Raw genomic sequence first — 115,343 nt, 5'->3', positions numbered from 1 at the left:
AGATCCATCTGCCGGTTTGACGGCTGCACAAAGTACTGCTTATCTTCCCAGCGCAGGCAGGTTAAATTTCCTCCCCAGCAGCACCCGGTATCCAGCGCATAGATTCCCTCCGGCGTTCCTTTTCCTTCCAGAGACGCCCAGTGACCAAACGCAATGCTGTAGGCTTCGCTGACCGGTCCGGGAATGGCAAACCACGGTTTCAACGGTGCCGGGGCATCCTCCGGGGACTCTTTGCTGTACATATCCAGTTGCCCGTTCGGGAAGCAGTAACGCATCCGGGTAAAGGCGTTGGTGATAAAGCGCAGGCGTGCCAGTCCGGTCAGTTCCGGCGTCCAGTTATTTGGCATGTCGCCATACATGGCGTCGAGGAAGAAGGGGTAAGAGTCACTCGACAGCACCGCTTCAACATCGCGCGCGCAGTCTTTGGCAGTCTGCAAATCCCACTGCGGTGTGATACCCGCATGCGCCATCACCAGTTTTTTCTCTTCATCTATCTGCAACAGCGGTTGGCGACGCAGCCAGTTGAGCAGTTCGTCTGCGTCCGGCGCTTCCAGCAGCGGACTCAGGCGGTCTTTCGGTTTGTTACGACTGATACCGGCGAAGACCGCCAGCAGATGCAGGTCGTGATTACCCAGCACCAGGCGCACGCAGTCACCGAGTGATTTCACATAACGCAGCACGTCCAGTGAACCTGGGCCACGGGCAACCAGATCCCCCGTCAGCCACAGGGTATCGCTTTCAGGGGTAAAATTGACTTGTTGTAGCAATGCGATCAGTTCGTCGTAGCAACCGTGAACGTCGCCAATAAGGTATGTTGCCATAGCTATTGTTTTAGTGAATGAGAGTGGAAACGGCGAGTCGGAAAACCGGAATATCGATGGTAAAGGCGACGCCGTTCTCATCAATCATTTCGTAATGACCCTGCATCGTGCCCAGCGGCGTTTCGATAACAGCGCCGCTGGTGTACTGGTACTCTTCGCCAGGCTCAATGTGCGGCTGAACGCCAACCACACCTTCTCCCTGGACTTCAGTTTCTCGGCCATGACCGTTGGTGATCAACCAATAGCGTCCCAGTAGCTGCACGGGCGCTCGCCCCAGATTGCGGATGGTTACGGTGTAGGCAAAAACGTAACGGTCATCTTCAGGTGAGGATTGCGCCTCGATATAGACGCTTTGGACCTGAATACACACTCGGGGCGAATTGATCATGCTTAACTCTCCTTCGATGGCGCGTGTTCTGACAGATAGTTCGCCATCTGGCAGTACTGCGCGACAGAGATATTTTCCGCTCGCATTGCCGGGTCAATACCCAGTTCCGTCAAGACCTCAACGCTGAACAGATTGCCGAGGCTGTTACGAATCGTTTTACGGCGCTGGTTGAACGCTTCTGTGGTGATGCGGCTCAACAGGCGAATATCGTTGACCGGATAGGGCATCGTAGTGTGCGGCACCAGGCGCACCACGGCGGAATCGACTTTTGGCGGCGGCGTGAAGGCGGACGGCGGCACTTCAAGCACCGGGATCACGTTGCAATAATATTGCGCCATGACGCTTAAGCGACCATACGCCTTACTGTTTGGTCCTGCAACCAGACGATTCACCACCTCTTTTTGCAACATAAAGTGCATATCGGCAATGGCATCAGTATAGCTAAACAGGTGGAACATCAGCGGCGTAGAGATGTTATAAGGCAGGTTACCGAACACGCGTAGCGGTTGACCCATCTTTTCAGACAATTCGCCGAAATTCATGGTCATGGCGTCCTGCTGATAGATAGTCAGCTTGGGGCCCAGGAAGGGATGCGTTTGCAGACGCGCGGCCAGATCGCGGTCCAGTTCAATGACCGTCAGCGCATCCAGACGTTCGCCAACCGGCTCCGTCAACGCAGCCAGACCGGGGCCGATTTCGACCATCGCCTGACCCTTCTGCGGGTTAATGGCGGAGACAATGCTGTCGATCACAAACTGATCGTTGAGGAAGTTTTGCCCGAAGCGTTTACGGGCTAAGTGGCCCTGATGGACTCGATTATTCATTGGGTATTAACAATCATTTTGATGGCGAGATTAAGCGCCGTAATAAAACTGCCGACATCAGCTTCACCCCGACCCGCCAGTTCAAGCGCGGTACCGTGATCCACCGAGGTACGAATAAAGGGCAGGCCCAGCGTAATATTCACGCCGCGACCAAATCCCTGGTATTTTAGCACGGGGAGACCCTGATCGTGGTACATCGCCAGTACCGCATCAGCATGTTGCAGATATTTGGCCTGAAACAACGTGTCGGCGGGTAATGGACCTGTCAATTTCATCCCCTGCGCGCGGAGCGTATCGAGCACCGGAACGATCGTGTCGATCTCCTCGCTGCCCATATGCCCCCCTTCACCGGCATGCGGATTCAGACCACAGACCAGCACGTGCGGATCGTCCACGCCAAATTTGGTGCGCAGATCGTGATGCAGAATGCCAATCACTTCGTGCAGCAGTGCTGGTGTAATGGCATCGGCGACATCACGCAGCGGCAGATGGGTCGTTGCCAGTGCGACGCGTAACTCCTCCGTCGCCAGCATCATCACCACTTTTTTCGCCTGCGAGCGCTCTTCAAAAAACTCGGTGTGACCGGTGAAAGGCACGCCAGCGTCGTTGATAACGCCCTTATGCACAGGGCCCGTAATCAGCGCCGCAAATTCACCCTCTACACAACCGTCACAGGCACAGGCCAGCGTCTGCACCACATACTTACCATTCTCCACGGCCAACTGCCCAGGAACGACGGGCGCACGAAGCGAGACCGGTAACAGCGTCAGCGTGCCGGCAGTCTGCGGTTTAGCAGGCCTTTGCGGGGAGTAAGGGCGTAACGTGAGGGGAAGACCGAGCATTGCCGCCCGGTCAGTCAATACCGTGGCATCGGCACAGACCACCAGTTCAACCGGCCAGTCGCGCTGGGCAAGTTGAACGACGAGATCCGGACCAATCCCGGCGGGTTCGCCGGGAGTGATCACTACGCGTTGAGCAACCGTCATTAATTGCTCAGGATTTTAACGTAAGCGCTGGCGCGTTGTTCCTGCATCCAGGTTGCTGCTTCTTCTGAGAACTTCCGGTTCATCAGCATACGGTAAGCGCGATCTTTCTGCGCGGCGTCGGTTTTATCGACGTTACGCGTATCCAGCAGTTCGATCAGGTGCCAACCGAAAGAGGAGTGCACCGGTGCGCTCATCTGGCCTTTGTTCATGCGGGTTAACGCATCACGGAATGCCGGATCGAAAATGTCCGCAGCCGCCCAGCCCAGATCGCCGCCCTGGTTAGCCGAGCCGGGATCCTGAGAAAACTCTTTCGCTGCGGCAGCAAAGGTGGTTTTACCGCTCTTAATATCAGCGGCGATTTGCTCAAGCTTCAGACGCGCCTGCTGATCGGTCATGATCGGCGACGGCTTCAACAGAATATGGCGGGCATGAACTTCGGTCACGGAGATGCTCTGGCTCTGGCCGCGCATATCATTCACTTTCAGGATATGGAAGCCGACACCTGAACGAATCGGGCCAACGATGTCGCCTTTCTTCGCGGTACTCAGCGCCTGAGCAAAAATGCCTGGCAGTTCCTGAATACGACCCCAACCCATCTGGCCGCCTTTCAGCGCCTGCTGGTCAGCAGAGTAGGTGATCGCCAGTTTGCCGAAGTCGCTGCCGTTACGGGCTTGATCGACAATGGAACGCGCCTGAGATTCTGCTTCGTTCACCTGGTCAGACGTTGGGTTTTCCGGCAGTGGGATCAGGATGTGACTCAGGTTCAGCTCCGTACTGGCATCATTTTGATTGCCAACCTGCTGCGCCAGCGCATCCACTTCCTGCGGCAGGATCGTCACGCGGCGGCGCACTTCGTTGTTACGCACTTCAGAGATGGTCATCTCTTTACGGATCTGATTACGGTAGGTTGAGTAGCTCAGACCATCGTAAGCCAGACGGCTTCGCATCTGGTCCAGCGTCATGTTGTTCTGTTTAGCGATATTGGCAATCGCCTGATCAAGCTGTTCGTCAGAGATTTTTACGCCCATCTTCTGACCCATCTGCAGGACAATCTGATCCATGATCAGACGTTCCAGGATCTGATGACGCAGCGTAGCGTCGTCCGGAAGCTGTTGACCTGCCTGGTTGGCGTTCAATTTGACAGACTGCATCAGGCCATCAACGTCGCTTTCCAGTACCACACCGTTATTTACGACGGCTGCGACTTTATCGACTACCTGCGGGGCAGCGAAACTGGTATTCGCGATCATGGCGATACCGAGAAGCAGCGTTTTCCAGTTCTTCATACTTTTTCCATTTCAATTAACCGCACTGCGGATTACGTGGTAAATCAATCAGATCACAAAGAGTTTTGATACGGCAAAATGTTGGAACGTAACATCTCGCTCGTGCCGAGACCATAGTTGGAACTCAGACCACGAAGTTCAATGTTAAAGCCAATCACGTTGTCATACACCGCGTGTTCTTTATCGCTATCCCAACCGTTCAGCTTACGCTCGTAACCGACGCGGATCGCATAACAGCAGGAGTTGTACTGCACACCTAACATCTGGTCGGCGGGTTTATTCACGTTGGTGTCGAAGTAGTAGGCACCCACAATCGACCAGCGATCGGCAATCGGCCAACTGGCGACGGTACCGATCTGGCTAATCCCGTTTTTGTACTGCTCTGCCGTGGAATATCTTGCTGGCAATGTCGCCTGAATATACTCCGGGCTGGCGTAACGGTAGTTCAACTGAACCAGACGGTCTTCATCACGACGATATTCGATACTGGAACTGCTGGTCGCGACGCTATCCAGACGGGTGTCGTACTGAATACCGCCACGCAGCCCCCAACGATCCGAAATACGCCAGTAAGTGTCACCCGCCCATACTAATGAACCCGTCTGGTCATCATTCTCCCATTGGATGTTGTCATCGCCAGTGCGAGACTCCGTGAAATAGTAGATTTGACCAACAGAAACGTTAAAACGTTCAACTGCTGCCTCATCATATACGCGAGATGTGACGCCCGTCGTGACCTGGTTGGCGGAGGCAATGCGGTCCAGACCGCCATAGCTGCGGTCACGGAACAGGCCGGTATAGTCAGATTGCAGCAGGGAAGAGTCGTAGTTGTAGATGTTGCTCTGGTCGCGATACGGCACGTACAGATACTGCGCGCGCGGCTCCAGCGTCTGGGTATAACCCGGCGCGAGCATGTTCATATCCCGTTCAAACACCATCTTGCCGTCGACTTTGAACTGCGGCATCACACGGTTGGCGGTATCATCCAACTGAGTGGTATTACGGTTGTTATACCAGTCCAGATTGGTTTGCTGATAATGGGTTGCCAGCAGTTTCGCTTCGGTGTTGATGCTGCCCCACTGGTTTGACAACGGCAGGCTGACAGTCGGCTCCAGGTGCAGGCGCGTCGCTTCCGGCATGTTGTCTTTGGTATTCACAAAATGCACGGCCTGGCCATAAATACGGGTATCAAACGGACCCAGGTCGTTCTGATAGAAGTTGACGTCTAACTGTGGTTCAGCGGAATAACTGCTGGTGTTTTGATCGCTGAACACCTGGAACTGTTTGGTTGAGACAGTGGCGTCAAAGTTCTGCACCGCATAGCCGACGCTGAATTTCTGCGTCGCGTAACCGTCGGTACTTGAACCGTACTTGTTATCGAAATCATTAAAGTAGCTGGAGTCGCTCACTTTGGTGTAGTCGACGTTGAAACGCCACACCTGATCCATCACCCCCGCATGTCGCCAGTAAAACAGCCAGCGGCGCGAGTTGTCATCGTTCGGATGCTCATCGTCGTAGACGCGATCGGAGTTCAGATAGTCGAATTCCATAATACCGGCGCCCGCCTGGCTCAGGTAGCGGAATTCGTTCTCCCACATTACGCCGCCGCGACGGTGCATATAGTGCGGCGTCAGGGTCGCATCCATGTTTGGCGCGATGTTCCAGTAATACGGCAGATAGAACTCAAAATAGTTCTTTGTCGTGTACTTGGCGTTGGGGATCAGGAAACCGGAGCGGCGTTTATCCCCGACCGGCAATTGCAAATACGGACTGTAAAAGACAGGAACCGGGCCCAGCTTAAAGCGGGCGTTCCAGATTTCTGCGACCTGTTCTTCACGGTCATGGATCACTTCGCTACCGACGACGCTCCAGGTATCAGAACCCGGCAGACAAGAGGTGAAACTCCCGTTCTCAAGAATGGTATAGCGGTTTTCGCCGCGCTGTTTCATCAGATCCGCTTTACCGCGGCCCTGACGGCCCACCATCTGGTAGTCGCCTTCCCAGACGTTGGTGTCTTTGGTGTTCAGGTTCGCCCAGCCCTTCGGTCCTTTCAGGATAACCTGGTTGTCATCGTAATGGACGTTGCCGAGCGCATCGACGGTACGTACAGGCTCAGGCTGACCCTGAGCCTCTTTCTGATGAAGCTGCACCTCGTCGGCCTGCAGACGGCTGTTGCCCTGCATGATATCCACATTGCCGGTAAACACCGCGTCGTCAGGATAATTTCCTTTCGCATGATCGGCATTAATCGTGACGGGGAGTTCATTTGTCTCGCCCTGCACCAGAGGACGGTCATAGCTTGGCACGCCTAACATACATTGTGAGGCGAGACTGGCTGCCAGACCCTGTTGACTGTAAAGGGCAGTGGCAATCATGGTGGCCAGGAGGGTGGGAATACGTTTTTTCATACGTTGTATTTTATTGTTCCATCATCAGTAGCGTCGCGCGTGACAAACCGCCACAGCCTAACTTACTCATGTTCGTAGCGCTAGTGTTAATCCTGCCGCTATAGCGTCTGTGGTGTTAGTCACGGCTGTGAATGACAGGTATGATAATGCAAATTATAGGCGATGTCCCACAATTGACCGTAGCCGAAAGATCGTAAAAAGCCGCTTATTTTGTGGGACCTGGCCTCACCGAGAGTGAGACAAATTGGGGAGTCTATGCAGTACTGGGGAAAAATAATTGGCGTGGCCGTGGCTCTGCTCATGGGCGGCGGCTTTTGGGGCGTGGTGCTGGGGCTGTTGGTTGGCCACATGTTCGACAAAGCCCGCAGCCGCAAAATGGCGTGGTTTGCCAACCAGCGTGAGCGTCAGGCGCTGTTTTTTGCCACCACCTTTGAGGTGATGGGGCACTTAACCAAATCGAAAGGACGGGTTACCGAAGCCGATATCCATGTCGCCAATGTGCTGATGGACAGGATGAATTTGCACGGTGAATCGCGATCGGCTGCGCAAAATGCGTTTCGTATCGGAAAATCAGATAATTACCCGTTACGTGAAAAAATGCGCCAGTTTCGTAGCGTCTGTTTTGGTCGCTTCGATCTTATTCGTATGTTTCTTGAAATTCAGATTCAGGCGGCGTTTGCCGATGGTTCACTGCATCCCAACGAGCGTGAAGTGCTGTATGTGATTGCCGAAGAGTTGGGCATTTCCCGCACTCAGTTCGATCAGTTCCTGCGCATGATGCAAGGGGGAGCCCAGTTTGGCGGTGGTTATCAGCAGCAGTCCGGCGACGGTGGCTGGCAGCAGGCGCAACGCGGCCCGACGCTGGAGGACGCCTGCAACGTCCTCGGGGTTAAACCTACCGACGATGCGACTACCATTAAACGTGCTTATCGTAAGCAGATGAGCGAGCACCATCCGGATAAGCTGGTGGCGAAAGGTCTGCCGCCGGAAATGATGGAAATGGCGAAGCAAAAAGCGCAGGAAATTCAGAAGGCTTACGAGCTGATCAAAGAGCAGAAAGGCTTTAAATAAATATACACGGCATCCTTCAAGCTGCCTCTTTGTTGGCCGCGCTGTGAAACCCCAGTCACATAGTTATCTATGCTCCTGGGGATTTCTTCGCTTGCCGCCTCGATGCGTCTCGAATGATTTGTGTCTATTCGCGAGCGTAATTCAAAGGGGCTACGTTATAAGATTAAAAATCCGCTGGCGCTTTAAACGTCATGCTATTGCCGTATGCGGGATGGGTGATGGTCAGCATCTCGGCATGCAGTTGCAGTCGGGGGGCCATCGCCAGCGCCTCAGGCGGGGCATAAAAACGGTCGCCGAGAATGGGGTGGCCTAACGCCAGCATATGTACGCGCAGTTGGTGTGAACGTCCGGTGATGGGCTTCAACACTACTCGCGCGGTGTTATCTGCCGCACACTCCACCACTTCATATTCGGTCTGCGCTGCTTTGCCGGTTTCATAACACACTTTCTGTTTCGGACGATTCGGCCAGTCGCAGATGAGCGGTAAATCCACCAGTCCCTCTGCGGGCGCAGGATGTCCCCATACCCGCGCCACATACTGTTTTTTCGGCTCGCGCTCGCGAAACTGACGCTTCAGCTCTCGCTCTGCCGCCTTGGTGAGGGCCACTACAATTACGCCGCTGGTTGCCATATCCAGACGATGCACAGATTCAGCCTGTGGATAGTCGCGTTGGATACGCGTCATCACGCTGTCTTTGTGTTCCTCAAGACGCCCCGGCACGGATAACAGGCCGCTTGGCTTGTTGACCACCATAATGTGCTCATCCTGATACAGGATCACCAGCCAGGGATCCTGCGGCGGATTGTAGTTTTCCATCGCCATATTTGACTCCGTTACTGATGCGTGACGACGATAAGACGAAGCGCATCCAGACGCCATCCTGCCTGATTCAGGCTTTCCAGCACCTGTTGACGGTTGCTTTCAATGGCCGCGAGTTCATCATCACGAATGTTCGGGTTGACGGCGCGCAGCGCTTCCAGGCGCGACAGTTCTGCAGACAGTTTTTCATCCGCTTCATTACGCGCCGCGTCAATCAGGGCGCGGGCGGACTTCTCAACCTGCGCTTCACCCAGTTGCAGAATCGCATGAACATCCTGCTGCACCGCATTAACCAGTTTGCTGCCGGTGTGGCGGTTTACGGCACTCAACTGGCGGTTGAAGGTTTCAAACTCCACCTGCGCCGCGAGGTTGTTGCCGTTTTTATCCAGCAGCATGCGCACCGGCGTCGGCGGCAGGAAGCGGTTAAGCTGCAACTGCTTCGGTGCCTGGGCTTCCACAACGTATACCAGCTCCAGAAGCAGCGTACCGACCGGCAGCGCCTTATTCTTCAACAAGGAAATGGTACTGCTACCGGTATCACCAGAGAGGATCAGATCCAGCCCGTTACGGATCAGCGGATGTTCCCAGGTAATAAACTGCGCGTCTTCACGCGACAGCGCCACGTCACGTTCAAAGGTAATGGTACAACCGTCTTCCGGCAGCCCCGGGAAGTCCGGCACCAGCATGTGATCGGATGGGGTCAGTACAATCAGGTTTTCACCACGATCGTCCTGGTTAATCCCCACGATATCAAACAGGTTCATGGCAAAGGCGATAAGGCTGGTGTCGTCGTCCTGCTCTTCAATACTTTCGGCCAGTTGCTGCGCTTTTTCGCCGCCGTTGGAGTGGATCTCCAGCAGACGGTCGCGGCCCTGTTCCAGCTGCGCTTTCAGCGCTTCGTGTTGTTCGCGACAGCTTTTGATCAGATCCTCAAAGCCATCGGTCTCTTCGGGCGCCGCCAGGTAGTTAATCAGGTTGCTGTAAACCGTGTCATAAATAGCACGACCGGTCGGGCAGGTATGTTCGAACGCATCCAGACCTTCGTGATACCAGCGAACCAGCACCGACTGGGCGGTTTTCTCTAAATACGGGACATGGATTTGGATATCGTGCGCCTGGCCGATGCGGTCGAGACGACCAATACGTTGTTCCAGCAGGTCCGGGTTAAATGGCAGGTCGAACATCACCAGGTTGCTGGCAAACTGGAAGTTACGACCTTCCGAGCCAATTTCTGAACACAGCAGCACCTGTGCACCGCTGTCCTCTTCGCCGAACCAGGCGGCGGCGCGGTCACGTTCGATAATCGACATCCCTTCGTGGAAGACCGCCGCGCGGATACCTTCGCGCTCGCGCAGCACTTGCTCCAGCTGCAGGGCGGTAGCCGCCTTCGCACAGATCACCAGCACTTTCTGTGAGCGATGGCTGGTCAGGTAGCCCATCAGCCACTCAACGCGTGGGTCGAAGTTCCACCAGGTGCCGGTATCCCCTTCAAATTCCTGATAAATCTGTTCCGGATAGAGCATGTCACGCGCTCTGTCTTCGGCGTTTTTGCGGGCACCCATGATGCCGGACACTTTAATGGCAGTCTGATACTGCGTCGGCAGCGGCAGCTTAATGGTGTGCAGTTCGCGTTTCGGGAAGCCTTTTACGCCGTTACGGGTGTTACGGAACAGCACGCGGCTGGTGCCGTGGCGGTCCATCAGCATGGAAACCAGCTCCTGACGTGCGTTCTGCGCACCGTCGCGGTCGCTGTTTGCCGTTTGCAGCAGCGGTTCAATATCCTGCTCGCCAATCAGTTCGCCCAGCATGTTGAGCTCTTCATTGCTGAGCTTGTTACCGGCCAGCAGCATAGCGACGGCGTCGGCAACCGGGCGATAATTTTTCTGCTCTTCAACAAACTGTGCGAAATCGTGGAAACGGTTGGGATCCAGCAGGCGCAGACGCGCAAAGTGGCTTTCCATACCCAGTTGTTCCGGGGTGGCGGTCAGCAACAGTACGCCTGGCACGCGTTCTGCCAGTTGTTCTATCGCCACATATTCACGGCTCGGCGCCTCTTCGCTCCAGACGAGGTGGTGGGCTTCATCGACAACCAGCAGATCCCACTCGGCATCGCACAGGTGTTCCAGACGCTGCTTGTTACGGCGGGCGAAGTCCAGAGAACAGATCACCAGTTGTTCGGTTTCGAACGGGTTAAACGCATCGTGCTGCGCTTCGGCGTAGCGTTCGTCGTCAAACAGGGCGAAACGTAGATTGAAACGGCGCAGCATTTCGACCAGCCACTGATGCTGCAAGGTTTCTGGCACAATAATCAGCACGCGTTCTGCCGCACCAGAAAGCAGTTGTTGATGCAGGATCATCCCGGCTTCAATGGTTTTGCCCAGACCCACTTCATCTGCCAGCAGTACGCGCGGCGCATGACGGCGACCCACATCGTGGGCGATGTTGAGCTGATGAGGGATCAGGCTGGTGCGCTGGCCGCGCAGACCGCTCCATGGCATGCGGTACTGTTCACTTTGAAATTTACGTGCGCGGTAGCGCAGCGCAAACCGATCCATGCGGTCAATCTGACCAGCAAACAGGCGATCCTGCGGTTTGCTGAACGCCAGTTTGCTGTCGAGCAGGACTTCACGCAGCGTGACGCCGGCTTCTTCGGTATCAAGACGGGTACCAATGTAGGCAAGCAAACCATTTTCTTCTTTTACTTCATCGATTTGCAGCTGCCAGCCTTCATGGCTGGTAATGGTATCGCCAGGGTTGAACATCACGCGGGTCACGGGGGAGTCACTGCGCGCATACAGACGGTTTTCACCGGTGGAGGGGAAAAGCAAAGTGACGGTGCGCGCATCCATGGCGACAACGGTTCCAAGTCCCAGTTCGCTTTCTGTATCGCTGATCCAGCGTTGACCAAGTGTAAAAGGCATATTTGTTCGGCTCTATATCTTTAATTGCAGGCAATAATCACCCTCTGCCAGGGAGATGCTATGGCAGAACGGTAAATGGGGTCCAGGAATGGAAAGGGCGCTATGGTAATGGATGGCGATGGATTCGTCACGCGTCAAAATAACCCTAATTGGCCTGTCAGTAGTGTAGCAAAGTTATCATCAATGAAGGGAAGAATTCCTTCCGCGACGGGCTGGAGCTGTCGCGTCAGGTAATGCTCGTAATCCAGCGGCGAGTGTTGATAATCCTTTGGCTCTGGGCCGTTCAGGGTCCAGACATAGTGAATGGTGCCGCGGTTCTGGTACTGCGCCGGGCGTCCCCGCTTCAGGTTTTCTTCATCAGCCAGTCTGGCGGCGCGTACGTGTGGCGGAACGTTGCGCTGGTACTCGCTTAACGGTCGCCGCAGACGCTTGCGATAGACCAGACGCTCGTCCAGTTCGCCCGCCATCAGCCGATCAATGGTTTCACGTACGTAATCCTGATACGGTTCGTGACGAAATATGCGCAGATACAATTCTTGCTGGAACTGCTGCGCCAGCGGTGTCCAGTCGGTACGCACGGTTTCCAACCCTTTAAACACCATCCGCTGGTTTTCTCCTTCCTGAATCAAACCCGCGTAGCGTTTTTTGCTGCCGGTATCCGCGCCACGAATGGTGGGCATCAGAAAGCGGCAGAAATGCGTTTCATACTCCAGTTCCAGCGCGCTGGTAAGGTTCTTCTCCTGAAGCGATTGCGTCCACCAGGCGTTGACGTGTGCCACTAACGCGCGACCAATTTTCGCCGCTTCCTCTTCTGTGTGGGCGCGCTTCAGCCAGACGAAGGTGGAGTCGGTGTCGCCATAAATTACGTCATAGCCCTGGGCTTCAATGAGCGCTTTGGTCTGACGCATGATCGCGTGACCGCGCATGGTGATCGACGACGCCAGGCGCGGATCGAAAAAGCGGCAGGCCGTCGTGCCGAGCACACCGTAAAAGGCATTCATGATGATCTTCAGCGCCTGAGAAAGCGGTTTATTACCGTGCCGTTTGGCGTCGTCACGCCCCTGCCAGATCGACGTCACGATCTCTGGCAGGCAGTGTTTTTCCCGCGAGAACCAGGCGTCGAGAAATCCTTCGGTGCTGTGTTCGGGATCCGGGTGCGCCATCCCTTCCACCAGTCCGACTGGGTCGATCAAAAAGGTGCGAATGATCGAGGGGTACAGGCTTTTGTAATCCAGCACCAGCACCGAATCATACAAGCCGGGACGCGAATCCATCACGTAACCGCCGGGGCTGGCGTGGGGCGGCACTTCACCAAGGTTCGGCGCAACGTAACCGGCGCGATGCATACGTGGAAAATAGAGATGGCCAAACGCGGCGACCGAACCGCCGTGACGATCGACAGGTAATCCGTTAACCGTGGCTCGTTCTAACAGGAACGGCACGATCTCGGTTTTATGAAAGACTCGCGTCACCAGCTCGCAATCTTTCAGATTGTAGGTGGCGAGCGCGGGTTTATCTTCGGCAAAACGTCTGTCGATCTCATCCATGCGATCCCAGGGATTATCGATCGATTTACCTTCCCCCAGCAGTTCCTGCGAAACGGTCTCCAGCGAAAACGACGAGAAATTCCAGAAGGCAGACTTCAGCGCCTCAATACCATCCACGATCAGCCGACCTTTCGCCTGGGCGAAAAAAACGCCATTTTTAAAACCGTGCTCACGCCACTCGAGTTCGCTGTTATCGCGGCCAAAACGCAGCGGGATACGGTAGCGCTCAGCATGTTTTTGCAACACGCGCAGGTCGAACTGCACCACGTTCCAGCCGATGATGAGGTCGGGATCGTGGCGGGCAACCCACTCGTTAAGCTTTTCCAACAGTTGTGGGCGGCTGTTGACGTACTCAAGCTGGAAATCGAGCGCTGATGAATCGCCATTTTCGGGGCCGAGCATATAGACAATGCGCTGCCCGCAGCCTTCAAGCCCAATGCAGTACAACTCGCCGTGGCGGGTGGTTTCAATGTCCAGAGACAACCATTTGAGCGGTGGACGATAGTCGGGATGGGGCTTTAATCGCGCATTGACGATCGCACCGTTGCGCGTCTCACCTTCGACCCACACTGGTGAGGTGATAAAGCGTTCCATCAGATAGCGTTCCGGCGGGCGGACATCGCCTTCATAAACCGTCACGCCATTCTCACGCAACAGCTTTTCCAGTCGCATCAACTGGCGATGCGAACGGCAGTAAAGACCCGAAACCGGCTGACGATGAAAATCTTTGAGGTTGAGCGGCGTCAGACGATAACCATTTTCACTGCTTAATAACGACGTGACGCGGGCGGTTAGCGCGGTAGGGATAAACGCAACGGACTCCTGCGGCGCAAGCGTGACCTGCAAAGGCCCGCTGTCTGTTGCCAGCCAGAAGGAGACTTCAGTTCCCTGCGACGAATCCCGCCAGTGCCGGGTTAAGATAAAACCTGCCTGCGCCACGCTGTTTATCCATCAAAAAAACCAGGCATGATTATAGCCTGGTTCAACGTGTTGTGCTGGGGTTTTATACAGTTATCGGCGCTGCTACTGCCCGTAATAGGCTTTCGCTCCGTGCTTGCGCAGGTAATGCTTATCCAGCAACGTTTGCTGCATCTCGGGTAACTGTGGCGCGAGCTGGCGGCAGAAAATGCCCATGTAGGCAACCTCTTCTAAGACGATGGCGTTATGCACCGCGTCTTCGGCATTTTTCCCCCACGCAAAGGGACCGTGTGAATGCACCAGTACGCCTGGCATTTGCGCGGCGTCTATTCCATGCATCTTAAAGGTTTCGACGATCACCTTGCCGGTTTCCCATTCATACTCGCCGTTGATCTCGTGGCTGGTCATTTTGCGGGTGCAAGGGATGGGGCCGTAGAAATAGTCGGCATGCGTGGTGCCCGTTGCCGGAATGGACTGTCCGGCCTGCGCCCAGATGGTCGCGTGGCGCGAATGGGTATGCACAATACCACCAATGGTGGGAAAAGCCTGGTACAGCAGACGATGCGTCGGCGTATCGGACGAGGGCTTTTTCTGACCTTCAATCACTTCACCCGTCGCGATGCTGACAACCACCATATCGTCAGCGGTCATCACGCTGTAATCCACGCCGGAAGGTTTAATGACAAAGACGCCGTGGTCGCGATCGACGGCACTGACGTTCCCCCAGGTGAGCGTGACCAGGTTGTGCTTTGGCAGCGCCAGATTCGCTGCCAGTACCTGGCGTTTGAGATCTTCTAGCATGTTTTTCTCCCTGCCTGATGACGGTGTAAACGCGTTATCAGGCCTACACAGAGATGTAGGCCTGATTCAGCAAAGCGCCATCAGGCAACCATTTGCTTAACGTTTAAAGCCGTAATACATGTCGTTCCAGCGCAGCGCGTCCTTGAAGGCGGGCAGGCGGGTATCGTTATCAATCACGGTGATTTCGATATCGTGCATTTCGGCGAACTGACGCATGTCGTTGAGATCCAGCGCATGGCTGAAGACGGTATGGTGCGCGCCGCCGGCCAGGATCCACGCTTCAGACGCGGTCGGCAGGTCCGGTTGGGCTTTCCACAGCGCGTTGGCGACCGGCAGTTTCGGCAGCGCATGCGGGGTTTTCACGGTGTCGATGCAGTTGACCAGCAGACGATAGCGATCGCCTAGGTCGATCAGGCTGGCCACGATCGCCGGACCGGTCTGCGTATTGAAGATCAGACGGGCAGGATCGTCTTTACCGCCAATGCCGAGATGCTGAACATCAAGGATCGGTTTTTCGTCCACCGCGATCGACGGACACACTTCCAGCATGTGGGAGCCGAGCACCAGATCGTTGCCTTTCTCGAAGTGATAGGTGTAATCCTCCATAAAGGAGGTGCCGCCCTGCAGACCGGTTGACATCACTTTCATGATGCGAAGCAGAGCGGCAGTTTTCCAGTCGCCTTCGCCAGCAAAGCCATAGCCCTGCTGCATCAGGCGTTGTACGGCCAGACCCGGAAGCTGTTTCAGACCGTGCAAATCTTCAAAGGTAGTCGTGAAGGCGTGGAAGCCGCCCTGCTCCAGGAAGCGCTTCATACCCAGTTCAATACGCGCCGCTTCCAGCACGTTCTGGCGTTTTTCACCGTGAACCTGAGTGGCAGCGGTCAGGGTGTAGCTATTTTCGTATTCGTCAATCAGGGCATTGATGTCGCCGTCGCTGATGGAATTCACCACCTGCACCAGATCGCCCACTGCCCAGGTGTTGACCGAGAAGCCGAACTTGATCTGCGCGGCGACTTTATCGCCATCGGTAACCGCCACTTCACGCATGTTGTCGCCAAAGCGGCACACTTTCAGATGACGGGTATCCTGTTTCGACACCGCATGACGCATCCAGGAACCGATACGGGCATGAGCCTGTTGATCCTGCCAGTGACCGGTGACTACCGCATGTTGCTGGCGCATGCGTGCGCCGATAAAGCCGAACTCACGACCGCCGTGCGCAGTCTGGTTGAGGTTCATAAAGTCCATGTCGATGCTGTCCCACGGAAGGGCTGCATTGAACTGGGTGTGGAATTGCAGCAGCGGTTTATTGAGGATGGTCAGGCCGTTGATCCACATTTTGGCTGGAGAGAAGGTATGCAGCCAGACCACCAGACCCGCACAACGATCGTCATAGTTCGCGTCACGGCAAATGGCGGTGATTTCATCCGGTGTGGTCCCCAGTGGTTTTAACACCAGCTTGCAGGGTAGTTTCGCTTCGGTATTCAGCGCTTTGACGACGTGCTCCGCGTGCTGAGTAACCTGACGCAGCGTCTCAGGGCCGTACAAATGCTGGCTGCCAATTACAAACCACACTTCATAGTTATCAAAAATAGTCATTGTCGTGTCCTTAGTGAGTCAGGGTTGCCTGGTCAGCCGGCGCAGTATTAACCGGGGTGGCAGTCGGAAGATAATGTTGCTCAGCGCTTACCGCCCACTGCTGGTAGCGGCGATAAAGCTGTTCGAAACGTTGTGCCTGGTCGGGGCGAGGTTGCAGCGTGTTTTCCACCGCGCTGGCCATTTTCTGCTGCGCCGCAGGAATATCGGCATGCACCCCGGCAGCCACGGCGGCGAAGATGGCTGCGCCCAGCGCACAGCACTGATCGGAGGCGACGATTTGTAGCGGACGGTTCAGGACATCGCAGCAGGCCTGCATAATGACCTTGTTTTTCCTGGCGATGCCGCCCAGCGCCATGACGTTGTTAACCGCAATACCTTGTTCGGTAAAGCATTCCATAATGGCTCTTGCGCCAAAGGCGGTTGCGGCTATCAGCCCGCCGAACAGCGCCGGGGCATCCGTGGCCAGATTCAGATCGGTCACCACCCCTTTCAGACGCTGGTTTGCGTTCGGCGTGCGGCGGCCGTTAAACCAGTCAAGCACCACCGGCAGGTGATCCAGCGATGGGTTTTTCGCCCAGGCGTCGGTCAGCGCGGGCAGCAGTTGTTTTTGGCTGGCGCTGATCTGCGCTTTCAGTTCCGGATGCTGCGCGGCGAGTTGCTCCAGCGGCCAGCCGAGAATGCGACCAAACCACGCGTAGATATCGCCAAAGGCAGACTGTCCGGCCTCCAGACCGATAAAACCGGGGACCACACTGCCATCGACTTGCCCACAAATGCCTTTCACGGCGCGCTCGCCGACGCTCTGTTTGTCCGCAATCAGGATGTCGCAGGTGGAGGTTCCAATGACTTTCACCAGCGCATTGGGCTGTGCGCCCGCGCCGACGGCACCCATGTGGCAGTCGAACGCGCCGCCAGAGATGACGACGTTCTCCGGCAGACCAAGGCGCTGCGCCCACTCGGCGCACAGCGTACCAACTGGCAGATCGGCAGTGAACGTGTCGGTGAACAGGGGGTATTGCAAATGCTGGTTAATCAGCGGATCGAGCTCGTCGAAGAAACTGGCAGGCGGCAGACCGCCCCAGCTTTCATGCCATAATGATTTGTGCCCGGCGCTGCAACGACCCCGGCGGATATCCTGCGGGCGCGTAGTACCAGAAAGGAGGGCTGGCACCCAGTCGCACAGCTCAACCCACGAGACGGCAGCCTGGGCAACTGCGCGGTCTTCGCGGGTGACATGAAGGATCTTGGCCCAGAACCATTCGCTGGAGTAAATGCCGCCGATGTAACGGGAGTAATCGACGTTGCCCGGCGTATGGCACAGACGGGTAATGGCTTCGGCTTCTTCCACTGACGTGTGGTCTTTCCACAGGACGAACATCGCGTTTGGGTTTTCCGCGAACTCTTCCCGGAGTGCCAGCACGTTGCCATCGGCGTCAATCGGCGCTGGCGTTGAGCCCGTACTGTCGACGCCAATCCCAACGACCTCGGCACGTTGCGCCGCGCTGAGTTCCGCCAATACGCTTTTCAGTGCGGCTTCCATCGACTCCATGTAGTCGTGGGGATGATGGCGGAACCGGTTGTTCGGGGCGTCACAAAAACGTCCTTCCTGCCAGCGCGGGTACCACTCAACGCTGGTGGCGATCTCTTCGCCGGTGGCGCATTCCACAGCCAGCGCGCGCACAGAATCACTGCCAAAATCGAGGCCAATTGCAATTGCCATCCTCTTGCTCCATCCAGAAATACGGGTATGGAGAAACAGTAGTGAGTGGGGATAAAAACCGTCAGGTAGGATCCGCTAATCTTATGGATTAAAATGCTATGGCATCGCAAAGTGTGACGCCGTGCAAATAATCAATGTGGACATTTCTGCTCTGGTTATAGACACTTTTGTTACCCGTTTTTGTGGCAGTCATCGTACTGAGTCGTGACATAATGCTTTTCACAAGCGGGGTTGATGGGTCCGCCCGTGATGGTGCGGCAACAAGGCAGGACGCAAACCATACTGTCCTGCGTAATATGGACAATTTGTTTCCTCACTGAACCTCGGGAGTCGTGAAATTATGGCTGAACCGCAAAATGACCCTCTCCTGCCAGGGTACTCGTTTAACGCGCATCTGGTCGCCGGTTTAACGCCGATAGACGCCAACGGATATCTGGATTTTTTTATCGACAGGCCGTTGGGGATGAAAGGCTATATCCTTAACCTCACGATTCGGGGGGAAGGGGTGATTAAAAATCAGGGACGAGAGTTTGTCTGCCGACCCGGTGACATTTTGTTGTTCCCGCCGGGTGAAATTCATCACTACGGACGCCATCCGGATGCCAGCGAGTGGTATCACCAGTGGGTTTACTTTCGTCCCCGCGCCTACTGGCAGGAGTGGCTCACCTGGCCGTCCATTTTTGCGCAGACCGGTTTTTTCCGTCCGGACGAAGCGCATCAGCCGCACTTTAATGAGCTATTCGGCCAGATTATCCACGCCGGACAGGGGGAAGGGCGCTACTCTGAACTGCTGGCGATCAACCTGCTGGAGCAGTTACTGCTGAGGCGCATGGAGGCGATCAACGCTTCGCTGCATCCGCCGATGGATAACCGCGTGCGCGATGCCTGTCAGTACATCAGCGATCATCTGGCGGACAGCCACTTCGATATTGCCAGCGTTGCTCAGCATGTCTGCCTGTCGCCATCGCGCCTGTCGCACCTGTTCCGTCAACAGTTGGGTATCAGCGTGTTGAGCTGGCGTGAGGATCAGCGGATCAGCCAGGCGAAGCTGCTGCTCAGTACAACACGCATGCCGATTGCTACCGTTGGACGCAATGTCGGGTTCGACGACCAGCTCTATTTCTCCCGCGTCTTTAAAAAATGTACTGGCGCCAGTCCGAGCGAGTTCCGTGCCGGTTGTGAAGAAAAAGTGAATGATGTGCCCGTGAAGATGTCATAACCTGTAACTATTCAGATGATTGGTCGCTTGACGTCGCAGGGATGGGTTTGCAGAATCCCTGTTTCGTAAAACTGACGGACGCATTATGCAAGCATTGCTGGAACACTTTATTCTCCAGTCCGCCATGTACGCTTTGATTGCTGTGGCGCTGGTGGCCTTCCTGGAATCGCTGGCGCTGGTGGGGTTGATTTTACCGGGAACGGTATTGATGGCCGGGCTGGGCGCCCTGATAGGCAGCGGGGAACTCAACTTCTGGCATGCATGGCTGGCGGGAATTATCGGCTGTCTGCTTGGCGACTGGATCTCGTTCTGGCTGGGCTGGCGCTTCAAAAAACCGCTGCACCGCTGGTCGTTCATGAAAAAGAACAAAGCGCTGCTCGATAAAACCGAGCACGCACTGCATCAGCACAGTATGTTCACGATTCTGGTGGGACGTTTTGTTGGTCCAACGCGCCCGCTGGTGCCGATGGTCGCCGGAATGCTCGATCTGCCGGTGGCGAAATTCATCACGCCCAACATTATTGGCTGCCTGCTCTGGCCGCCATTTTATTTTCTGCCGGGGATTCTGGCTGGTGCGGCAATTGATATTCCGGCGGGTATGCAAAGTGGCGAGTTTAAGTGGCTGCTGCTGGCGACAGCCATCCTGCTGTGGTTCGGTGGCTGGCTGTGCTGGCGCCTGTGGCGTAGTGGAAAAGCCGCGACGGACCGCTTAACGCATTACCTGCCAAAAAGACGTCTGCTCTGGCTGGCGCCGATCGTGCTGGGGATGGGGATTGTTGCGCTGGTGACGTTGCTTCGCCACCCGCTGATGCCGATGTATCTCGATATTCTGCAAAAAGTGGTGGGCTACTGATATTCCTGCAGGATAAGCGTAAGCGCCATCCGGCAATCCATTATTTTTTAATCCCCAACAGCGCTGAGGCGCTGGCTTTACCGCTCAGCAACTCATCCGTTTCGCCCTGCCACGCGATGCGACCGTCGGCCACGACCACTGAGCGCGGGGCGATGCGCGCCGCATCTTCGACACTGTGCGACACCATCAGTAGCGTCAGTTGCCGGGCATGGCAGATATCGCTTACCAGGGTCAGCATCTCCTGACGTAGCGCGGGATCGAGGGCTGAAAAGGGCTCGTCAAGCAGCAGGATCGGCTGTTCGCGCACCAGACAGCGCGCCAGTGCCACACGCTGGCGTTGACCGCCGGAAAGCTCTCCGGGCAGGCGGGCCATCAGCGTCTCGATCCCCATTTGTTGCGCGATATGCAGGCGCTTCTCTTTCTGTTCGGCGCTTAATTTCAGTCCTGGATCCAACCCCAGACCGATGTTTTGCTCAACGTTTAGATGGCTGAACAGATTGTTCTCCTGAAACAACATCGAAACCGGGCGACGTGATGGCGGCGTGGTGGTGTGGTCTTCCCCTTCGATCAACAGGGTGCCGCGGGCAGGCGTGAGAAAACCGGCAATCAGACTCAGTAACGTACTTTTCCCTGCGCCGCTTGGCCCCAGAATCGCCACCTGTTCACCGCGCGCCACGGACAGCGTAAAGCGCATGGGCAAATGGTGGTAGAGCCAGGTGATATCAGTCAGTCTTAACATTTCGCCCCGGTAACGTCTCAATAACGGTAAATAAAATAAAGCACAGGATCAGCAATAAGAGCGCAGTGACGGCACCGTCCTGACTGCGGTAAGAGCCAATTTGCTGATACAGATAAAACGGCAGGGTGCGGAAATCATCGTTGCCGAACAGCGCCACCACGCCAAAATCGCCGATAGACAGCACACAGGCAAAGGCCAGCGCCTGCGCCAGCGGACGCATCAATGCCCGCAGTTCTACCACTTTTAGCCGCTGCCAGCCTTCAATCCCCAGCGACTGACACAGCATGGTGTAGCGGGCGGTAATATCGCGCATCGGGTTTTCCAGCACTTTCAGCGCGTAGGGAATGGCCATCAGCGCATTGGTGAAAATCACGATGCCGTCAGCGGACTCCGGCAGGCCGATGCTGTTGTTGAGCAACAGGAAGAAGCCGGTGGCCAGCACGATGCCTGGCATCGCCAGAATAAGCATCCCGCTTAGCTCAAGCGCTTGTCCTGCCAACAACTGCTGACGGGCGCGCAGTTCGCGGCTGCTCCACAGCAGCATCATCGTCAGGATCACGCACAGCAGACCCGCTGCCAGCGCAATACGTAGCGAAGTCCACACCGCCTGCCACAAAATGGGCTGCGCGAGCACGCCCAGCAGATGGCGATTCACCCCGTCGACCATCACCGCCAACAACGGTGGAAGCAACAGCAGCAGCGCGAGGACGATCAGCAGGGCATCGGTTAAACGGCTGTGCAGCCGATCGTCCGGATCGCGCCATCCCTGAACCAGGGTTGTGCCGGGAGCAATAGCTTTACTCAATCGTTGACTGAGGAGCACCAGCGCCAGACAGCACACCATCTGGATCAGCGCCAGCATGGCGGCGCGGGCAGGATCGTAGTCGAAATTCAGCGCCTGATAAATCGCCAGCTCAATGGTGGTCGCCTGCGGCCCGCCGCCCAGCGACAGCACGGTGGCGAAACTGGCAAAACAGAGCATAAAAATCAGCGCAGCGACCGGTGGGATTTGGCGACGCAGCCATGGCCACTCGACAAAGCGGAAGAACTGCCAGCCGCGGATACCTAGTTGGGCGGCAAGCTGACGCTGCTCGCCAGGGATATTCTCCAGTGACTGCAACAACAGACGGCTTGCCATCGGCAGATTAAAAAAGATGTGAGCCAGCAGGATGCCCTGCAACCCGTAAGGCGAGAAGGTCCACTCCAGTCCAAGCACGTGCCAGAGCGAAGCCAGCCACCCCTGGCGTCCATAGACGCTGAGAATACCAAACACCGCAACCAGCACCGGGAGGATCAGCGTCATGGCGCACAGGCGCAGCAGGGCCAGACGCCCCGGAAAACGGCGTCGGTACAGTGCACGGGCAAGGAAGATGGCTGGAACAACAGAAAGCACCGCCGACAGGAAGGCCTGCCAGAAGGAAAAACGCACCACGTGCCACAGGTAGCTGTCCTGCCACAGCGAGGACCACGCCGCCTGCGGCGCGTTGAACCACAATGCCAAAAACGCGGCCAGCGCTACCGTCACCATCAACGTGGCGGCACAAAGGCCAGGGATCAGCCAGCCGGCAATTAACGGCTGACGGCGCGTTGCCATTCGCTAATCCATGCCTGGCGTTGTGCCGCCACTTCCGCTGACGTGAATTCCAGGGTCGTTGTGGGTTTAGTCAGTTGTTCGAACCCGGCAGGCAGGGTGACATTTGCCACCGGATACATCCAGTTGCCGGTCGGGATAGCATTCTGGAACGCGGGTGACACCATGAATTTGAGGAACTTTTCTGCCAGCTCAGGTTGCTTGCTGGCGGCAGTACGCGCGGCGACCTCCACCTGCAGGTAATGGCCTTCGCTAAAGTTGGCCGCCACGTAGTTCTCTTTTTTCTCTTCGATGATGTGATACGCCGGAGAGGTGGTGTAGCTCAGCACCAGATCGCTTTCACCTTTCAGGAACAGGCCATAAGCTTCGCTCCAGCCTTTGGTGACAGTGACGGTTTTGGCCGCCAGCTTCTGCCACGCTTGCGGCGTTTTATCGCCATACACTTTCTGCATCCACAGCATCAGCCCAAGTCCTGGCGTACTGGTGCGCGGATCCTGATAAATCACCCGCCATTTCTGATCGCTCTCGACCAGCTCCTTCAGGCTTTTCGGTGGGTTTTTCAGTTTGTTTTTGTCATATACGAAAGCGAAGTAGCCGTAATCAAACGGGACGAAGGTGTCATTCTTCCAGCCGCCTGGGACATTGACCGCCTCGCTGGCGACACCGCTTTTCGCGAACAATTGGGTTTGCGTCGCCGCTTCCAGCAGGTTGTTATCCAGTCCCAGCACCACGTCGGCCTTGCTGTTTTTCCCTTCCATTCGCAGGCGATTAAGTAACGACACGCCATCTTCCAGCGCCACCAGCTTCAGTTCGCAGTTGCAGTCGGCTTCAAAGGCTTTTTTCACCGCCGGGCCAGGGCCCCAGTCTGCGGCGAACGAGTCGTAGGTGTAGACGGTGAGAACCGGTTTTGCGAAGGCAGGCGCTGCGCACAGGAGTAAAAGGGGAAGACATTTTTTCAACACTTTGCACCTCAAAAGATGGGTGGCAAAGGATTTTGAGCAGTAGCCTCAAATCCCTTCGCCGGCGTTATCCGGATCAGGTTCGACGGGTATTATCTCAGCCCATACGCTTCATCATTCAAGCAGCCTCTGTGTTGGCTGCGTCCGCTCACCCCAGTCACATAGTGTTCTATGCTCCTTGGGATTCACTCGCTTGCCGCCTTGCTGCAGCTTGAATGATTTTGTGTATGTTTATTAGCACCCCGTTGAGAACGGCGTTAGTGTAGTGATTTTGCCGCGTTGCGGCAATCATGGATCCGGCGGCGCAAACCACGCAGACTTAAAGTCGAACCAGCCGAGGGTGTTCATGCGCAGGCCGCGCATACTGCGCTGACCCTGAATAATCAGCCAGTGGTGGATCAGCGGGACAATGGCTTTGCTGGCAAGCAATTGCTGACACCACATGGCCAGATTCATCTCGCCGGTGCGCCAGCGCGCAGCGTCGGCTTCCCAGTCCAGCGGAATGCAGTGCTGTAACAGCGGGACTTCACACAGATGCGCGAACAAAGAGAAGTCGAGCGGCAGGGTGAAGTTGGCGCTGTTAAGCCAGATGTCGCTTTCAATTTCCCCGGCATGCCATTGATCGTAGTCGATCTCCTGAATCTCTAGCTTCACCTGATGTGCAGCCAGAAGCTGACTCATGATCTGTGCAATCACCTGGTGTTCGATGTGTTCGTGATAATAGGTCAGCGTGAGCGTCTCCAGCCCGGCAGGTTTCTCGCCGTGACCCGGTCGCGCGTGATGCCAGCGGGGCAGTAAGCCATAGGCCGGGAACCAGTGACGTTGATACTGTTCATCGGCATAGTAAAGCAGGTTACTTGGTGACAGTACGCGACTGACCCACTCCCGAACCTCCTGATTGGCGCCGCGATGAGTGCGAGCGTCGAACAACAGGTAATAGCACCCCTCTTCCAGGCGGCTTTCGATAGCCTTCTCATCTTCCGTGGGACCTTTCAGCGTCAGGCCGCCGTTTGGCTCGTCGCCGATATCCGGCAGAACCCAGACGTTCACTTCATCAATCAGGGCCCGATAACCGAAGAAATCGTCAAATGCATGAATTTTCAGTTGATTACGTGTATTCCGTATCACCGCGTATGGGCCGGTGCCAATCGGATGGCTGGAAAAATTGCTCAGGGTTTCCCATTCGCGCGGCAGGATCATCGCCGGGACCTGGCCCAGCAGCCACGGCAGCCAGCGATCGGGTTGCGAAAGATGAATGTCCAGCGTCCAGGGCGTGGGTGAAACGATCTCGCTGATGTGCGAATAGAGCGGTAAGACGTTAATGCGTGTCAGTGACGACACCACATCGTCCATTTCCAGTTCACGACCGTGGTGAAAATGGATCCCCGGACGCAGGAAAAAGCGCCAGTGCAGGGGGGAGATTTGCTGCCAGTGGTGGGCTATGTCGGCTTCCAGTTCCCCATTTTCCTCATTTACGCGGGTCAGGGCGCTGAAGATTTGGCGGGCAATGTGGGTTTCTGAGCGACGCAGTGCGCTGCCGGGCAGCAGATTTTGCATTGGACGATAGTAAAGTACACGCAGGATGTGACGGCCCTGACGGAAGCTGCGGCCCAGATGGGAAACCAGCATCTGCCGCACGGCCGTTTTGTCGCCGACCAGTTGCACCAGTTGATCGATGCGATCCTGCTCCAGCAGATCTTCCGCGCGCTGTTGCTGGAGCGCCAGTCCGGTATACAGGAAGGTTAAGCGTGAACGTTTTCCGCGTCCCACTTCCGCCTCCCACGTCAGCCAGCCGCGCTCCTGCATGGTATTGAGCAGCGTGCGCATATGACGGCGCGAGCAGCTCAGCAGATCCGCCAGTTCGTTGAGCGTGGTGTCCTGTGTTTTGCCGTCGCAGCATTGCCACAAGCGGATGAACTGTTGTTGCAGACGGCCAGAAGACATAAAAGGGGAACTCCTGCGGAAAACTCAGCAATTTTATTATCCCTATATTAGGCCAATAATACATTCCGATGAAGCACTATGACGGGGTCATCTATATGCGCCAGTTTTATCAGAAGTACTTTGCCGTGACAGAAGGGTTGTCCTGGTTGGCTTGCCTGAGCGCGCCGCAGCGCTTAAAGATGCTGGAAGAACTGATGCAGTGGGAGGTGACAGCCTGACCCTGGAGTAGCAGACATCATGTGTGACTGAGTATTGGTGTTAATCACCGCGCCAGCAGGTATTATCTGCTGGCTTTTTTCGTTTCGGCTGCGCTGACTAAGGAAAGATATGCTCTGGTTAATGACGATGGGACGACGTCTCAACGGTGTTTACGCGGCGTTTATGCTCGTCGCATTTATGATGGGCGTTGCGGGGGCGCTACAGGCGCCGACGCTGAGCCTGTTTCTCAGTCGCGAGGTCGGGGCGCAGCCGTTCTGGGTGGGGCTGTTTTACACCGTTAACGCCATCGCCGGGATTGGCGTAAGTCTTGCGCTGGCAAAACGCTCGGACAGCCAGGGAGACCGGCGCAAGCTGATTCTGTTTTGTTGCCTGATGGCCATCGGTAATGCGCTGCTGTTTGCCTTTAATCGCCACTACCTGACGCTGATCACCTGCGGCGTACTGCTGGCGTCGCTGGCAAATACCGCGATGCCGCAATTGTTCGCGCTGGCGCGGGAATATGCCGACAGCTCGGCGCGTGAAGTGGTGATGTTCAGCTCTGTGATGCGTGCGCAGCTTTCACTGGCGTGGGTGATTGGCCCGCCGATGGCCTTTATGCTGGCGCTGAATTACGGTTTTACCGTGATGTTTTCGATTGCCGCCGCGATTTTTGCGCTCAGTTTCATCCTGATTGCCTTTATGCTGCCGTCTGTCGCCCGCGTTGAACAACCGGCGGATGCGCCGGTGATCCAGACTGGTGGCTGGCAGGATAAAAACGTACGCATGTTGTTTATCGCTTCCACGCTGATGTGGACCTGCAACACCATGTATATCATCGATATGCCGCTATGGATTAGCGCGGAGCTTGGACTGCCGGATAAGCTTGCCGGGATCCTGATGGGCACCGCCGCAGGACTGGAAATTCCGATCATGATCCTTGCCGGCTTTTACGTAAAACGCTTCGGTAAGCGCCGGATGATGCTTATTGCCGTCACCGCGGGCGTGCTGTTTTATCTCGGGCTGATTTTCTTCCACAGCCATCAGGCGCTGCTGATATTGCAACTGTTTAATGCGGCGTTTATCGGGATCATTGCCGGTATTGGCATGCTCTGGTTTCAGGATCTGATGCCGGGCAGGGCCGGATCGGCGACGACGCTATTTACCAACAGCATTTCGACCGGCGTGATTCTGGCGGGGGTGATCCAGGGCGCGGTTGCCCAAAGCTATGGTCACTTCTCGGTATACTGGGTGATTGCGGCGATTTCGCTGGTTACGCTGGTGATGACCGGGCGGGTGAAAGACGTTTGAATTATGATTGCCGGATGGCGGCTAACGCCTTATCCGACCTACAGAAATCCGTAGGCCGGATAAGCGCAGTGCTTCCGGCATGGCGGGCTTAGCGCATAAACGCCGGTTGTTTCTCTTCGTAGGCGGCGATCGCGTCTTCGTGTTGCAGCGTCAACCCGATGCTGTCCAGACCGTTCAGCATGCAGTGGCGGCGAAAGGCGTCGATGTTAAAGTGATACGTTTTCTCGCCTGCTTTCACGACCTGCGCTTCCAGATCCACTTCGAAGTGAATACCCGGATTCGCCTGTACCAGCGTAAACAACTCGTCGACTTCTTCATCACTTAACTTCACGGGCAGCAGTTGGTTGTTAAAGCTGTTGCCGTAGAAGATGTCCGCGAAGCTCGGCGCAATCACCACTTTGAAGCCGTAGTCCGTCAACGCCCACGGCGCGTGCTCACGAGAAGAGCCGCAGCCGAAGTTTTCACGCGCCAGCAGAATCGAGGCGCCCTGGTATTCAGGGAAGTTCAGGACGAACTCCGGATTCGGCTGCTGACCTTTTTCATCCAGAAAACGCCAGTCATTGAACAGGTGCGCTCCAAAACCGGTGCGGGTAACCTTCTGCAAAAACTGCTTAGGAATGATGGCGTCAGTATCGACGTTGGCGGCATCCAGCGGGACAACCAGGCCGTTATGTTGGGTAAATTTCTCTGCCATGGGAGTCTCCTTATTTGATGCTGCGAATGTCGGCAAAATGACCGGTAACGGCGGCAGCCGCGGCCATCGCCGGGCTGACCAGATGGGTACGCCCACCGCGGCCCTGACGCCCTTCAAAGTTACGGTTGCTGGTTGACGCGCAGCGTTCGCCCGGATTCAGGCGATCGTTATTCATCGCCAGACACATGGAGCACCCCGGCAGACGCCATTCGAATCCGGCTTCGATAAAGATCTTATCTAACCCTTCCGCTTCTGCCTGTGCTTTGACCGGACCGGATCCTGGAACCACCAGCGCCTGGACGCCCGGCGCGACTTTACGACCTTTGGCGACCTCTGCGGCGGCGCGCAAATCTTCAATACGCGAGTTAGTGCACGAGCCGATGAACACTTTATCGATCGCCACTTCCGTTAACGGTACACCCGGTTTCAGGCCCATATAGGCCAGCGCTTTTTCAGCACTGGCGCGCTCAACCGGATCGGTAAACGACGCCGGATCGGGAATGTTGTCCGTCACGGAGATCACCTGGCCCGGATTGGTTCCCCAGGTCACCTGAGGAGCAATCTCTTCAGCTTGTAAGGTGACAACCGTATCAAAGCGTGCGTCGGCGTCGGTTTGCAACGTTTTCCAGTACGCGACTGCGTCATCAAAATCTTTACCTTTCGGCGCGTGCAGACGACCTTTGACGTAGTTAAAGGTGGTTTCATCCGGGGCGACTAATCCGGCTTTGGCACCCATTTCAATCGCCATGTTGCACAGGGTCATGCGGCCTTCCATGCTCAGGGCTCGGATGGCATCGCCACAAAACTCAACGACATGACCGGTACCGCCGGCGCTACCGGTTTTACCGATAATCGCCAGTACGATGTCTTTGGCGGTGATTCCCGGCGCTGCGGTGCCTTTGACTTCAATCTTCATGGTTTTGGCGCGGCCCTGCTTCAGGGTCTGGGTAGCCAGCACGTGCTCGACTTCGGAGGTGCCGATACCGAACGCCAGCGCGCCAAAGGCGCCGTGGGTCGCGGTATGCGAGTCGCCGCAGACGATGGTCATTCCCGGTAGGGTGACGCCTTGTTCGGGCCCCATCACGTGAACGATGCCCTGATACGGGTGGTTCAGATCGTACAGCTCAACGCCAAATTCGTTACAGTTCTTAATCAGTTCCTGCATCTGGATACGCGCCATCTCGCCGGACGCATTGATATCTTTGGTCTGCGTGGAGACGTTGTGATCCATCGTGGCAAAGGTTTTACCCGGCTGGCGAACCGGGCGACCATGCGCACGCAGGCCGTCGAACGCCTGCGGAGAGGTCACTTCATGCACCAGATGTCGGTCGATATACAGCAGCGGGGTTTCGTTTTGCGCTTCATAGACGACGTGCGCATCAAACAATTTTTCGTATAACGTTTTAGCCATGATTACACCCCTTGTGCGACATAACGAGCAATGATGTCGCCCATCTCATCGGTACCGACGGCAGCCGCGCCACGGGCTAAATCACCGGTGCGGATACCTTCTTCTAATGCGCGGTTAACCGCACGTTCAATGGCGGATGCCGCGTCATCGGCATCCAGGCTGTAGCGCAGCAGCAGCGCCAGCGACAAAATTTGCGCAATCGGGTTAGCAATATTCTTGCCGGCAATATCTGGTGCGGAGCCGCCCGCCGGTTCATACAAACCAAAACCCTGCTCGTTCAGACTGGCGGAGGGCAACATCCCCATCGAGCCGGTGATCATCGCGCATTCATCAGACAGAATGTCGCCAAACAGGTTGGAGCACAGCAGCACGTCAAACTGGGACGGGTCTTTAATCAACTGCATAGTGGCGTTGTCGATGTACATGTGCGCCAGCTCAACGTCCGGATATTCTTTGGCAATTTCATTGACGATTTCGCGCCACAAAATAGACGTTTGCAGAACGTTAGCTTTGTCGATGGAGGTCACTTTACGGCGGCGTTTACGCGCAGATTCAAACGCAATGCGCGCGATACGTTCAATTTCAAAGCGGTGATAGACCTCGGTATCGAACGCTTTTTCATGCTGGCCGCTGCCTTCGCGACCTTTTGGCTGACCGAAGTAGATCCCGCCGGTCAGTTCACGGACGCACAAAATGTCGAAGCCATTCGCGGCGATGTCGGCGCGCAGAGGGCAGAAAGCTTCCAGTCCCTGATACAGTTTTGCCGGACGCAGGTTGCTGAACAGTTTGAAGTGCTTGCGCAGCGGCAGCAGCGCGCCGCGTTCCGGCTGGCTGTCCGCCGGCAGATGTTCCCATTTCGGGCCGCCGACGGAGCCAAACAGAACGGCGTCGGCCTGTTCGCAGCCTTCCACCGTCGCCTTCGGCAGCGGTTGACCGTGGTTGTCGATCGCCGCGCCGCCGACATCATAATGGCTGGTGGTAATGCGCATCTCAAAACGATGGCGAATAGCGTCCAGGACTTTCAGGGCTTGCGTCATCACTTCCGGACCAATACCGTCGCCCGGCAAAACAGCAATATGGTAGTTCTTCGACATCACACGGTTTCCTTGTTGTTCTCGTTGTTCTGAGCTTTACGTTGCAACTCTTTTTCGACTTCTGCCGCACGCCAGATGTTGTTCAGCACGTGCACCATCGCTTTCGCGGAAGATTCAACAATGTCTGTCGCCAGACCGACGCCGTGGAAACGACGCCCGTTATAGTTGGCGACGATATCGACCTGACCCAGTGCGTCTTTGCCATGCCCTTTGGCGGACAGGCTATATTTCACCAGTTCAATGTCGTAATCGGTAATGCGGTTGATCGCCTGGTAAATGGCATCGACCGGGCCGTTACCGTTAGCCGCTTCGGCTTTCACGTCACTGCCGCAGGCCAGCTTGACGGAGGCAGTGGCGATATCGTTAGAGCCCGACTGGACGCTGAAATAATCCAGGCGGAAGTGCTCTGGCTCTTCCTGTTGCTTGCCAATAAACGCCAGCGCTTCCAGATCGTAATCAAACACCTGACCTTTCTTGTCGGCCAGCTTCAGGAAGGCGTCGTACAGATTGTCCAGGCTGTATTCACTCTCTTTATAACCCATCTCATCCATACGGTGTTTTACCGCTGCGCGCCCGGAACGGGAGGTCAGATTCAACTGCACCTGATTCAGACCGATGGATTCCGGCGTCATGATTTCGTAGTTTTCACGGTTCTTCAGCACGCCGTCCTGGTGGATCCCTGAGGAGTGGGCAAACGCACCGCTGCCGACAATCGCTTTGTTCGCCGGGATCGGCATGTTGCAGATCTGGCTGACCAACTGACTGGTACGCCAGATCTCCTGATGGTTAATGCGAGTGTTGACGTTCAGGATATCCTGGCGAACTTTAATCGCCATGATCACCTCTTCCAGCGAACAGTTACCGGCACGCTCGCCAATGCCGTTCATCGCGCCTTCTACCTGACGTGCGCCAGCGTGAACCGCAGCCAGCGCGTTGCCGACGCCCAGACCTAAGTCGTCATGGGTGTGGACGGAAATGATCGCTTTATCGATGTTTGGTACGCGCTCATACAGACCGGAGATAATGCCCGCAAACTCGAAGGGCATGGTGTAACCGACGGTGTCCGGAATGTTGATGGTTTTAGCGCCAGCATTAATGGCGGCTTCCACAACGCGGGCCAGATCGGCGATCGGCGTACGGCCAGCATCTTCACAAGAGAATTCAACATCGTCGGTGTAATTACGTGCGCGTTTCACCATATAGACCGCGCGCTCAATCACCTCGTCCAGCGTGCTGCGCAGTTTAGTAGCGATATGCATCGGTGAGGTGGCGATAAAGGTATGAATACGGAAGGCTTCAGCAACCTTCAGCGACTCAGCCGCGACGTCGATATCTTTTTCCACACAGCGGGCTAATGCGCAAACCCGGCTGTTCTTGACCTGACGAGCGATAGTTTGTACGGATTCGAAGTCGCCGGGAGAGGAGACCGGAAAGCCGACTTCCATCACGTCAACACCCATACGCTCAAGGGCCAGCGCAATCTGCAGCTTCTCTTTCACACTCAGGCTTGCCTGTAACGCCTGTTCACCGTCGCGTAAAGTGGTATCGAAAATAATGACTTGCTGGCTCATGTTTTAGGTCCTTAGTCTTTAGGGCGCCTTGCTTCGAGCATAAAAAAACCCGCGCAACGGCGCGGGTTTTTTATCTTACTGGATACGACTTAATGCTGAATGCCGCTCACCAGTCTACCGCGCAACGAAGATGCGTTTAGTAGTAGTAGACCGTTAAAGCGAGCGATACGAATCATTAAATCAACTCCAGGCGAATGCGATATGCTTTTAGTGGTACTGGATACGATGACTGATGTCAACCCCACCGCTGAAAACACCGCACCAGTCAGAAGAAAAGGGAGGGGCGGATTTAGCTAATTGTGCTGAACTTTTTCTGTTATTGCCGATGAAAAAACGGCGGAGGGTTTACACTTTTCATCGTTTGACATATTTAAGCACGCTTTTTTTCAAATGCTGTCACGGCAGTCTGATAAGTCACGAACGCAATAAATTAGTTATCCATATGATTTTGAAGATTTTATGGTAGTTAATAATAAATTAATAATGGGGGTGAATATGGCAATTGATAAGCTAATGTTAAGAATTAACGCGTGAGTAATATAAAAATTTAATTGAATGCCAGCATTTTATTCATAAAGCTCATGATTGTTTATTGGCGTCGCTTATGTTTATATTGCTCCCGTCATTGAAATTTATGATTTATCGTGCGGGGAAGGATTCCACATCGTGCTGATGCGGGGTTTTTACGGCGATCTTCCCGCACCTTTATGTTTTCCGAAATTTTATCTCTGCCCTTTTTCTTATTTTATATGCATGGTAAATCATATTTTCTGAGATTATTTCTCTGCATTCCGGCAAGCAAAAAGGGAGTTAAGCGTGACAGTGGAGTTAAGTATGCCAGAAGTAACCGTTGATAAACCTAATCCCCATCATTTAGAGATGGATAAACCGCAACTTCGTATGGTTGATCTTAATCTATTGACTGTATTTGATGCGGTAATGCAGGAGCAGAATATTACCCGTGCCGCGCATGCTCTCGGCATGTCGCAGCCAGCCGTAAGTAACGCCGTGGCGCGTCTTAAAGTGATGTTTAATGACGAACTTTTTGTGCGCTACGGTCGCGGTATTCAACCCACCGCGCGGGCCTTCCAGCTTTTCGGTTCCGTCCGCCAGGCGCTGCAATTAGTGCAGAATGAATTGCCCGGTTCAGGATTTGAACCTGGCAGCAGTGAGCGCGTGTTTCATCTTTGCGTTTGCAGTCCGCTGGATAATATTCTGACCTCTTTAATTTATAATCGTATTGAAAAGATCGCCCCTAATATTCATGTTGTATTTAAGTCCTCTTTAAATAAGGATACTGAACACCAATTACGTTATCAGGAAACTGAGTTCGTTATTAGTTATGAAGAATTCCGTCGTCCTGAATTTACAAGTATTCCATTGTTTAATGACGAAATGGTGCTGGTCGCCAGTCGTAAGCATCCACGCATTAACGGACCATTGGTGGAAAGCGATGTTTATAATGAACAGCATGCGGTCGTTTCACTTGACCGTTTTGACTCGTTTAGTCGGCCCTGGTATGACTCGGTTGATTCGCAATCGTGTGTAGCCTATCAGGGGATGGCATTAATCAGTGTGCTTAATGTTGTTTCGCAAACGCATCTGGTGGCTATTGCCCCTCGCTGGTTAGCTGAAGAGTTTGCACCCTCTCTGGATCTACAAATATTACCGTTACCTTTAAAATTGAATAGCAGAACTTGTTATCTGTCATGGCATGAAGCTGCGGGTCGGGACAAAGGGCACCAATGGATGGAAGAACTGTTAGCTTCCGTCTGCAAGCGTTAGGCATGAATGAGATAAACCGGGTGCAGACATCCGGTTTATCCTGTCTGTTTTTTATTTATTGGCATTTTATTCTGAATTGAGTCTGGCTATCTTTCTTTCATTCGCGTAAAAATTGATGATTCGCTGTATGCGCGCATTTTCAACCGATTAATTATCATTACCTGAGAAAAATTTAGTTTAATTCACCGTTTCTTCGTCGCTTACCTTTCTTTTATGCTTATTTTCCGGCGTCTTTCCCCCTTTCTCTGAATTGCCTGCGTCCTGGGGAGCGGTTAAGGTGTTTTACACATCATTAATCGTCATTCAGTGAGGCAAGCCATGGAGATGTTGTCTGGAGCCGAAATGGTCGTCCGATCGCTTATCGATCAGGGCGTTAAGCAGGTATTCGGTTATCCCGGGGGCGCCGTCCTCGATATTTATGATGCGTTGCATACGGTCGGTGGGATCGATCATGTGCTCGTCCGCCATGAACAGGCGGCCGTGCATATGGCCGATGGCCTGGCGCGGGCAACGGGGGAAGTGGGCGTGGTGCTGGTAACTTCCGGCCCAGGCGCCACCAATGCGATTACTGGAATCGCAACGGCGTATATGGATTCTATTCCGTTAGTGATTCTTTCCGGTCAGGTCGCGACCTCGTTGATTGGCTACGACGCCTTTCAGGAGTGCGACATGGTGGGGATCTCCCGCCCGGTCGTGAAACACAGTTTTCTGGTGAAGCAGACGGAAGATATTCCACAGGTGCTGAAAAAGGCCTTCTGGCTGGCGGCGAGCGGTCGTCCGGGTCCGGTGGTGGTGGATTTGCCGAAGGATATTCTTAATCCCGGCAAAAAACTGCCTTATTCCTGGCCAGAATCAGTCAGCATGCGGTCGTATAACCCGACCACGGCGGGCCATAAAGGGCAGATTAAGCGCGCTCTGCAAACGCTGGTTGCGGCAAAAAAACCGGTTGTCTATGTCGGCGGCGGGGCGGTGACGGCGGGGTGCCACGAGCAGCTGCGTCAGACCATCGAAACGCTTAACCTGCCGGTGGTCTCTTCGCTGATGGGGCTTGGGGCATTTCCCGCAACGCACCGTCAGTCGCTCGGGATGCTGGGCATGCATGGTACTTATGAAGCCAACATGACGATGCATAACGCCGATGTGATTTTTGCCGTTGGGGTACGTTTTGACGATCGCACAACGAATAATCTGGCCAAGTATTGCCCGAATGCAACGGTGTTGCATATTGATATCGACCCGACATCCATTTCCAAGACGGTGACGGCGGATATCCCGATTGTCGGGGATGCACGTCAGGTGCTGGAGCAGTTACTGGAATTATTGCCGCAGGAATCCGCTCAGCAGCCGCTGGATGATATTCGTGACTGGTGGCAACAGATTGAACGCTGGCGCGCGCGTCAGTGCCTGAAATATGACACGCACAGCGAAAGTATCAAACCGCAGGCGGTCATTGAGGCTATCTGGCGTCTGACCAATGGCGATGCGTATGTGACGTCGGATGTGGGTCAGCATCAGATGTTTGCCGCCCTTTATTACCCCTTCGATAAACCGCGCCGTTGGATCAACTCTGGTGGTCTCGGTACGATGGGTTTCGGCCTGCCTGCGGCACTGGGGGTAAAAATGGCGCTGCCGGAGGAAACGGTGGTCTGTGTGACCGGTGACGGCAGTATTCAGATGAACATTCAGGAGTTGTCGACCGCGCTGCAGTATAAACTGCCGGTTCTGGTGCTAAACCTGAACAACCGTTATCTGGGCATGGTGAAGCAGTGGCAGGACATGATCTACTCGGGTCGTCACTCTCAATCGTATATGCAGTCGCTGCCTGATTTTGTTCGCCTGGCGGAAGCCTACGGACATGTCGGCATTCAGATTTCTCGTCCTGATCAACTGGAAAGTCAATTGAGTGAAGCGCTGGCGCAAGTGAAAAACGGTCGTCTGGTGTTTGTTGATGTTACCGTCGATGGCAGCGAACACGTCTACCCGATGCAGATTCGCGGCGGCGGGATGGATGAAATGTGGTTAAGTAAAACGGAGAGGACCTGATTATGCGCCGGATATTATCAGTACTGCTGGAGAACGAATCCGGTGCGCTGTCGCGCGTGATCGGCCTTTTTGCTCAGCGGGGTTACAACATTGAGAGCCTGACCGTCGCGCCGACGGACGATCCGACGCTCTCTCGTATGACCATCCAGACGGTAGGCGATGAGAAAGTACTGGAGCAAATTGAAAAGCAACTGCACAAGCTGGTGGATGTGTTGCGGGTCAGCGAACTTGGGCACGGCGCGCACGTCGAGCGCGAAATCATGCTCGTGAAGATTCAGGCCAGCGGCTATGGCCGGGAAGAGGTGAAACGCAACACGGAGATTTTTCGTGGGCAGATTATTGATGTCACGCCAAACCTCTATACCGTTCAGTTGGCGGGGACCAGCGATAAGCTGGACGCTTTTCTGGCAACGCTGCGCGAAGTGGCGAAAATCGTTGAGGTTGCGCGTTCCGGTGTGGTGGGACTATCGCGCGGCGACAAAATAATGCGCTAATCATTCTCTTTTCGTTAATTCATATGCCCAACGTCCTCCGTTGGGCATTTTTTTGCGAAATCCGTGGTAACCCGGAATAAAAGCGGTTGCCGCAGTAACTATTCTGCGCTTAGATGTTACCGATTTTAACCCATGCCGTTACAATGGTTATGGTTTGTACATTTTACGCAAGGGGCAATTGTGAAACTGGATGAAATCGCTCGGCTGGCTGGTGTATCGCGAACGACTGCAAGCTACGTAATTAACGGAAAAGCAAAGCAATACCGCGTGAGCGACAAGACTGTCGAAAAAGTCATGGCGGTGGTGCGTGAGCATAATTACCACCCGAATGCTGTGGCTGCCGGGCTACGTGCTGGACGCACACGTTCTATCGGTCTGGTGATCCCGGATCTGGAGAACACGAGCTATACCCGTATTGCGAATTATCTTGAACGCCAGGCGCGCCAGCGTGGTTATCAACTGCTGATTGCCTGTTCGGAAGATCAGCCTGATAACGAAATGCGTTGCATTGAACATCTTTTACAGCGTCAGGTTGATGCGATCATTGTCTCCACATCGTTGCCGCCGGAACACCCGTTCTATCAACGCTGGGCCAATGATACTTTCCCAATTGTGGCGCTGGATCGTGCATTAGATCGTGAACATTTTACCAGTGTCGTGGGGGCCGATCAGGACGATGCCGAAATGCTGGCCGCAGAGTTGCGTAAGTTCCCGGCTGACACCGTGCTCTATCTGGGCGCGCTGCCGGAGTTGTCTGTCAGCTTCCTGCGCGAGCAGGGGTTCCGTGCGGCCTGGAAAGACGATCCGCGTGAAGTGAATTTTCTGTATGCCAACAGCTATGAGCGTGACGCGGCGGCACAGCTATTTGAAAAATGGCTGGAGACGCATCCGATGCCGCAGGCGCTGTTTACCACCTCATTTGCCCTGTTGCAGGGGGTGATGGATGTGACGCTGCGTCGTGATGGTAAGTTGCCTTCCGACCTGGCGATTGCGACCTTTGGCGACAACGAACTGCTGGATTTCTTACAATGCCCGGTTCTGGCCGTGGCGCAGCGCCATCGTGATGTTGCAGAGCGCGTGCTGGAAATTGTCCTGGCGAGTCTGGATGAGCCGCGTAAACCAAAACCTGGTTTAACGCGCATTAAACGTAATCTCTATCGTCGTGGCGTATTAAGCCGCAGCTAGTCAATTTTTGAATTCTGCGCCAGAAGACAATTTTTCTGGCGCAACGTAACGCTCCCCTCTCCACAATACCCTCACCATAATTAAGATTATTCCTTATAATTTTCTCAACTTTACCGAAATAATCCGTATTTAAACGAAACAGAGGCGGTTTCAGGTTATTGAGACGTAACGGCAGGTTAGATATGTATTATTTTGTTACATGCTTGTCGTGAATTGCCGAATTAACAAACACTTTTTGTCGCCGCAGCACGAATGTCTCGGCGGGCTTGTTGGTGCGCGGTGTTTGCAGCCATAAACAGGGACTGTATTCATGATGCAATATGTCCTAAAATGCCGCTCGCGTCGCAAACTGACACTTTATATTCCCACCTGAGAATAATTGTTCGTTTTAAAGCGGTGATGAGTTTTGGGATTTTTTCTTACAAATATTCATGACGTTAATTTGCTTCGTTCGTTGGACAGAATTTAATCAACGCTGATATTAGCCGTAAACATTGGGTTTTTTACTCAGGTAAGCGTTGTGACTCGCTTGACAAGCTTTTCCTCCGCTCCGTAAACTCCTTTGAGTGGGAATTTGTGGGGCAAAGTGGTAATGAGGGGAGAGACTGGCATGTTCCGGGGAGCAACGTTAGTCAATCTCGACAGTAAAGGGCGCTTATCTGTGCCTACCCGTTACCGGGATCAACTGATCGAGAGTGCTACCGGTCAAATGGTTTGTACCATTGACATCCATCACCCGTGCCTGCTGCTTTACCCCCTGCCTGAATGGGAAATTATCGAGCAAAAATTATCGCGTCTGTCGAGCATGAACCCGGTAGAACGCCGTGTGCAGCGTTTACTGTTGGGGCATGCCAGTGAATGTCAGATGGACAGTGCCGGGCGATTGTTGGTGGCGCCTGTCCTGCGGCAACATGCCGGGCTGACAAAAGAAGTGATGCTGGTTGGACAGTTTAATAAGTTTGAACTGTGGGATGAAACGACCTGGTATCAACAGGTCAAGGAAGATATCGACGCTGAGCAGAGTGCGACCGGGACGTTGTCGGAGCGCCTGCAGGACTTGTCTCTATAAGATGATGGAAAATTTTAAACACACCACGGTGCTGCTGGACGAGGCCGTAAACGGTCTCAATATTCGTCCTGATGGCATCTACATTGATGGAACATTTGGTCGCGGTGGTCACTCGCGTCTCATTCTCTCGCAGCTTGGCGAAGAGGGACGTCTGCTGGCAATCGATCGCGATCCGCAGGCGATCGCCGTCGCCCAGACCATCAATGATCCTCGCTTCTCCATCATTCATGGACCTTTCTCCGCGCTGGCTGACTATGTTGGCGAGCGCGAACTGACCGGCAAGATCGACGGGATTCTTCTCGATCTTGGCGTCTCTTCACCGCAGCTTGACGACGCTGAGCGCGGTTTCTCTTTCATGCGTGACGGCCCGCTGGATATGCGCATGGATCCCACTCGCGGCCAGTCGGCTGCTGAATGGCTGCAAACCGCAGAAGAAGCCGATATCGCCTGGGTGCTGAAAACCTTTGGCGAAGAGCGTTTTGCCAAACGTATTGCCCGCGCCATCGTTGAGCGCAACCGCGAACAGCCCATGACCCGCACGAAAGAACTGGCGGAAGTGGTCGCGGCGGCAACGCCGGTGAAAGACAAATTCAAACATCCCGCGACCCGTACCTTCCAGGCGGTGCGCATCTGGGTGAACAGTGAACTGGAGGAGATAGAGCAGGCGCTAAAAAGCTCGCTCAGCGTGCTGGCCCCGGGGGGGCGGCTTTCTGTCATCAGTTTCCACTCGCTGGAAGACCGCATTGTGAAACGCTTTATGCGTGAGCAAAGCCGTGGTCCGCAGGTTCCGGCAGGATTACCGATGACGGAAGAGCAGCTCAAAAAACTGGGCGGTCGTGAGCTAAGAGCATTAGGCAAGTTGATGCCGGGTGAAGAAGAGGTTGCAGAGAATCCTCGTGCCCGTAGTTCAGTTCTGCGTATTGCAGAGAGGACGAACGCATGATCAGCAGAGTGACAGAGGCCCTCAGCAAAGTTAAGGGATCGATTGGAAGCAACGAGCGCCATGCTTTGCCTGGCGTGATCGGTGACGATCTTTTGCGATTTGGGAAGCTGCCACTCTGCCTGTTCATTTGCATCATTGTGACGGCGGTGACGGTGGTAACAACCGCGCACCACACACGATTACTGACTGCGCAACGCGAACAACTGGTTCTGGAGCGCGATGCGCTGGATATCGAGTGGCGCAACCTGATTCTTGAGGAGAATGCCCTCGGCGATCATAGCCGGGTTGAACGGATCGCAACGGAGAAGCTGCAAATGCAGCATGTTGATCCCTCACAAGAAAATATCGTAGTGCAAAAATAAGGAAAAACGCGACGCATGAAAGCAGCGGCAAAAACGCTAAAACCAAAACGTCAGGAAGAACAGGCCAACTTTATCAGTTGGCGTTTTGCGTTGCTGTGCGGCTGCATTTTACTGGCGCTGGGGTTCTTGCTGGGCCGCGTCGCCTGGCTGCAGATTATCGCGCCGGACATGCTGGTCCGTCAGGGCGACATGCGTTCGCTTCGCGTACAGGAAGTGGCAACGTCGCGCGGTATGATCACCGACCGTTCGGGCCGTCCGCTGGCCGTCAGCGTACCGGTGAAAGCTATCTGGGCCGATCCAAAAGAGGTGCATGAAGCCGGGGGCATTACCGTTGGCGACCGCTGGAGAGCGCTCTCCACCGCCCTGAATATTCCCCTCGATCAACTGTCTGCCCGGATCAACGCCAACCCAAAAGGGCGTTTTATCTATCTGGCGCGTCAGTTAAACCCGGATATGGCGGATTACATCAAAAAGCTAAAGCTGCCGGGTATTTATCTGCGCGAAGAGTCCCGTCGTTACTATCCTTCCGGCGAAGTGACCGCTCACCTCATTGGTTTTACCAACGTGGATAGCCAGGGGATTGAAGGCGTTGAGAAGAGTTTTGACAAATGGCTCACCGGTCAACCGGGCGAGCGTATTGTGCGTAAAGACCGCTACGGTCGCGTCATTGAAGATATCTCTTCTACCGACAGCCAGGCGGCGCATAACCTCGCGCTGAGCATTGATGAACGCCTACAGGCGCTGGTGTATCGCGAACTGAACAATGCGGTGGCGTTTAACAAGGCAGAATCCGGGAGCGCGGTGCTGGTTGATGTGAGTACCGGCGAAGTGCTGGCAATGGCGAACAGCCCGTCCTATAACCCGAACAACCTGAGCGGCACGCCAAAAGACGCGATGCGTAACCGTACCATTACCGACGTTTTCGAGCCGGGTTCTACCGTCAAACCGATGGTGGTGATGACCGCGCTCCAGCGCGGCGTGGTGCGGGAAAACAGTGTGCTCAATACCGTTCCCTACCGAATTAACGGCCACGAAATCAAAGACGTGGCGCGCTACAGCGAATTGACCCTGACCGGGGTTTTACAGAAGTCGAGTAACGTCGGTGTTTCTAAGCTGGCGTTAGCGATGCCGTCCTCAGCGTTAGTAGATACTTACTCACGTTTTGGGCTAGGAAAGGCGACCAATTTGGGGTTGGTCGGAGAACGCAGTGGCTTATATCCTCAAAAACAACGGTGGTCTGACATAGAGAGGGCCACCTTCTCTTTCGGCTACGGGCTAATGGTAACCCCGTTACAGTTAGCGCGAGTCTACGCAACGATTGGCAGCTATGGCGTTTATCGTCCGCTGTCGATTACCAAAGTGGATCCCCCGGTTCCCGGCGAGCGCATTTTCCCGGAATCGACCGTACGTACCGTTGTGCACATGATGGAAAGCGTGGCGTTGCCGGGCGGCGGTGGGGTGAAGGCGGCGATTAAAGGTTATCGCATCGCCATTAAAACCGGTACCGCGAAGAAAGTTGGTCCGGATGGCCGCTATATCAACAAATACATTGCTTATACCGCAGGCGTTGCGCCTGCGAGTCAGCCGCGCTTCGCGCTGGTTGTTGTTATCAACGATCCGCAGGCGGGTAAATACTACGGCGGCGCCGTTTCCGCGCCGGTATTCGGTGCCATCATGGGCGGCGTTCTGCGCACCATGAACATCGAACCGGATGCGCTGGCAACGGGCGAAAAAAGTGAATTCGTAATTAATCAAGGCGAGGGAACAGGTGGCAGATCGTAATTTGCGCGACCTTCTTGCTCCGTGGGTATCAGGTTTACCTGCGCGAGAACTGCGAGAGATGACACTCGACAGCCGTGTGGCTGCGGCGGGCGATCTCTTTGTGGCAGTGAAAGGTCATCAGGCGGACGGGCGTCGATATATCCCGCAGGCGATAGCGCAAGGTGTGGCTGCCATTATTGCAGAGGCAAAAGACGAGGCAACCGACGGTGAAGTGCGTGAAATGCACGGCGTACCGGTTATCTATCTCAGCCAGCTTAACGAGCGTTTATCTGCGTTGGCGGGCCGCTTCTATCACGAGCCATCTGAAAACATGCGTCTGGTCGGCGTCACCGGCACGAACGGTAAAACCACCACGACCCAACTGCTGGCGCAGTGGAGCCAACTGCTCGGCGAAACTAGCGCAGTGATGGGCACGGTAGGCAACGGCCTGCTCGGTAAAGTGATCCCAACGGAAAATACCACCGGCTCGGCCGTAGACGTTCAGCAGGTGCTGTCGGGGCTGGTTGATCAGGGTGCGACTCTGTGCGCGATGGAAGTCTCTTCCCACGGTCTGGTGCAGCATCGCGTCGCGGCGCTGAAATTTGCCGCCTCGGTGTTTACCAATTTAAGCCGTGACCATCTGGATTATCATGGCGATATGGAGCATTACGAAGCCGCGAAATGGCTACTTTTCTCCACGCACCGTTGTGGGCAGGCAATTATCAACGCGGATGATGAAGTCGGTCGCCGTTGGCTGGCGAAACTGCCGGATGCCGTGGCCGTCTCAATGGAAGATCATATCAACCCTAACTGTCATGGCCGGTGGCTGAAGGCCGTTGAGGTGAATTATCACGACAGCGGCGCGACCATCCGCTTCGCCTCAAGCTGGGGCGAGGGTGAAATTGAAAGCCGTCTGATGGGCGCGTTTAACGTCAGTAATCTGTTGCTGGCGCTGGCCACGCTGCTGGCGCTGGGCTATCCACTGGCTGACTTGTTGAAAACTGCTGCGCGTCTGCAACCCGTTTGCGGGCGTATGGAAGTCTTTAGCGCGCCGGGTAAAACCACCGTGGTTGTCGATTATGCCCATACCCCTGATGCGCTGGAAAAAGCGCTACAGGCGGCGCGTCTGCACTGCACCGGGCAACTCTGGTGCGTCTTTGGCTGCGGCGGCGATCGTGACAAAGGGAAGCGCCCACTGATGGGGGCGATTGCCGAAGAGTTCGCTGATGTTGTGGTCGTAACGGACGACAACCCGCGTACTGAAGAGCCGCGCGCCATTATCGACGACATTCTGGCAGGTATGCTGGATGCTGGTCGTGCAAAAGTGATGGAAGGCCGTGCCGAAGCGGTGACCAACGCCATTATGCAGGCGAAAGATAACGATGTCGTGCTGGTGGCAGGTAAAGGGCACGAGGATTACCAGATTGTCGGTACGCAGCGTCTCGACTATTCCGACCGCGTAACTGCGGCGCGCCTGCTGGGGGTGATCGCATGATTCGCGTAACGCTCAGCCAACTCGCCGGTATTCTCGGCGGCGAACTGAAAGGGGACGATCTGTCCCTCGATGCCGTCACCACCGATACGCGTAAGCTGACGCCGGGCTGCCTGTTTGTGGCGCTCAAAGGCGAACGTTTTGATGCTCACGATTTTGCCGAACAGGCAAAAGAGGGGGGGGCGGGCGCACTCTTGGTTAGCCGTCCGCTGGCGGTTGATTTGCCACAGGTGATTGTGCAAGACACCCGTCTGGCCTTCGGCGAACTGGCTGCGTGGGTTCGCGCTCAGGTTCCGGCACGCGTGGTGGCGTTAACCGGCTCGTCCGGTAAAACCTCTGTGAAAGAGATGACGGCGGCGATTCTCAGCCAGTGTGGCAATACGCTCTATACCGCAGGCAACCTGAATAACGACATTGGCGTACCGATGACGCTGCTGCGCTTAACCCAGGAATATGACTATGCGGTCATTGAGTTAGGTGCCAACCACCAGGGCGAAATCGCCTGGACCGTCAGCCTGACGCGTCCGGAAGCGGCACTGGTCAACAACCTGGCGGCGGCGCATCTGGAAGGCTTCGGTTCGCTGGCGGGAGTGGCGAAGGCGAAGGGCGAAATTTTTACCGGTCTGCCTGAAAACGGCATTGCCATTATGAATGCCGATAACAATGACTGGTTGAACTGGCAGAACATTATCGGCGATCGAAAAGTCTGGCGTTTTTCACCGAATGCTACCAACAGCGATTTCACTGCCACCAATGTCCATGTGACGTCACATGGCACCGAATTTTTACTGCAAACGCCTGGCGGAAGCATTGATGTACTGCTGCCATTGCCCGGACGTCACAATATCGCCAATGCCCTGGCGGCGGCAGCGTTGTCGATGGCTGTTGGTGCGACGCTGGAGGCGATCAAAACCGGTCTGGCAAATTTAAAAGCGGTACCGGGCCGTCTGTTCCCTGTCCAGTTAGCGGAAAACCAACTGCTGCTTGATGATTCGTATAACGCCAACGTCGGGTCAATGACCGCCGCGGTACAGGTGCTGTCCGAAATGCCGGGTTACCGTGTGCTGATTGTCGGCGATATGGCCGAACTGGGCGCAGAAAGCGAAGCCTGCCACGTGCAGGTCGGTGAGGCGGCGAAAGCGGCAGGCATCGACTGCGTATTGAGTTCAGGGAAACTGAGCAAGGCTATCAGCGATGCGAGTGGCGTCGGCGAACATTTTGCGGATAAAGCCGCGCTGATCGCGCGTCTGCAGACGCTGATTGCAGAGCAACAGATAATTACCATTTTGGTGAAAGGTTCACGTAGTGCCGCCATGGAAGAGGTCGTACGCGCATTACAGGAGAAAGGATCATGCTAGTTTGGCTGGCCGAACATTTGGTCAAATATTATTCCGGCTTTAACGTCTTTTCCTATCTGACGTTTCGCGCCATTGTCAGCCTGCTGACCGCACTGTTCATCTCATTGTGGATGGGCCCGCGCATGATCGCCCGTCTGCAAAAACTCTCCTTCGGTCAGGTTGTACGTAACGATGGTCCGGAGTCCCACTTCAGCAAGCGCGGCACGCCGACGATGGGTGGGATCATGATCCTGACGGCGATCGTTATTTCCGTTCTGCTGTGGGCCTACCCGTCAAACCCGTACGTCTGGTGCGTATTGGTGGTATTGATTGGTTACGGCATTATCGGCTTCGTCGATGACTACCGCAAAGTGGTCCGCAAAGACACCAAAGGCCTGATTGCGCGCTGGAAATATTTCTGGATGTCGGTCATTGCGCTGGGTGTTGCTTTCGCACTGTACCTCGCCGGGAAAGACACGCCAGCGACAGAGCTGGTGGTGCCGTTCTTCAAAGACGTCATGCCGCAGTTGGGGCTGTTCTACGTTCTGCTGGCGTATTTCGTGATTGTCGGCACCGGTAATGCGGTGAACCTGACTGACGGTCTGGATGGTCTGGCGATTATGCCAACCGTCTTCGTCGCGGGGGGATTCGCGCTGGTGGCGTGGGCGACCGGTAACATGAATTTTGCCAACTATCTGCATATTCCGTACTTACGTCATGCCGGCGAACTGGTAATCGTCTGTACGGCGATTGTCGGCGCGGGCTTAGGATTTCTGTGGTTTAACACCTATCCGGCGCAGGTCTTCATGGGCGACGTCGGATCGCTGGCGCTGGGCGGCGCGCTTGGCATTATCGCCGTGCTGCTGCGTCAGGAGTTCCTGCTGGTGATCATGGGTGGGGTATTTGTCGTGGAGACCTTGTCGGTGATATTGCAGGTCGGTTCCTTCAAGTTGCGCGGGCAGCGTATCTTCCGCATGGCGCCGATTCATCACCACTATGAACTGAAAGGCTGGCCGGAACCGCGCGTGATTGTGCGCTTCTGGATTATTTCGCTGATGCTGGTCCTGATTGGCCTGGCAACGCTGAAGGTACGTTAATCATGGCTGATTACCAGGGTAAAAACGTCGTCATTATCGGTCTGGGATTAACCGGACTCTCTTGCGTGGACTTTTTCCTCGCTCGTGGCGTAACCCCTCGCGTGATGGATACCCGTGCGACACCGCCGGGACTGGATAAGTTACCGGAGGCAGTAGAGCGTCATGTCGGCAGTCTGAATGACGACTGGCTGCTGGCGGCGGATCTGATTGTGGCAAGCCCTGGTATCGCCCTCGCGCATCCGTCACTGAGCGCAGCGGCTGATGCGGGCGTTGAGATTGTTGGCGATATCGAGTTGTTTTGCCGTGAAGCGCAGGCACCGATTGTGGCGATCACCGGTTCGAACGGGAAAAGCACCGTCACGACGCTGGTAGGTGAAATGGCGAAAGCGGCAGGTGTGAACGTCGGCGTTGGCGGCAACATTGGCCTGCCCGCCTTGATGCTGCTGGATGCAGAACGCGAACTGTATGTCCTTGAACTCTCCAGCTTCCAGCTGGAAACCACGTTCAGCCTGCAGGCGGCCGCGGCCACTATTCTGAACGTTACTGAAGATCACATGGACCGGTATCCGTTTGGTTTACAACAGTATCGCGCGGCAAAACTGCGCGTTTACGAGAATGCGAAAGTCTGTGTGGTCAATGCCGATGATGCGTTGACGATGCCGATTCGTGGAGCCGATGCGCGTTGTGTGAGCTTTGGCGTCAACATGGGCGATTATCACCTTAACCGTCAGCAGGGCGAGACCTGGCTGCGGGTGAAGGGTGAGAAAGTGCTGAACGTGAAAGAGATGAAGCTTTCCGGCCAGCATAACTACACCAACGCGCTGGCGGCGCTGGCGCTGGCGGATGCGGCAGGTTTACCGCGCGCCAGCAGCCTGAAAGCGCTGACGACGTTCACCGGTCTGGCGCATCGGTTCCAGTTAGCGCTGGATCATAACGGTGTGCGCTGGATTAACGACTCGAAAGCGACCAACGTCGGCAGCACCGAAGCGGCGCTGAACGGCCTGCATGTTGATGGCACGCTGCATCTGTTGCTGGGCGGCGATGGTAAATCGGCGGACTTCTCTTCGCTGAGTCGTTATCTGGAAGGCGATCGCGTGCGGTTGTACTGTTTTGGTCGGGATGGCGCGCAACTGGCGGCGCTGCGCCCGGAAATTGCGGAACAAACCGAGACGATGGAAGAGGCGATGCGCCTGCTGGCGCCGCGCGTGAAGTCAGGCGATATGGTGCTGTTGTCTCCGGCCTGCGCCAGCCTCGATCAGTTTAAGAATTTTGAGCAACGGGGTGATGTCTTTACCCGTCTGGCGAAGGAGCTGGGTTGATGCGTTTATCTCTCCCTCGCCTGAGACTGCCGCGCCTGCCGGGATTTGGCATCCTGGGATGGATCTTTGCGGCGCTTAAAGGCTGGGTGATGGCCTCACGGGACAAAGATTCTGACAGTCTGATCATGTACGATCGCGTGCTGCTATGGCTGACGTTAGGCCTTGCGGCGATCGGTTTCATCATGGTGACGTCGGCATCCATGCCCGTTGGGCAGCGTCTGGCGGGCGATCCGTTTCTGTTTGCCAAGCGTGATGCGCTCTATATTTTTCTGGCATTTTGTCTGGCGATGATCACGCTGCGTCTGCCGATGGAGTTCTGGCAGAAATACAGTACCACGATGCTGATCGCCTCGATCATCATGCTGTTGATCGTGCTGGTAGTAGGGAGTTCGGTGAACGGCGCATCGCGTTGGATTGCATTAGGTCCTCTGCGTATTCAGCCTGCGGAATTTACCAAGCTGTCGCTGTTCTGCTATCTGGCGAACTACCTGGTGCGCAAGGTTGACGAAGTTCGTAATAACCTGCGCGGCTTTTTAAAGCCGATGGGCGTGATTCTGGTACTGGCGATCCTGCTGCTGGCGCAACCTGACCTCGGTACGGTGGTCGTGCTGTTCGTGACCACGCTGGCGATGCTGTTTCTGGCTGGGGCAAAGTTGTGGCAGTTCATTGCCATTATCGGCATGGGGATTTCTGCGGTCGTACTGCTGATTCTCGCCGAACCGTATCGTATTCGCCGCGTAACCTCGTTCTGGAACCCGTGGGAAGATCCGTTTGGTAGCGGATACCAGCTTACCCAGTCACTGATGGCATTCGGTCGCGGTGAAATGTGGGGGCAGGGGCTGGGCAACTCGGTACAGAAACTGGAGTATCTGCCGGAAGCGCATACGGACTTTATCTTCGCCATCATTGGGGAAGAACTGGGTTATATCGGTGTGGTATTGGCGCTTTTAATGGTATTCTTCGTCGCTTTTCGCGCGATGTCGATTGGCCGCAAAGCGCTGGAGATCGACCACCGTTTTTCCGGATTTTTGGCCTGTTCCATCGGTATCTGGTTTAGTTTTCAGGCTCTGGTGAACGTCGGTGCGGCGGCAGGCATGCTGCCAACTAAAGGTCTGACACTGCCGCTCATCAGTTATGGTGGCTCGAGTTTGCTGATTATGTCGACGGCCATCATGTTTTTGTTGCGAATTGATTATGAAACGCGCCTGGAAAAAGCACAGGCGTTTACACGAGGTTCACGATGAGTGGTCAAGCGAAGCGGTTAATGGTGATGGCGGGCGGTACCGGCGGGCACGTGTTCCCGGGACTGGCGGTCGCGCACCATTTAATGTCCCAGGGCTGGGAAGTTCGCTGGCTGGGTACCGCAGATCGTATGGAAGCGGATTTAGTCCCTAAGCATGGCATCGATATTGACTTCATCCGTATCTCCGGATTGCGCGGAAAAGGCGTGAAAGCGCTGTTGGCCGCCCCTTTGCGTATTTTCAACGCATGGCGTCAGGCGCGCGCAATCATGAAAAGTTTTAACCCCGATGTGGTGCTGGGGATGGGCGGGTATGTTTCCGGTCCCGGCGGTCTGGCCGCGTGGTCACTGGGCATTCCAGTCGTGTTGCACGAGCAAAATGGTATCGCCGGGTTAACGAATAAATGGCTGGCGAGAATTGCTACCAAGGTCATGCAGGCGTTTCCTGGCGCGTTTCCGAATGCGGAAGTGGTCGGGAACCCGGTACGTACAGACGTGCTGGCGCTGCCGTTGCCGCAGGATCGTCTTGCCGGACGCGAAGGTCCGATTCGTGTGCTGGTGGTCGGCGGATCGCAGGGCGCTCGCGTGCTGAACCAGACCCTGCCGCAGGTTGCCGCCAGACTGGGTGATGCGGTGACTATCTGGCATCAGAGCGGGAAAGGCGCGCAGCAGACCGTAGAACAGGCCTATGCCGACGTGGGGCAACCCCAGCATAAGGTAACGGAATTTATTGATGACATGGCGGCCGCCTACGCGTGGGCCGATGTGGTGGTCTGTCGTTCTGGCGCATTGACGGTAAGTGAGATTGCCGCCGCCGGTTTACCGGCGCTGTTTGTGCCGTTTCAACATAAAGACCGACAGCAGTACTGGAATGCGCTGCCGCTGGAAAAAGCGGGCGCAGCCAAAATTCTCGAGCAGCCGCAGTTTACTGTGGATGCCGTCGCTAGCACCCTGTCCGGGTGGTCGCGAGAAAGTTTGTTAACCATGGCAGAACGTGCCCGCGCTGCATCCATTCCGGATGCCACCGAGCGTGTCGCAAATGAAGTGATCCGGGCTGCCCGGGCGTAATTGTAGCGGTGCCTTTTGCATCGCCTGAATTGAGAAGTGAATGGCGTAAAGAATGAATACACAACAACTGGCAAAACTGCGTTCTATCGTGCCCGAAATGCGTCGCGTTCGGCACATCCACTTTGTCGGCATCGGTGGTGCCGGAATGGGCGGTATTGCCGAAGTTCTGGCCAATGAAGGGTATCAGATCAGTGGTTCAGATTTAGCGCCTAACCCGGTGACGCAGCAGTTGACGAACCTGGGAGCAACGATTTATTTCAACCATCGCCCGGAAAACGTGCGAGATGCGAGTGTGGTTGTGGTCTCCAGCGCCATCTCGGCTGATAACCCGGAGATTGTGGCGGCGCATGAAGCGCGCATCCCAGTGATCCGCCGCGCGGAGATGCTGGCGGAGCTGATGCGTTTTCGTCATGGCATCGCGATTGCCGGGACGCACGGTAAAACGACCACCACCGCGATGGTCTCCAGTATTTACGCGGAAGCAGGACTGGATCCCACTTTCGTTAACGGGGGTCTGGTGAAAGCGGCAGGCGTGCATGCGCGTCTGGGCCATAGCCGTTACTTAATTGCGGAAGCGGATGAGAGCGACGCGTCATTCCTTCATCTGCAGCCGATGGTGGCGATTGTCACCAACATCGAAGCCGACCACATGGATACCTACCATGGCGATTTCGAAAATTTAAAGCAGACGTTTATTAATTTCCTGCACAACCTGCCGTTTTATGGTCGTGCGGTGATGTGTGTTGACGATCCGGTGATCCGCGAGCTCTTGCCGCGTGTGGGCCGTCAGACCACTACTTATGGCTTTAGCGATGACGCAGACGTTCGCGTCGAAGATTATCAGCAGGTGGGCCCGCAAGGGCACTTCACCCTGCTGCGCCAGGGGATGCAAGACCTGCGCGTCACGTTGAATGCGCCAGGTCGCCATAACGCCCTGAACGCGGCGGCGGCCGTGGCAGTTGCGACGGAAGAAGGTATTGCAGACGATGCGATCCTGCGTGCGTTGGAAAGCTTCCAGGGGACCGGGCGGCGCTTCGACTTCCTCGGTGAGTACCCGCTCGAGCCGGTGAACGGTAAAGCCGGTACGGCAATGCTGGTGGATGATTACGGGCATCACCCGACGGAAGTGGATGCGACCATTAAAGCGGCGCGGGCGGGATGGCCGGACAAAAATCTGGTGATGCTGTTTCAGCCACACCGTTTCACGCGTACGCGTGATCTGTATGACGACTTTGCCAACGTGCTGACCCAGGTTGATGCGTTGCTGATGCTGGATGTCTACGCAGCAGGTGAAGCGCCGATTCCAGGAGCGGACAGCCGTTCACTGTGCCGCACTATTCGTGGTCGCGGTAAAATCGACCCGATTCTGGTTTCCGATCCGGCGCAGGTCGCAGAAATGCTGGCACCGGTATTAACCGGTAACGATTTGATTCTGGTACAGGGCGCGGGAAATATCGGCAAAATCGCGCGTTCCTTAGCCGAAATCAAACTGAAGCCGCAAATTCAGGAGGACGAACAACATGGCTGATAAAATCGCGGTCCTGCTGGGCGGTACCTCTGCTGAACGTGATGTGTCGCTGAATTCCGGCGCAGCAGTGTTGGCCGGATTACGGGAAGGCGGCGTGGATGCACATCCGGTCGACCCGAAAGAGGTCGACGTGACGCTGCTGAAATCAATGGGCTTTCAGAAAGTCTTTATCGCCCTGCATGGCCGTGGTGGGGAAGACGGAACCTTACAGGGACTGCTGGAGCTGGTTGGTTTGCCTTATACCGGCAGCGGCGTGATGGCATCGGCGATCTCCATGGATAAACTGCGCAGCAAGCTGCTGTGGCAGGGGGCGGGATTACCTGTCGCGCCATGGGTCGCGCTGACGCGATCTCAGTTTGAAAAAGGTCTTGATGAAGAACTGGTTAAGCAAATTTCTGCGCTGGGTTTACCGCTGATTGTGAAGCCCAGCCGTGAAGGCTCCAGTGTGGGAATGTCGAAAGTGTCAGAATATGACACTTTACAGGATGCATTAACGCTGGCATTTCAGCATGATGAAGAAGTTCTGATCGAGAAATGGCTCAGCGGTCCGGAATTTACGGTCGCGATACTGGGTGAAGAAATTTTACCCGCAATTCGTATCCAACCTGCCGGAACCTTCTATGATTATGAGGCGAAGTATCTGTCTGATGAGACACAGTATTTCTGCCCTGCAGGTCTGGAAAGCGAGCAAGAAGATATTTTACAGGCAGTCGTGCTGAAAGCATGGACAACCCTGGGCTGTAAAGGCTGGGGTCGCATTGACGTCATGCTGGATAACGATGGCCAGTTTTATCTGCTGGAAGCGAATACCTCTCCGGGTATGACCAGCCACAGCCTGGTGCCGATGGCGGCGCGTCAGGCGGGGATGAGTTTCTCGCAGTTGGTGGTACGAATTCTGGAGTTGGCGGACTGATATGTCGCAGGCTGCGCTGAACACGCGAAACAGTGATGAAGAGGTTTCTTCCTCACGTCGCAATAATGGAACGCGTCTTGCAGGTATTTTCTTCCTGCTGACGGTGCTGTGTACCGTGCTGGTCAGCGGCTGGGTGGTGTTGGGGTGGATGGAAGATGCACAGCGTTTGCCGCTGTCAAAGCTGGTGTTAACCGGTGAGCGCCATTACACGAAGAATGATGATATTCGCCAGTCGATTCTGGCGCTGGGTGCGCCCGGCACCTTTATGACCCAGGACGTGAATATCATCCAGAGTCAGATCGAACGCTTGCCGTGGATCAAGCAGGCCAGCGTCAGAAAGCAATGGCCCGATGAATTGAAGATTCATCTGGTTGAATATGTGCCGATTGCGCGTTGGAATGATCAGCATATGGTGGACGCCGAAGGAAATGCCTTCAGCGTGCCGGCCGATCGCACCAGCAAGCAGGTTTTACCCATGTTATCTGGCCCCGAAGGCAGCGCGAGTGAAGTGTTGCAGGGGTATCGTGACATGTCGCAGGTGTTGGCGAAGGACCGGTTTACCCTGAAGGAGGCGGCAATGACCGCTCGTCGTTCCTGGCAGTTGACGCTTAATAACGATATTAAGCTCAATCTTGGCAGGGGTGACACGATGAAACGTTTGGCTCGCTTTGTAGAACTGTATCCGGTTTTACAGCAGCAGGCGCAAACCGATGGCAAACGGATTAGCTACGTTGATTTGCGTTATGACTCAGGAGCGGCAGTAGGGTGGGTTCCCTTGCCTCCTGAGGAATCTAATCAGCAACAGAATCAGGTACAGGCAGAACAACAATGATCAAGGCGACGGACAGAAAACTGGTAGTTGGACTGGAGATTGGCACCGCGAAGGTCGCCGCTTTAGTAGGGGAAGTTCTGCCCGACGGTATGGTCAATATCATTGGCGTGGGCAGTTGCCCATCACGGGGGATGGATAAAGGCGGGGTGAACGACCTCGAATCCGTGGTGAAATGCGTACAGCGCGCCATTGACCAGGCAGAACTGATGGCAGATTGCCAAATCTCCTCGGTCTATCTGGCGCTTTCGGGCAAACACATTAGCTGTCAGAATGAAATCGGCATGGTGCCGATTTCGGAAGAAGAAGTGACGCAGGAAGACGTGGAAAACGTCGTGCATACCGCGAAATCAGTGCGCGTTCGCGATGAGCACCGTGTGTTGCACGTCATCCCGCAGGAATATGCGATTGACTATCAGGAAGGGATTAAAAACCCGGTCGGTCTTTCCGGTGTTCGTATGCAGGCAAAAGTGCATTTGATCACCTGCCACAACGATATGGCGAAGAACATTGTTAAAGCTGTGGAACGTTGTGGCCTGAAAGTTGACCAACTGATATTCGCCGGACTGGCGGCCAGTTATTCCGTCTTGACGGAAGATGAACGTGAACTGGGCGTCTGCGTCGTCGATATTGGTGGTGGTACAATGGACATCGCCGTTTATACTGGCGGGGCGTTGCGCCACACCAAAGTGATCCCTTATGCAGGGAATGTGGTCACCAGCGACATCGCGTATGCCTTCGGTACGCCGCCGAGCGACGCCGAAGCGATTAAAGTTCGCCACGGCTGCGCGCTGGGATCCATCGTCGGGAAAGACGAAAGCGTTGAAGTGCCAAGCGTGGGTGGGCGTCCGCCGCGCAGTCTGCAACGACAGACGCTGGCAGAGGTGATTGAGCCGCGTTATACCGAACTGCTCAACCTGGTCAACGAAGAGATATTGCAATTACAGGAACAGCTTCGCCAGCAGGGTGTGAAACATCATCTGGCGGCGGGGATTGTACTGACCGGTGGCGCGGCGCAAATTGAAGGTCTTGCCGCCTGTGCCCAGCGCGTGTTCCATACGCAAGTGCGTATCGGCGCGCCGCTGAATATTACCGGTCTGACGGATTACGCTCAGGAGCCGTATTACTCAACGGCGGTGGGGCTGCTTCACTACGGGAAAGAGTCCCACTTAAGTGGTGAAGCTGAAGTAGAAAAGCGTGTTACGGCTTCAGTTGGCTCTTGGATTAAACGTCTTAATAGCTGGCTGCGAAAAGAGTTTTAATTTTTTATGAGGCCGGCGAAAATTACGGCCTCAGGCGACAGGCACAACGGAGAGAGAAACTATGTTTGAACCTATGGAACTGACCAACGACGCGGTGATTAAAGTCATCGGCGTCGGTGGCGGCGGCGGTAACGCCGTTGAACACATGGTGCGCGAGCGCATTGAGGGTGTTGAATTCTTCGCGGTAAATACCGACGCTCAGGCGTTGCGCAAGACGGCGGTTGGCCAGACTATTCAGATCGGTAGTGGTATTACCAAAGGTCTGGGAGCGGGTGCGAACCCGGAAGTCGGTCGCAATGCAGCAGACGAAGATCGTGAAGCTTTGCGTGCAGCGCTTGACGGTGCAGACATGGTGTTTATCGCAGCAGGCATGGGCGGCGGTACCGGTACCGGTGCAGCGCCAGTGGTTGCTGAAGTAGCTAAAGATTTAGGGATCCTGACCGTTGCGGTCGTGACCAAGCCTTTCAATTTTGAAGGCAAAAAGCGTATGGCTTTCGCGGAGCAGGGGATCACTGAGCTGTCCAAGCATGTGGACTCGCTGATCACCATCCCGAACGACAAACTGCTGAAAGTGCTGGGTCGTGGTATCTCCCTGCTCGACGCGTTTGGCGCGGCGAACGACGTGCTGAAAGGCGCTGTTCAGGGCATCGCGGAACTGATTACCCGTCCGGGCCTGATGAACGTCGACTTTGCTGACGTGCGCACCGTGATGTCCGAAATGGGCTACGCAATGATGGGCTCTGGTGTGGCGAGCGGTGAAGACCGTGCAGAAGAAGCTGCTGAAATGGCGATCTCGTCTCCGCTGCTGGAAGATATCGATCTGTCTGGCGCGCGTGGCGTACTGGTCAACATCACGGCGGGCTTCGACCTGCGTCTGGATGAGTTCGAAACCGTGGGTAACACCATCCGTGCCTTTGCATCGGATAACGCGACCGTGGTGATTGGTACCTCTCTGGACCCGGATATGAACGACGAGCTGCGCGTGACCGTTGTTGCTACCGGTATCGGTATGGACAAGCGTCCTGAAATCACCCTGGTCACCAACAAACAGGTGCAGCAGCCGGTGATGGATCGTTACCAGCAGCATGGCATGGCGCCGTTGACGCAAGAGCAGAAACCGGTCGCGAAAGTGGTGAACGATAATACGCCGCAAACCGCGAAAGAGCCGGATTATCTGGATATCCCTGCGTTCCTGCGCAAGCAAGCCGATTAAGAATTGGCTGGAATTTGGGATTCGAGGCTCTTTGTGCTAAACTGGCCCACCGAATGTATAGTACACTTCGGTTGGATAGGTAATTTGGCGAGATTATACGATGATCAAACAAAGGACACTTAAACGTATCGTTCAGGCGACTGGTGTCGGTTTACATACCGGCAAGAAAGTCACCCTGACATTACGCCCTGCGCCGGCCAACACCGGGGTCATCTATCGTCGCACCGACTTGAATCCACCGGTAGATTTCCCGGCCGATGCCAAATCTGTGCGTGATACCATGCTCTGTACATGTCTGGTTAATGAGCATGATGTACGGATTTCAACCGTTGAGCACCTTAACGCTGCTCTGGCGGGTTTGGGTATCGATAACATTGTTATCGAAGTCGATGCTCCGGAAATCCCGATCATGGATGGCAGTGCTGCTCCGTTCGTCTACCTGCTGCTTGATGCCGGTATTGAAGAACTGAACAGTGCCAAGAAATTTGTTCGCATCAAAGAGACCGTTCGGGTCGAAGATGGCGACAAGTGGGCTGAGTTCAGACCGTACAATGGTTTTACGTTGGATTTCACCATCGACTTTAACCATCCGGCGATCGACTCCAGCACTCAGCGCTATGCGATGAATTTCTCTGCTGATGCGTTCATGCGCCAGATCAGCCGCGCGCGTACTTTCGGTTTCATGCGTGATATCGAATATCTGCAGTCCCGTGGCTTGTGCCTGGGCGGCAGCTTCGATTGTGCCATCGTTGTTGACGATTATCGCGTACTGAACGAAGACGGCCTGCGTTTTGAAGATGAATTCGTTCGTCACAAAATGCTCGACGCCATTGGCGACCTGTTCATGTGTGGTCACAACATTATCGGTGCATTTACCGCGTACAAATCCGGACATGCGCTGAATAACAAACTGCTACAGGCTATTCTGGCAAAACAGGAAGCCTGGGAATATGTGACCTTCCAGGACGACGCAGAACTGCCGCTGGCTTTCAAAGCGCCTTCTACCGTACTGGCATAACGACACAGGTTGTCGCATAAATTCGACTGGTTAATCTGGCACTCTCTCCGGCCAGGTAAGCCAGTCGTTTTTTTTGACATTTTCTTCCCTGCCTGTTGGCAAAAGTGCCTTTCGGTTGTGTTCTTTCGCGTACTGAATCGCGATGCCGTGCGAACGCTGCTTTCTTAAGCACTTTTGCCTGTAACTTCTCATCAATACTGCTGTAGTGCCTGCGCATTAATGATAAGATTTGTGCGCAAAAAACGTTTTGAATAACACGATTGGGATGGCAATAACGTGAGTGGAATACTGACGCGCTGGCGACAGTTAGGTAGACGCTACTTCTGGCCGCATCTCTTATTTGGGATGGTCGCGGCGAGTTTTGGCTTGCCCGCGCTCGGAAATACCGTTGAGCCAACAACGCCGGCAAAGGCGACAGCCAGTAGCCATGAACAGCGCGTTAGAGTTAATTTCAGCCAACTGGCGCTGCTGGAAGCGAGCAATCGTCGCCCCAATTTCACCGTCGATTACTGGCATCAGCATGCTATTCGTACGGTCATCCGTCATCTTTCCTTCGCAATGGCACCGCAGGCGCTGCCCGTTGCTGAAGAACCGTTACCGCTTCAGGCACACCATTTAGCCTTACTGAACACGCTCAGCGCGATGCTGACGCAGGAAGGTACGCCTCCGGCAAGTGTGTCGCGCGTAACGTATGCCCATTTTACGCCTCAGGCCGTATTCACCGTTCCCGCCTGGATCAGCCAGGCGCAGGGGATCCGTGCCGGCCCTCAACGCCTCAGCTAAAAAACCCAATAAACTTCAATACATTATTATGACCCCACATCGCGGGGCGTTTGAGATTTCAATATGCTAATCAAATTATTAACGAAAGTATTCGGTAGCCGTAACGATCGTACGTTACGTCGTATGCGTAAAGCGGTTGCAGTGATCAATGCCATGGAACCGGAGATGGAAAAACTCTCCGATGACGAACTGAAAGCGAAAACCGGTGAATTCCGTGCGCGTCTGGAAAAAGGCGAAAGCGTGGAGAGTCTGATCCCGGAAGCGTTTGCTGTCGTACGTGAAGCCAGTAAGCGCGTTTTCGGCATGCGTCACTTCGACGTTCAGTTGCTCGGTGGGATGGTCCTTAACGATCGCTGCATCGCGGAAATGCGTACCGGTGAAGGTAAAACCCTGACTGCAACGCTGCCAGCTTACCTGAACGCACTAAGCGGCAAAGGTGTTCACGTGGTTACCGTGAACGACTATCTGGCGCAGCGTGACGCCGAAAACAACCGTCCGCTGTTCGAATTCCTCGGTATGACCGTCGGGATCAACCTGCCGGGTATGCCTGCGCCAGCCAAGCGCGAAGCCTACGCCGCCGACATTACTTATGGCACCAATAACGAATATGGCTTTGACTACCTGCGTGACAACATGGCGTTCAGCCCTGAAGAACGCGTACAGCGTAAACTGCACTATGCGCTGGTGGATGAGGTCGACTCCATCCTCATCGATGAGGCGCGCACGCCGCTGATCATTTCCGGCCCGGCTGAAGACAGCTCGGAAATGTACAAGAAAGTGAACAAAATCATCCCGCACCTGATTCGTCAGGAAAAAGAAGATTCTGACAGCTTCCAGGGTGAAGGTCACTTCTCTGTGGATGAAAAAGCGCGCCAGGTTAACCTGACTGAACGTGGTCTGGTACTGATTGAAGAACTGCTGGTGAAAGAAGGCATCATGGATGAAGGCGAGTCTCTGTACTCTCCGGGCAACATTATGCTGATGCACCACGTGACCGCAGCGCTGCGCGCGCACGCGCTGTTCACCCGCGACGTTGACTACATCGTAAAAGACGGCGAAGTCATCATCGTTGACGAACATACCGGTCGTACCATGCAGGGCCGTCGCTGGTCTGATGGTCTGCACCAGGCTGTTGAAGCGAAAGAGGGCGTGGATATCCAGAACGAGAACCAGACGCTGGCCTCGATCACCTTCCAGAACTACTTCCGTCTGTATGAAAAACTGGCCGGTATGACCGGTACGGCAGATACCGAAGCGTTCGAATTTAGCTCAATCTATAAACTGGATACCGTAGTGGTGCCGACCAACCGTCCGATGATCCGTAAAGATATGCCGGATCTGGTCTACATGACCGAAGCGGAAAAAATTCAGGCCATTATTGAAGATATTAAAGAGCGTACCGCCAATGGTCAGCCGGTACTGGTGGGGACTATCTCCATTGAGAAATCCGAAGTGGTTTCTAACGAACTGACCAAAGCGGGCATCAAGCACAACGTTCTGAACGCAAAATTCCACGCCAACGAAGCGGCCATCGTCGCGCAGGCGGGCTATCCGGCGGCGGTAACCATCGCCACCAACATGGCTGGTCGTGGTACCGATATTGTGCTGGGCGGTAGCTGGCAGGCTGAAGTGGCCGCGCTGGAAAACCCAACGCCAGAACAGATTGCACAGATTAAAGCCGACTGGCAGGTTCGCCACGAAGCGGTGCTGGCGTCCGGTGGTCTGCACATCATCGGTACTGAGCGTCATGAATCTCGCCGTATCGATAACCAGTTGCGTGGTCGTTCCGGTCGTCAGGGTGATGCGGGTTCTTCGCGTTTCTACCTGTCAATGGAAGATGCGTTGATGCGTATTTTTGCCTCTGACCGCGTGTCCGGCATGATGCGTAAACTGGGGATGAAACCGGGCGAGGCCATTGAGCACCCGTGGGTCACCAAAGCGATTGCTAACGCGCAGCGTAAAGTGGAAAGCCGCAACTTCGATATTCGTAAGCAACTGCTGGAATACGATGATGTTGCCAACGATCAGCGTCGTGCGATCTATACCCAGCGTAACGAACTGTTGGATGTAAGCGACGTTAGTGAAACTATCAACAGCATTCGTGAAGACGTGTTCAAAGCCACGATTGATGCTTACATTCCGCCGCAGTCTCTGGAAGAAATGTGGGATATCCCGGGTCTGCAGGAACGCCTGAAAAATGACTTCGATCTGGAGATGCCGATCGCAGAATGGCTGGATAAAGAACCAGAACTGCATGAAGAGACACTGCGTGAGCGTATTCTGGCGCAGGCCATCGACGTGTATCAGCGCAAAGAAGAAGTGGTTGGCGCAGAGATGATGCGTCACTTCGAAAAAGGCGTCATGCTGCAAACGCTTGATTCCCTGTGGAAAGAGCACCTGGCGGCGATGGATTACCTGCGTCAGGGCATCCATCTGCGTGGCTATGCGCAGAAAGATCCGAAGCAGGAATATAAGCGCGAATCCTTCTCGATGTTTGCCTCTATGCTGGAATCACTGAAATACGAAGTGATCAGTACGCTGAGCAAAGTTCAGGTTCGCATGCCGGAAGAAGTTGAAGCCATGGAGCAGCAGCGTCGTGAAGAGGCGGAGCGTTTAGCGCAGATGCAACAGCTCAGCCATCAGGACGACGACAGCGCTGCGGCGGCCGATCTGGCGGCACAAACGGGCGAGCGTAAAGTAGGTCGTAACGATCCGTGCCCGTGTGGTTCTGGTAAAAAATACAAACAGTGCCACGGCCGTCTGAGCTAAGATCTGCATAATAACGATGTCTGAAGGCGCAGGAAACTGCGCCTTTTTTATGGGTACGACAATATGAAAAAACTGAACATCGCGGTCGGGATTATTCGTAATCCGTATAACGAAATCTTTATCACCCAGCGTGCGGCCGACGCGCATATGGCGAATAAACTGGAATTTCCAGGCGGAAAGATTGAGGCGGGAGAGACGCCGGAGCAGGCGCTGAGCCGCGAGCTACAGGAAGAGGTGGGCATTACGCCGGTAGGTGCCACGCTTTTCGAGAAGCTGGAGTATCAGTTTCCGGACAGGCATATCACGCTGTGGTTCTGGCTGGTGGAAAGCTGGAAAGGTGAACCGTGGGGAAAAGAGGGGCAGCCTGGAAAATGGATTGCCGCCGGGATGTTGCAGGCGGAGGATTTCCCTCCGGCGAATGCGCCCGTGATTGCGAAGTTAAAACAAAACCTGTAGGCCGGATGAGGCGACGCCGACATCCGGTAACGCGCGGTGGGGGCGTATGATCCCCCAGACCGTCTCTGTTTACTCTTTCGTTTCGCTCCAGTCGTCGCTGTCGGAAAGATCGCCGCTGCTGGCAATGCGTTTCTCTTCAGCGGCCCATTCACCTAAATCGATCAACTGACAACGTTTGGAACAAAACGGACGGAATGGACTGACTTCACCCCATACAACCGTTTTGCCACAGGTGGGGCAATTTACGGTGATCGTCTCAGACATCTTAACTCCTTAACAGCAGGCCAGTTCGAAATCGAGGCGCTCAGGCACCACGCCATTGTCGCTATCGAGCGGCATAAAACGGATCGCAAAACGGCTCTTGTGGCCGGAAATTTGCGGATAAAGCTGTAAACCCAACGGCAACTGCAGGCGCAGTAAGTCTGCGTCTTCCCCGTTGTCCTGATAAAAGCCGTTCAGGCTGGTTTGTTTACGAAACGGTGCCGAGTTACGAATTAAATCAAGGATCAGAGTTAGCGCCTGAGTCAGCGGGTGCAGGCTGGCAAGCCAGCTATCGACCTGCGCATCGCGCTGTGCCTGTGGCATATGCAGCCAGATATGCAGCGTCGGTAAATCAAAGCTGCAACAACCGCCGGGAATACTCAGACGCTGGCGGACCAGGGCAATCAGCCGATCCTCACGTAAAAATTGTCCCATGCGCGGCGCGGAAATCAAAATACTGCCGGCCGTTTTTAACTGCTGGCGCAGAGCATCAATACGGCTCTGGTCGACGCCCGGGACTTCTGTCCATGCCTGAAGTTTACGCTGCTGGCGCTCAAGCTCTTTCAGTAATTCTGTACGCACTTCACCACGTTCGAATACGTCCAACAAATCTCCGGCATTGCGAAAGAAATGCAGAGCATCTGAACTCTCTGCAATCGGTAAGCGTGCAGAGAGTTGTTGAACCAAAAACTCAATGCGCAACCACGTGCGCATCTTCTCATTGAGAGGGTGTTCAAAAAGGACCTGGGTGTGCATTACGGTTTTTCCTGTGAGACAAACTGCGACGCAAGCTGGAGATAACGTGCGTGCAGGCGGGCGACATCCGACATGATGGAATCTGGTGCGCCATTATTATCAATAACATCGTCTGCCACGGCAAGGCGTGCTTCACGCGTCGCCTGAGCAGCGAGAATCTGTTCAACGTGTGCGCGCGTAACGTCATCGCGCTGCATGGTCCGGGCAAGCTGCGTCTCGGGGGTGACATCCACCACGAGCACGCGATTGGCCTGGCGATAAAGGCCGTTTTCAACCAGTAATGGCACCACCCACAGCACATATGCAGACGTCGCCTGTTGCAACTGACGTTGGGTCTCCTGCTGGATGAGCGGATGAAGCAAGGCACCGAGCCAGGCCTTCTCTTGCGGATCAGCAAAAATCCGTTCGCGAAGCAGTCGACGATGCAGCGTGCCGTCTGCGGCAATCAGTTCAGGGCCAAAATGTGCCGCAATCGCATCCAGCGCAGGCTTGCCCGGTTCGACCACCTGGCGGGCAATAATATCGGCGTCAATTATCTGAATTCCGAGGTCAGCAAAGGCATTCGCAACGGTGCTTTTACCACTGCCAATGCCGCCAGTTAAGGCTACTGTATACCTCATAAGCTCGGTTCCCGGGAATTCATTATGATAATCAATTGGTTGAAAGTTGAACGTACACTGGCGATGATGACTCTGGGCGTGCCCGCTATTCGCCAGGTAAATTTATGGGATTGTAGCGTAAAAAAAGAGAATTTCGCAGTCTTGCGCGGCATTGATTAGTGCGTATGATAGCGTCACTGGAGTTGCGCTCTCATACTAATAGCCCTTAACCCCAGGAATCCGCACATGCGTATTGAAGAAGATCTGAAGTTAGGTTTTAAAGACGTTCTTATCCGCCCTAAGCGTTCTACCCTTAAAAGTCGTTCCGATGTTGAGCTGGAACGTCAATTCACCTTTAAACATTCAGGTCAGACCTGGTCCGGCGTACCTATTATTGCTGCCAACATGGATACCGTCGGGACATTTGCGATGGCAACGGCTCTTGCCTCTTTCGATGTGCTGACCGCCGTTCATAAGCATTACACCGTTGAAGACTGGACGGCTTTTGTGAGCTCGGCATCAGCCGATGTACTCAAGCACGTCATGGTCTCTACCGGTACGTCCGATGCGGATTTCGAGAAGACCAAACAGATTCTGGCGTTGGATCCGGCACTGAACTTTGTCTGCATCGATGTTGCCAATGGCTACTCCGAACACTTTGTTCAGTTCGTGTCGAAAGCGCGTGAAGCCTGGCCGACCAAAACCATCTGCGCCGGTAATGTGGTCACGGGCGAAATGTGTGAGGAACTGGTTCTGTCTGGCGCGGATATCGTTAAAGTCGGTATTGGTCCGGGCTCTGTCTGCACTACGCGTGTGAAAACCGGTGTTGGTTATCCGCAACTGTCTGCGGTGATCGAGTGTGCTGATGCGGCGCACGGTCTGGGTGGAATGATTGTCAGCGATGGCGGTTGTACCATGCCTGGTGATGTGGCGAAAGCATTCGGTGGCGGCGCTGATTTCGTGATGCTTGGCGGTATGCTGGCCGGTCACGAAGAGAGTGGCGGTAAAATCGTTGAAGAAAACGGCGAAAAATTCATGCTGTTCTACGGCATGAGCTCTGAATCCGCCATGACCCGTCATGTCGGCGGCGTTGCGCAGTATCGCGCTGCGGAAGGGAAAACCGTCAAGCTGCCGCTGCGTGGCCCGGTGGAGAACACCGCGCGTGATATTCTCGGCGGCCTGCGTTCAGCCTGTACCTACGTCGGTGCCTCTCGTTTGAAAGAGCTGACCAAACGTACGACGTTTATCCGGGTTCAGGAACAAGAAAACCGCGTTTTCAATAGCCTGTAACCCTCCCCAGGAACTGGCGCTGCATTGAGCGCCAGTTCTGCTGTCGACTTCCTTCGTTATCCCACGCCACTCATCGCATCGCCCAGATGGAAAATCGGTAAATACATCGCCACGACCAGTGTGCCGATGATAAGCCCTGTAATCACCAGCAGCGCGGGTTCCAGTAGTGCCGCCAGGTTGTCAGCCATCGCCTGAGTATGTTCATCATGATGACGGGCAAGGCTGCGCAACATGATATCCAGCGAGCCAGAGGCTTCTCCGGTCCTGACCAGTTGCAGACATAATGGGCTAAATTCTTCCGCATTTTTGAGTGCCTGCCAGACGGGCACACCGGTACTGATATCGTGCTGTACCTGGGCCAGGCGCAGTGCCCAGTAAGGGCACTGAATCGTCTCTTTCACACTCTCAAGCGCGGGTAAAAATGGGATCCCCGCCGTCTGCGTTAGCGCGAGGATGGTAAAAATTTGTGTGAGCTTCTGACCCCTTATCAACTGGCCCATCACGGGCATGCGGAGTAATCCTCTCTGGCGCAGCATTTGCCAGCCGGGCTTTCGGCTCAGCAGGCTGTTGGTTGCAATTAGCATGACGAGTATCAGGACAATCAGCTCACTCCAGCGTTGACTCCAGTCGGCAAACGCGATGATCCCCTGAGTGAGAGCAGGTAGCGGCGTGTTAAAGGTCCGGTAAATGGTGGCAAATTCAGGCAGGACAAAGTGGAGCATCGCCACCACCACCATGACCGCCATCGTTAAAATAATGATGGGGTAGCGCAGTGCTTTTTTGACCTTATCGGTTAACTGTTTTTGCGCCTTCTGCTGCCGGGCGAGTTCAAAGCAGCATTCATCCAGTTTCCCGGTTAACTCTCCGGTGCGTATCATCGCCTGATACAGCGGTGGAAACACGTCAGGCCACTGCGCCAGCGCGCTGGAGAGCGGCGTACCGTGTTCCAGTTCGTTTGCAAGGCTCCCTAACAGGGCTTGCCACTGCTTGCTTGGTTGCTGTCCGGCAAGCAATTCCAGCCCTTCAGACAACGTTAGCCCCGCTTTTAGCAGCGTAGCGAGCTGGTGAATCACTTCCGTGGATTTGTCATGGCGCCAGAGCGCACGCTTTACGCGTAAGGATTTCACGCGCAAAGGTATTATCTGATGCTGTTCAAGTTCCTGCATCAACACGAGTCGGTTTTCCGCCCAACGGGTTCCCTCTCCGGGCAGGCCATCGTGATTCATTCCCTGCCAGTACCACAGCTTTTTAGTGATCATCTGGCATACCCAGAATGCGCACCAGTTCCTCAAACGTCGTCAGCCCTTGATCGACGGCGCGGCATCCGCTTTCAAAGAGCGTGCTCATTCCTGCCTGTTTTGCATGGGCTTCCAGCGTTGCGGCTGAGGCGTCGTTGGCAATCTGATGACGCAGTTCAGCGGTGATCGCAAGTAATTCAAACAACGCTGCACGACCATAGAAGCCGTGATAGCAGTGTTCGCAGCCAACCGCCTGCCAGCGGGGTAGCGGCGTTGGGTACCATGCGGGCGGTAAGCGAAGGGGATCGTCACTCAGCCGTCGACAGTGCGGACACAGTTTTCTGACCAGCCGTTGCGCGACCACTAAGGTTAACGCGGAAGAGAGCATCCAGCGCGCCACCCCCATCTGCTGTAAGCGTACCAGCGCTTCGCAGGTTGAGTTGGTATGCAGCGTGGAAAGCACCAGATGCCCGGTCTGTGCGGCCTTAATAGCAATTTCTGCGGTTTCGCCGTCGCGGATCTCACCTACCATGATGACATCCGGATCCTGGCGTAGCAGTGCCCGCAAGACGCCCTGAAAGGTCAGCCCGGCACGGGGATGGATCTGCGTCTGATTGATACCGTCGAGGGGAATCTCCACCGGATCCTCAACACTGCACAGATTCACCTCCGGTGCGTTTCGCGTTTGCAGCGCGCTATAAAGCGTTACCGTTTTACCGCTACCCGTGGGGCCAGTGACGAGGATCAGCCCCTGAGGTTGTTGCAGGGCGTGGAGGAAGGTAGAGAGTTGCGTGTCGTGCATACCCAGCGTGCAGGCATCCAGTGCCTGATTTACCTGATGCAGCAACCGTAGCACTACCTTTTCGCCATAACGACAGGGAAGGGTGGCGATACGAAACGAGACGGCAGCGCCGTTCAACTCAATGGTAAATTGCCCGTCCTGCGGCAAGCGGTGTTCCGCGATATCCAGATGGCTTAACACTTTCAAACGTGCTGTCAGGGCGATACCGGTCTCTTTGGCGATATTGGGTAAGCTATGTAGCACGCCGTCCACGCGTAAGCGGAGACGGACGTGATGCTCTGCAGGTTCTATGTGGATATCTGAGGCCCGTTTCGCCAGCGCGCTTTGTAATGTGTTATCCAGTAAAACCGCCGCGTTGACGCTGCTCTCAGGCACCACGGACGGCAGCGCGGGTGAGGCGTGATGCTGGTGTTGCTCCATTTGCTGGCGCGTCCAGCAGGCAATCTCAATGCGGCGAGTCGTGGCAAAATGCAGGGCGTCCAGCAGTTCATGAGAAGGGGCATCTTCGACGGCAATGTGTACCACATCGTTATTGGCATCAAGTAATATCCCCTGGTAGCGCTGGCACAGCGCGCTGAGTTGCGTCGTGTTCATGGCGCTTCCTTAATGGCTATCGAAGCGAAAGACGTCTTCGCAGGCCTGTTTTAACGCGCTGTCATTCTGGATGTTGCAGTTACGCGTCCAGCCCGTAATGCCTTCTGCTTTGTCCCACCCAGGGGTCATGATGACGCTAAGCCCGTTCAGACTTTCCTGGCCAGTAAGCGAAACCACCCCATTTTCGACGCTCATTCCTGAGACATAGCGCGTTGTTGTGGGAGAGGGAATCCCGTTGACGCTTGCGTCGCAGGTGTCTGTACCACCATGCTCCAGGGCGCAGAGTTCTACAGCAGTGCGGTAGGGGACAAAGGTTTGCAGCATATCCGTTAGCGCCGCTTTGCGCAGATAGTTCTGATAGGCCGGAATGCCGATGGCGCTGAGGATGGCAATAATGCCGATCACCACCATCAGTTCAATAAGGGTAAATCCGCGTTGTTTATCCATTGTTCGCTCCTTGAGTGAGTGGACGTCACTTTGGCAAACGCCGGCACGCCAGGCGAGCAGCAAAAAATGAATCAGGAAGGCGGGTTCAGAGGAATGTTATCGGTTTGCAGTCGCAAGCAATGAGATTGCGAGGCTCGACGAGGATTTTAGTGATTGAAAGGAATAAACAGGCCCGATAAGCAGCGCGTTATCAGGCCGTATAATGATTACGCGTTAGCGAAGCGCATGGACAGGTCCAGCGCCCGGAGATGCTTGGTTAGCGCACCCACGGAGATAAAATCGACGCCAGTTTCGGCAAATTCCCGCAGCGTTTCGTTGGTCACGTTGCCGGAAACTTCCAGGCGCGCCTGGCCGTTGGTCCGTTTTACCGCCTCACGCATCTGTTCCGTTTCAAAGTTATCCAGCATGATGATGTCGGCACCGGCTTTCAGCGCGTCGTCCAGTTCATCGAGGTTTTCAACTTCGACTTCTACAGGCACATCCGGATGCAGCCAGAAGGCTTTCTCCACCGCCTGACGCACGGAACCAGACGCAATAATGTGGTTCTCTTTGATTAGGAAGGCATCCGAAAGCCCCAGGCGATGATTCGCGCCGCCACCGCAGAGTACGGCATATTTCAGCGCGGTACGCAGCCCAGGCAGGGTTTTACGTGTATCCAGCAGTTGGGTCTTTGTGCCCTCCAGGATATCAACGTACTTACGCACTTCGCTGGCGACACCTGACAGGGTCTGCACGAAGTTCAGCGCGGTACGCTCGCCGGTCAGTAACACGCGCGAGGGACCGTCCAGCTCAAACAGCGGTTGGTTCGCCTTGATGCTGTCGCCGTCTTCGACATGCCAGGTGATGCTGACATCGTCGCCAGCCAGTTGAATAAAGACCTCTTCAACCCAGCGTTTGCCACAAAATACGCCGTCTTCACGGGTGATGACCGTGGCATGAGAACGGCTGTTCTCCGGTAAAAGTTGAGCCGTAATATCGTTGCTGGCATCCACTTCACCGCCTAAATCTTCGCGCAGCGCCTGGGCGACAACGTTTGGGATATCCAGGTTAATACGTTCCAACAGCGCGTCACGTCGGTAGTCAGGGTTATAGCGGCGAGGCGGCATGATAAAACTCCAAATTGCTAACGAATCATAAGGTAGAAACATGCTACTCTGAAGCGGCTATAAGCACCACTCAAAAGGAGATTCAGCATGTTGTTAGACAAGGGCTGGCTGGCGGAAGCGCGACGCGTTCCTTCTCCGCACCACGATTGCCGCCCGGATGATGAAGTCCCTTCTTTACTGGTGGTGCACAATATCAGCCTGCCGCCCGGCGAGTTTGGCGGTCCGTGGATTGACGCACTATTCACTGGAACAATTGATCCCAATGCCCATCCCTTTTTTGCCGAAATCGCGCATCTTCGCGTTTCCGCTCATTGTCTGATTCGCCGTGATGGCGAAATCGTTCAGTATGTTCCTTTTGATAAGCGAGCATGGCATGCCGGCGTGTCGAATTATCATGGACGTGAACGCTGCAATGATTTTTCGATTGGTATTGAGCTGGAAGGGACTGATACGCTGGCCTACACCGATGTCCAGTACCAACAACTGGCTGCCATCACGCGTGCATTAATAAAGATTTACCCGGCCGTTGCCGAAAACATAACCGGACACTGTGATATTGCGCCTGAGCGTAAGACCGATCCCGGTCCGGCTTTTGACTGGGCAAAGTTTCGCGCCCTGGTCACCGCCTCGTCAGATAAGGAGATGACATGACGCTATTTACGACATTACTGGTGCTGCTTGTCGAGCGCCTGTTTAAGCTGGGCGAACACTGGCAGTTCGATCACCGTTTAGAAACTTTTTTTCGCCGGGTCAAACGCTTCTCAATGGCGCGTACGCTCGGGATGATGATCATCGCAATGGTGGTCACATTCCTGTTGCTGCGAGCGCTCGATGGACTGCTGTTTAATGTGCCAACGATTGTGGCGTGGATCCTGATTGGGTTGCTGTGCATTGGCGCGGGCAAAGTGCGGATGCACTATCACGCTTACCTTAACGCGGCGTCTCGCGATGATGCGCATGCCCGAACGGCGATGGCCAGCGAACTGACGTTGATTCATGGCGTTCCACCGGATTGCAATGAGCGTGAGTTTTTGCGTGAACTGCAAAATGCGCTGCTGTGGATTAACTTCCGTTTCTATATCGCACCGCTGTTCTGGCTGATCGTCGGTGGTCCATGTGGACCGGTACTGCTGGTGGGCTATGCCTTCCTGCGTTCGTGGCAGTCCTGGCTGGCGCGTTACCAGACGCCGCATGAGCGCTTACAGTCCGGCATCGATGCCATTCTTCATGTTCTGGACTGGATCCCGGTGCGTCTGGCGGGCGTGGTGTATGCCCTGATCGGTCATGGAGAAAAAGCGTTGCCCGCGTGGTTTGCCTCTCTGGCGGATCTGCGTACTTCGCAATATCAGGTGTTAACACGCCTGGCGCAGTTCTCGCTGGCGCGTGAGTCGCATACCGATAAGGTTGAAACGCCAAAAGCGGCCGTTTCCATGGCGAAGAAAACGTCGTTTGCCTTAGTGGTGGTGATTGCCGTGCTCACCATTTATGGCACGTTGATTTAACGTCCTGGCAGGACGCCCGGTAAGTTGCGTGTTACCGGGCAATGATGTTAAAGCGTATCTGCGGGCGGGATGCCGAAGTCTGGCATTCCGTGGTCATCCCAGTGAATCAGCTTCAGACGGGTATGCCGATTGGGATCGTAGAGCGGATCGCCTTCAATTTCGGTGTAGTTACGCGCGTGATACACCAGCACGTCATCGCCTTCCGGCGTTTGGGTAAAGCTGTTGTGCCCGGGTCCATACTGGCGATTTTCATTGCTGGTGGTAAACACCGGCCGCGGGGATTTATGCCAGTTTGCCGGATTCAGCGGATCGGCGTGAATATCAATCCATAACAGTCCCATGCAGTAATTTTCATCCGTGGCGCTGGCGGAGTAGCTGATAAACAGCCTGTCACCGTGGGTTAATACTGCCGGACCTTCGTTGACCCAAAAACCCCGACACTCCCAGTCGTACTCCGGTTTGCTGAGCATCACCGGCTGGCCTTTAATCGTCCAGGGATTTTCCAACTCCGCCAGATAAATGTTGGAGTTACCGGCGATATCTGGGGATTTTTGCGCCCACAGATACCACTGTTTTCCCTGATGGTGGAATGTTGTGGCATCGAGTGCAAAGGTATCAAACGGTGTTTTCACCTGACCCTTTTCGACCCAGTTGCTGGTGAGCGGATCGGGATCTGTACACTCCAGCGCGTACATCCGATGCTGAAACATGCCCAGTTTGTCGAGCGCCTGAGTAGGCGCGGCGGCAAAGTAGATGACCCATCTACCATCGAGGTGATGAATTTCCGGTGCCCAGATCAGCTCGCTCATCGGGCCGTGTTCGGGTTTGCGCCAGACGACAACGGGTGACGCTGTACGTAATCCTTCCAGCGAATCCGCCCGCCGGATTTCCAGTCGGTCGTACTCTGGCACTGAGGCAATAAAGTAATAGTCGCTGCCGTCGCGCAGGATAAACGGATCGGCGCGTTGTTCAATAAACGGGTTAGGCCAGTTTTGCATCAGGCTTTCCTTACGGTTTCAGTGGCTTTCAGTTCCTGATAATCATTGAGTTCGCGGTAGTTAGCGCGGCGTTTTTCCAGATCGTCCTGAATCTGTTTCATCAGTTCGCGGTCGACTTTCAACAGACGCACCACGCCGGCGGTAATCAGGTAGCCGACTCCCGGAATCACGGTAAAGAGCAGCATGATGCCGTTGATCGCGGAGTCGCTTTGCGCTTTCGCCCCGGCATCGTAGCCGTACCACGAGAGCAGAAAGCCAACCATCGCCCCGGCAATCGCCAGACCGAGTTTCAGGAAGAACAGGTTGCCGGAAAAGCTTATGCCGGTAATGCGCTTGCCGGTTTTCCATTCGCCGTAGTCGTCAACGTCTGCCATCAGCGACCAGTGCAGCGGCGACGGGATTTGGTGCAAAATGTTAAGCAGGAAGTAGAGAACGACAATCATCATCGTGGCTTTGGGATCGAAGAAGTAAAACGCGCAGGAGAAAAGGGCCAGCGCGATGTTGGTCCAGAAGAAAACCTTTAGCTTGCACCAGCGGTCGGTCAGCACTTTCGCCAACACGCTACCGATCATCATGCCGACCACGCCGAGACTGATAAAGATCGTGGCGAAATGGGTGCTTTGTCCCATGACCCAGGTGACGTAGTACATGGTTGCCGCCATACGGATAAAGCCCGGACAGACGTTGCACAGCGTCAGCAGCAGTATGCGTACCCACTGATCGTTCTTCCACACGTCTTTGAAGTCGTTTTTCATGTCATCGTGCGTGGGAACGGCAGGGCGCACACGTTCACGAACGGTGGCAAAGCAGAACAGGAACATACACATGCCGATAATGGCCAGCACGGTCATCGCCAGTTGATAGCCCTTCGCTTTGTTGTCGCCGCCAAACCAGTCGACCATTGGCAGTAGAGTGAGCGACAGCAGCAACGTCGCGATACCGACCAGTACAAAGCGGTAAGACTGGCAGGCCACGCGTTCTTTCGGATCGTTGGTGATCACGCCGCCCAATGAGCAATAAGGAATGTTGATCGCCGTATAAGTAATCGACAGCAGGAAGTATGTGACAAACGCATAGATAACCTTGCTGCTATAAGTCCACTCCGGGGTGGTGAACATCAGAATGCTGAACAGCGCGTAAGGGAAGGCAATCCACAATAACCATGGACGAAAACGGCCATATTTGCTTTGGGTTCGGTCAGCAATAGCGCCCATAATGGGGTCAGTAACGGCGTCGATCACGCGTACTGACAGTAATAACACCCCTACCAGAGCCGGGGCGAGACCAAAAACATCCGTATAAAAATAGTTAACAAACAGCATGATAGCGCCAAAGATGATGTTGCATCCGGCATCGCCCATGCCATAACCAATCTTTTCTCTTACCGACAGCTTACCTGTATCCATTGAGATGTCTCCCCATCAAGGTGATGGAAAGAATTATTCGTCTGTAAGCCTTTAATTGCGTTGCAGGATAGCGCCGCTGATATGGACGAAATGGCTGTTGGGGAGAAAGTGTGAGGCAGGTAACAACCCTCACCCATGACGGGTGAGGGTTCAAGGAATTAATGGGCTTTCGCCGTCTTCGCGGATTTCTGTTTGCACAGATAACCGATGCCAAGAACAACCAGCCATACCGGGATCAGGTAAACCGAAATCGCCATACCCGGCGTCATCAGCATAATTACCAGCACCGCCGCCATGAAGGCCAGACAGACCCAGTTACCCAGCGGGTAGAACAGTGCCGGGAAGCGGGTTTTCACTCCCTGTTGCTGCTTCGCTCGGCGGAATTTGATGTGCGCCAGACTGATCATCGCCCAGTTGATCACCAGTGCGGAGACCACCAGCGCCATCAGCAGGCCGAAGGCGGATTCTGGCGCCATGTAGTTGATCAATACGCACAGCGCCGTCACCAGCGCCGAAACGATGATGGTATTCACCGGCACGCCGCGTTTGTCGATAGTGAGCAGGATTTTCGGGGCGTTACCCTGTTGCGCCAGACCAAACAGCATGCGGCTGTTACAGTAAACGCAACTGTTGTATACCGACAGTGCCGCCGTCAGAACCACGATATTCAGCGCGTTCGCCACGAAGGTATCGCCCAGCTCGTGGAAGATTAGGACAAACGGGCTGGTGTCAGCGGTGACACGCGTCCACGGCAGCAGGGAAAGCAGAACGGCCAGTGAACCCACATAGAAAATCAGAATACGATAGATTACCTGGTTGGTGGCTTTGGGAATGCTCTGCTCTGGGTTATCGGCTTCAGCTGCGGTGATACCGACCAGCTCGAGCCCGCCGAAAGAGAACATGATGATCGCCATCATCATTACCAGCCCGGTCATGCCATGAGGCAGGAAGCCGCCCTGTTCCCACAGGTTACGCACGGTCGCCTGCGGGCCGCCGTTGCCGCTGAACAGCAGCCAGCCGCCGAACAGGATCATCGCGACCACGGCGATGACTTTGATGATCGCAAACCAGAACTCCATCTCACCGAACACTTTTACGTTGGTCAGGTTGATGGCGTTGATCGCAATAAAGAAAACGGCTGCCGAAACCCAGGTGGGGATCTCCGGCCACCAGAACTGAATGTACTTGCCGACGGCGGTCAATTCCGCCATTGCAACCAGCACATACAGCACCCAATAGTTCCAGCCCGATGCAAATCCCGCAAAACTCCCCCAGTACTTGTAGGCAAAGTGACTGAATGAACCGGCGACCGGCTCCTCAACCACCATTTCACCCAACTGACGCATAATAAGGAAGGCAATAAAACCGGCTATCGCATAACCCAGAATAATACCGGGGCCAGCGGACTGAATTACGGAGGCGCTTCCCAGGAACAGGCCTGTTCCTATCGCGCCGCCCAGCGCGATAAGCTGGATATGGCGGTTCTTAAGGCCGCGCTTTAGCTGCTCGCCGTGCTGCTGACTGTCCATCATGAAACCTCGTGAGTGGTTTACCCTTCAGTACCCGGCCGCGTGACGGCGACCGGGCAATTTGAGTAATTATTATTTGTCCTACGCAGAGATGCGTGTAAGTTTGCAATTCCGTCTGTTGTATTATTATGTTTACAGCAATGAATTTTAAAATGTCGCCGAAACTCTTTTGTCCGGAACAGAATAATGGTATGTGGCAGGGAATGCACCTGCTTTGTGAATGGATGATGACGAGTTGAATAAAAAGAGAGCAGTTGTCTATCCCGCCTCTTATTCCCTGATAACACTTCTGTAAGATATAAAGTGATTACCTATACATAAAATATGCATAAAAATGCATCTGAATCGGTTCAACCAGGATTTTTCTTCGTTTCAATAAGGTTAAAACTACCTCGCGGGTGGTAAATTTAACATTTGTGCATAGTTACATGTTTGAAACGATATTTCTGTGATGTTGTTAAAATGTGCCTGCTTTACTGATTTCAATCAAAACCTGTATGGACATAAGGTGAATACTTTGTTACTTTAGCGTCACAGATATGAAATTGGTAAGACCAATTGACTTCGGGCAAATGGCTTAAGACAGGACATCATGGCCTACAGCAAAATCCGCCAACCAAAATTATCCGATGTGATTGAGCAACAGCTGGAGTTTTTGATTCTTGAGGGCACACTACGCCCGGGCGAAAAACTCCCACCGGAACGCGAACTGGCGAAACAGTTCGACGTCTCCCGTCCCTCTTTGCGTGAGGCGATTCAACGTCTCGAAGCGAAGGGATTGCTGCTTCGTCGCCAGGGCGGCGGCACTTTTGTTCAGAGTAGCCTGTGGCAGAGCTTTAGCGATCCACTGGTAGAACTGCTCTCCGACCATCCTGAATCCCAGTTTGACCTGCTTGAGACGCGCCATGCGCTGGAAGGCATTGCTGCATACTACGCAGCGTTGCGCAGTACGGATGAAGACAAAACACGTATTCGCGAATTGCATCATGCCATTGAACTGGCGCAAGAGTCGGGTGACCGCGATGCCGAGTCCGATGCGGTCCTCCAGTATCAAATTGCTGTCACCGAAGCTGCGCACAATGTGGTGTTACTTCATCTGCTAAGGTGTATGGAGCCCATGCTGGCCCAGAACGTACGTCAGAACTTCGAGTTGCTCTATTCGCGTCGCGAGATGCTTCCGCTGGTGAGTGGTCACCGCACCCGTATTTTCGAAGCGATTATTGCCGGTAAGCCAGAAGAGGCGCGTGAAGCATCACATCGCCATCTGGCATTTATCGAAGAGATACTGCTCGACCGCAGCCGTGAGGAGAGCCGTCGTGAACGCGCCTTACGTCGTCTGGAGCAGCGAAAGAATTAGTGATTTTTCTGGTAGCTCGTTAACCAGAAGATGTTGTAAATCAAGCGCTAATGAATGAAAAGCGCGGCAACTAAACGCAGAACCTGTCTTATTGCACTTTTAGTTGTTCAAAATAATTCGGCTTGTATCGCAGCGGCAAGCGCGCGAGTCGCCAGGAGCATAGTGAACTATGTGACTGGCGCAAGGAAGCGCAGCCAACAAAGAGACAACCTGAAGAATGAAGAACAAAGAGCGCAATGGGACAGGTTCCAGATAACTCAACGTATTAGATAGATAAGGAATACCCCCATGTCAGAACGTTTCCCAAATGACGTGGATCCGATCGAAACTCGCGACTGGCTACAGGCGATCGAATCGGTCATCCGTGAAGAAGGTGTTGAGCGCGCTCAGTATCTGATTGACCAGCTTCTTTCTGAAGCCCGCAAAGGCGGCGTGAAAGTAGCGGCAGGTACAGGGGCAAGCAATTACATCAACACTATTGCCGTTGAAGATGAGCCGGAATATCCGGGCAATCTGGAGCTGGAGCGTCGTATTCGTTCTGCTATCCGTTGGAACGCCATCATGACCGTGCTGCGTGCGTCTAAAAAAGACCTCGAGCTGGGCGGCCACATGGCATCCTTCCAGTCTTCTGCGACCGTGTACGATGTGTGCTTCAACCACTTCTTCCGTGCCCGCAATGAGCAGGATGGCGGCGACCTGGTGTACTTCCAGGGCCACATCTCCCCGGGCATTTACGCACGTGCATTCCTGGAAGGCCGTCTGACTGAAGAGCAGATGGACAATTTCCGTCAGGAAGTTCATGGCAATGGCCTGTCTTCCTACCCGCACCCGAAACTGATGCCAGAATTCTGGCAGTTCCCGACCGTTTCTATGGGTCTGGGCCCAATCGGTGCGATCTATCAGGCTAAGTTCCTGAAATATCTGGAACACCGTGGCCTGAAAGACACCTCTAAACAGACCGTTTACGCTTTCCTCGGCGACGGTGAGATGGACGAGCCGGAATCCAAGGGTGCTATCACCATTGCGACCCGTGAAAAACTGGATAACCTGGTCTTCGTCATCAACTGTAACCTGCAGCGTCTGGACGGCCCGGTCACCGGTAACGGCAAAATCGTTAACGAGCTGGAAGGTATCTTCGAAGGTGCTGGCTGGAACGTAATCAAAGTGATGTGGGGCGGTCGTTGGGATGAGCTGCTGCGTAAAGACACCAGCGGTAAACTGATCCAACTGATGAACGAAACCGTTGACGGCGACTACCAGACCTTCAAATCCAAAGATGGCGCATACGTTCGTGAGCATTTCTTCGGTAAATATCCGGAAACCGCAGCACTGGTTGCCGACTGGACTGATGAGCAGATCTGGGCGCTGAACCGTGGTGGTCACGATCCGAAGAAAGTCTACGCTGCACTGAAAAAAGCGCAGGAAACCAAAGGCAAAGCCACCGTCATCCTGGCCCATACCATCAAAGGTTATGGCATGGGTGACACCGCCGAAGGTAAAAACATCGCTCACCAGGTGAAGAAAATGAACATGGATGGCGTGCGCTACATTCGCGACCGTTTCAATGTTCCGGTTACTGACGAGCAGGTTGAAAAACTGTCTTACATTACCTTCCCGGAAGGTTCTGAAGAGCACAAATACCTGCACGAACGCCGCCAGGCGCTGCACGGCTACCTGCCGAGCCGTCAGCCGAACTTCACTGAGAAGCTGGAACTGCCGACCCTGGAAGACTTCGGCGCGCTGCTGGAAGAGCAGAACAAAGAAATCTCTACGACCATCGCTTTCGTTCGTGCCCTGAACGTGATGCTGAAGAACAAATCGATCAAAGATCGTCTGGTTCCGATCATCGCCGACGAAGCGCGTACTTTCGGTATGGAAGGTCTGTTCCGTCAGATTGGTATTTACAGCCCGAACGGCCAGCAGTACACCCCGCAGGACCGTGAACAGGTTGCGTACTACAAAGAAGACGAGAAAGGTCAGATTCTGCAGGAAGGGATCAACGAGCTGGGCGCAGGGTCTTCCTGGCTGGCCGCGGCGACTTCCTATAGCACCAACGATCTGCCGATGATTCCGTTCTACATCTACTACTCCATGTTCGGTTTCCAGCGTATCGGCGACCTGTGCTGGGCAGCAGGTGACCAACAGGCGCGTGGCTTCCTGATTGGCGGGACGTCTGGTCGTACAACGCTGAACGGTGAAGGTCTGCAGCACGAAGATGGTCACAGCCATATTCAGTCTCTGACTATCCCGAACTGTATCTCTTACGATCCGTCTTACGCCTACGAAGTTGCAGTCATCATGCACGATGGTCTGGAGCGTATGTACGGTGAAAAACAAGAGAACGTTTACTACTACATCACCACGCTGAACGAAAACTACCACATGCCAGCCATGCCGGAAGGTGCTGAGGAAGGTATCCGTAAAGGTATCTACAAACTCGAAACCCTGGAAGGTAGCAAAGGTAAAGTTCAGCTGCTGGGCTCCGGTTCTATCCTGCGTCACGTTCGTGAAGCGGCAGAGATCCTGGCGAAAGACTACGGCGTGGGTTCTGACGTGTACAGCGTCACCTCCTTCACCGAACTGGCACGTGATGGTCAGGACTGTGAACGCTGGAACATGCTGCACCCACTGGAAACCCCGCGCGTTCCGTACATCGCTCAGGTGATGAACGACGCGCCGGCTGTAGCATCAACTGACTATATGAAACTGTTTGCCGAACAGGTTCGTACTTATGTACCGGCTGATGATTATCGCGTACTGGGTACCGACGGTTTCGGTCGCTCTGACAGCCGTGAAAACCTGCGTCACCACTTCGAAGTGGATGCTTCCTACGTGGTAGTCGCGGCACTGGGCGAACTGGCTAAACGTGGCGAAATCGATAAGAAAGTGGTTGCGGATGCAATTACCAAATTCAACATCGATGCAGAAAAAGTTAACCCGCGTCTGGCGTAAGAGGTAAAAGAATAATGGCTATCGAAATCAAAGTACCGGACATCGGGGCAGATGAAGTTGAAATCACCGAGATCCTGGTCAAAGTAGGCGACAAGGTAGAAGCCGAACAGTCGCTGATCACCGTAGAAGGCGATAAAGCCTCTATGGAAGTCCCGTCTCCGCAGGCTGGTGTTGTTAAAGAGATTAAAGTCTCTGTTGGCGACAAAACCGAGACTGGCAAATTGATCATGATTTTCGATTCCGCTGACGGTGCAGCAGCCGCTGCACCTGCTCCGGCAGAAGAGAAGAAAGAAGCCGCTCCGGCAGCAGCACCTGCAGTTGCAGCAGCGAAAGACGTCCATGTACCCGACATCGGCGGTGACGAAGTTGAAGTGACTGAGATCATGGTCAAAGTGGGCGATACCGTTGCCGCTGAACAGTCCCTGATCACCGTAGAAGGCGACAAAGCTTCTATGGAAGTGCCGGCGCCGTTCGCCGGTACCGTTAAAGAGATCAAGATCAACACCGGCGACAAAGTGTCTACCGGCTCCCTGATCATGGTCTTCGAAGTGGCGGGTGCTGCACCTGCTGCCGCGCCTGCACAGGCCGCTGCTCCGGCCCCGGCTGCTGCACCAGCAGCCACTGGCGCGAAAGACGTTAACGTACCGGATATCGGCGGTGACGAAGTTGAAGTGACCGAAGTGATGGTGAAAGTGGGCGATAAAGTGGCCGCTGAGCAATCACTGATCACCGTTGAAGGCGACAAAGCTTCTATGGAAGTGCCGGCGCCGTTCGCGGGTACCGTTAAAGAAATCAAGATCAGCACCGGCGATAAAGTGAAAACCGGCTCTCTGATTATGGTCTTCGAAGTGGAAGGCGCAGCACCTGCTGCTGCCGCGCCACAGCAGGCTGCCGCACCGGCTCCAGCCGCTGCATCTGCATCTGCACCTGCGCCAGCTGCCGCTGCTCCGGCCGCAAAAGCTGAAGGCAAATCTGAGTTTGCTGAGAACGATGCTTACGTTCATGCGACCCCACTGATTCGCCGTCTGGCGCGCGAGTTCGGCGTGAACCTGGCGAAAGTGAAGGGCACAGGCCGTAAAGGTCGTATCTTGCGCGAAGACGTTCAGGCTTACGTGAAAGACGCTATCAAGCGTGCGGAAGCTGCTCCGGCAGCCGCAGCAGGTGGCGGTATCCCGGGCATGCTGCCATGGCCGAAAGTCGACTTCAGCAAGTTTGGTGAAATCGAAGAAGTGGAACTGGGCCGCATTCAGAAAATCTCTGGTGCTAACCTGAGCCGTAACTGGGTGATGATCCCGCACGTTACCCACTTCGACAAAACCGATATCACCGACCTGGAAGCGTTCCGTAAACAGCAGAACGCTGAGGCTGAGAAGCGCAAACTGGACGTGAAATTCACCCCAGTGGTCTTCATCATGAAAGCGGTTGCTGCGGCTCTGGAACAGATGCCACGCTTCAACAGCTCCTTGTCCGAAGACGGCCAGCGCCTGACGCTGAAGAAATACATCAACATCGGTGTGGCGGTAGATACCCCGAATGGTCTGGTGGTTCCGGTCTTTAAAGACGTGAACAAGAAGAGCGTGACCGAGCTGTCTCGTGAACTGACGGCTATCTCTAAGAAAGCGCGTGACGGTAAGCTGACGGCTGGCGAAATGCAGGGCGGTTGCTTCACCATCTCCAGCATCGGCGGCCTGGGTACGACCCACTTTGCACCGATTGTGAACGCGCCTGAAGTCGCGATCCTTGGTGTCTCCAAGTCCGCGATGGAGCCAGTGTGGAATGGTAAAGAGTTCGTACCGCGTCTGATGATGCCGATCTCTCTGTCCTTCGACCACCGCGTGATTGACGGTGCTGATGGTGCGCGTTTCATTACCATCATTAACAATATGCTGTCTGACATTCGCCGCCTGGTGATGTAAGCAAAAAAGCCGGCCCGACGGCCGGCTTTTTTCTGGTAATCTCATGATGGTTTTGGGGTTATTAGTGCTAAAGATAAATCGTTGCCGTTTTGTTGTTTCAAAATTGTTAACAATTTTGTAAAATACGGACGGATAGAACGACCCGGTGGACGATGGGCGACAAGACCAGGGATCGCCGGAAATAAATTAAGAGGTCATGATGAGTACTGAAATCAAAACTCAGGTCGTGGTACTTGGGGCAGGCCCCGCAGGTTACTCTGCAGCCTTCCGTTGCGCTGATTTAGGTCTGGAAACCGTAATCGTTGAACGTTACAGCACCCTCGGTGGTGTTTGTCTGAACGTCGGCTGTATCCCTTCTAAAGCACTGCTGCACGTAGCCAAAGTTATCGAAGAGGCCAAAGCGCTGGCAGAACACGGTATCGTCTTCGGCGAGCCGAAAACCGATATCGACAAGATTCGTACCTGGAAAGAAAAAGTAATCACTCAGCTGACCGGCGGTCTGGCTGGCATGGCGAAAGGCCGTAAAGTGAAAGTGGTTACCGGTCTGGGTAAATTCACCGGGGCGAACACCCTGGAAGTGGAAGGTGAGAACGGTAAAACCGTGATCAACTTCGACAACGCGATTATCGCGGCGGGTTCCCGTCCGATCCAGTTGCCGTTCATTCCTCATGAAGATCCGCGCGTGTGGGATTCCACCGACGCCCTGGAACTGAAATCCGTACCGAAGCGTCTGCTGGTCATGGGTGGCGGTATCATCGGTCTGGAAATGGGTACTGTGTACCACGCGCTGGGTTCAGAGATTGACGTGGTTGAAATGTTCGACCAGGTTATCCCGGCGGCGGACAAAGATATCGTTAAAGTCTTCACCAAACGCATCAGCAAGAAATTCAACCTGATGCTGGAAACCAAAGTGACTGCCGTTGAAGCGAAAGAAGACGGTATTTACGTTTCCATGGAAGGCAAAAAAGCCCCTGCTGAAGCGCAGCGTTATGACGCCGTGCTGGTGGCAATCGGTCGTGTGCCGAACGGTAAAAACCTCGACGCTGGCAAAGCAGGCGTGGAAGTGGACGATCGTGGCTTCATCCGCGTTGACAAACAGCTGCGCACCAACGTGCCGCACATCTTTGCTATCGGCGATATCGTCGGTCAGCCGATGCTGGCGCACAAAGGGGTTCACGAAGGTCACGTTGCCGCTGAAGTTATCGCCGGCATGAAGCATTACTTCGATCCGAAAGTGATCCCATCCATTGCCTACACTGAACCAGAAGTGGCATGGGTAGGTCTGACCGAGAAAGAAGCGAAAGAGAAAGGCATCAGCTACGAAACCGCCACCTTCCCGTGGGCTGCTTCTGGCCGTGCTATCGCTTCCGACTGCGCAGACGGTATGACTAAACTGATTTTCGACAAAGAAACTCACCGCGTCATCGGTGGTGCGATTGTCGGTACCAACGGCGGCGAGCTGCTGGGTGAGATCGGTCTGGCAATCGAAATGGGCTGTGACGCTGAAGACATCGCGCTGACCATCCACGCGCACCCGACTCTGCACGAGTCCGTGGGCCTGGCGGCAGAAGTGTTCGAAGGTAGCATCACTGACCTGCCGAACGCAAAAGCGAAGAAGAAGAAATAATCTTCAGCCTTCCGGTAACGAAAAAGCGGCGTAAATGCCGCTTTTTTTATGCCTGCTACTCCACCGGCTTCCACGGCTCGTGTGGCGTAAATTTCTCTATGGCGATGGCTTTTAGCCCGCTATCTTCCCCTAAATTCGTCTGATACACCCGGTCGTCCTGACTTACCATGAAGCTCATCACACCCGTTTCGCCCCAGGTCACCGGCCAGGCAAGCAGCGCAAATCCTTTCGCGTTATCGCTGGCAATAATGCGGAAATAATAGCCGTGATACCCTTCGCCAGGTGACTCAGGACTGAAAGCCGGCCCTAAGGGACTGGGCGTTTCACCTGGTTTTACCGGCCAGTAGAGACCGTCCTGTTGACCTGCATGGCTGATAATTCGGCTGGCAAATGCTTGTTTGCGCTGCCAGTAGTCATACTGGGCGTCGACATAGGCACGCATGGCCTGTATCGCCGAGAGTTCATTGCGGCCAATCGTGCGCGTGAGGATCTCATCCTGCGCGGCAGACATATCAAAATGCCAGCCTTTACTCGCCTTCACGATGGGGATGGGCAACTGCCAGTTCTCCTGGCCGACGTTCAGGTGAGCGACGTTACCTTGTTGCACAATCTGGTGGCTGACTTTCCAGTCGCGGTTAAAGCGCGCAATGGCTTCGGGGTCCGCGCCTTCAGGGGGCAAAAACTGTCGCCAGTTATCGCCTAACAGGGTAGTCATTTGCGCATCGTTATTGTCGGCAATTGCACGGGCAAAAGAGCTGGCGGCCTCGTCTGGCGTGGCGAACATCTGCTGGGCGTAGCTCATTAACGGAAGCGAGAGCAGCAGGGTGCTTAACAGTACTTTTTTCATTATCGGCTCCCGTTAACGACGGCGAAATTCATGGTGTTCAGATGCGCGTTCGCGCATGTGGGCTCGTTGCTCATTACTGATGTTACTCAGACGGCGGCTTTCCTGACCGCGCTGCTGCTGCGATTGCCAGTTCGGCGAACGGCTGTCGTTACCGCTAAATACATTCGCATGGTTTTGCTGAAACGCCTGACGCTGCTGTGGCGAGGAGGATTCGACGCGCTGACGTACCGTCTCCCGCTGCGGTTGTGAAATCGGGCGTTGCTGCGCTTTGGCCCTGAGATCGTCACGATGCAGTTGTTGCGCTGTCGTAGTCGATTGTTTCAAGGTCTGTTGCGCATTCTGACGACGCGCGTTGTTGCTGTTGTCGTCATAGCCGCGATAGTTATTGCGTTGGGCAACCTGATTCAACTGTTGAGCGGCCGCTTTGCGCTGGGCATCACGCGTTGTGGCTGTCGGTTGCTGAGCCAGCGCTTTAGACGCATCCGGATGACGCTGTTGCAGTTGTGCCATCGCTGCCTGACGCTGGCTGTCGCGGGATGCCGTCGCAGCAGGCTGCTGTGTAGCACTGAGACCGCCGCTGACGTCGGTCGGGTGGAAACGCGGGGCAGTCGTGCCATTCTGATACGGAACGCCGCCGCGCCAGGCCGGGTTGTGCTGCCAGGTTATGTTCTGTGTTTTCAGATTCTGTCCGGAGATGCGGTTGAAGTTATCGACGTTGATATTGATGTTATCGCCATTGTGTTGATAACCGTGACCGTCGTGATGATCGTCATCATGATGGTGATCGTCATCGTGGTGATGATCGTCGTCATCCCAGTCGATATTGCTGAACAGCGCATAGGTGGTGGCGACGCCCAGGCTGTAGCCGAACCCTTTAACAAAACTGCCAGCGAACTGCTCGCCTGGCGTAGGCGGGAGATACACCGGCGGGTATGCGGTGTTGGGCCAGGTGCCATAAACCGTAGCGGGATTATAGCTGGGGACGTACACCACCTGCGGATCTGCAGGTTCAATTTTAATTACCGTGGAGGCTGGGGCGGCGGAAACGGCGCTGGATTTTGTTGCGGAGGAGATGGTTGAGGGGGCTGCCGCGACGCTCTTTTTCGGCGTGCTGGTCACTGTCTGCTGCGGCGTAGATTTCAGCGAGCCGGTCTGCTGGGCCAGTAAGCGCAAGCGTTGCACGGAGTCCATCACATCCTGCGGTTGCGCCAGAAACGCATCGCCGAGGTTTTGCACCCACTCCGTGTTTTCCCCCATCAGCGTCATGAGTTGCGGAAAGGCGACCAGCGACTTCACGCTGGGATCCCACGGCTGGTTTGCGACAGCCTGAATGGCGGTATCGCCTTGCCGTGTCGGATTATCGCGCGACCATTGTGCTGCCTGGACGACGTTAGCCGGATAGGTCGAGGCCATCAAAACTTGCGAAAGCAGCGGGTCCGGATAGAGGGCGATCGGCGCGACCCATTGATCGATTTGCGCCGTGGTAAAGCTCACTTTCGCAACGGGAGTCGCTTCGGCTGGCGCGAGCGGTTGCGCAGCGATGGGGGGCGTGGGCAGCGTAGGGGCTTCCGGTGTGCGGCTTTTGACATACAGCACGCCTGAAGCAGCGAGTAGTCCGGCGCTACAGAACAACGCAAGCACGTGGGGTTTAAAGGGCAACGTCATATTCTTACTCCCGATTTCCTGGAAATCGCAATGGTCGAAGTGCTGCCACCCGCAGGTGCAGTGTTGCGTGAGTATAAAGAGACGATAGTTTAATTTTTGACTAATCTTGGGATCGGTACAGTAGAGTGATTATAAGAATGCGAAATAGTGTGACGATTCGTAACAGCGATAAATTTCCCGCTTCTGAAATCGAAAAGGGCATTAGACCATCCTTAACGATTCAGCCACTTTTTTATGTTGCTTTTTTGTAAACAGATTAACACCTCACTAAAATCCTGTTATTCTGCCCATTGCGGTACCGGGCATTTACCCTACAAACTGCTGTCTCACAGGAGCGTGAAGAGAATCGCCCATCGATAAAGCGCCGCACTATGACAATGAGAGCGAGGAGAACCGTCGTGCTAGAAGAATACCGTAAGCACGTAGCAGAACGTGCCGCCGAGGGGATTGTGCCCAAACCCTTAGATGCAACCCAAATGGCCGCGCTCGTTGAGCTGCTGAAAGCACCGCCTGCGGGCGAAGAAGAATTCCTGTTAGACCTGTTGATCAACCGTGTTCCCCCGGGCGTCGATGAAGCCGCCTATGTCAAAGCCAGTTTCCTCGCTGCCGTCGCGAAAGGCGAAACGACTTCCCCACTGATTACGCCTGAAAAAGCGATTGAACTGCTCGGCACCATGCAGGGTGGTTACAACATTCATCCGCTGATTGACGCTCTGGACGATGCAAAACTGGCGCCGATTGCCGCCAAAGCGCTCTCCCATACGCTGCTGATGTTCGATAACTTCTATGACGTAGAAGAAAAAGCCAAAGCAGGGAACGAATATGCGAAGCAGGTGATGCAGTCCTGGGCGGAGGCCGAATGGTTCCTGAGCCGTCCGCCGCTGGCTGAAAAAATGACTGTCACCGTTTTCAAAGTCACCGGTGAAACCAATACCGATGACCTGTCTCCGGCACCTGATGCGTGGTCTCGTCCGGATATCCCGCTGCACGCGTTAGCGATGCTGAAAAACGCCCGTGAAGGCATTGAGCCGGATCAGCCGGGTGTCGTTGGCCCAATCAAACAGATCGAAGCCCTGGCAAGTAAAGGTTACCCGCTGGCTTACGTCGGTGACGTCGTCGGGACCGGTTCTTCACGTAAATCCGCCACCAACTCCGTGCTGTGGTTCATGGGCGACGACATTCCGCACGTGCCGAACAAGCGCGGCGGCGGTCTGTGCCTCGGCGGTAAAATCGCCCCTATCTTCTTCAACACCATGGAAGATGCAGGCGCACTGCCGATCGAAGTGGATGTGTCAAACCTGAACATGGGTGATGTGATTGACGTTTACCCGTTCAAAGGGGAAGTACGTAACCATGAAACCGGCGAACTGCTGGCAAGCTTTGAACTGAAAACTGACGTGCTGATTGATGAAGTGCGTGCCGGTGGCCGTATCCCGCTGATCATCGGTCGCGGTCTGACCACCAAAGCGCGTGAAGCGCTGGGTCTGCCGCACTCAGACGTTTTCCGTCAGGCGAAAGATGTGGCGGAAAGCAGCCGTGGTTACTCGCTGGCGCAGAAAATGGTGGGTCGTGCGTGCGGCGTAGCCGGTATCCGTCCGGGTGCGTACTGCGAGCCGAAGATGACCTCCGTAGGTTCTCAGGATACCACTGGCCCGATGACCCGTGACGAACTGAAGGACCTGGCGTGCCTGGGCTTCTCTGCGGACCTGGTGATGCAGTCTTTCTGTCACACCGCCGCCTATCCGAAGCCGGTTGACGTCACCACGCACCACACGCTGCCTGACTTTATTATGAACCGCGGCGGTGTTTCGCTGCGTCCGGGTGATGGCGTGATCCACTCCTGGCTGAACCGTATGCTGTTGCCGGATACCGTCGGTACGGGTGGTGACTCCCATACCCGTTTCCCGATTGGTATCTCCTTCCCGGCGGGCTCGGGCCTGGTGGCGTTTGCTGCGGCGACCGGCGTGATGCCGCTGGATATGCCGGAATCGGTGCTGGTGCGCTTCAAAGGCAAAATGCAGCCGGGTATTACCCTGCGCGATCTGGTACACGCCATTCCGCTGTATGCGATCAAACAGGGTCTGCTGACCGTTGAGAAAAAAGGCAAGAAGAACATCTTCTCTGGTCGTATTCTCGAAATCGAAGGTCTGCCGGATCTGAAAGTCGAGCAGGCGTTTGAGCTGACCGATGCATCCGCCGAGCGTTCTGCGGCAGGTTGCACCATCAAGCTGAACAAAGAGCCGATCGTGGAATACCTGACCTCCAACATCGTTCTGCTGAAGTGGATGATCGCAGAAGGCTACGGCGACCGTCGTACGCTGGAACGTCGTATTCAGGGGATGGAAAAATGGCTGGCCGATCCGCAACTGCTGGAAGCCGATGCTGACGCAGAGTACGCGGCGGTGATCGACATCGATCTGGCGGATATCAAAGAGCCTATCCTTTGTGCACCGAACGATCCGGACGATGCGCGTCTGCTCTCTGATGTTCAGGGCGATAAAATCGACGAAGTGTTCATTGGTTCCTGCATGACCAACATTGGTCACTTCCGTGCGGCCGGCAAGCTGCTGGATGCGCACAAAGGCCAGTTGCCGACGCGTCTGTGGGTGGCGCCGCCAACCCGTATGGATGCGGCACAGCTGACCGAAGAGGGCTACTACAGCGTCTTTGGTAAGAGCGGTGCGCGTATTGAAATCCCGGGCTGTTCACTGTGCATGGGTAACCAGGCGCGTGTCGCAGACGGCGCGACGGTGGTATCGACTTCTACGCGTAACTTCCCGAACCGTTTAGGTACCGGTGCGAACGTCTACCTGGCGTCTGCGGAGCTGGCGGCGGTTGCGGCACTGATCGGTAAATTGCCGACGCCGGAAGAGTACCAGACCTATGTGGCGCAGGTGGATAAAACCGCTGTAGACACCTACCGCTATCTGAACTTTGACCAGCTCTCTCAATACACTGAGAAAGCGGACGGTGTGATTTTCCAGACCGCCGTGTAATGCGCTAACGCCTTTCGCGTAAAAACGCATCAATGCCCGGTGAAGCGTGCTTCTCCGGGCATTTTTATTTCCATTCCTTATACGCGATCCGCTTTTTTTCTGCGTCCAGGCTGCGATAATTAAGACAAGGCGCAATGCGGTAATGGCGCATTGCCGGGAGCAGAGGACTACATTATGGATTACGAATTTCTGCGCGATGTTACCGGTCGGGTTTTGGTGCGCATGTCCATGGGTCACGAAGTGGTCGGGCACTGGTTTAATGAAGAAGTGAAAGAAAACCTGGCCCTGCTGGACGAAGTGGAACAGGCGGCTAACGCGGTAAAAGGCAGCGAACGTTCCTGGCAACGGGCGGGGCATGAATATACGCTCTGGATGGACGGCGAAGAGGTGATGATCCGCGCCAACCAGCTGGAGTTTACCGGCGACGAAATGGAAGAAGGGATGAATTACTACGATGAAGAAAGCCTGTCGCTGTGCGGCGTCGAGGATTTCCTGCAGGTGGTAAACGCCTATCGGGAATTTCTGCGTCAATCCTGAATAATTTCAATCATCAGTGGAGCCGGGCGTCTGCGTCCGGTTTTTTTTTACCGAAAAAGGATTGTTTGATTTTTATTAATCATTTTAAAACTGTGATCTGGCCCATTTGTGATCTAAAATTGATTAAATATAATCGTTATGATTTTATTTAATCACAACACAACAACAGGCGGGAAGACCATGAACATCAAGAAGGCAATAGAACGCGTACCCGGCGGCATGATGGTCGTGCCATTGGTTATCGGTGCCATTATCAATACCTTTGCCCCGCAGGCGCTGGAGATCGGCGGATTTACTACCGCGCTGTTTAAAAACGGCGCCGCGCCGCTAATCGGTGCATTCCTGTTGTGCATGGGCGCAGGGATCAGCGTGAAGGCGGCACCTCAGGCTTTATTGCAGGGCGGTACGATTACCCTGACCAAACTGCTGATCGCCATTGCGCTCGGTCTTGGCGTTGAGCACCTGTTCGGGACTGAAGGGATCTTTGGCTTAAGCGGACTGGCGATTATTGCTGCCATGAGTAACTCGAATGGGGGGCTGTACGCGGCATTAGTCGGCGAGTTCGGTAACGAGCGTGACGTCGGCGCAATCTCTATTCTGTCTCTTAATGACGGTCCATTCTTTACCATGATCGCGCTGGGTGCTGCGGGAATGGCCAACATTCCGATCATGGCACTGGTGGCGGTCCTGGTCCCGCTGGTGGTTGGCATGATCCTCGGTAACCTCGATCACAACATGCGTGACTTCCTGACCAAAGGCGGACCGCTGTTGATCCCGTTCTTCGCCTTTGCGCTGGGGGCTGGCATCAACCTCGAAATGCTATTGCAGGGCGGTCTGGCGGGCATCCTGCTGGGGGTGTTAACCACGTTCGTCGGCGGCTTCTTTAACATCCGCGCAGACCGTCTGGTGGGCGGTACCGGGATTGCCGGAGCGGCGGCCTCCAGTACTGCCGGTAATGCCGTTGCAACGCCGCTGGCGATAGCCCAGGCTGACCCTTCGCTGGCGGAAGTCGCTGCTGCTGCCGCGCCATTGATTGCCGCCTCCGTGATCACCACCGCGATCCTGACGCCGATCCTGACCTCGTGGGTTGCCAAAAAACAGGCTCGTCAGGTTACTCAGGAGAATAAAGCATGAAAATGATCGTCATTGCCGATGATTTTACGGGCTCTAACGATACCGGCGTGCAACTGGCGAAAAAAGGCGCACGCACAGAGGTAATGCTTACCCCGACGCAGAAGCCTTCCCGTCGTGCTGATGTGCTGGTGATCAACACAGAGAGCCGGGCAATCCCGTCGGCGCAAGCCGCGCAGGCGGTACAACAAGCGTTAGCCCCCTGGTGTGAAGGGGTAACAGCGCCGCTGGTGTATAAAAAAATTGATTCTACGTTTCGTGGCAACGTCGGCGCCGAGGTGACGGCGGCGATGCGCGCCGCTAACCGGACGCTGGCCGTGATTGCGGCGGCGATCCCCGCCGCAGGGCGCACAACACGCGATGGACTGTGCCTGGTCAACGGAACGCCATTACTGGAGACCGAATTTGCCAGCGATCCCAAAACGCCGATTATCTCTTCGCGCATTGCGGAACTGGTCTCGTTGCAAAGTGACATTCCGGTGCATGAAGTGTCGCTCGACGATGTCCGTCGCGGACGACTGAGCGCGCTGTTAGCCGCTTTCGCTGCTGAAGGCGAGTGCATGGTGGTGGTGGATGCCGTTGAGGACCGTGATTTGTCGCTGATTGCGCATGCAATCTGTGAGCAGGAGACGCTGCCGTTACTGGTCGGCGCGGCTGGTCTCGCCAATGCCCTGCCGGTCCGCCTGTTTATGCAGGAAAAGCAAGCGTTGCCGGTGCTGGTCGTCGCGGGTTCGATGAGTGAAGCCACGCGACGTCAGGTAGACAAGGCGCTGTGTCAGGACCGGGCAAAGGTTGTCGATATCGATGCCTCACGACTGGCCTCTGCCGGTTTCGAACAGGAAATCGCGTCGGTGGTGGAGCAGGCCTGCGCGTTACTGAGCCGTCACCACCATACGATTTTACGTACCAGTCGTAGTGCGGACGACCGACAGATGATCGACACGCTGTGTGCCAGCGTCGGGATGAGCCGTCAGGCGCTTGGCGAACGGTTAAGCCAGCGTCTTGGAAACATCACGTTACGCATTATTGAGCAGGCGCGTATTGGCGGCCTGTTCCTGACCGGAGGGGATATTGCGACAGCCGTTGCCAGTGCGCTGGGGGCGGAAGGCTATCGCATTCAGAGCGAGGTAGCGCCGTGCATTCCGTGCGGAACGTTCGTGAACAGCGAGATTGACGATCTGCCGGTGATCACCAAAGCAGGAGGATTCGGCTCCGACAGTACCCTTCGTGATGCGCTTTATTTTATTGAGGAGATGTACAGTGGTAACTAAAACCGTCGCGATTACGATGGGCGATCCTGCGGGGATCGGCCCGGAAATTATTGTTAAAGCGCTCAGTGAAGATGAACTTAACGGCGCGCCGCTGGTGGTAGTGGGATGCCTGCAAACCCTGAAGCGGTTACAGGCCAACGGTCTGGCGGAGGGCGTGACGTTTCGCGCCATTACGCAGGTGGCGGACGCCCGCTTCGTGCCTGGTGTGATTCATGTGATTGATGAACCGCTGGCGGACCCGGACGCACTGGAGCCGGGTAAAGTGCAGGCTCAGGCAGGCGATCTGGCTTATCGCTGCGTAAAACGGGCAACGGAACTGGCGATGAAAGGCGACGTTCATGCTATCGCCACTGCGCCGTTGAACAAAGAAGCCCTGCATCTTGGCGGGCACCATTTCCCCGGACACACCGAGCTGCTGGCGACGCTGACGGAAAGTCGCGACTACGCGATGGTGCTTTATACCGATAAGCTGAAAGTCATTCACGTTTCCACCCATATCGCCCTGCGTAAGTTCCTCGATACCCTGAACGGTCAGCGCGTGGAGACTGTTATTAGTATCGCCGATACCTTCCTGAAGCGTGTGGGTTATGCGCAGCCGCGTATAGCCGTGGCGGGGGTGAATCCACATGCTGGTGAGAACGGGCTGTTCGGCGATGAGGAGATTCGCATCGTCGGTCCGGCGATTGAGAACATGAAGGCAAAGGGGATGGATGTTTACGGCCCATGCCCGCCGGACACTGTATTTTTGCAGGCGTATGAAGGTCACTATGACATGGTGGTGGCGATGTACCACGATCAGGGCCATATCCCGCTGAAGCTGCTGGGTTTTTATGACGGTGTCAACATCACTGCCGGTTTGCCGTTTATTCGCACCTCTGCCGATCACGGGACGGCATTTGATATCGCCTGGACGGGAAAAGCAAAATCTGAGAGCATGGCCGTATCGATTAAACTGGCAATGCAACTGGCATAATTTCCTGTTATGAAAGGACAACACCGTCTGGATCAGATTGTGGCGTATTTGAAAAATCATACGCTGGTGACCGTGGAACAACTGGTGGATGCCGTTGAGGCCTCTCCGGCAACGATCCGCCGCGATCTGATCAAACTGGATGAACAGGGGGTGATCAGTCGCAGCCACGGCGGTGTGGCGTTACGGCGTTTTGAAGCAGTGCAACCGACCACCAACGAGAAGCAACTGCGATCGCCCGCCGAAAAACGGGCGATTGCGCGTTATGCGGCCTCGATGGTGCATGCGGGCGATGCCGTGGTGCTTGATGCCGGAACCACGATGCTGGAGCTGGCAAAATGTTTAACTCATCTTCCCCTCAGAGTCATTACCGTTGATCTGCACATCGCCCTGTTTTTATCCGAGTTTCGCCAGATAGAGGTGACTATTGTCGGTGGGCGAATTGATGACAGCAGCCAGTCATGCATCGGCGAGTTTGGCCGCAAAATGCTGCGCAGCGTCTATCCTGATATCGCGTTTATGAGCTGTAATACCTGGAGTATGGAAAAGGGCGTGACCACGCCGACTGAGGACAAAGCGGGACTGAAGCAGGAAATTATCGCCAATGCGCAACGAAAAGTGCTACTGGCCGACAGCAGCAAATACGGCGCGCATTCGCTATTTAATGTGGCTTCTCTCAGTCGCTTTACCGACGTCATTACCGATGTTAATTTACCGCAAGCCGTACAGGCCGAACTGAAAGCGCAATCCGTCGCCCTGACGCTGGTACAGCCTGAGTAATTAACGTTGGGATAACCCCAGGAGATGAGTGATGGGTAATGAAATACCACTGAAATATTATGACATTGTGGATGAGTATTCGACGGAATCCGCAGAACCGGTTAACGCGTCGGAGCGTGATCCTCTTGCTCGCTATTTCCAGCTACTGATTGCTCGCTTAACAAATAACGAAGAGATCAGCGAAGAAGCGCAGCAGGAGATGGCGGTCGACGCTGGCATTGACGCGCAACGCATCGATGATATCGCAGAATTCCTGAATCGATGGGGAAATGAATAGTCTCGGATTCGGCTCAGGCACTCCGCAGAGTGCCTGAGCATTTTTCTTACACGCTCGGGATATTGCGCCCGTAGTAAATCTCTCGCATCTCTTTCCACAGCGCAGCGGTAATCTCTTTACGCTCTGCGTCGGTCAAGTCTTCTGGTCGGGTATGGAACATGTAGTGCTTAAGGTCGAACTCTTTAAGCAACATTTTGGTATGGAAGATATTTTCCTGATACACGTTCACATCCACCATGTCATACAACGACTTCATATCCTCGGACATAAAGTTCTGAATGGAGTTAATCTCATGATCGATAAAGTGCTTCATCCCGTTGATATCACGGGTAAAGCCACGCACGCGATAATCGATGGTCACGATGTCGGATTCAAGCTGGTGGATCAAGTAATTCAGCGCCTTCAAGGGAGAAATCACACCGCAGGTTGAAACCTCAATATCGGCGCGGAAGGTGCATAATCCGCCTTCCGGGTGGCTTTCCGGATAGGTATGCACGCAAATATGGCTCTTATCAAGATGGGCGACCACCGTTTCCGGCAGCGGGCCGGGATGCTCGGTTTTATCAATCAACTGCGGATCGACAGGTTCTTCACTCACCAGAATGGTGACGCTGGCACCCTGAGGTTCGTAATCCTGACGGGCAATATTCAGGATATTGGCGCCGATGATAGAGCAGGTTTCTGACAGAATTTCGGTCAGACGGTTGGCGTTGTAGAGTTCGTCGATATAGGCGATGTATCCGTCGCGCTCTTCGGCGGTTTTGGCATAGCAGATATCGTAAATACAAAAACTCAGACTTTTAGTCAGGTTGTTAAAGCCATGCAGTTTCAGTTTTTTCAATTTCTTATCTTCTCCTTAGGACGATGCTGTCGCCAGCGCGTCTTGCAGATACTGGGGTAAGGCAAACGCTGCCGTGTGGATTGCCGGGTTGTAATAGCGACACTTAAGGCCGGAGGTGTGAAAACGCGCCTGGATGATTTCAGTCGACAGGTGGCGCAACGCTTTGTTATCGGTCGCCCACGCAAAAGTCATTATGCCGCCGTAGTAGGTGGGGATCGCCGCCTGGTAGAAGCCAACGTCGGCGAAGTAATGGCTGAGCTTACGGTGGCTGTCGAGGGCTTCATCCTGTTGCAGGAAGCAGACGCCGTTCTGCGCGACAAAGATCCCGCCCGGATTCAGGCAGCGTTTACAACCTTCGTAGAATGCCGAGGTGAACAGACTCTCACCGGGACCGATCGGATCGGTGCAGTCGGAGATGATCACATCAAACGTGTTCTGCGTCTGGTTGACGTAATTCACGCCGTCGTCGATCACCAGCGTAAAGCGCGGATCGTCATAGCTACCGGCGTTGTGGTTGGGCAGATACTGGCGGCAGAACGAGACAACGCCAGCATCGATTTCCACCATCGTGATGGTTTCAACGTTTTTGTGCCGGGTGACTTCGCGCAGCATCGCACCGTCGCCACCGCCGATAATCAGTACGTGTTTCGCGTGACCGTGAGCCATCAACGGAACGTGCGTCATCATCTCATGATAGATAAATTCATCGCGCTCGGTGGTCTGCACCACGCCGTCCAGCGCCATTACGCGACCAAAGGCGGCGTTTTCGAAGATGATGAGATCCTGATGCGCGGTCTTCTCGTGATAAAGAACGTTATCGACGGCAAAGTACTGCCCAAACTGGTCGTGTAGCGTTTCATGCCACTGTGGTTTTTCGGCCATAGGGTGATGCCTCCTTTGTTAACACCCGTAAAAAAGGGCGCAACATCATAGCTAACAATGACCGTTGATGCACGGTCATTATTTCAGCAACAGGGACGGGAGGTTATTTAACGTAAGCCAGCAGGCTCAGGGAGTCGCGCGCCAGCGCTTTGCATTTTTTGGCGACAGGGATACCGATACCGCTGAGATCGCGATAGCTGTCTTCGCCGAGAGATTTCATATCGAAGGTGTCGTAATTGCTGAGGTCCCACTGGTTTTGCTGAGCAAAGAAGACCAGTGCGCGACGAATCTGCCCGTTGGGTAAATTCTGGTAGCCGCAGTCATTTTTCAGAAAGACAAAAACGGCCGTCAAATCGGCCATATCTTCGGCTTCAGATTCACTGAGCGCATAGCTGTTTGCGCATACGGCCATCAGGCTGCCGAACAACACGGTTCTGAAAAACGTCTTCATTGCTTCTACCACTGCATTACGGAAAGTCAACGTTAGCATACTGGAGGCGAAGCGACGACTTTTATTATCTATTAAGTGATATCCCTGGCTTGACCTTGCCGTAAGGGGAGGGTCTATGCTCAGAGATTAGCGTTATTTCGCCTGCAGCAAAATAAGGAAATAATTATGCAACGACGTGATTTCTTAAAATATTCTGTGGCTCTGGGGCTGTCGTCAGCCTTACCGCTCTGGAGCCGCACCGTTTTTGCCGCCCAACGCCCCACGTTGCCCATTCCCGAGCTTCTCACCGCCGACGCACGTAACCAGATCTCGCTGATGGTGAAAGCGGGTCAGTCGACCTTTGCCGGAAAAACGGCAACCACCTGGGGCTATAACGGCAATCTGCTCGGGCCTGCGCTGAAGTTGCAAAAAGGCAAAGCGGTGACGGTGGATATCCACAACCAGCTTCAGGAAGAGACCACACTGCACTGGCATGGGCTGGAGGTGCCGGGCGAGGTGGATGGCGGGCCGCAGGGGATTATCCCGGCGGGCGGAAAACGTACCGTTACGTTTACGCCGGATCAGCGAGCGGCGACCTGCTGGTTTCATCCCCATCAGCATGGGAAAACCGGGCATCAGGTGGCGATGGGCTTAGCGGGGCTGGTTCTGATTGAGGATGAAGAAATTCATAAGCTGCTGCTCCCGAAGCAGTGGGGAATCGACGATATCCCGGTCATCGTGCAGGACAAACGGTTTAACGCGGCCGGGCAGATTGATTATCAGCTTGATGTGATGACGGCGGCTGTAGGCTGGTTTGGCGATACGCTACTGACCAATGGCGCCATTTATCCTCAACATGCTGCGCCGCGCGGCTGGTTGCGTCTGCGGTTGCTTAACGGTTGTAACGCCCGTTCACTCAATTTTGCCGCCAGCGATAAGCGTCCACTGTACGTCATTGCCAGCGACGGCGGGCTGCTGGCGGAACCGGTAAAAGTAAACGAACTGCCCATGCTGATGGGCGAGCGTTTTGAAGTACTGGTGGACGTCAGTGACGGTAAACCGTTTGATTTGGTTACCCTGCCGGTCAGCCAGATGGGGATGGCGATTGCGCCGTTTGATAAGCCGCATCCGGTCATGCGTATTCAGCCGGTTGCCGTGAATGCCTCCGGTACGCTGCCGGACACCCTAAGTACCATGCCTGCGCTACCTGCGGTTGACGGCCTGACGGTGCGTAATCTGCAACTGTCGATGGATCCGATGCTCGACATGATGGGAATGCAGATGCTGATGAAAAAGTATGGCGATCAGGCGATGGCGGGCATGCATCACGGGCAGATGCAGGGGCATATGGGCAACATGCAGCATGGCGACATGGGCCATATGAACCACGGCGGTCAGTTTGATTTCCATAACGCGAATAAGATAAACGGCGTGGCGTTCGATATGAACAAGCCGATGTTCGCGGCCAGCAAAGGTCAATATGAACGCTGGGTCATCTCCGGGGTGGGCGATATGATGCTGCATCCGTTCCATATCCACGGTACGCAGTTCCGCATCCTGTCGGAGAACGGCCAGACGCCTGCGGCCCATCGTGCGGGCTGGAAAGATACCGTTCGGGTGGAAGGCAGCGTCAGCGAGGTGTTAGTGAAATTTGATCACGTCGCGCCCAAAGAGCATGCCTATATGGCGCACTGTCATCTGCTGGAACATGAAGATACCGGCATGATGTTAGGCTTTACGGTATAAGCGACGGATGGCGATGTCGGTTTTCCCGGAATCGCCATCCATCAGTAATAAGAATAATACCACTCTCATCCTTAATTTCTGAAAATAGATTAAGGCCGTATTTTTATTCCTCTTTCGGGATATACTCGCGGAATCTGACCATCAAACCTGAGGTGAAAAATGGATATTTTCCGTAAAATTGTGGCGGCTTCTTTTGCTATGTTAGTGGCGATTTCTGCTCATGCCGGAATGGACATGGAGCGTAAACACTTTCCTGAGCTGAAGTTAAGCATCGAAATTCCGCAAACGCTGACGCCTATGTCGGCGGAAATGGCGAAAATTAAATACCCGTCTGAGAATCGTCCACAGATCATTTATGGCGACGAGAGAGGTAAAGCCTCACTGGGCGTGACGGCGGGTCGCAACGCACTGCCTGTGGCGCAGCTGGATATGATGAAAGATGCGATGTTGAAAATGTTAGCTAACTACAAACCAGAGGCAGAAGCCGTTACGGTTGATGGGCATAAGGCATGGCTAGTGACTTTCCGCTCTCAGGCTGCGGATAGCGAAATTCTGAATCTGATGCTGATTACCAGTCAGGATAATAAAGCTGTGCAGGTTGCCTTTAATATGACGAAGGATTTAGTTGACCAGTATCAGGATGTCGCAAAAGCGTCATTAATGTCGCTTAAGTTTGACTAATCATTATCGCTAAATATCGATAAGCGCCCGCAAGTATTGCGGGCGTTTTGCGTTAAAAAAAGACAGCGCGGTATTTCCACGCTATCTCTGCTCAGAACAGAATGGTTTTATTTCGCGTCGTCAGGCAAGGCGTAAGCGACAATATAATCGCCCATCTTCGTACCAAACGAGCCGTGGCCACCGGCTGAAATCACGACATACTGTTTACCGTTCACCTCATAGGTCATCGGTGTGGCTTGTCCACCGGCTGGCAGACGCCCCTGCCACAGTTTCTCACCGTTGCTCATGTTATAGGCGCGCAGGTAGTTATCCGCCGTGGCGGCAATAAACAACACGTTGCCCGCCGTTGAGATAGGACCGCCCAGCATTGGCATCCCCATATTGAACGGTACTGGAACCGGCATCGGGAACGGCATGCTGTCCTGCGGCGTGCCAATGCGTTTTTTCCAGACTACCTCATTGGTCTTCAGATCCAGCGCGGAGATATAACCCCAGGCCGGTTGCTTACATGGCAGACCAAACGGCGACAGGAATGGGTTCAGCGTGACGCCAAACGGCACGCCATATTGCGGCTGGATACCGGATTCGGTGCCTGTGCCTTTTGCATCTTTCGGCTGTTCCATCGGATTACCCGGACCGCGTGGGATCAGCTTCGAGACGAACGGCAGCGCCATCGGGTTGGCAATCGCCACCTGACGGTTCGGATCGACCGAGATACCACCCCATTCGAACATCCCGAGGTTACCCGGGAACACCAGCGTGCCCTGCTCAGACGGCGGAGTAAAGATGCCCTCATAGCGCATCTGGTGGAACATCACGCGGCACACCAGTTGATCGAACATGGTGGCGCCCCACATATCCGCTCCGGTCAGATCTTTTTTCGGGCGGAAACTCAGTTCAGAGAACGGCTGCGTTTTGCTGACGTAATCGCCTTTCGCGGCACCCTGCGGAACCGGTTTTTCCGGTGCCGGAACGACCAGTTCACCGTTACGGCGGTCGAGGACAAAGATGTTACCGGTTTTCGCTGGCGCGTAGATAACCGGGACTTTCTCACCGTTGACGGTGATATCCGCCAGCGTCGGCTGGGACGGCATGTCCATATCCCACAGATCGTGGTGGACGGTCTGATAGCTCCAGGCAAGTTTACCGGTGGTCGCGTTCAGCGCCACAATCGAGCTGGCGTAGCGTTCCTGCTCTGGCGTACGGTTACCCCCCCAGATATCCGGCGTAGTCACCCCCATCGGCAGATAGACCAGATCCAGCTTCGCATCGTAGGCCGCCGGAGCCCAGGAGTTCGGCGAGTTAAAGGTAAAAGAGTGCTCATCGGAAGGGATTGCATTCGGGTCTTTCGCACCCGGATCGAACGCCCACAGCAGTTTGCCGTTATTGACGTCAAAACCACGGATCACGCCCGAGGTTTCGCGCGTGGAGAAGTTATCCGTTACCGAACCAGCAATCACAATCGTTTTATCGGTGATGATTGGCGGCGATGTAGGCTCATACAGACCCGGCGTGGTGTCCGGCATGTTAGTCTGCAGATTCAGAATACCTTTGTTGGCAAAGGTTTCACACAGCTTGCCGGTTTCGGCATTCACCGCAAACAGACGACCATCGTTGACGGGCAGGATGATACGGCGCGGACAGTCGGCAACCACTTCCGGGGACGCGTTATCGGCTTTCGCTTCATGGTACGACACGCCACGGCAGGTCACGTGCTGGAAGCTGGTGTTGGTATTGAGTTGCGGATCGAAATGCCACTTCTCTTTACCGGTAGCGGCATCCAGCGCGAACAGACGCTGATGGGCGGTACAAAGATACAGCGTATCGCCAACCTTAATCGGCGTCACTTCATTGGTGATTTCACCCGGATCGTTCGGCTGCTTCAAGTCACCGGTGCGGAACACCCACGCTTCTTTCAGATTGTGGACGTTATCGGCGTTGATCTGTTTGAGCGGCGAGAAACGCTGGCCTTCCTGATTACGACCATACGCGGGCCAGTCGTTGTCCGAAATGGCGGAGATAGGTTCGGCTGGTGTGGCGTCGGCGCTCAGCGTGCCGTTGATCTCCTGCGGATCATGAAAGCCCGCCCAAGTGAGGAGCCCGCCGCTGATCAGCAGGGCCACCACCAGAGCGGCTACGGCACCGCGGGAAGGGACGATCAGGCGATGCCAGACGAACGGTAAAATCAGCCAGATGCCGAAGAAGACCAGAATATCGCTGCGCGGCGTCAGCGCCCAAAAGTCGAACCCGACCTCCCACACGCCCCAAATCAGGGTGGCGAGGAGCAGGGCGGCGTACAGCCAGAGTGCGGAACGTTTGCTGCGCCAGAGCAATACGGCAACGCCCAGCATCACCAGTCCCGCAATCGGGTAGTACCAGGAGCCGCCAATGGCGACCAGCCAGCCTCCGCCGATCAAAAGATAAAGCCCGCATAGCGCTGCAAAGAGGGCCGTTAGCGTCACGAGTAACCGTGGCGAACGTGCGTTGTTATCTGCCATAAAAATACACCATCTCAATTTGTTAATTTTTTAGTAGCAATTAATTATAGGATTTAACATGTGTGATCGTCATCACAAAATGAGCTTTATTAAGAGATGCCGCGAATAAATACTTTTACTGGTATACTGCGTGCCTTGCGCTTAGATGCTGACTTATCAAGAGCAGGCATTAAGTGATTTGTTTTTAAATCATATGGTTAGAGATATGAAACATACTGTAGAAGTCATGATCCCCGAAGCGGAGATCAAAGCGCGTATCGCTGAACTGGGCCGTCAGATTACTGAGCGTTATAAAGACAGCGGCAGTGATATGGTGCTGGTGGGTCTGCTACGTGGCTCATTCATGTTTATGGCGGATCTGTGCCGTGAAGTGCAGGTATCTCATGAAGTCGATTTTATGACCGCCTCAAGCTACGGTAGCGGCATGTCCACCACCCGTGACGTCAAGATCCTCAAAGATCTCGATGAAGACATTCGCGGCAAGGACGTGCTGATTGTGGAAGACATTATCGACTCCGGTAACACGCTGTCGAAAGTGCGTGAAATCCTGAGCCTGCGTGAACCGAAATCTCTGGCGATTTGCACCCTGCTGGATAAACCCTCCCGCCGTGAAGTGAACGTTCCGGTCGAGTTCATCGGGTTCTCCATTCCGGATGAGTTCGTGGTGGGCTACGGTATTGATTATGCGCAGCGCTATCGTCATCTGCCGTATGTCGGCAAAGTGGTGTTGCTGGACGAATAAGCGTAAAAAAGCCGGGAAAATCCCGGCTTTGACTGGATACATCCCTGGTGTATGACCGGGGATTTTTATTTGTGATTGACGTGCTTCTGGCTGAGGTTAGACACGCCCTGACGATAACGCTGCTCCAGGGTGGCGCGACTGGTCGCGGTCACTTCCAGATCGCGCAGCAGGCCGTCGTGAATACCGTATGCCCAGCCGTGGATGGTCACTTTCTGACCCCGTTTCCAGGCTGACTGCATGATGGTGGAGTGGCCCAGGTTATACACCTGTTCCATCACGTTCAGCTCGCACAGCGTGTCCATACGGCGCTCTTGCGGCATTTCACCCAGCAATGAGCTATGTTTGAACCAGATATCACGGATATGCAGCAGCCAGTTGTCGATGAGGCCCAGTTCCGGGTTATCGACCGCAGCCTGTACGCCGCCACACCCGTAGTGACCACAGATAATAATGTGTTCAACTTCGAGGACATCAACGGCATACTGAACAACAGAGAGGCAGTTGAGGTCGGTGTGGATGACCAGGTTGGCCACATTACGGTGGACAAATAATTCGCCCGGTTCAAGACCGGTTAAACGTTCTGCGGGAACGCGACTGTCGGAACATCCAATCCATAGAAAGCGCGGTTTTTGCGCTTGCGCCAGTTTCTCAAAAAATCCGGAATCCTCTTCCACCAGCATTTTTGACCATAGTGCATTGTTGCTGATGAGTGTATCTATGTCTTTCATGGAGGTTAACGACCTGTAACCAAATAAGTGCGTTGGGCTAATATAGGGCAACTCCGGGATTATTTAAACCACATATAAAGTGTAAGTACGTAAGGTAAGTAAAAATTTATGACCATTGCGCTGGAACTTCAACAACTTAAAAAAACCTATCCTGGCGGTGTTCAGGCACTGCGCGGGATAGATTTACAGGTCGAAGCGGGAGATTTTTACGCGCTTCTGGGGCCGAACGGGGCAGGCAAGTCGACCACTATCGGTATCATCAGCTCGCTGGTGAATAAATCGTCCGGGCGCGTCAGCGTCTTTGGTTACGATCTCGAAAAAGATGTCGTCAACGCCAAACGTCAACTCGGGCTGGTGCCACAGGAATTTAACTTCAACCCGTTTGAGACCGTACAGCAGATTGTGGTCAATCAGGCGGGCTACTACGGCGTGGAGCGAAAAGAGGCGGTTGAGCGCAGCGAAAAGTATTTAAAACAGCTCGATCTGTGGGAAAAACGCAACGAACGTGCGCGGATGTTATCCGGCGGGATGAAGCGCCGTCTGATGATCGCCCGCGCGCTGATGCACGAGCCGAAGCTACTGATTCTCGATGAACCGACAGCGGGTGTCGATATTGAACTTCGCCGCTCAATGTGGGGGTTTTTGAAGGATTTAAACGACAAAGGCACCACGATCATTCTGACCACTCACTATCTGGAAGAGGCAGAAATGCTCTGCCGCAACATCGGAATTATTCAGCACGGCGAGCTGGTCGAAAACACCTCGATGAAGAACCTGCTCTCTAAGCTCAAGTCCGAAACCTTCATTCTCGATCTGGCAGCGAAAAGTCCGTTGCCGCAGCTGGAGGGCTATCACTATCGGCTGGTGGATACCTCAACGCTGGAAGTGGAAGTGTTGCGTGAGCAGGGAATTAACAGCGTGTTCAGCCAGCTCAGCGCGCAGGGCATTCAGGTATTGAGTATGCGTAACAAAGCGAACCGCCTTGAAGAGCTGTTTGTGTCACTGGTTCATGAAAAACAAGGAGATCGCGCATGATGCAGCTTTACTGGGTCGCGCTGAAAAGCATCTGGGCGAAAGAAATTAACCGCTTTATGCGGATCTGGATCCAGACGCTCGTGCCGCCCGTCATCACCATGACGCTCTATTTTATTATCTTCGGTAACCTGATTGGTTCCCGCATTGGCGAGATGCACGGTTTCAGCTATATGCAGTTTATCGTGCCGGGTCTAATCATGATGGCGGTCATCACCAACGCGTATGCGAACGTGGCGTCGTCATTCTTTAGCGCCAAATTCCAGCGCAACATTGAAGAGCTGCTGGTTGCCCCGGTACCGACACACGTGATTATCGCCGGTTTTGTCGGCGGCGGAGTGGCGCGCGGACTGTGCGTTGGGGTGCTGGTGACGGCGATTTCCCTGTTCTTTGTTCCGTTCCAGGTGCATTCGTGGCTGTTTGTGGCGCTGACGCTGGTTCTGACGGCGATTCTGTTTTCGCTGGCGGGGCTGTTGAACGCCGTATTTGCGAAAACCTTTGATGACATCAGCCTGATCCCGACGTTTGTCCTGACGCCGCTGACCTATCTCGGTGGGGTGTTTTACTCCCTGACGCTGCTGCCGCCGTTCTGGCAGGGGTTATCGCAACTGAACCCGATCGTCTATATGATTAGCGGCTTCCGCTACGGCTTCCTCGGCATTCACGATGTGCCGTTAGTGACTACGTTTGGCGTGCTGGTGGTCTTTATTGTGGTGTTTTATCTGCTGTGCTGGTCTTTAATCCAGCGCGGTCGCGGGTTGCGTAGCTGACCGTTTTCATCCTCTCCTCCCGGTGAGGAGAGGATGATTGTTGACCATTGTCATCATTCTCCATTTGTCACTCTGATAAACTACTTGCCTGCTAATGAGGTGAGAAATGCTAGGCTGGGTCATAACCTGTCATGACGATAAGGCTGAGGAACTGCTGAGCCTTCTGGAAAAAAAACACGGCCCACTGGCGCAATGCCGGGCGGTGAATTTTTGGCGTGGATTGAGCGCGAACATGCTGAGTCGGATGATGTGCGACGCATTGCATGCTACGGATTCCGGTGATGGCGTCATCTTTCTGACCGACCAGCCCGGTGCGGCGCCGTATCGCGTGGCTTCACTGCTGAGCCATAAACATCCGCAGTGTGAAGTCATTTCCGGCATTTCTGTAACGTTGCTGGAGCAAATGCTCCCAACACGAGAATCCATGAGTAGTCAGGCGTTTCGCGACCAGATAGTTGCTCTTGGTGGGCCAGAGGTGACCAGTCTTTGGCATCAGCAACAGAAAAATCCTCCCTTTGTTCTACTGCACGATTTGTATGAGTATTGATCATTCTTATTAATGAGGTGAATTGATACAATCGCTGCGTTGTTTCTTGCCCCGGTTATGGTTAATGATGAAATATCTGTTTCTGCTGCTGCTGTCCCTCTCTACAGTCGTCAGTGCGGCGTTGCCTGCTCGCTATATGCAAACCACTGAAGATGCGGCTATTTGGGCGCAAATAGGCGATGACATGGTGACCGTGGGAAATATTCGCGCCGGACAGATTATTTCTGTCATTCCGGTCGCGGCGGATTATTACGAATTCAAATTCGGCTTCGGTACCGGGTTTATTGACAAAGGCCATCTGGAACCGGTGCAGGGTAAACAACGCGTTGAGGACAGCCTCGGCGATCTTAATAAACCGCTCAGCAATCAGAATCTGATCACCTGGCAAGCCACTCCCGTTTATAACGCACCGAATATTGGTAGTGCGCCGTTTGGCGTACTGGCGGATAACCTGCGTTATCCCATCATCAGTAAACTGAAAGACCGGCTGAATCAAACCTGGTATCAGATTCGCATTGGCGATCGGCTGGCCTGGATAAGTGCCCTCGATGCCCAGGAAGACCGTGGATTGCCGGTGCTGACCTATCACCATATTCTGCGCGATGAAGAGAACACCCGTTTTCATCATACCTCCACCACCACGTCAGTTCGCGCCTTCAGCAACCAGATGACCTGGCTGCGCGATCGCGGATACCGTACGCTGACGATGGCGCAACTGGAAGGCTATGTGCGTAACAATATGAATCTGCCCGCGCGAGCGGTGGTGATTACCTTTGATGACGGCCTGAAGTCAGTGAGTCGTTATGCTTATCCGGTGCTGAAGCAGTATGGGATGAAGGCCACGGCGTTTATTATCTCGTCGCGAATTAAAGTTCGCCCACAAAAATGGGACCCCAAATCGCTGCAGTTCATGAGCATTTCAGAGCTTAATGGTATCCGCGACGTGTTTGACTTTCAGTCCCATACGCACTTTTTACATCGGGTCGACGGCTATCACCGGCCAATCCTGCTCAGCCGCAGCCATCACAATATTCTGTTTGATTTTGCACGCTCCCGGCGTGCGCTGGCCCCGTTTAATCCCCATGTCCTTTATCTTTCGTATCCGTTTGGCGGTTATAACGCGACGGCCGTAAAAGCCGCGGAAGAGGCTGGATTTCACCTGGCGGTGACTACGATGAAAGGGAAGGTGAAGCCGGGGGATAATCCGTTTTTACTGAAACGCCTGTATATCTTAAGAACGGATTCGCTGGAGACGATGTCGCGGCTGATCAGCAATCAGCCGCAGGGGTAGTTCGTTTACGCAACCTGAACCGGAATGGCTTTTGCGGTGCGTTTCATTTCATTATCGCCTTCGAAGTAAGCGACCTTTGGCTGCCAGCGGCGCGCTTCTTCGTCTGACATGGTCACGAAGCTGGCGATGATCACAATGTCGCCCACGCTGGCACAGTGTGCCGCTGCGCCGTTGACGGAGATGATTCTGGAACCGCGCTCGGCGGCAATCGCATAGGTGGAAAAGCGTTTACCGTTGCTCACGTTCCAGATATCGATGGCTTCATTTTCCAGAATCCCGGCGGCATCCAGAAAATCCTGATCGATGGCGCAGGAACCTTCATAGTGCAGGTCCGCCTGAGTTACTTTCACGCGGTGGAGTTTGCCCTGCAGCATAGTGCGAATCATAACGTCTACCTTAAACTCGTATCGATAACGAAGCAGGTCGAAACCTGCTTTGAGAAATTTCTCAGGCAGTATTGCCCGATTTTTAACCCCTGTCTACTGGGTTAATGCAACCGTCTGATTGTCAATTAACCGTGCCTGGCCAAGCCATGCGGCAACCAGAATCACCGCACGCTGGCTGCTTTCGGTTAGCTCAAGCAGCGTGTCAGCATCGCGGATCTGAATGTCATCGGGGCGGAAGCCTTTTTCCGTCAGCTCCTGTTCAGCGATGGCAATAATCTCTTCCAGTTCACGCTCGCCGGCCTGCAGTTTCTCCGCGATGCGGCCCATCACTTTGTACAAACCTGGGGCGATTTTGCGTTGTTCGGCCGTCAGATAACCGTTACGCGAACTCAGGGCTAAACCGTCTTTGGCGCGAATAATCGGCACGCCGACGATCTCGATGTCGTAGCCCATGTCGGCAACCATTTTGCGGATCAGCGCCAGTTGCTGGAAGTCTTTCTCGCCAAAGCAGGCGACATCCGGTTGTACCAGATTGAACAACTTGCTGACGATGGTTGAAACCCCACGGAAATGGCCCGGGCGGCTGGCGCCTTCCAGCATCGTCGAAAGGCCGGGGACATCCACGTAGGTCTGCCCGTCGGTGCCCTGAGGATAGATTTGGTCCGGTGCGGGAGCAAAGACGAAATCCACCTTACGCTTGTTCAGTTTTTCGCAGTCTTCCTGCAGCGTGCGGGGGTAGCGCACCAGATCGTCCGGACGGTCAAACTGCATTGGGTTGACGAAAATACTCACCACCACGATGTCCGCACGGGCTTTGGCTTCATCCACCAGCTTCATGTGACCATCATGCAGGTTGCCCATCGTCGGCACCAGCGCAATGCGCTTCCCTTCCTGACGGGCTCTGCGGATATGCTGGCGCAGCAGCGGCAGGGTTTCAATAATCAGCACAACAAGACTCCTTAATGGAAACTGTGTTCTTCGCCCGGATAGACGCCGGACTCAACCTCGGCAATATACTGCCGTACCGCGGCGCGCATGTCGCCTGCTTGCGTAAGGAAATTTTTGGCAAATTTCGGAATATGGCCGCCGGTGATGCCAAAGGCGTCGTGCATGACTAAAATTTGTCCGTCGGTCACGTTGCCGGCACCGATACCGATAACCGGAATGGAGAGCGCCTCCGTCACGCGTTTGGCCAGTTCAACCGGAACGCATTCCAGCACGATGAGCTGCGCGCCTGCGGCTTCCAGCGCCAGGGCATCGTCCAGCAAAACCTGTCCGGCATCGCCACGGCCCTGAATTTTATAGCCGCCGAAAATATTGACCGACTGTGGCGTCAGGCCCAGGTGTCCGCAGACGGGGACCGCGCGCTCGGTGAGCATTTTCACGGTCTCCACCAGCCATGCACCACCTTCAATCTTGACCATGTTCGCGCCCGCGCGCATGACGGTGGCCGAATTTTCAAAGGCCTGTTCCGGCGTCGCGTAAGCCATAAACGGCAGATCGGCGAGCAGCAGGCAATTCGGCGCGCCGCGACGCACCGCCTGCGTGTGGTAAGCGATATCCTCAACCGTCACCGGCAGGGTGGAGTCATGCCCCTGTACTGTCATCCCCAGGGAATCCCCGACCAGCATCACATTGATCCCTTCGTCGGCAAACAGTCTGGCGAAACTGTAGTCATAAGCAGTAATGGTGGCGAAGCGTTTTTTCTCTTGTTTGCACTTCTGCAACAGCGAGAGGGTGGTCGGTTTCATAACATTTCCTGATGGTGAACGTCATATTTACCGGCATTCTAACAGTCACATTCAGGGGGGCAATTGTTTTAAGCAACTGTTTGCGCGAAAGCAATAAACAGGAAATGAGGTGAGGGCCATTACCAGTGTGCGGGTTTTTCTGCACCAAGATGAGTGAGTCTCTGTTGCAGTGAGGTACCGTCAGGGAAGTGCAGGTCAGGGGCGATTTCGAACAGCGGCCAGAGCATAAAACCGCGATTTTTCATATCGTAATGCGGCACGGTCAGGCGTTCGCTGTTGATGACGCGATCGCCAAACAGCATGATATCCAGGTCTAACGTGCGCGGTCCCCAGCGTTCGGCCTTGCGTACCCGGCCCTGCTGGAGTTCGATGCGCTGGGTGTGGTCGAGCAGGGCTTCTGGTTCGAGCGTTGTTTCCAGCGCCACGGCGGCGTTCAGGTAATCGGGCTGATCCTGCGGGCCCAGCGGCGGGGTTCGATAAAAAGAAGAGATGGCGACAATCTGGCTTTCGGGGATCTCGCCTATCGCGTTGACGGCAGCATTGACCTGCTCCAGAGGAGAGGCCAGATTACTGCCCAGTGCGATATAAACGAGGGTCATGCCGTTCCTTCACGACGCGGCGCACGCTTGCGCGGACGACGGTGACGACGGCGCGGCGATGGATCTTCATCCAGCTCGTTCAGCATGCCTTTCTGCTCGGGTGGCGCAGAAACCTGGAATTCTCCCCACCACTGCGCCAGACGCTGCAGTTCGGCATTGTTTTCCACTTCAGCACGCAGAGCGAGTAAATCATATGCGGCGCGGAATTTCGGATGCTCCATCAGCTTCCACGCGCGTTTACCCTGACGACGGGACATGCGCAGCTGTAGCTGCCAGATATCGCGAGTCAGCGACGTGAGGCGTTTCGGGATTGCCAGCGAACGGCAGGCTTCATCGAGCACTTCATTCATTGCCAGCGCAAACGCGTCATAGTAGGCCAGACCGCTTTCCTGGGCGATTTTCTGCGCCATTTCCAGCAGCGGATACCAGAACATCGCGGCAAACAGGAAGGCCGGGTTAACGCGCATATCGTTATGAATGCGGTTATCGGTATTTTTCAGTACCTGCGCGATGATACGTTCCATTGCGCTGTCGCCATTCTCGGTGAAATAGCGCGTAATGGTCGGGAACAATGGCTGGAACAGGCTGTATTCGCGCAGCTTTTTATAAGTTTCATAGCCGTAGCCCGCCTGTAGCAGCTTCAGCGCCTCTTCAAACAGACGCGCAGGCGGGATATCGTTGAGCAGCGTGGCCAGGCGCGGGATCGGCTCTGCCGTTTCCGGGCTGATCTTCATATCGAGCTTGGCTGCGAAACGCACGGCGCGCAGCATCCGCACCGGATCTTCGCGATAGCGGGTTTCCGGATTGCCGATCAGGCGAATCACGCCATCTTCCAGATCCTGCATGCCGCCGACATAGTCGCGAACGGTGAAATCGGCGACGCTGTAATAAAGGCTGTTAATGGTGAAGTCACGGCGCTGGGCGTCTTCTTCGATGGAGCCGAAAATGTTGTCGCGCAGCAGCATGCCGTTTTGTCCGCGCTGGGACGTGGTGCGGTCGCTTTCGCTGCCTTCGTGGTGACCTCGAAAGGTGGCGACTTCAATAATCTCAGGGCCAAACATGACGTGCGCCAGACGGAAACGGCGGCCAACAAGACGGCAATTGCGGAACAGCTTGCGCACCTGGTCCGGCGTCGCATTGGTTGTGACGTCAAAATCTTTCGGTTTTTTGCCGAGCAGAAGGTCGCGGACGCCACCGCCAACCAGCCAGGCTTCATATCCCGCTTTATTCAGCCTGTACATTACCTTCAGGGCATTTTCACTGATATCTTTGCGTGAAATAGCGTGCTGCTCGCGCGGGATGACCGTCATACGCGGACGGGCGACGGCAATTTCGGCCTCGCTCTCCTCGCGGCTTAGCACCTTGCGGCAAAAATTAGCGACTCGGGTAAAAATAGTGCACCTCGGTAGTGTCAAACAATATTCAGAATTCAGTTCAAATCGTTGGCTGTGTAAAAATAGCGGCTAATCATAGCTCAGCACGACGTATTTGAGAATGCCGGATTTACAATCGCCGATTCAGGTATCGTCGAAAGCGTCCAGTTTGCCACGGCGGATGCCAGGATCTCATTGACGCGCATCTCCTGCCACGGCAAATCACTCTGTTGCCCGAGAAAGCGTAGCGCGTCGATAAGAACAGGGCGTGGATCGCCGTGCGGCAAGGCAGGGGCATGATTCTGTTTGGAAAGTTTAGCGCCTTGTTCATTGAGCGCCAGCGGTAGATGAATATAGTCGGGAGGCGTCCAGCCGAACTGCTGGTACAGTGAAATTTGTCGCACCGTCGGTTCGATCAAATCGGCGCCGCGCACGATTTCGCTGACCCCCTGAAAATGGTCATCCACCACCACCGCCAGGTTATAGGCGAACAGCCCATCACGGCGATGGATAATAAAATCCTCTCTCGCCAGTCGTTCGTCAGCCTGAATGTCTCCGCGCAGCCGATCGTGAAAACGGGTGACAGGATGCCGCTGTTTAATCCGCACCGCCGCCTGTTCCGGCCCGTGATGTAACTCACGGCAATGACCATCATATATTCCGCCAATGCTCTGGATCCGCGCACGGGTACAGGTGCAGTAGTAGCTCAGCCCCCGGTCGTATAACCAGGCGAGCGCTTCGCGGTAGGCGTCACGGCGTTGTGACTGCCATAAAATGTCGCCATCCCAGTGCAGGCCGTAATGTTCCAGTTGACGCAGAATAGTGTCAGCGGCACCGGGAACTTCACGAGGGGGATCAATATCTTCTATACGTACTCGCCATACTCCCTGACGGGCGCGAGCCTGTAAGTAGCTGCCCAGCGCAGCAATGAGGGAGCCAAAATGCAGTTCACCGGAAGGCGAAGGAGCGAATCGGCCAATGTAGTGTGAGTCAGTCATCTTTATGTAAAAATGAACAGGCGGGGAAAGCCCCGCCTGTTGTAAACGTTTCAAACGCCAGGCCTTAGCCCGCCATTTGTTTTTCGCGAATTTCAGCCAGCGTTTTGCAGTCGATGCACAGATCGGCTGTTGGACGCGCTTCCAGGCGACGAATACCAATTTCCACACCGCAGGATTCGCAGTAGCCGAAATCTTCGTCTTCAACCTTTTTCAGCGTTTTCTCGATCTTTTTGATCAGTTTGCGCTCACGGTCACGGTTACGCAGTTCGAGGCTGAACTCTTCTTCCTGTGCGGCACGGTCTACCGGGTCCGGGAAGTTGGCAGCTTCATCCTGCATATGAGTAACGGTGCGATCGACTTCATCCCTAAGTTGATTACGCCATGCTTCAAGAATACGCCTGAAGTGCGACAGCTGGGCTTCGTTCATATACTCTTCGCCCGGTTTCTCCTGGTACGGCTCCACCCCAGCGATGGCGAGAATACTCAGGGACGATGTTTTACGGTTTTGCCCTTCTTGCATGTTGCTTCTCCTTAACACGCACTATCGATCCCCATGTTCGGGGGAAAAATCAGGTCGCTATAAATAGCAGATGCTTTTCCGGATAGCAATTAACTAAACGTAACACTTGACAACCCTGTGAGGAAAAGCGTATTTGCGCACGCGACCAGAATACTAAATAACCAATTGTTTACAACACTATAAAGTGACAGTTAATGGCTCTATCAGAGTCATACTATCGGCAGAAAGTTCCGCTTTATAAACCAGAATTTCTACCCCCTTACGCTGTGCTTCGAACAATAGTTGCGCATATTTCGCGTCAATATGGCGCGCGGGTGAAAACCGTGTAATGGCGGAGTGCAGGACGGCAAAGAAAATCACTGCGCGTTTGCCCTCAGCCGCTACGCTCATCAGTTCCCGAAGATGTTTCTGACCTCGTTCAGTGATGGCATCGGGAAAATAACCAAAATCCTTTTCCGCTAACGTTACCGATTTCACTTCAATATAGCAGTCAGGCCGCGAATCTGCCTGTAACATAAAATCAATGCGGCTCCGTTCGGCGCCGTATTTTACTTCGCTTCTCAGCGTGGAATAACCTGAAAGTTCTGAAACTCGCCCCTGTTCAATGGCCTCTTTCGTCAGCCTGTTAGCCCATAACGTATTCACACAAATTAACGCGCCCGTCTGGGTTTGCGTTAATTCCCAGGTGTGCGGATATTTGCGTTTACTATTCTCCGACGTCGAATACCAGACCGTATCACCGGGCGTTGCACACCCGGTCATCGCCCCGGTGTTAGGGCAGTGTAGCGTGAGTTCAGTCCCGTCAGGTGTGATCACATCGGCTAAAAAGCGTTTATACCGCTGAACCAGCGTCGCGCGCTGGAGAGAAGGAGTAAATTGCATCGCGCATTTCCTTAATTAGTCGCTGAGCGTCCAGCGCTGAAGTTCCGTATAACGCGTGCGACCGCGTGCAAAGGTCGAGGCATAGAGGGTAAATTCCGTCACCGGAAAGGACCAGTAAAAGCCCGGCGGCGGAATCGCCACCGCATGGCTTGCATCGCGCAGCAGCGTGACGTGAGGGTGAAACGGCTGCGGACTCTGATAACAACCGCTGCGCGCCGCCTGGGCTCGCAGCATATTGGCCAGTTGCAGCAGCCCACGTGGGGACTGACGCGTCCCCAGCCAGACCACACGAGAGCGTAACCACTGCCCGGCATCATCGAGATTGAGCGTAAAACCGGGCTGGCGAATGCGCCCGGCAAGGGCGATCAGCGCCTGTTGTTTGTCTGCGCTCACATCGCCTAAAAACGCCAGCGTTAAATGCAGATTTTCGGCCGCGACCGGTCGCCCCGCTTCAGGGGGGAAATGCGCCGCTCGCCACTGTATTATCTCTTCGCGCACGGTGGTGGGGAGTTCGAGGGCAAAAAACAGCCGTTTCGGCTCAGACATCTTAGGTACTCGGTTATGAATTAACGCGATGCTACAATGCGGCGTGAAGAATGTTAACCCTCTGGAGCCATTTGTGACGTCGTTACCTGTTGCCGCTGTACTGCCTGAATTGCTTACCGCTCTGGATTCTGCGCCGCAGGTTCTGCTGAGCGCGCCGACGGGTGCCGGTAAGTCAACCTGGTTACCGCTACAGTTTCTGGCACATAAAGGGTTCGAAGGGCGGATTATCCTGCTGGAACCGCGTCGTCTGGCGGCACGAAACGTGGCGCAAAGGCTTGCGGAACTGCTCAATGAAAAGCCCGGTGAGACGGTCGGTTACCGGATGCGGGCACAATCCTGCGTCGGGCCAGCAACACGGCTTGAGGTGGTTACCGAAGGGGTTCTGACGCGTATGATCCAGCGTGACCCGGAACTCAGTGGCGTTGGGCTGGTTATCCTCGATGAATTTCACGAACGCAGTTTGCAGGCGGATCTCGCGCTGGCGCTGCTGCTGGATGTGCAGCAAGGGCTGCGCGACGATCTCAAACTGTTGATCATGTCCGCTACGCTGGATAACGATCGCCTGCAACAGTGCCTGCCGGATGCGCCGGTGATCGTTTCCGAAGGGCGCGCCTTTCCCGTTGAGCGGCGTTATCAACCGCTGGCGTCGCAATTGCGTTTCGACGAAGCCGTGGCGGTCGCCTGCGCCGAGCTGCTGCGCAGAGAGCCAGGCTCGCTGCTGCTGTTTCTACCCGGTGTCGGGGAGATCCTGCGCGTACAGGAGCAATTAAGTACGCGAGTCGGCAGCGGTGTGCTGCTGTGTCCGCTGTATGGCGCGCTGTCGCTCAACGATCAGCGCAAAGCGATTTTGCCGGCCCCGGACGGGATGCGCAAAGTTGTGTTGGCAACCAATATTGCGGAAACCAGTCTGACCATTGAGGGGATTCGACTGGTGGTGGATTGCGCGCAGGAGCGGGTGGCGCGGTTTGATGCGCGAACCGGGTTGACCCGGCTTATCACTCAGCGCATTAGCCAGGCCTCAATGACCCAGCGCGCCGGGCGTGCCGGGCGTCTGGAGCCGGGGATTTGTCTGCATCTGCTGGCGAAAGAGCAGGCGGAACGCGCGGCAGCACAGGGGGATCCTGAGATGTTGCACAGCGATCTCTCCGGTTTGCTGATGGAGTTGTTGCAGTGGGGATGTCGCGATCCCGCGCAACTCACCTGGCTGGATCTGCCACCCGCCGTCAACGTACAGGCGGCGAAACGATTACTGCACATGCTGGGCGCGCTGGATGGCGAGCAGCTCAGTGCGATAGGGCAAAAAATGGCGGCGTTGGGTAACGATCCGCGCCTGGCCGCGATGCTAGTCAATGCTGCCACGCCCGACGATGCAGCTACGGCAGCAAAGCTGGCAGCCATTCTTGAGGAGCCGCCGCGGATGGGCAATACCGATCTGGGCGTGGCGTTTTCCCGCCATCAGCCTGCTTGGCAGCAGCGCAGTCAGCAACTTCTCAAACGTCTGAATGTTCGTAACGGCGAAGCGGATGCGTCGCGCATCGCCCCACTACTGGCCCAGGCCTTTGCCGATCGCATCGCGCGTCGACGCAGCCAGGACGGGCGTTATCAACTGGCGAACGGCATGGGCGCGGCGCTGGATGTCGATGATGCGCTGGGGCGGCACGAATGGTTGATTGCGCCTCTGTTGCTGCAGGGGAGCGCGTCGCCGGATGCGCGGATCCTGCTGGCGCTGCCGCTCGATATCGACGCGCTTATCTCGCGTTGTCCTGAACTGCTACAGCAGTCTGATACCATTGAGTGGGATGAGGCGCAGGGGACGCTGAAAGCCTGGCGTAGAATGCGGATAGGCGAACTGACGGTTAAAGTCCAGCCGCTGGCAAAACCGTCTGAAGACGAGTTGCATCTGGCGATGCTTAACGGTATCCGCGATAAAGGCCTGAGCGTGCTCAACTGGACGCCTGCGGCAGAACAACTGCGGTTACGTCTGCATTGTGCGGCGAAATGGCTGCCGGAGTATGACTGGCCTGCGGTGGACGACAGGACATTGCTGGCCACGCTGGAGAACTGGCTGCTGCCGCATATGAGCGGCGTGCATTCGCTGCGCGGCCTGAAATCGTTGGATGTTCACCAGGCATTGAGCGGATTACTGGATTATTCCCTGCAGCAACGTCTGGTGAGTTCGTTACCCACACATTACACTGTGCCGACGGGAAGTCGGATAGCCATTCGTTATCACGAAGATAACCCGCCGGCGCTGGCGGTCAGAATGCAGGAGATGTTTGGCGAGGCCAAAACGCCGACTATTGCGGAGGGCCGCGTGCCGCTGGTGCTGGAGCTCTTATCCCCCGCGCAGCGACCGTTGCAGATTACTCAGGATTTGGCCGCGTTCTGGCAAGGGTCGTATCGCGACGTGCAAAAAGAGATGAAAGGGCGCTACCCCAAACATGTCTGGCCGGACGATCCGGCGAACACGGCGCCGACGCGGCGAACCAAAAAGTATTCGTAGGCCGGATAAGGCGTTTATGCCGCATCCGGCAAAAGAGCAGTAAAATTGAGAGATTTCTTCTTCTGTCTTCTGACGGAAGAACAGAGAATCAGGCCTTTGCGCCTGAATGTTGCGGAGAAAAAGCATGGCCGGGAATGACCGCGAGCCAATTGGACGCAAAGGGAAACCCACGCGTCCGGTGAAACAAAAGGTGAGCCGTCGCCAACTCAGAGATGATGAGTACGACGACGAATATGATGATGACTATGAGGATGAAGAACCGATGCCGCGTAAAGGTAAAGGCAAAGGGCGTAAGCCTCGTGGTAAGCGCGGCTGGTTGTGGCTGCTGCTGAAAATTGCGATTGTTTTTGCGGTACTGCTTGCCATTTACGGCGTCTATCTGGATCAAAAAATCCGTAGCCGTATCGATGGCAAAGTCTGGCAGTTGCCGGCGGCGGTATATGGCCGGATGGTCAACCTTGAGCCGGAGATGTCGGTCAGCAAAAACGAAATGGTTAAGCTGCTGGAAGCCACCCAGTACCGTCAGGTCAGCAAAATGACGCGTCCTGGCGAGTTTACCGTGCAGGCGAACAGTATTGAGATGATCCGCCGTCCGTTTGATTTCCCGGACAGCAAGGAGGGTCAGGTGCGCGCGCGTCTGACGTTCGATGGTGGCCGCCTGGATACCATTGTCAACATGGACAACAACCGCCAGTTCGGTTTCTTCCGTCTCGATCCGCGTTTGATTACCATGCTGTCGTCGCCAAACGGTGAACAGCGTCTGTTTGTCCCGCGTAGTGGCTTCCCGGATCTGCTGGTGGATACGCTGCTGGCGACGGAAGACCGTCATTTCTATGAACATGACGGGGTGAGTCTGTACTCCATCGGTCGCGCGGTGCTGGCAAACCTGACCGCCGGACGCACGGTACAGGGGGCAAGTACCCTGACCCAACAGCTGGTGAAAAACCTGTTCCTCTCCAGCGAACGTTCGTACTGGCGTAAGGCTAACGAAGCCTATATGGCGCTGCTGATGGATGCGCGCTACAGCAAAGATCGTATTCTTGAGCTGTATATGAACGAGGTGTATCTCGGTCAGAGCGGTGATAATGAGATCCGTGGCTTCCCGCTGGCGAGCCTGTACTACTTTGGTCGTCCGGTAGAGGAACTGAGCCTTGATCAGCAGGCGCTGCTGGTAGGGATGGTGAAAGGGGCCTCAATCTACAACCCCTGGCGCAACCCGAAACTGGCGCTTGAACGTCGTAACCTGGTGCTGCGCCTGCTGCAACAACAACAGGTGATCGATCAGGAACTCTACGACATGCTGAGCGCGCGTCCGTTAGGCGTGCAGCCGCGCGGTGGGGTGATCTCACCACAGCCCGCGTTTATGCAGATGGTGCGTCAGGAGTTGCAGGCGAAGCTGGGTGATAAAGTAAAAGATCTCTCCGGCGTGAAGATCTTCACCACCTTTGACTCTGTCGCCCAGGATGCCGCTGAGAAAGCCGCCGTTGATGGCATTCCGGAACTGAAGAAACAGCGCAAACTGAGCGATCTTGAAACGGCGATTGTAGTGGTAGACCGCTTCAGTGGCGAAGTCCGCGCTATGGTCGGCGGCGCTGAGCCGCAGTTTGCAGGCTATAACCGCGCGATGCAGGCACGTCGCTCGATTGGTTCACTGGCCAAACCGGCAACCTATCTGACCGCGCTGAGCCAGCCGAAAATCTATCGCCTGAACACCTGGATTGCCGATGCGCCGATTGCGCTGCGTCAACCAAACGGCCAGGTGTGGTCGCCGCAGAACGATGACCGTCGCTACAGCGAAAGCGGAAAAGTGATGCTGGTGGATGCGTTGACGCGTTCTATGAACGTGCCGACGGTCAATCTGGGGATGGCGCTTGGCTTGCCGGCTGTCACCGACACCTGGCTGAAGCTGGGCGTGCCGAAAGAGCAGTTGCATCCGGTTCCGGCTATGCTGCTGGGGGCACTGAACCTGACGCCGATCGAAGTGGCACAGGCGTTCCAGACGATCGCCAGCGGCGGTAATCGTGCGCCGCTTTCCGCGCTGCGTTCGGTCATCGCTGAAGACGGCACTGTACTGTATCAGAGCTTCCCGCAGGCGGAGCGTGCCGTTCCGGCGCAGGCCGCCTATATGACGCTGTGGACGATGCAGCAGGTGGTGCAGCGTGGTACTGGTCGTCAGCTGGGCGCGAAGTACCCGAATCTGCATCTGGCGGGTAAAACCGGGACCACCAACAACAACGTCGATACCTGGTTTGCCGGTATTGACGGTAGTCAGGTGACCATCACCTGGGTGGGTCGCGATAACAACCAGCCGACGAAGCTGTACGGGGCGAGCGGGGCGATGTCGATTTATCAGCGCTATCTGGCTAACCAGACGCCAACGCCGCTCACGCTGACGCCACCGGAAGATATTGCGGAGATGGGCGTCGACTATGACGGCAACTTTGTCTGCAGTGGCGGTATGCGCACGTTGCCAGTCTGGACCTCCGATCCCGACTCGCTCTGCCAGCAGGGCGAAATGATGCAGCAGCCGACCGGGAACCCGTTCGATCAATCTTCTCAGCCACAGCAACCGCAGCAACAGCCGCCGAAGGAAGAGAAGAAAGACAGCGATGGTGTGGCGGGATGGATTAAGGATATGTTTGGCGGTAACTAACCGCCGTGCCGGATGGCGCTTCGCTTATCCGGCCTACCGGCTCATGCAGGTTTTTGGTTGGTAGGCCGGATAAGGGGTTTTCGCCGCCGTCCGGCAATGGCTTCACAGAAACATTTCCGGCTTCTTTTTTAACCCTTTCTTTTCATCTGGATATTTCTTAACCCCTCAGTTTTGGTAGGGACGCGTATCGCTTGCTATCGCGGCCGCGTTTCGAATATTATTCTGCCGTCATAATAATAATTCTCGTTTACGTTATCATTCACTTTCCATCAGAGATATACCAATGGCGCGTCAAAAAACTGCTCAGCCAAAACACTCGCTGCGTAAAATTGCAGTCGTAGTAGCCACAGCGGTTAGCGGCATGTCTGTCTATGCACAGGCGGCGGTTGAACCGAAAAAAGAAGACACTATCACCGTCACTGCGGCTCCTGCT

The 115,343-nt window shown here is 54.8% G+C and carries 100 protein-coding genes and 1 riboswitch (2 of these 101 running past the window's edge); of the genes, 53 read left to right on the top strand and 47 right to left on the bottom strand.

Annotation, left to right across the window (positions count from 1 at the left end):
* The 6 genes in view from apaH to lptD are tightly spaced (at most 53 nt apart) and all read right to left on the bottom strand, a layout consistent with a single transcriptional unit that may run on beyond the window.
* On the bottom strand, positions 1–821 hold the 5' portion of the coding sequence (gene apaH, locus C2U53_RS04630; protein WP_042997971.1) for a bis(5'-nucleosyl)-tetraphosphatase (symmetrical) ApaH. 28 nt of this gene lie to the left of the window's left edge; only the first 821 of its 849 coding nucleotides appear in the window; it begins with the start codon at positions 819–821; its stop codon lies off the left edge, out of view.
* A 10-nt stretch (positions 822–831) separates the two neighbouring features.
* On the bottom strand, positions 832–1,209 hold the full coding sequence (gene apaG, locus C2U53_RS04625; protein WP_042997970.1) for a Co2+/Mg2+ efflux protein ApaG: 378 nt from the start codon (positions 1,207–1,209) through the stop codon (positions 832–834).
* Positions 1,210–1,211: 2 nt separating this feature from the next.
* A complete protein-coding gene (gene rsmA / locus C2U53_RS04620) occupies positions 1,212–2,033 on the bottom strand; it encodes a 16S rRNA (adenine(1518)-N(6)/adenine(1519)-N(6))-dimethyltransferase RsmA (RefSeq protein ID WP_042997969.1) in 822 nt (273 codons plus the stop codon).
* On the bottom strand, positions 2,030–3,019 hold the full coding sequence (gene pdxA / locus C2U53_RS04615; protein WP_104445677.1) for a 4-hydroxythreonine-4-phosphate dehydrogenase PdxA: 990 nt from the start codon (positions 3,017–3,019) through the stop codon (positions 2,030–2,032). Before pdxA ends, rsmA begins: the two co-directional genes overlap by 4 nt.
* Entirely contained in the window at positions 3,019–4,305 is a 1,287-nt protein-coding gene (surA, locus tag C2U53_RS04610) for a peptidylprolyl isomerase SurA (RefSeq protein ID WP_042997967.1), read from the bottom strand. The genes pdxA and surA overlap by 1 nt, the downstream gene beginning before the upstream one ends.
* 53 nt (positions 4,306–4,358) lie before the next feature.
* The gene (lptD, locus tag C2U53_RS04605; protein WP_044255544.1) at positions 4,359–6,713 is read right to left on the bottom strand and encodes an LPS assembly protein LptD; all 2,355 of its coding nucleotides are present in this window, start codon (positions 6,711–6,713) and stop codon (positions 4,359–4,361) included.
* Positions 6,714–6,968: 255 nt separating this feature from the next.
* On the opposite strand from lptD, the gene djlA reads away from it, so the two are divergent.
* Positions 6,969–7,784: a co-chaperone DjlA gene (gene djlA / locus C2U53_RS04600; RefSeq protein ID WP_104445676.1), complete on the top strand. Its 816-nt coding sequence runs from the start codon at positions 6,969–6,971 to the stop codon at positions 7,782–7,784.
* Positions 7,785–7,947: 163 nt separating this feature from the next.
* On the opposite strand, the gene rluA is transcribed toward djlA, so the two are convergent.
* The 6 genes from rluA to araB all read right to left on the bottom strand — a co-directional run bounded on the left by rluA (position 7,948) and on the right by araB (position 18,110).
* A complete protein-coding gene (gene rluA, locus C2U53_RS04595; protein ID WP_104445675.1) occupies positions 7,948–8,607 on the bottom strand; it encodes a bifunctional tRNA pseudouridine(32) synthase/23S rRNA pseudouridine(746) synthase RluA in 660 nt (219 codons plus the stop codon).
* Positions 8,608–8,618: 11 nt separating this feature from the next.
* Positions 8,619–11,525, bottom strand: a complete 2,907-nt coding sequence (gene rapA / locus C2U53_RS04590; RefSeq protein WP_044267394.1) for an RNA polymerase-associated protein RapA — start codon at positions 11,523–11,525, stop codon at positions 8,619–8,621.
* A gap of 134 nt (positions 11,526–11,659) precedes the next feature.
* Entirely contained in the window at positions 11,660–14,011 is a 2,352-nt protein-coding gene (gene polB / locus C2U53_RS04585) for a DNA polymerase II (protein WP_044267395.1), read from the bottom strand.
* 84 nt (positions 14,012–14,095) lie between these two features.
* Complete coding sequence (araD, locus tag C2U53_RS04580; protein ID WP_044255532.1) at positions 14,096–14,791, bottom strand: L-ribulose-5-phosphate 4-epimerase; 696 nt, start codon at positions 14,789–14,791, stop codon at positions 14,096–14,098.
* Between the two features lie 96 nt (positions 14,792–14,887).
* Complete coding sequence (gene araA / locus C2U53_RS04575; RefSeq protein WP_042997960.1) at positions 14,888–16,390, bottom strand: L-arabinose isomerase; 1,503 nt, start codon at positions 16,388–16,390, stop codon at positions 14,888–14,890.
* Between the two features lie 10 nt (positions 16,391–16,400).
* The gene (gene araB / locus C2U53_RS04570) at positions 16,401–18,110 is read right to left on the bottom strand and encodes a ribulokinase (RefSeq protein WP_104445674.1); all 1,710 of its coding nucleotides are present in this window, start codon (positions 18,108–18,110) and stop codon (positions 16,401–16,403) included.
* A 340-nt stretch (positions 18,111–18,450) separates the two neighbouring features.
* Here araB and araC point away from each other — a divergent pair, with 340 nt between their 5' ends.
* Both araC and C2U53_RS04560 read left to right on the top strand, forming a co-directional pair.
* Positions 18,451–19,329 (top strand): arabinose operon transcriptional regulator AraC, encoded by an 879-nt coding sequence (gene araC / locus C2U53_RS04565; protein ID WP_042997958.1) that lies wholly within the window; start codon positions 18,451–18,453, stop codon positions 19,327–19,329.
* 85 nt (positions 19,330–19,414) lie between these two features.
* On the top strand, positions 19,415–20,182 hold the full coding sequence (locus C2U53_RS04560) for a DedA family protein (RefSeq protein WP_042997957.1): 768 nt from the start codon (positions 19,415–19,417) through the stop codon (positions 20,180–20,182).
* A 40-nt stretch (positions 20,183–20,222) separates the two neighbouring features.
* Here the strand turns inward: C2U53_RS04560 and thiQ are convergent, their stop codons facing one another.
* The 4 genes from thiQ to sgrR form a co-directional block, all read right to left on the bottom strand.
* Entirely contained in the window at positions 20,223–20,921 is a 699-nt protein-coding gene (thiQ, locus tag C2U53_RS04555; protein WP_044255522.1) for a thiamine ABC transporter ATP-binding protein ThiQ, read from the bottom strand.
* Positions 20,905–22,515 carry a thiamine/thiamine pyrophosphate ABC transporter permease ThiP gene (gene thiP, locus C2U53_RS04550; protein WP_104445673.1) on the bottom strand — a complete coding sequence of 537 codons (1,611 nt, stop codon included), beginning with the start codon at positions 22,513–22,515 and terminating at the stop codon, positions 20,905–20,907. Before thiP ends, thiQ begins: the two co-directional genes overlap by 17 nt.
* On the bottom strand, positions 22,491–23,474 hold the full coding sequence (gene thiB, locus C2U53_RS04545) for a thiamine ABC transporter substrate binding subunit (RefSeq protein WP_104445672.1): 984 nt from the start codon (positions 23,472–23,474) through the stop codon (positions 22,491–22,493). The genes thiP and thiB overlap by 25 nt, the downstream gene beginning before the upstream one ends.
* A gap of 32 nt (positions 23,475–23,506) precedes the next feature.
* Positions 23,507–23,726: riboswitch (TPP riboswitch) on the bottom strand.
* 33 nt (positions 23,727–23,759) lie between these two features.
* A complete protein-coding gene (sgrR, locus tag C2U53_RS04540; protein ID WP_104445671.1) occupies positions 23,760–25,415 on the bottom strand; it encodes an HTH-type transcriptional regulator SgrR in 1,656 nt (551 codons plus the stop codon).
* Between the two features lie 95 nt (positions 25,416–25,510).
* Between sgrR and sgrT the strand changes: the two genes are divergently transcribed.
* Both sgrT and C2U53_RS04530 read left to right on the top strand, forming a co-directional pair.
* A complete protein-coding gene (gene sgrT / locus C2U53_RS04535) occupies positions 25,511–25,633 on the top strand; it encodes a glucose uptake inhibitor SgrT (RefSeq protein WP_104445670.1) in 123 nt (40 codons plus the stop codon).
* Between the two features lie 109 nt (positions 25,634–25,742).
* A complete protein-coding gene (locus tag C2U53_RS04530; RefSeq protein WP_104445669.1) occupies positions 25,743–26,921 on the top strand; it encodes a sugar efflux transporter in 1,179 nt (392 codons plus the stop codon).
* 88 nt (positions 26,922–27,009) lie between these two features.
* Here C2U53_RS04530 and leuD read toward each other — a convergent pair whose 3' ends face one another.
* From leuD to leuL, 5 genes are all read right to left on the bottom strand, one after another.
* Positions 27,010–27,615 carry a 3-isopropylmalate dehydratase small subunit gene (gene leuD / locus C2U53_RS04525; protein ID WP_044255511.1) on the bottom strand — a complete coding sequence of 202 codons (606 nt, stop codon included), beginning with the start codon at positions 27,613–27,615 and terminating at the stop codon, positions 27,010–27,012.
* A 10-nt stretch (positions 27,616–27,625) separates the two neighbouring features.
* Positions 27,626–29,026, bottom strand: coding sequence for a 3-isopropylmalate dehydratase large subunit (gene leuC / locus C2U53_RS04520; protein ID WP_042997950.1), 1,401 nt, complete (start codon positions 29,024–29,026; stop codon positions 27,626–27,628).
* A 2-nt stretch (positions 29,027–29,028) separates the two neighbouring features.
* On the bottom strand, positions 29,029–30,120 hold the full coding sequence (leuB, locus tag C2U53_RS04515) for a 3-isopropylmalate dehydrogenase (protein ID WP_054176447.1): 1,092 nt from the start codon (positions 30,118–30,120) through the stop codon (positions 29,029–29,031).
* Positions 30,120–31,691, bottom strand: coding sequence for a 2-isopropylmalate synthase (gene leuA, locus C2U53_RS04510; protein WP_044255506.1), 1,572 nt, complete (start codon positions 31,689–31,691; stop codon positions 30,120–30,122). Before leuA ends, leuB begins: the two co-directional genes overlap by 1 nt.
* An 89-nt stretch (positions 31,692–31,780) precedes the next feature.
* Positions 31,781–31,867: a leu operon leader peptide gene (gene leuL, locus C2U53_RS04505; RefSeq protein ID WP_042323878.1), complete on the bottom strand. Its 87-nt coding sequence runs from the start codon at positions 31,865–31,867 to the stop codon at positions 31,781–31,783.
* Between the two features lie 658 nt (positions 31,868–32,525).
* On the opposite strand from leuL, the gene leuO reads away from it, so the two are divergent.
* The 23 genes from leuO (at position 32,526) to mutT (ending at position 59,657) form a co-directional block, all read left to right on the top strand.
* Positions 32,526–33,476 carry a transcriptional regulator LeuO gene (gene leuO / locus C2U53_RS04500; protein ID WP_042997947.1) on the top strand — a complete coding sequence of 317 codons (951 nt, stop codon included), beginning with the start codon at positions 32,526–32,528 and terminating at the stop codon, positions 33,474–33,476.
* A 318-nt stretch (positions 33,477–33,794) separates the two neighbouring features.
* On the top strand, positions 33,795–35,519 hold the full coding sequence (gene ilvI, locus C2U53_RS04495; protein WP_044267398.1) for an acetolactate synthase 3 large subunit: 1,725 nt from the start codon (positions 33,795–33,797) through the stop codon (positions 35,517–35,519).
* A gap of 2 nt (positions 35,520–35,521) precedes the next feature.
* Positions 35,522–36,013 carry an acetolactate synthase small subunit gene (gene ilvN / locus C2U53_RS04490; RefSeq protein ID WP_042997945.1) on the top strand — a complete coding sequence of 164 codons (492 nt, stop codon included), beginning with the start codon at positions 35,522–35,524 and terminating at the stop codon, positions 36,011–36,013.
* Between the two features lie 180 nt (positions 36,014–36,193).
* Complete coding sequence (gene cra / locus C2U53_RS04485) at positions 36,194–37,198, top strand: catabolite repressor/activator (protein WP_042997944.1); 1,005 nt, start codon at positions 36,194–36,196, stop codon at positions 37,196–37,198.
* Positions 37,199–37,808: 610 nt separating this feature from the next.
* The gene (gene mraZ, locus C2U53_RS04480) at positions 37,809–38,267 is read left to right on the top strand and encodes a division/cell wall cluster transcriptional repressor MraZ (RefSeq protein WP_044255498.1); all 459 of its coding nucleotides are present in this window, start codon (positions 37,809–37,811) and stop codon (positions 38,265–38,267) included.
* Position 38,268: 1 nt separating this feature from the next.
* Complete coding sequence (rsmH, locus tag C2U53_RS04475) at positions 38,269–39,210, top strand: 16S rRNA (cytosine(1402)-N(4))-methyltransferase RsmH (protein ID WP_044255494.1); 942 nt, start codon at positions 38,269–38,271, stop codon at positions 39,208–39,210.
* Positions 39,207–39,572, top strand: coding sequence for a cell division protein FtsL (ftsL, locus tag C2U53_RS04470; RefSeq protein ID WP_012904474.1), 366 nt, complete (start codon positions 39,207–39,209; stop codon positions 39,570–39,572). Before rsmH ends, ftsL begins: the two co-directional genes overlap by 4 nt.
* Positions 39,573–39,587: 15 nt before the next feature.
* The gene (ftsI, locus tag C2U53_RS04465) at positions 39,588–41,354 is read left to right on the top strand and encodes a peptidoglycan glycosyltransferase FtsI (protein WP_042997941.1); all 1,767 of its coding nucleotides are present in this window, start codon (positions 39,588–39,590) and stop codon (positions 41,352–41,354) included.
* The gene (murE, locus tag C2U53_RS04460) at positions 41,341–42,828 is read left to right on the top strand and encodes a UDP-N-acetylmuramoyl-L-alanyl-D-glutamate--2,6-diaminopimelate ligase (protein WP_104445668.1); all 1,488 of its coding nucleotides are present in this window, start codon (positions 41,341–41,343) and stop codon (positions 42,826–42,828) included. Before ftsI ends, murE begins: the two co-directional genes overlap by 14 nt.
* Entirely contained in the window at positions 42,825–44,183 is a 1,359-nt protein-coding gene (murF, locus tag C2U53_RS04455; RefSeq protein ID WP_104445667.1) for a UDP-N-acetylmuramoyl-tripeptide--D-alanyl-D-alanine ligase, read from the top strand. Before murE ends, murF begins: the two co-directional genes overlap by 4 nt.
* On the top strand, positions 44,177–45,259 hold the full coding sequence (gene mraY, locus C2U53_RS04450) for a phospho-N-acetylmuramoyl-pentapeptide-transferase (RefSeq protein ID WP_042997938.1): 1,083 nt from the start codon (positions 44,177–44,179) through the stop codon (positions 45,257–45,259). The genes murF and mraY overlap by 7 nt, the downstream gene beginning before the upstream one ends.
* Positions 45,260–45,261: 2 nt before the next feature.
* Positions 45,262–46,578, top strand: a complete 1,317-nt coding sequence (gene murD, locus C2U53_RS04445) for a UDP-N-acetylmuramoyl-L-alanine--D-glutamate ligase (protein WP_042997937.1) — start codon at positions 45,262–45,264, stop codon at positions 46,576–46,578.
* Positions 46,578–47,822: a cell division protein FtsW gene (gene ftsW / locus C2U53_RS04440; RefSeq protein ID WP_042997936.1), complete on the top strand. Its 1,245-nt coding sequence runs from the start codon at positions 46,578–46,580 to the stop codon at positions 47,820–47,822. The genes murD and ftsW overlap by 1 nt, the downstream gene beginning before the upstream one ends.
* The gene (murG, locus tag C2U53_RS04435) at positions 47,819–48,886 is read left to right on the top strand and encodes an undecaprenyldiphospho-muramoylpentapeptide beta-N-acetylglucosaminyltransferase (protein ID WP_042997935.1); all 1,068 of its coding nucleotides are present in this window, start codon (positions 47,819–47,821) and stop codon (positions 48,884–48,886) included. Before ftsW ends, murG begins: the two co-directional genes overlap by 4 nt.
* Positions 48,887–48,938: 52 nt before the next feature.
* Positions 48,939–50,414 (top strand): UDP-N-acetylmuramate--L-alanine ligase, encoded by a 1,476-nt coding sequence (gene murC / locus C2U53_RS04430; protein ID WP_042997934.1) that lies wholly within the window; start codon positions 48,939–48,941, stop codon positions 50,412–50,414.
* Entirely contained in the window at positions 50,407–51,327 is a 921-nt protein-coding gene (locus tag C2U53_RS04425) for a D-alanine--D-alanine ligase (protein ID WP_104445666.1), read from the top strand. The genes murC and C2U53_RS04425 overlap by 8 nt, the downstream gene beginning before the upstream one ends.
* A 1-nt stretch (position 51,328) precedes the next feature.
* Entirely contained in the window at positions 51,329–52,159 is an 831-nt protein-coding gene (ftsQ, locus tag C2U53_RS04420; protein WP_042997932.1) for a cell division protein FtsQ, read from the top strand.
* Positions 52,156–53,418 carry a cell division protein FtsA gene (gene ftsA, locus C2U53_RS04415; RefSeq protein WP_003018755.1) on the top strand — a complete coding sequence of 421 codons (1,263 nt, stop codon included), beginning with the start codon at positions 52,156–52,158 and terminating at the stop codon, positions 53,416–53,418. Before ftsQ ends, ftsA begins: the two co-directional genes overlap by 4 nt.
* A 61-nt stretch (positions 53,419–53,479) precedes the next feature.
* Complete coding sequence (gene ftsZ / locus C2U53_RS04410; RefSeq protein ID WP_004857884.1) at positions 53,480–54,631, top strand: cell division protein FtsZ; 1,152 nt, start codon at positions 53,480–53,482, stop codon at positions 54,629–54,631.
* 100 nt (positions 54,632–54,731) lie between these two features.
* On the top strand, positions 54,732–55,649 hold the full coding sequence (lpxC, locus tag C2U53_RS04405; RefSeq protein WP_104445665.1) for a UDP-3-O-acyl-N-acetylglucosamine deacetylase: 918 nt from the start codon (positions 54,732–54,734) through the stop codon (positions 55,647–55,649).
* A gap of 276 nt (positions 55,650–55,925) precedes the next feature.
* Entirely contained in the window at positions 55,926–56,432 is a 507-nt protein-coding gene (gene secM / locus C2U53_RS04400; protein ID WP_042997930.1) for a secA translation cis-regulator SecM, read from the top strand.
* 63 nt (positions 56,433–56,495) lie between these two features.
* A complete protein-coding gene (gene secA, locus C2U53_RS04395) occupies positions 56,496–59,201 on the top strand; it encodes a preprotein translocase subunit SecA (RefSeq protein WP_042997929.1) in 2,706 nt (901 codons plus the stop codon).
* A 63-nt stretch (positions 59,202–59,264) separates the two neighbouring features.
* Positions 59,265–59,657: an 8-oxo-dGTP diphosphatase MutT gene (mutT, locus tag C2U53_RS04390; protein WP_044255459.1), complete on the top strand. Its 393-nt coding sequence runs from the start codon at positions 59,265–59,267 to the stop codon at positions 59,655–59,657.
* A 69-nt stretch (positions 59,658–59,726) separates the two neighbouring features.
* Here the strand turns inward: mutT and yacG are convergent, their stop codons facing one another.
* From yacG to coaE, 3 genes are read right to left on the bottom strand one after another with little or no spacing between them, the layout of a single operon-like run.
* A complete protein-coding gene (gene yacG, locus C2U53_RS04385; RefSeq protein ID WP_042323837.1) occupies positions 59,727–59,921 on the bottom strand; it encodes a DNA gyrase inhibitor YacG in 195 nt (64 codons plus the stop codon).
* Between the two features lie 9 nt (positions 59,922–59,930).
* The gene (gene zapD / locus C2U53_RS04380; protein ID WP_042997926.1) at positions 59,931–60,674 is read right to left on the bottom strand and encodes a cell division protein ZapD; all 744 of its coding nucleotides are present in this window, start codon (positions 60,672–60,674) and stop codon (positions 59,931–59,933) included.
* Complete coding sequence (gene coaE, locus C2U53_RS04375) at positions 60,674–61,294, bottom strand: dephospho-CoA kinase (RefSeq protein WP_044255456.1); 621 nt, start codon at positions 61,292–61,294, stop codon at positions 60,674–60,676. The genes zapD and coaE overlap by 1 nt, the downstream gene beginning before the upstream one ends.
* A 24-nt stretch (positions 61,295–61,318) precedes the next feature.
* On the opposite strand from coaE, the gene C2U53_RS30565 reads away from it, so the two are divergent.
* Both C2U53_RS30565 and C2U53_RS04370 read left to right on the top strand, forming a co-directional pair.
* Positions 61,319–61,453: a hypothetical protein gene (locus tag C2U53_RS30565; RefSeq protein ID WP_256387529.1), complete on the top strand. Its 135-nt coding sequence runs from the start codon at positions 61,319–61,321 to the stop codon at positions 61,451–61,453.
* A gap of 66 nt (positions 61,454–61,519) precedes the next feature.
* Positions 61,520–62,563, top strand: coding sequence for a GMP reductase (locus tag C2U53_RS04370; protein ID WP_042997924.1), 1,044 nt, complete (start codon positions 61,520–61,522; stop codon positions 62,561–62,563).
* Positions 62,564–62,619: 56 nt separating this feature from the next.
* Here the strand turns inward: C2U53_RS04370 and hofC are convergent, their stop codons facing one another.
* The 4 genes from hofC to nadC form a co-directional block, all read right to left on the bottom strand.
* Entirely contained in the window at positions 62,620–63,822 is a 1,203-nt protein-coding gene (hofC, locus tag C2U53_RS04365) for a protein transport protein HofC (protein ID WP_104445664.1), read from the bottom strand.
* A complete protein-coding gene (gene gspE / locus C2U53_RS04360; protein ID WP_104445663.1) occupies positions 63,812–65,197 on the bottom strand; it encodes a type II secretion system protein GspE in 1,386 nt (461 codons plus the stop codon). The genes hofC and gspE overlap by 11 nt, the downstream gene beginning before the upstream one ends.
* A 9-nt stretch (positions 65,198–65,206) precedes the next feature.
* Complete coding sequence (gene ppdD, locus C2U53_RS04355) at positions 65,207–65,644, bottom strand: prepilin peptidase-dependent pilin (protein ID WP_042997921.1); 438 nt, start codon at positions 65,642–65,644, stop codon at positions 65,207–65,209.
* A 206-nt stretch (positions 65,645–65,850) separates the two neighbouring features.
* On the bottom strand, positions 65,851–66,750 hold the full coding sequence (nadC, locus tag C2U53_RS04350) for a carboxylating nicotinate-nucleotide diphosphorylase (protein ID WP_044326651.1): 900 nt from the start codon (positions 66,748–66,750) through the stop codon (positions 65,851–65,853).
* Between the two features lie 87 nt (positions 66,751–66,837).
* Between nadC and ampD the strand changes: the two genes are divergently transcribed.
* Both ampD and ampE read left to right on the top strand, forming a co-directional pair.
* Positions 66,838–67,401 (top strand): 1,6-anhydro-N-acetylmuramyl-L-alanine amidase AmpD, encoded by a 564-nt coding sequence (gene ampD / locus C2U53_RS04345; RefSeq protein WP_042997919.1) that lies wholly within the window; start codon positions 66,838–66,840, stop codon positions 67,399–67,401.
* A complete protein-coding gene (gene ampE, locus C2U53_RS04340; protein WP_044255451.1) occupies positions 67,398–68,252 on the top strand; it encodes a beta-lactamase regulator AmpE in 855 nt (284 codons plus the stop codon). Before ampD ends, ampE begins: the two co-directional genes overlap by 4 nt.
* A gap of 47 nt (positions 68,253–68,299) precedes the next feature.
* Here ampE and C2U53_RS04335 read toward each other — a convergent pair whose 3' ends face one another.
* The 3 genes from C2U53_RS04335 to aroP all read right to left on the bottom strand — a co-directional run bounded on the left by C2U53_RS04335 (position 68,300) and on the right by aroP (position 72,188).
* Entirely contained in the window at positions 68,300–69,250 is a 951-nt protein-coding gene (locus tag C2U53_RS04335; RefSeq protein ID WP_104445662.1) for a family 43 glycosylhydrolase, read from the bottom strand.
* Positions 69,250–70,656: a glycoside-pentoside-hexuronide (GPH):cation symporter gene (locus C2U53_RS04330; protein ID WP_044267419.1), complete on the bottom strand. Its 1,407-nt coding sequence runs from the start codon at positions 70,654–70,656 to the stop codon at positions 69,250–69,252. The genes C2U53_RS04335 and C2U53_RS04330 overlap by 1 nt, the downstream gene beginning before the upstream one ends.
* A 158-nt stretch (positions 70,657–70,814) precedes the next feature.
* Positions 70,815–72,188: an aromatic amino acid transporter AroP gene (gene aroP, locus C2U53_RS04325; protein ID WP_086512694.1), complete on the bottom strand. Its 1,374-nt coding sequence runs from the start codon at positions 72,186–72,188 to the stop codon at positions 70,815–70,817.
* Positions 72,189–72,777: 589 nt separating this feature from the next.
* Between aroP and pdhR the strand changes: the two genes are divergently transcribed.
* From pdhR to lpdA, 4 genes are all read left to right on the top strand, one after another.
* Complete coding sequence (gene pdhR, locus C2U53_RS04320) at positions 72,778–73,542, top strand: pyruvate dehydrogenase complex transcriptional repressor PdhR (protein WP_042997914.1); 765 nt, start codon at positions 72,778–72,780, stop codon at positions 73,540–73,542.
* 288 nt (positions 73,543–73,830) lie between these two features.
* Complete coding sequence (aceE, locus tag C2U53_RS04315) at positions 73,831–76,494, top strand: pyruvate dehydrogenase (acetyl-transferring), homodimeric type (RefSeq protein ID WP_042997913.1); 2,664 nt, start codon at positions 73,831–73,833, stop codon at positions 76,492–76,494.
* Positions 76,495–76,508: 14 nt separating this feature from the next.
* Positions 76,509–78,410 carry a pyruvate dehydrogenase complex dihydrolipoyllysine-residue acetyltransferase gene (gene aceF, locus C2U53_RS04310; RefSeq protein ID WP_104445661.1) on the top strand — a complete coding sequence of 634 codons (1,902 nt, stop codon included), beginning with the start codon at positions 76,509–76,511 and terminating at the stop codon, positions 78,408–78,410.
* 199 nt (positions 78,411–78,609) lie between these two features.
* The gene (gene lpdA, locus C2U53_RS04305; RefSeq protein WP_042997911.1) at positions 78,610–80,037 is read left to right on the top strand and encodes a dihydrolipoyl dehydrogenase; all 1,428 of its coding nucleotides are present in this window, start codon (positions 78,610–78,612) and stop codon (positions 80,035–80,037) included.
* Positions 80,038–80,092: 55 nt separating this feature from the next.
* Here the strand turns inward: lpdA and C2U53_RS04300 are convergent, their stop codons facing one another.
* Together C2U53_RS04300 and C2U53_RS04295 are read right to left on the bottom strand one after the other, a co-directional pair.
* Positions 80,093–80,884 carry a DUF2950 family protein gene (locus tag C2U53_RS04300; protein ID WP_044267424.1) on the bottom strand — a complete coding sequence of 264 codons (792 nt, stop codon included), beginning with the start codon at positions 80,882–80,884 and terminating at the stop codon, positions 80,093–80,095.
* A 12-nt stretch (positions 80,885–80,896) separates the two neighbouring features.
* Complete coding sequence (locus C2U53_RS04295) at positions 80,897–82,549, bottom strand: DUF3300 domain-containing protein (RefSeq protein WP_104445660.1); 1,653 nt, start codon at positions 82,547–82,549, stop codon at positions 80,897–80,899.
* Between the two features lie 398 nt (positions 82,550–82,947).
* Between C2U53_RS04295 and acnB the strand changes: the two genes are divergently transcribed.
* The 7 genes from acnB to C2U53_RS04255 all read left to right on the top strand — a co-directional run bounded on the left by acnB (position 82,948) and on the right by C2U53_RS04255 (position 90,511).
* Positions 82,948–85,545 carry a bifunctional aconitate hydratase 2/2-methylisocitrate dehydratase gene (gene acnB, locus C2U53_RS04285; RefSeq protein ID WP_042997908.1) on the top strand — a complete coding sequence of 866 codons (2,598 nt, stop codon included), beginning with the start codon at positions 82,948–82,950 and terminating at the stop codon, positions 85,543–85,545.
* Positions 85,546–85,719: 174 nt separating this feature from the next.
* On the top strand, positions 85,720–86,082 hold the full coding sequence (gene yacL, locus C2U53_RS04280; RefSeq protein WP_054177165.1) for a protein YacL: 363 nt from the start codon (positions 85,720–85,722) through the stop codon (positions 86,080–86,082).
* A gap of 180 nt (positions 86,083–86,262) precedes the next feature.
* Positions 86,263–87,216: a 2-keto-3-deoxygluconate permease 1 gene (locus tag C2U53_RS04275; protein ID WP_042997906.1), complete on the top strand. Its 954-nt coding sequence runs from the start codon at positions 86,263–86,265 to the stop codon at positions 87,214–87,216.
* The gene (locus C2U53_RS04270) at positions 87,213–88,484 is read left to right on the top strand and encodes a D-threonate kinase (RefSeq protein ID WP_104445659.1); all 1,272 of its coding nucleotides are present in this window, start codon (positions 87,213–87,215) and stop codon (positions 88,482–88,484) included. The genes C2U53_RS04275 and C2U53_RS04270 overlap by 4 nt, the downstream gene beginning before the upstream one ends.
* Positions 88,474–89,457, top strand: a complete 984-nt coding sequence (locus C2U53_RS04265; protein ID WP_080343246.1) for a D-threonate 4-phosphate dehydrogenase — start codon at positions 88,474–88,476, stop codon at positions 89,455–89,457. Before C2U53_RS04270 ends, C2U53_RS04265 begins: the two co-directional genes overlap by 11 nt.
* A 9-nt stretch (positions 89,458–89,466) precedes the next feature.
* Complete coding sequence (locus C2U53_RS04260; RefSeq protein WP_042997903.1) at positions 89,467–90,234, top strand: DeoR/GlpR family DNA-binding transcription regulator; 768 nt, start codon at positions 89,467–89,469, stop codon at positions 90,232–90,234.
* Positions 90,235–90,265: 31 nt separating this feature from the next.
* Positions 90,266–90,511, top strand: a complete 246-nt coding sequence (locus C2U53_RS04255) for a YmjA family protein (RefSeq protein WP_042997902.1) — start codon at positions 90,266–90,268, stop codon at positions 90,509–90,511.
* Positions 90,512–90,557: 46 nt separating this feature from the next.
* Here the strand turns inward: C2U53_RS04255 and speD are convergent, their stop codons facing one another.
* The 3 genes from speD to C2U53_RS04240 form a co-directional block, all read right to left on the bottom strand.
* The gene (speD, locus tag C2U53_RS04250; RefSeq protein ID WP_044255425.1) at positions 90,558–91,352 is read right to left on the bottom strand and encodes an adenosylmethionine decarboxylase; all 795 of its coding nucleotides are present in this window, start codon (positions 91,350–91,352) and stop codon (positions 90,558–90,560) included.
* Between the two features lie 15 nt (positions 91,353–91,367).
* Positions 91,368–92,234, bottom strand: coding sequence for a polyamine aminopropyltransferase (gene speE, locus C2U53_RS04245; RefSeq protein ID WP_042997900.1), 867 nt, complete (start codon positions 92,232–92,234; stop codon positions 91,368–91,370).
* A 103-nt stretch (positions 92,235–92,337) separates the two neighbouring features.
* On the bottom strand, positions 92,338–92,685 hold the full coding sequence (locus tag C2U53_RS04240) for a YacC family pilotin-like protein (protein ID WP_000846617.1): 348 nt from the start codon (positions 92,683–92,685) through the stop codon (positions 92,338–92,340).
* A gap of 165 nt (positions 92,686–92,850) precedes the next feature.
* On the opposite strand from C2U53_RS04240, the gene cueO reads away from it, so the two are divergent.
* Both cueO and C2U53_RS04230 read left to right on the top strand, forming a co-directional pair.
* Entirely contained in the window at positions 92,851–94,410 is a 1,560-nt protein-coding gene (gene cueO, locus C2U53_RS04235) for a multicopper oxidase CueO (RefSeq protein ID WP_104445658.1), read from the top strand.
* Positions 94,411–94,569: 159 nt separating this feature from the next.
* Positions 94,570–95,091, top strand: coding sequence for a hypothetical protein (locus tag C2U53_RS04230; protein WP_104445657.1), 522 nt, complete (start codon positions 94,570–94,572; stop codon positions 95,089–95,091).
* A gap of 107 nt (positions 95,092–95,198) precedes the next feature.
* Here the strand turns inward: C2U53_RS04230 and C2U53_RS04225 are convergent, their stop codons facing one another.
* Positions 95,199–97,589 (bottom strand): glucose/quinate/shikimate family membrane-bound PQQ-dependent dehydrogenase, encoded by a 2,391-nt coding sequence (locus C2U53_RS04225; protein ID WP_061070512.1) that lies wholly within the window; start codon positions 97,587–97,589, stop codon positions 95,199–95,201.
* A gap of 205 nt (positions 97,590–97,794) precedes the next feature.
* Between C2U53_RS04225 and hpt the strand changes: the two genes are divergently transcribed.
* A complete protein-coding gene (hpt, locus tag C2U53_RS04220; protein WP_042997896.1) occupies positions 97,795–98,331 on the top strand; it encodes a hypoxanthine phosphoribosyltransferase in 537 nt (178 codons plus the stop codon).
* A gap of 65 nt (positions 98,332–98,396) precedes the next feature.
* Here the strand turns inward: hpt and can are convergent, their stop codons facing one another.
* Complete coding sequence (gene can / locus C2U53_RS04215) at positions 98,397–99,059, bottom strand: carbonate dehydratase (RefSeq protein WP_042997895.1); 663 nt, start codon at positions 99,057–99,059, stop codon at positions 98,397–98,399.
* A 108-nt stretch (positions 99,060–99,167) separates the two neighbouring features.
* On the opposite strand from can, the gene C2U53_RS04210 reads away from it, so the two are divergent.
* The 4 genes from C2U53_RS04210 to C2U53_RS04195 all read left to right on the top strand — a co-directional run bounded on the left by C2U53_RS04210 (position 99,168) and on the right by C2U53_RS04195 (position 102,699).
* Entirely contained in the window at positions 99,168–100,094 is a 927-nt protein-coding gene (locus C2U53_RS04210; RefSeq protein WP_042997894.1) for an ABC transporter ATP-binding protein, read from the top strand.
* On the top strand, positions 100,091–100,861 hold the full coding sequence (locus tag C2U53_RS04205) for an ABC transporter permease (protein WP_042997893.1): 771 nt from the start codon (positions 100,091–100,093) through the stop codon (positions 100,859–100,861). The genes C2U53_RS04210 and C2U53_RS04205 overlap by 4 nt, the downstream gene beginning before the upstream one ends.
* Positions 100,862–100,967: 106 nt before the next feature.
* Positions 100,968–101,408 (top strand): PTS sugar transporter subunit IIA, encoded by a 441-nt coding sequence (locus C2U53_RS04200; RefSeq protein WP_044255413.1) that lies wholly within the window; start codon positions 100,968–100,970, stop codon positions 101,406–101,408.
* Between the two features lie 64 nt (positions 101,409–101,472).
* Complete coding sequence (locus tag C2U53_RS04195) at positions 101,473–102,699, top strand: polysaccharide deacetylase family protein (protein ID WP_172740557.1); 1,227 nt, start codon at positions 101,473–101,475, stop codon at positions 102,697–102,699.
* 5 nt (positions 102,700–102,704) lie between these two features.
* On the opposite strand, the gene panD is transcribed toward C2U53_RS04195, so the two are convergent.
* The 9 genes from panD to thpR all read right to left on the bottom strand — a co-directional run bounded on the left by panD (position 102,705) and on the right by thpR (position 109,754).
* Positions 102,705–103,085: an aspartate 1-decarboxylase gene (panD, locus tag C2U53_RS04190; protein ID WP_042323756.1), complete on the bottom strand. Its 381-nt coding sequence runs from the start codon at positions 103,083–103,085 to the stop codon at positions 102,705–102,707.
* A 93-nt stretch (positions 103,086–103,178) separates the two neighbouring features.
* On the bottom strand, positions 103,179–104,033 hold the full coding sequence (gene panC / locus C2U53_RS04185) for a pantoate--beta-alanine ligase (RefSeq protein ID WP_042997891.1): 855 nt from the start codon (positions 104,031–104,033) through the stop codon (positions 103,179–103,181).
* An 11-nt stretch (positions 104,034–104,044) separates the two neighbouring features.
* Positions 104,045–104,836, bottom strand: a complete 792-nt coding sequence (panB, locus tag C2U53_RS04180; protein WP_042997890.1) for a 3-methyl-2-oxobutanoate hydroxymethyltransferase — start codon at positions 104,834–104,836, stop codon at positions 104,045–104,047.
* Between the two features lie 119 nt (positions 104,837–104,955).
* Complete coding sequence (gene folK / locus C2U53_RS04175; RefSeq protein ID WP_042997889.1) at positions 104,956–105,435, bottom strand: 2-amino-4-hydroxy-6-hydroxymethyldihydropteridine diphosphokinase; 480 nt, start codon at positions 105,433–105,435, stop codon at positions 104,956–104,958.
* A complete protein-coding gene (pcnB, locus tag C2U53_RS04170) occupies positions 105,432–106,829 on the bottom strand; it encodes a polynucleotide adenylyltransferase PcnB (RefSeq protein ID WP_205685287.1) in 1,398 nt (465 codons plus the stop codon). Before pcnB ends, folK begins: the two co-directional genes overlap by 4 nt.
* Before the next feature lie 80 nt (positions 106,830–106,909).
* Positions 106,910–107,806, bottom strand: coding sequence for a tRNA glutamyl-Q(34) synthetase GluQRS (gene gluQRS, locus C2U53_RS04165; protein WP_104445656.1), 897 nt, complete (start codon positions 107,804–107,806; stop codon positions 106,910–106,912).
* 64 nt (positions 107,807–107,870) lie between these two features.
* Positions 107,871–108,326 carry an RNA polymerase-binding protein DksA gene (gene dksA, locus C2U53_RS04160; RefSeq protein WP_003829221.1) on the bottom strand — a complete coding sequence of 152 codons (456 nt, stop codon included), beginning with the start codon at positions 108,324–108,326 and terminating at the stop codon, positions 107,871–107,873.
* 177 nt (positions 108,327–108,503) lie between these two features.
* Positions 108,504–109,208: a DNA/RNA nuclease SfsA gene (gene sfsA, locus C2U53_RS04155; protein WP_042997887.1), complete on the bottom strand. Its 705-nt coding sequence runs from the start codon at positions 109,206–109,208 to the stop codon at positions 108,504–108,506.
* Positions 109,209–109,223: 15 nt separating this feature from the next.
* Positions 109,224–109,754 (bottom strand): RNA 2',3'-cyclic phosphodiesterase, encoded by a 531-nt coding sequence (gene thpR, locus C2U53_RS04150; RefSeq protein ID WP_090049133.1) that lies wholly within the window; start codon positions 109,752–109,754, stop codon positions 109,224–109,226.
* Positions 109,755–109,827: 73 nt separating this feature from the next.
* Between thpR and hrpB the strand changes: the two genes are divergently transcribed.
* The 3 genes from hrpB to fhuA form a co-directional block, all read left to right on the top strand.
* A complete protein-coding gene (hrpB, locus tag C2U53_RS04145) occupies positions 109,828–112,257 on the top strand; it encodes an ATP-dependent helicase HrpB (RefSeq protein WP_104445655.1) in 2,430 nt (809 codons plus the stop codon).
* Between the two features lie 124 nt (positions 112,258–112,381).
* The gene (mrcB, locus tag C2U53_RS04140; protein ID WP_044255398.1) at positions 112,382–114,910 is read left to right on the top strand and encodes a bifunctional glycosyl transferase/transpeptidase; all 2,529 of its coding nucleotides are present in this window, start codon (positions 112,382–112,384) and stop codon (positions 114,908–114,910) included.
* A 283-nt stretch (positions 114,911–115,193) separates the two neighbouring features.
* Positions 115,194–115,343 carry the start of a ferrichrome porin FhuA gene (fhuA, locus tag C2U53_RS04135; RefSeq protein ID WP_042997883.1) on the top strand. The gene runs 2,103 nt beyond the window's last position, so only the first 150 of its 2,253 coding nucleotides appear in the window; its start codon is at positions 115,194–115,196; its stop codon lies beyond the right edge, outside the window.

Origin of the sequence: Citrobacter sp. CFNIH10, from assembly GCF_002934585.1 — a bacterium.
In the GTDB taxonomy this organism is placed as follows: domain Bacteria; phylum Pseudomonadota; class Gammaproteobacteria; order Enterobacterales; family Enterobacteriaceae; genus Citrobacter_A; species Citrobacter_A amalonaticus.
Note: the sequence above shows the minus strand (reverse complement) of the source record. Positions and strands in the feature narration are given on the sequence as shown.

Bases quoted from the DNA above. Each gene is read 5' to 3' on its own strand.
- apaG (WP_042997970.1), bottom strand. From the start codon at position 1,209: ATGATCAATTCGCCCCGAGTGTGTATTCAGGTCCAAAGCGTCTATATC.
- rsmA (WP_042997969.1), bottom strand. From the start codon at position 2,033: ATGAATAATCGAGTCCATCAGGGCCACTTAGCCCGTAAACGCTTCGGG.
- pdxA (WP_104445677.1), bottom strand. From the start codon at position 3,019: ATGACGGTTGCTCAACGCGTAGTGATCACTCCCGGCGAACCCGCCGGG.
- surA (WP_042997967.1), bottom strand. From the start codon at position 4,305: ATGAAGAACTGGAAAACGCTGCTTCTCGGTATCGCCATGATCGCGAAT.
- lptD (WP_044255544.1), bottom strand. From the start codon at position 6,713: ATGAAAAAACGTATTCCCACCCTCCTGGCCACCATGATTGCCACTGCC.
- djlA (WP_104445676.1), top strand. From the start codon at position 6,969: ATGCAGTACTGGGGAAAAATAATTGGCGTGGCCGTGGCTCTGCTCATG.
- rluA (WP_104445675.1), bottom strand. From the start codon at position 8,607: ATGGCGATGGAAAACTACAATCCGCCGCAGGATCCCTGGCTGGTGATC.
- rapA (WP_044267394.1), bottom strand. From the start codon at position 11,525: ATGCCTTTTACACTTGGTCAACGCTGGATCAGCGATACAGAAAGCGAA.
- araD (WP_044255532.1), bottom strand. From the start codon at position 14,791: ATGCTAGAAGATCTCAAACGCCAGGTACTGGCAGCGAATCTGGCGCTG.
- araA (WP_042997960.1), bottom strand. From the start codon at position 16,390: ATGACTATTTTTGATAACTATGAAGTGTGGTTTGTAATTGGCAGCCAG.
- araB (WP_104445674.1), bottom strand. From the start codon at position 18,110: ATGGCAATTGCAATTGGCCTCGATTTTGGCAGTGATTCTGTGCGCGCG.
- araC (WP_042997958.1), top strand. From the start codon at position 18,451: ATGGCTGAACCGCAAAATGACCCTCTCCTGCCAGGGTACTCGTTTAAC.
- C2U53_RS04560 (WP_042997957.1), top strand. From the start codon at position 19,415: ATGCAAGCATTGCTGGAACACTTTATTCTCCAGTCCGCCATGTACGCT.
- thiQ (WP_044255522.1), bottom strand. From the start codon at position 20,921: ATGTTAAGACTGACTGATATCACCTGGCTCTACCACCATTTGCCCATG.
- thiP (WP_104445673.1), bottom strand. From the start codon at position 22,515: ATGGCAACGCGCCGTCAGCCGTTAATTGCCGGCTGGCTGATCCCTGGC.
- sgrR (WP_104445671.1), bottom strand. From the start codon at position 25,415: ATGTCTTCTGGCCGTCTGCAACAACAGTTCATCCGCTTGTGGCAATGC.
- sgrT (WP_104445670.1), top strand. From the start codon at position 25,511: ATGCGCCAGTTTTATCAGAAGTACTTTGCCGTGACAGAAGGGTTGTCC.
- C2U53_RS04530 (WP_104445669.1), top strand. From the start codon at position 25,743: ATGCTCTGGTTAATGACGATGGGACGACGTCTCAACGGTGTTTACGCG.
- leuD (WP_044255511.1), bottom strand. From the start codon at position 27,615: ATGGCAGAGAAATTTACCCAACATAACGGCCTGGTTGTCCCGCTGGAT.
- leuC (WP_042997950.1), bottom strand. From the start codon at position 29,026: ATGGCTAAAACGTTATACGAAAAATTGTTTGATGCGCACGTCGTCTAT.
- leuB (WP_054176447.1), bottom strand. From the start codon at position 30,120: ATGTCGAAGAACTACCATATTGCTGTTTTGCCGGGCGACGGTATTGGT.
- leuA (WP_044255506.1), bottom strand. From the start codon at position 31,691: ATGAGCCAGCAAGTCATTATTTTCGATACCACTTTACGCGACGGTGAA.
- leuL (WP_042323878.1), bottom strand. From the start codon at position 31,867: ATGATTCGTATCGCTCGCTTTAACGGTCTACTACTACTAAACGCATCT.
- leuO (WP_042997947.1), top strand. From the start codon at position 32,526: ATGCCAGAAGTAACCGTTGATAAACCTAATCCCCATCATTTAGAGATG.
- ilvI (WP_044267398.1), top strand. From the start codon at position 33,795: ATGGAGATGTTGTCTGGAGCCGAAATGGTCGTCCGATCGCTTATCGAT.
- ilvN (WP_042997945.1), top strand. From the start codon at position 35,522: ATGCGCCGGATATTATCAGTACTGCTGGAGAACGAATCCGGTGCGCTG.
- mraZ (WP_044255498.1), top strand. From the start codon at position 37,809: ATGTTCCGGGGAGCAACGTTAGTCAATCTCGACAGTAAAGGGCGCTTA.
- rsmH (WP_044255494.1), top strand. From the start codon at position 38,269: ATGATGGAAAATTTTAAACACACCACGGTGCTGCTGGACGAGGCCGTA.
- ftsL (WP_012904474.1), top strand. From the start codon at position 39,207: ATGATCAGCAGAGTGACAGAGGCCCTCAGCAAAGTTAAGGGATCGATT.
- ftsI (WP_042997941.1), top strand. From the start codon at position 39,588: ATGAAAGCAGCGGCAAAAACGCTAAAACCAAAACGTCAGGAAGAACAG.
- murF (WP_104445667.1), top strand. From the start codon at position 42,825: ATGATTCGCGTAACGCTCAGCCAACTCGCCGGTATTCTCGGCGGCGAA.
- mraY (WP_042997938.1), top strand. From the start codon at position 44,177: ATGCTAGTTTGGCTGGCCGAACATTTGGTCAAATATTATTCCGGCTTT.
- murD (WP_042997937.1), top strand. From the start codon at position 45,262: ATGGCTGATTACCAGGGTAAAAACGTCGTCATTATCGGTCTGGGATTA.
- ftsW (WP_042997936.1), top strand. From the start codon at position 46,578: ATGCGTTTATCTCTCCCTCGCCTGAGACTGCCGCGCCTGCCGGGATTT.
- murG (WP_042997935.1), top strand. From the start codon at position 47,819: ATGAGTGGTCAAGCGAAGCGGTTAATGGTGATGGCGGGCGGTACCGGC.
- murC (WP_042997934.1), top strand. From the start codon at position 48,939: ATGAATACACAACAACTGGCAAAACTGCGTTCTATCGTGCCCGAAATG.
- C2U53_RS04425 (WP_104445666.1), top strand. From the start codon at position 50,407: ATGGCTGATAAAATCGCGGTCCTGCTGGGCGGTACCTCTGCTGAACGT.
- ftsQ (WP_042997932.1), top strand. From the start codon at position 51,329: ATGTCGCAGGCTGCGCTGAACACGCGAAACAGTGATGAAGAGGTTTCT.
- ftsA (WP_003018755.1), top strand. From the start codon at position 52,156: ATGATCAAGGCGACGGACAGAAAACTGGTAGTTGGACTGGAGATTGGC.
- ftsZ (WP_004857884.1), top strand. From the start codon at position 53,480: ATGTTTGAACCTATGGAACTGACCAACGACGCGGTGATTAAAGTCATC.
- lpxC (WP_104445665.1), top strand. From the start codon at position 54,732: ATGATCAAACAAAGGACACTTAAACGTATCGTTCAGGCGACTGGTGTC.
- secA (WP_042997929.1), top strand. From the start codon at position 56,496: ATGCTAATCAAATTATTAACGAAAGTATTCGGTAGCCGTAACGATCGT.
- mutT (WP_044255459.1), top strand. From the start codon at position 59,265: ATGAAAAAACTGAACATCGCGGTCGGGATTATTCGTAATCCGTATAAC.
- yacG (WP_042323837.1), bottom strand. From the start codon at position 59,921: ATGTCTGAGACGATCACCGTAAATTGCCCCACCTGTGGCAAAACGGTT.
- zapD (WP_042997926.1), bottom strand. From the start codon at position 60,674: ATGCACACCCAGGTCCTTTTTGAACACCCTCTCAATGAGAAGATGCGC.
- coaE (WP_044255456.1), bottom strand. From the start codon at position 61,294: ATGAGGTATACAGTAGCCTTAACTGGCGGCATTGGCAGTGGTAAAAGC.
- C2U53_RS30565 (WP_256387529.1), top strand. From the start codon at position 61,319: ATGATAATCAATTGGTTGAAAGTTGAACGTACACTGGCGATGATGACT.
- C2U53_RS04370 (WP_042997924.1), top strand. From the start codon at position 61,520: ATGCGTATTGAAGAAGATCTGAAGTTAGGTTTTAAAGACGTTCTTATC.
- hofC (WP_104445664.1), bottom strand. From the start codon at position 63,822: ATGATCACTAAAAAGCTGTGGTACTGGCAGGGAATGAATCACGATGGC.
- gspE (WP_104445663.1), bottom strand. From the start codon at position 65,197: ATGAACACGACGCAACTCAGCGCGCTGTGCCAGCGCTACCAGGGGATA.
- ppdD (WP_042997921.1), bottom strand. From the start codon at position 65,644: ATGGATAAACAACGCGGATTTACCCTTATTGAACTGATGGTGGTGATC.
- nadC (WP_044326651.1), bottom strand. From the start codon at position 66,750: ATGCCGCCTCGCCGCTATAACCCTGACTACCGACGTGACGCGCTGTTG.
- ampD (WP_042997919.1), top strand. From the start codon at position 66,838: ATGTTGTTAGACAAGGGCTGGCTGGCGGAAGCGCGACGCGTTCCTTCT.
- ampE (WP_044255451.1), top strand. From the start codon at position 67,398: ATGACGCTATTTACGACATTACTGGTGCTGCTTGTCGAGCGCCTGTTT.
- C2U53_RS04335 (WP_104445662.1), bottom strand. From the start codon at position 69,250: ATGCAAAACTGGCCTAACCCGTTTATTGAACAACGCGCCGATCCGTTT.
- C2U53_RS04330 (WP_044267419.1), bottom strand. From the start codon at position 70,656: ATGGATACAGGTAAGCTGTCGGTAAGAGAAAAGATTGGTTATGGCATG.
- aroP (WP_086512694.1), bottom strand. From the start codon at position 72,188: ATGATGGACAGTCAGCAGCACGGCGAGCAGCTAAAGCGCGGCCTTAAG.
- pdhR (WP_042997914.1), top strand. From the start codon at position 72,778: ATGGCCTACAGCAAAATCCGCCAACCAAAATTATCCGATGTGATTGAG.
- aceE (WP_042997913.1), top strand. From the start codon at position 73,831: ATGTCAGAACGTTTCCCAAATGACGTGGATCCGATCGAAACTCGCGAC.
- aceF (WP_104445661.1), top strand. From the start codon at position 76,509: ATGGCTATCGAAATCAAAGTACCGGACATCGGGGCAGATGAAGTTGAA.
- lpdA (WP_042997911.1), top strand. From the start codon at position 78,610: ATGAGTACTGAAATCAAAACTCAGGTCGTGGTACTTGGGGCAGGCCCC.
- C2U53_RS04300 (WP_044267424.1), bottom strand. From the start codon at position 80,884: ATGAAAAAAGTACTGTTAAGCACCCTGCTGCTCTCGCTTCCGTTAATG.
- C2U53_RS04295 (WP_104445660.1), bottom strand. From the start codon at position 82,549: ATGACGTTGCCCTTTAAACCCCACGTGCTTGCGTTGTTCTGTAGCGCC.
- yacL (WP_054177165.1), top strand. From the start codon at position 85,720: ATGGATTACGAATTTCTGCGCGATGTTACCGGTCGGGTTTTGGTGCGC.
- C2U53_RS04275 (WP_042997906.1), top strand. From the start codon at position 86,263: ATGAACATCAAGAAGGCAATAGAACGCGTACCCGGCGGCATGATGGTC.
- C2U53_RS04270 (WP_104445659.1), top strand. From the start codon at position 87,213: ATGAAAATGATCGTCATTGCCGATGATTTTACGGGCTCTAACGATACC.
- C2U53_RS04260 (WP_042997903.1), top strand. From the start codon at position 89,467: ATGAAAGGACAACACCGTCTGGATCAGATTGTGGCGTATTTGAAAAAT.
- C2U53_RS04255 (WP_042997902.1), top strand. From the start codon at position 90,266: ATGGGTAATGAAATACCACTGAAATATTATGACATTGTGGATGAGTAT.
- speE (WP_042997900.1), bottom strand. From the start codon at position 92,234: ATGGCCGAAAAACCACAGTGGCATGAAACGCTACACGACCAGTTTGGG.
- C2U53_RS04240 (WP_000846617.1), bottom strand. From the start codon at position 92,685: ATGAAGACGTTTTTCAGAACCGTGTTGTTCGGCAGCCTGATGGCCGTA.
- cueO (WP_104445658.1), top strand. From the start codon at position 92,851: ATGCAACGACGTGATTTCTTAAAATATTCTGTGGCTCTGGGGCTGTCG.
- C2U53_RS04230 (WP_104445657.1), top strand. From the start codon at position 94,570: ATGGATATTTTCCGTAAAATTGTGGCGGCTTCTTTTGCTATGTTAGTG.
- C2U53_RS04225 (WP_061070512.1), bottom strand. From the start codon at position 97,589: ATGGCAGATAACAACGCACGTTCGCCACGGTTACTCGTGACGCTAACG.
- hpt (WP_042997896.1), top strand. From the start codon at position 97,795: ATGAAACATACTGTAGAAGTCATGATCCCCGAAGCGGAGATCAAAGCG.
- can (WP_042997895.1), bottom strand. From the start codon at position 99,059: ATGAAAGACATAGATACACTCATCAGCAACAATGCACTATGGTCAAAA.
- C2U53_RS04210 (WP_042997894.1), top strand. From the start codon at position 99,168: ATGACCATTGCGCTGGAACTTCAACAACTTAAAAAAACCTATCCTGGC.
- C2U53_RS04205 (WP_042997893.1), top strand. From the start codon at position 100,091: ATGATGCAGCTTTACTGGGTCGCGCTGAAAAGCATCTGGGCGAAAGAA.
- C2U53_RS04200 (WP_044255413.1), top strand. From the start codon at position 100,968: ATGCTAGGCTGGGTCATAACCTGTCATGACGATAAGGCTGAGGAACTG.
- C2U53_RS04195 (WP_172740557.1), top strand. From the start codon at position 101,473: ATGATGAAATATCTGTTTCTGCTGCTGCTGTCCCTCTCTACAGTCGTC.
- panD (WP_042323756.1), bottom strand. From the start codon at position 103,085: ATGATTCGCACTATGCTGCAGGGCAAACTCCACCGCGTGAAAGTAACT.
- panB (WP_042997890.1), bottom strand. From the start codon at position 104,836: ATGAAACCGACCACCCTCTCGCTGTTGCAGAAGTGCAAACAAGAGAAA.
- folK (WP_042997889.1), bottom strand. From the start codon at position 105,435: ATGACCCTCGTTTATATCGCACTGGGCAGTAATCTGGCCTCTCCTCTG.
- gluQRS (WP_104445656.1), bottom strand. From the start codon at position 107,806: ATGACTGACTCACACTACATTGGCCGATTCGCTCCTTCGCCTTCCGGT.
- dksA (WP_003829221.1), bottom strand. From the start codon at position 108,326: ATGCAAGAAGGGCAAAACCGTAAAACATCGTCCCTGAGTATTCTCGCC.
- sfsA (WP_042997887.1), bottom strand. From the start codon at position 109,208: ATGCAATTTACTCCTTCTCTCCAGCGCGCGACGCTGGTTCAGCGGTAT.
- thpR (WP_090049133.1), bottom strand. From the start codon at position 109,754: ATGTCTGAGCCGAAACGGCTGTTTTTTGCCCTCGAACTCCCCACCACC.
- mrcB (WP_044255398.1), top strand. From the start codon at position 112,382: ATGGCCGGGAATGACCGCGAGCCAATTGGACGCAAAGGGAAACCCACG.